The 114190-nt window shown below is 72.8% G+C and carries 95 protein-coding genes, 2 tRNA genes, 2 pseudogenes and 1 riboswitch (2 of these 100 cut by a window edge); of the genes and pseudogenes, 59 read left to right on the forward strand and 40 right to left on the reverse strand.

Annotated features, from left to right (window positions below):
• From ACFP1Z_RS18125 to ACFP1Z_RS18135, 3 genes are all read right to left on the reverse strand, one after another.
• Positions 1–7: the start of a MarP family serine protease gene (locus ACFP1Z_RS18125; RefSeq protein ID WP_390317452.1), read on the reverse strand. Its footprint begins 1190 nt before the window's first position; 7 of the gene's 1197 nt are visible here — the first part of the coding sequence; the start codon lies at positions 5–7; its stop codon lies beyond the left edge, outside the window.
• Positions 8–174: 167 nt separating this feature from the next.
• Positions 175–1788, reverse strand: coding sequence for a penicillin-binding transpeptidase domain-containing protein (locus tag ACFP1Z_RS18130; RefSeq protein ID WP_390317453.1), 1614 nt, complete (start codon positions 1786–1788; stop codon positions 175–177).
• Between the two features lie 95 nt (positions 1789–1883).
• Positions 1884–3644: a dolichyl-phosphate-mannose--protein mannosyltransferase gene (locus ACFP1Z_RS18135; RefSeq protein WP_390317454.1), complete on the reverse strand. Its 1761-nt coding sequence runs from the start codon at positions 3642–3644 to the stop codon at positions 1884–1886.
• A gap of 115 nt (positions 3645–3759) precedes the next feature.
• On the opposite strand from ACFP1Z_RS18135, the gene rsmI reads away from it, so the two are divergent.
• From rsmI to ACFP1Z_RS18185, 10 genes are all read left to right on the forward strand, one after another.
• Positions 3760–4635, forward strand: coding sequence for a 16S rRNA (cytidine(1402)-2'-O)-methyltransferase (rsmI, locus tag ACFP1Z_RS18140; protein WP_390317455.1), 876 nt, complete (start codon positions 3760–3762; stop codon positions 4633–4635).
• 176 nt (positions 4636–4811) lie between these two features.
• A complete protein-coding gene (locus ACFP1Z_RS18145) occupies positions 4812–5300 on the forward strand; it encodes a hypothetical protein (protein WP_390317456.1) in 489 nt (162 codons plus the stop codon).
• A gap of 111 nt (positions 5301–5411) precedes the next feature.
• Positions 5412–6284: a TatD family hydrolase gene (locus ACFP1Z_RS18150; protein ID WP_390317457.1), complete on the forward strand. Its 873-nt coding sequence runs from the start codon at positions 5412–5414 to the stop codon at positions 6282–6284.
• A gap of 235 nt (positions 6285–6519) precedes the next feature.
• On the forward strand, positions 6520–7965 hold the full coding sequence (locus tag ACFP1Z_RS18155) for a ubiquitin-like domain-containing protein (RefSeq protein ID WP_390317587.1): 1446 nt from the start codon (positions 6520–6522) through the stop codon (positions 7963–7965).
• Positions 7962–8837, forward strand: coding sequence for a 16S rRNA (adenine(1518)-N(6)/adenine(1519)-N(6))-dimethyltransferase RsmA (gene rsmA, locus ACFP1Z_RS18160; RefSeq protein WP_390317459.1), 876 nt, complete (start codon positions 7962–7964; stop codon positions 8835–8837). The genes ACFP1Z_RS18155 and rsmA overlap by 4 nt, the downstream gene beginning before the upstream one ends.
• 84 nt (positions 8838–8921) lie before the next feature.
• Complete coding sequence (locus tag ACFP1Z_RS18165; RefSeq protein ID WP_390317461.1) at positions 8922–9845, forward strand: 4-(cytidine 5'-diphospho)-2-C-methyl-D-erythritol kinase; 924 nt, start codon at positions 8922–8924, stop codon at positions 9843–9845.
• 168 nt (positions 9846–10013) lie between these two features.
• Complete coding sequence (locus ACFP1Z_RS18170; RefSeq protein ID WP_390317462.1) at positions 10014–12563, forward strand: ABC transporter permease; 2550 nt, start codon at positions 10014–10016, stop codon at positions 12561–12563.
• A gap of 104 nt (positions 12564–12667) precedes the next feature.
• Positions 12668–14488, forward strand: coding sequence for an ABC-F family ATP-binding cassette domain-containing protein (locus ACFP1Z_RS18175; RefSeq protein WP_390317464.1), 1821 nt, complete (start codon positions 12668–12670; stop codon positions 14486–14488).
• 272 nt (positions 14489–14760) lie between these two features.
• Complete coding sequence (locus ACFP1Z_RS18180; protein ID WP_390317465.1) at positions 14761–16539, forward strand: outer membrane protein assembly factor BamB family protein; 1779 nt, start codon at positions 14761–14763, stop codon at positions 16537–16539.
• 346 nt (positions 16540–16885) lie between these two features.
• Positions 16886–17647 carry a response regulator transcription factor gene (locus ACFP1Z_RS18185; protein ID WP_390317466.1) on the forward strand — a complete coding sequence of 254 codons (762 nt, stop codon included), beginning with the start codon at positions 16886–16888 and terminating at the stop codon, positions 17645–17647.
• 38 nt (positions 17648–17685) lie between these two features.
• On the opposite strand, the gene ACFP1Z_RS18190 is transcribed toward ACFP1Z_RS18185, so the two are convergent.
• Positions 17686–17952: a hypothetical protein gene (locus tag ACFP1Z_RS18190; protein WP_390317467.1), complete on the reverse strand. Its 267-nt coding sequence runs from the start codon at positions 17950–17952 to the stop codon at positions 17686–17688.
• Between the two features lie 250 nt (positions 17953–18202).
• On the reverse strand, positions 18203–19885 hold the full coding sequence (locus tag ACFP1Z_RS18195) for a sodium:solute symporter family protein (protein ID WP_390317468.1): 1683 nt from the start codon (positions 19883–19885) through the stop codon (positions 18203–18205).
• Positions 19886–20071: 186 nt separating this feature from the next.
• Between ACFP1Z_RS18195 and galT the strand changes: the two genes are divergently transcribed.
• From galT to galK, 3 genes are read left to right on the forward strand one after another with little or no spacing between them, the layout of a single operon-like run.
• Entirely contained in the window at positions 20072–21142 is a 1071-nt protein-coding gene (gene galT, locus ACFP1Z_RS18200; RefSeq protein ID WP_390317469.1) for a galactose-1-phosphate uridylyltransferase, read from the forward strand.
• Positions 21139–22110 carry a UDP-glucose 4-epimerase GalE gene (gene galE / locus ACFP1Z_RS18205; protein ID WP_390317471.1) on the forward strand — a complete coding sequence of 324 codons (972 nt, stop codon included), beginning with the start codon at positions 21139–21141 and terminating at the stop codon, positions 22108–22110. The genes galT and galE overlap by 4 nt, the downstream gene beginning before the upstream one ends.
• On the forward strand, positions 22107–23276 hold the full coding sequence (galK, locus tag ACFP1Z_RS18210; RefSeq protein WP_390317472.1) for a galactokinase: 1170 nt from the start codon (positions 22107–22109) through the stop codon (positions 23274–23276). The genes galE and galK overlap by 4 nt, the downstream gene beginning before the upstream one ends.
• Before the next feature lie 72 nt (positions 23277–23348).
• On the opposite strand, the gene ACFP1Z_RS18215 is transcribed toward galK, so the two are convergent.
• Positions 23349–23789 (reverse strand): GNAT family N-acetyltransferase, encoded by a 441-nt coding sequence (locus ACFP1Z_RS18215; RefSeq protein WP_390317473.1) that lies wholly within the window; start codon positions 23787–23789, stop codon positions 23349–23351.
• Positions 23790–24032: 243 nt separating this feature from the next.
• Between ACFP1Z_RS18215 and ACFP1Z_RS18220 the strand changes: the two genes are divergently transcribed.
• A complete protein-coding gene (locus ACFP1Z_RS18220; protein WP_390317588.1) occupies positions 24033–24806 on the forward strand; it encodes a LuxR C-terminal-related transcriptional regulator in 774 nt (257 codons plus the stop codon).
• A gap of 40 nt (positions 24807–24846) precedes the next feature.
• Here ACFP1Z_RS18220 and ACFP1Z_RS18225 read toward each other — a convergent pair whose 3' ends face one another.
• Positions 24847–25344, reverse strand: coding sequence for a MarR family winged helix-turn-helix transcriptional regulator (locus ACFP1Z_RS18225; protein ID WP_390317474.1), 498 nt, complete (start codon positions 25342–25344; stop codon positions 24847–24849).
• 108 nt (positions 25345–25452) lie between these two features.
• Between ACFP1Z_RS18225 and ACFP1Z_RS18230 the strand changes: the two genes are divergently transcribed.
• Positions 25453–26271, forward strand: coding sequence for a trans-aconitate 2-methyltransferase (locus ACFP1Z_RS18230; RefSeq protein ID WP_390317475.1), 819 nt, complete (start codon positions 25453–25455; stop codon positions 26269–26271).
• A 30-nt stretch (positions 26272–26301) separates the two neighbouring features.
• On the opposite strand, the gene ACFP1Z_RS18235 is transcribed toward ACFP1Z_RS18230, so the two are convergent.
• A complete protein-coding gene (locus ACFP1Z_RS18235) occupies positions 26302–27006 on the reverse strand; it encodes a TetR family transcriptional regulator (RefSeq protein WP_390317476.1) in 705 nt (234 codons plus the stop codon).
• A 6-nt stretch (positions 27007–27012) separates the two neighbouring features.
• A complete protein-coding gene (locus ACFP1Z_RS18240; protein WP_390317478.1) occupies positions 27013–27984 on the reverse strand; it encodes an acyl-CoA desaturase in 972 nt (323 codons plus the stop codon).
• A 228-nt stretch (positions 27985–28212) separates the two neighbouring features.
• On the opposite strand from ACFP1Z_RS18240, the gene ppc reads away from it, so the two are divergent.
• On the forward strand, positions 28213–30957 hold the full coding sequence (gene ppc, locus ACFP1Z_RS18245) for a phosphoenolpyruvate carboxylase (protein WP_390317589.1): 2745 nt from the start codon (positions 28213–28215) through the stop codon (positions 30955–30957).
• Between the two features lie 78 nt (positions 30958–31035).
• On the opposite strand, the gene pth is transcribed toward ppc, so the two are convergent.
• From pth to ACFP1Z_RS18270, 5 genes are all read right to left on the reverse strand, one after another.
• Positions 31036–31626 carry an aminoacyl-tRNA hydrolase gene (gene pth / locus ACFP1Z_RS18250; RefSeq protein ID WP_390317479.1) on the reverse strand — a complete coding sequence of 197 codons (591 nt, stop codon included), beginning with the start codon at positions 31624–31626 and terminating at the stop codon, positions 31036–31038.
• 84 nt (positions 31627–31710) lie between these two features.
• On the reverse strand, positions 31711–32283 hold the full coding sequence (locus tag ACFP1Z_RS18255) for a 50S ribosomal protein L25/general stress protein Ctc (protein ID WP_390317590.1): 573 nt from the start codon (positions 32281–32283) through the stop codon (positions 31711–31713).
• A 222-nt stretch (positions 32284–32505) separates the two neighbouring features.
• Positions 32506–33483 carry a ribose-phosphate diphosphokinase gene (locus ACFP1Z_RS18260; protein WP_390317480.1) on the reverse strand — a complete coding sequence of 326 codons (978 nt, stop codon included), beginning with the start codon at positions 33481–33483 and terminating at the stop codon, positions 32506–32508.
• A gap of 73 nt (positions 33484–33556) precedes the next feature.
• Positions 33557–35014, reverse strand: coding sequence for a bifunctional UDP-N-acetylglucosamine diphosphorylase/glucosamine-1-phosphate N-acetyltransferase GlmU (gene glmU, locus ACFP1Z_RS18265; RefSeq protein ID WP_390317481.1), 1458 nt, complete (start codon positions 35012–35014; stop codon positions 33557–33559).
• A gap of 105 nt (positions 35015–35119) precedes the next feature.
• Positions 35120–35193 (reverse strand) — tRNA-Gln (locus ACFP1Z_RS18270).
• Between the two features lie 176 nt (positions 35194–35369).
• Here ACFP1Z_RS18270 and ACFP1Z_RS18275 point away from each other — a divergent pair.
• Positions 35370–36755 carry a sensor histidine kinase gene (locus tag ACFP1Z_RS18275; RefSeq protein WP_390317482.1) on the forward strand — a complete coding sequence of 462 codons (1386 nt, stop codon included), beginning with the start codon at positions 35370–35372 and terminating at the stop codon, positions 36753–36755.
• Positions 36756–36842: 87 nt separating this feature from the next.
• Here ACFP1Z_RS18275 and ACFP1Z_RS18280 read toward each other — a convergent pair whose 3' ends face one another.
• Positions 36843–37346: an SUKH-3 domain-containing protein gene (locus ACFP1Z_RS18280; RefSeq protein WP_390317484.1), complete on the reverse strand. Its 504-nt coding sequence runs from the start codon at positions 37344–37346 to the stop codon at positions 36843–36845.
• Between the two features lie 4 nt (positions 37347–37350).
• On the reverse strand, positions 37351–37890 hold the full coding sequence (locus ACFP1Z_RS18285) for a YwqJ-related putative deaminase (RefSeq protein ID WP_390317485.1): 540 nt from the start codon (positions 37888–37890) through the stop codon (positions 37351–37353).
• Positions 37891–38296: 406 nt separating this feature from the next.
• Between ACFP1Z_RS18285 and ACFP1Z_RS18290 the strand changes: the two genes are divergently transcribed.
• The 3 genes from ACFP1Z_RS18290 (at position 38297) to ACFP1Z_RS18300 (ending at position 42875) form a co-directional block, all read left to right on the forward strand.
• Positions 38297–39310: an SMI1/KNR4 family protein gene (locus ACFP1Z_RS18290; RefSeq protein WP_390317487.1), complete on the forward strand. Its 1014-nt coding sequence runs from the start codon at positions 38297–38299 to the stop codon at positions 39308–39310.
• Positions 39311–39317: 7 nt separating this feature from the next.
• Complete coding sequence (locus ACFP1Z_RS18295; RefSeq protein WP_390317489.1) at positions 39318–41762, forward strand: SUKH-4 family immunity protein; 2445 nt, start codon at positions 39318–39320, stop codon at positions 41760–41762.
• 276 nt (positions 41763–42038) lie between these two features.
• A complete protein-coding gene (locus ACFP1Z_RS18300; RefSeq protein WP_390317490.1) occupies positions 42039–42875 on the forward strand; it encodes a coiled-coil domain-containing protein in 837 nt (278 codons plus the stop codon).
• A 93-nt stretch (positions 42876–42968) separates the two neighbouring features.
• On the opposite strand, the gene ACFP1Z_RS18305 is transcribed toward ACFP1Z_RS18300, so the two are convergent.
• Positions 42969–44804 carry a lytic transglycosylase domain-containing protein gene (locus ACFP1Z_RS18305; RefSeq protein ID WP_390317491.1) on the reverse strand — a complete coding sequence of 612 codons (1836 nt, stop codon included), beginning with the start codon at positions 44802–44804 and terminating at the stop codon, positions 42969–42971.
• A 484-nt stretch (positions 44805–45288) separates the two neighbouring features.
• On the opposite strand from ACFP1Z_RS18305, the gene mfd reads away from it, so the two are divergent.
• A complete protein-coding gene (gene mfd, locus ACFP1Z_RS18310) occupies positions 45289–48870 on the forward strand; it encodes a transcription-repair coupling factor (protein WP_390317492.1) in 3582 nt (1193 codons plus the stop codon).
• A 184-nt stretch (positions 48871–49054) separates the two neighbouring features.
• On the opposite strand, the gene ACFP1Z_RS18315 is transcribed toward mfd, so the two are convergent.
• Both ACFP1Z_RS18315 and ACFP1Z_RS18320 read right to left on the reverse strand, forming a co-directional pair.
• Positions 49055–50539, reverse strand: coding sequence for a DUF2079 domain-containing protein (locus ACFP1Z_RS18315; RefSeq protein ID WP_390317493.1), 1485 nt, complete (start codon positions 50537–50539; stop codon positions 49055–49057).
• 223 nt (positions 50540–50762) lie between these two features.
• The gene (locus tag ACFP1Z_RS18320) at positions 50763–51461 is read right to left on the reverse strand and encodes a hypothetical protein (RefSeq protein WP_390317494.1); all 699 of its coding nucleotides are present in this window, start codon (positions 51459–51461) and stop codon (positions 50763–50765) included.
• Between the two features lie 261 nt (positions 51462–51722).
• Between ACFP1Z_RS18320 and ACFP1Z_RS18325 the strand changes: the two genes are divergently transcribed.
• From ACFP1Z_RS18325 to ACFP1Z_RS18360, 8 genes and pseudogenes are all read left to right on the forward strand, one after another.
• Positions 51723–53798, forward strand: a complete 2076-nt coding sequence (locus tag ACFP1Z_RS18325) for an N-6 DNA methylase (protein ID WP_390317591.1) — start codon at positions 51723–51725, stop codon at positions 53796–53798.
• Positions 53799–53876: 78 nt separating this feature from the next.
• On the forward strand, positions 53877–54578 hold the full coding sequence (locus ACFP1Z_RS18330) for a hypothetical protein (RefSeq protein ID WP_390317495.1): 702 nt from the start codon (positions 53877–53879) through the stop codon (positions 54576–54578).
• On the forward strand, positions 54575–56125 hold the full coding sequence (locus tag ACFP1Z_RS18335; RefSeq protein WP_390317496.1) for a serine/threonine-protein kinase: 1551 nt from the start codon (positions 54575–54577) through the stop codon (positions 56123–56125). The genes ACFP1Z_RS18330 and ACFP1Z_RS18335 overlap by 4 nt, the downstream gene beginning before the upstream one ends.
• A 260-nt stretch (positions 56126–56385) precedes the next feature.
• Positions 56386–57012 carry a SurA N-terminal domain-containing protein gene (locus ACFP1Z_RS18340; protein WP_390317497.1) on the forward strand — a complete coding sequence of 209 codons (627 nt, stop codon included), beginning with the start codon at positions 56386–56388 and terminating at the stop codon, positions 57010–57012.
• Between the two features lie 34 nt (positions 57013–57046).
• Positions 57047–58078, forward strand: a complete 1032-nt coding sequence (locus tag ACFP1Z_RS18345; protein ID WP_390317498.1) for a nucleoside triphosphate pyrophosphohydrolase — start codon at positions 57047–57049, stop codon at positions 58076–58078.
• 51 nt (positions 58079–58129) lie between these two features.
• On the forward strand, positions 58130–58573 hold the full coding sequence (locus ACFP1Z_RS18350; RefSeq protein WP_390317499.1) for a DUF6479 family protein: 444 nt from the start codon (positions 58130–58132) through the stop codon (positions 58571–58573).
• 156 nt (positions 58574–58729) lie between these two features.
• Positions 58730–60049 carry a cytochrome P450 family protein gene (locus ACFP1Z_RS18355; RefSeq protein WP_390317500.1) on the forward strand — a complete coding sequence of 440 codons (1320 nt, stop codon included), beginning with the start codon at positions 58730–58732 and terminating at the stop codon, positions 60047–60049.
• A 214-nt stretch (positions 60050–60263) separates the two neighbouring features.
• A pseudogene (locus ACFP1Z_RS18360) lies at positions 60264–60464 on the forward strand (transglycosylase family protein); the annotation flags it as partial.
• On the opposite strand, the gene ACFP1Z_RS18365 reads toward ACFP1Z_RS18360, so the two are convergent.
• Positions 60458–60853, reverse strand: coding sequence for a hypothetical protein (locus ACFP1Z_RS18365; protein WP_390317595.1), 396 nt, complete (start codon positions 60851–60853; stop codon positions 60458–60460). The pseudogene ACFP1Z_RS18360 and the gene ACFP1Z_RS18365 sit on opposite strands and share 7 nt — an antisense overlap.
• Positions 60854–61082: 229 nt before the next feature.
• On the opposite strand from ACFP1Z_RS18365, the gene ACFP1Z_RS18370 reads away from it, so the two are divergent.
• From ACFP1Z_RS18370 to ACFP1Z_RS18405, 8 genes are all read left to right on the forward strand, one after another.
• Positions 61083–61766, forward strand: a complete 684-nt coding sequence (locus ACFP1Z_RS18370; RefSeq protein ID WP_390317592.1) for a LysM peptidoglycan-binding domain-containing protein — start codon at positions 61083–61085, stop codon at positions 61764–61766.
• 271 nt (positions 61767–62037) lie between these two features.
• A riboswitch (cyclic di-AMP (ydaO/yuaA leader) is annotated at positions 62038–62218 on the forward strand.
• 3 nt (positions 62219–62221) lie between these two features.
• Positions 62222–62962 carry a transglycosylase family protein gene (locus ACFP1Z_RS18375; protein WP_390317501.1) on the forward strand — a complete coding sequence of 247 codons (741 nt, stop codon included), beginning with the start codon at positions 62222–62224 and terminating at the stop codon, positions 62960–62962.
• 326 nt (positions 62963–63288) lie between these two features.
• Positions 63289–64569, forward strand: coding sequence for a phosphopyruvate hydratase (gene eno / locus ACFP1Z_RS18380; protein WP_390317502.1), 1281 nt, complete (start codon positions 63289–63291; stop codon positions 64567–64569).
• Between the two features lie 146 nt (positions 64570–64715).
• Complete coding sequence (locus ACFP1Z_RS18385) at positions 64716–65189, forward strand: FtsB family cell division protein (protein WP_390317503.1); 474 nt, start codon at positions 64716–64718, stop codon at positions 65187–65189.
• A gap of 68 nt (positions 65190–65257) precedes the next feature.
• Entirely contained in the window at positions 65258–65782 is a 525-nt protein-coding gene (locus ACFP1Z_RS18390) for a DUF501 domain-containing protein (protein WP_390317504.1), read from the forward strand.
• Positions 65783–65844: 62 nt separating this feature from the next.
• Complete coding sequence (locus ACFP1Z_RS18395; protein ID WP_390317505.1) at positions 65845–66786, forward strand: Ppx/GppA phosphatase family protein; 942 nt, start codon at positions 65845–65847, stop codon at positions 66784–66786.
• A gap of 403 nt (positions 66787–67189) precedes the next feature.
• Positions 67190–68578: an NAD(P)/FAD-dependent oxidoreductase gene (locus tag ACFP1Z_RS18400; protein ID WP_390317506.1), complete on the forward strand. Its 1389-nt coding sequence runs from the start codon at positions 67190–67192 to the stop codon at positions 68576–68578.
• Between the two features lie 245 nt (positions 68579–68823).
• Complete coding sequence (locus tag ACFP1Z_RS18405; RefSeq protein ID WP_390317507.1) at positions 68824–70194, forward strand: class I SAM-dependent methyltransferase; 1371 nt, start codon at positions 68824–68826, stop codon at positions 70192–70194.
• A gap of 89 nt (positions 70195–70283) precedes the next feature.
• Here the strand turns inward: ACFP1Z_RS18405 and ACFP1Z_RS18410 are convergent, their stop codons facing one another.
• Complete coding sequence (locus ACFP1Z_RS18410) at positions 70284–72821, reverse strand: ABC transporter permease (RefSeq protein ID WP_390317508.1); 2538 nt, start codon at positions 72819–72821, stop codon at positions 70284–70286.
• Positions 72822–72875: 54 nt separating this feature from the next.
• Positions 72876–73661, reverse strand: coding sequence for an ABC transporter ATP-binding protein (locus ACFP1Z_RS18415; RefSeq protein ID WP_390317509.1), 786 nt, complete (start codon positions 73659–73661; stop codon positions 72876–72878).
• Positions 73662–74078: 417 nt separating this feature from the next.
• Here ACFP1Z_RS18415 and ACFP1Z_RS18420 point away from each other — a divergent pair.
• Positions 74079–74161, forward strand: a tRNA-Leu gene (locus tag ACFP1Z_RS18420).
• A 193-nt stretch (positions 74162–74354) separates the two neighbouring features.
• Positions 74355–75209, forward strand: coding sequence for a Bax inhibitor-1/YccA family protein (locus tag ACFP1Z_RS18425; RefSeq protein ID WP_390317510.1), 855 nt, complete (start codon positions 74355–74357; stop codon positions 75207–75209).
• Between the two features lie 127 nt (positions 75210–75336).
• Here the strand turns inward: ACFP1Z_RS18425 and ACFP1Z_RS18430 are convergent, their stop codons facing one another.
• Positions 75337–75567, reverse strand: a complete 231-nt coding sequence (locus ACFP1Z_RS18430; RefSeq protein ID WP_390317511.1) for a DUF4287 domain-containing protein — start codon at positions 75565–75567, stop codon at positions 75337–75339.
• A 97-nt stretch (positions 75568–75664) separates the two neighbouring features.
• Between ACFP1Z_RS18430 and ACFP1Z_RS18435 the strand changes: the two genes are divergently transcribed.
• Positions 75665–75991 (forward strand): hypothetical protein, encoded by a 327-nt coding sequence (locus ACFP1Z_RS18435; RefSeq protein WP_390317512.1) that lies wholly within the window; start codon positions 75665–75667, stop codon positions 75989–75991.
• A 52-nt stretch (positions 75992–76043) separates the two neighbouring features.
• Here ACFP1Z_RS18435 and ACFP1Z_RS18440 read toward each other — a convergent pair whose 3' ends face one another.
• From ACFP1Z_RS18440 to ACFP1Z_RS18450, 3 genes are all read right to left on the reverse strand, one after another.
• Positions 76044–76862 carry a hypothetical protein gene (locus ACFP1Z_RS18440; RefSeq protein WP_390317513.1) on the reverse strand — a complete coding sequence of 273 codons (819 nt, stop codon included), beginning with the start codon at positions 76860–76862 and terminating at the stop codon, positions 76044–76046.
• Between the two features lie 434 nt (positions 76863–77296).
• Positions 77297–78541 carry an acetyl-CoA C-acetyltransferase gene (locus ACFP1Z_RS18445; protein ID WP_390317514.1) on the reverse strand — a complete coding sequence of 415 codons (1245 nt, stop codon included), beginning with the start codon at positions 78539–78541 and terminating at the stop codon, positions 77297–77299.
• 192 nt (positions 78542–78733) lie between these two features.
• Positions 78734–79765: an SGNH/GDSL hydrolase family protein gene (locus ACFP1Z_RS18450; RefSeq protein ID WP_390317515.1), complete on the reverse strand. Its 1032-nt coding sequence runs from the start codon at positions 79763–79765 to the stop codon at positions 78734–78736.
• Positions 79766–80073: 308 nt separating this feature from the next.
• Between ACFP1Z_RS18450 and ACFP1Z_RS18455 the strand changes: the two genes are divergently transcribed.
• On the forward strand, positions 80074–81477 hold the full coding sequence (locus tag ACFP1Z_RS18455) for a cystathionine beta-synthase (RefSeq protein WP_390317516.1): 1404 nt from the start codon (positions 80074–80076) through the stop codon (positions 81475–81477).
• A 315-nt stretch (positions 81478–81792) separates the two neighbouring features.
• Here the strand turns inward: ACFP1Z_RS18455 and ACFP1Z_RS18460 are convergent, their stop codons facing one another.
• Complete coding sequence (locus ACFP1Z_RS18460; RefSeq protein ID WP_390317517.1) at positions 81793–82233, reverse strand: hypothetical protein; 441 nt, start codon at positions 82231–82233, stop codon at positions 81793–81795.
• A 99-nt stretch (positions 82234–82332) separates the two neighbouring features.
• On the opposite strand from ACFP1Z_RS18460, the gene ACFP1Z_RS18465 reads away from it, so the two are divergent.
• The 3 genes from ACFP1Z_RS18465 (at position 82333) to ACFP1Z_RS18475 (ending at position 85396) form a co-directional block, all read left to right on the forward strand.
• Positions 82333–83709, forward strand: coding sequence for an acyl-CoA synthetase (locus ACFP1Z_RS18465; protein WP_390317518.1), 1377 nt, complete (start codon positions 82333–82335; stop codon positions 83707–83709).
• A gap of 170 nt (positions 83710–83879) precedes the next feature.
• Positions 83880–84731 carry a MurR/RpiR family transcriptional regulator gene (locus ACFP1Z_RS18470; protein WP_390317519.1) on the forward strand — a complete coding sequence of 284 codons (852 nt, stop codon included), beginning with the start codon at positions 83880–83882 and terminating at the stop codon, positions 84729–84731.
• Positions 84732–84838: 107 nt separating this feature from the next.
• A complete protein-coding gene (locus ACFP1Z_RS18475; RefSeq protein ID WP_390317520.1) occupies positions 84839–85396 on the forward strand; it encodes a hypothetical protein in 558 nt (185 codons plus the stop codon).
• 27 nt (positions 85397–85423) lie between these two features.
• Here the strand turns inward: ACFP1Z_RS18475 and ACFP1Z_RS18480 are convergent, their stop codons facing one another.
• The 3 genes from ACFP1Z_RS18480 to ACFP1Z_RS18490 form a co-directional block, all read right to left on the reverse strand.
• Entirely contained in the window at positions 85424–85909 is a 486-nt protein-coding gene (locus ACFP1Z_RS18480) for a hypothetical protein (protein ID WP_390317521.1), read from the reverse strand.
• Positions 85910–86518: 609 nt separating this feature from the next.
• Entirely contained in the window at positions 86519–87946 is a 1428-nt protein-coding gene (locus ACFP1Z_RS18485) for an amino acid permease (protein WP_390317523.1), read from the reverse strand.
• A 159-nt stretch (positions 87947–88105) separates the two neighbouring features.
• Positions 88106–88486: a MerR family transcriptional regulator gene (locus ACFP1Z_RS18490; RefSeq protein ID WP_390317524.1), complete on the reverse strand. Its 381-nt coding sequence runs from the start codon at positions 88484–88486 to the stop codon at positions 88106–88108.
• 69 nt (positions 88487–88555) lie between these two features.
• On the opposite strand from ACFP1Z_RS18490, the gene ACFP1Z_RS18495 reads away from it, so the two are divergent.
• Positions 88556–89473, forward strand: a complete 918-nt coding sequence (locus ACFP1Z_RS18495; protein WP_390317525.1) for an aldo/keto reductase — start codon at positions 88556–88558, stop codon at positions 89471–89473.
• A gap of 9 nt (positions 89474–89482) precedes the next feature.
• Here the strand turns inward: ACFP1Z_RS18495 and hutI are convergent, their stop codons facing one another.
• From hutI to hutU, 4 genes are all read right to left on the reverse strand, one after another.
• A complete protein-coding gene (gene hutI, locus ACFP1Z_RS18500; RefSeq protein ID WP_390317526.1) occupies positions 89483–90655 on the reverse strand; it encodes an imidazolonepropionase in 1173 nt (390 codons plus the stop codon).
• 77 nt (positions 90656–90732) lie between these two features.
• Positions 90733–92070 (reverse strand): formimidoylglutamate deiminase, encoded by a 1338-nt coding sequence (locus ACFP1Z_RS18505; protein ID WP_390317527.1) that lies wholly within the window; start codon positions 92068–92070, stop codon positions 90733–90735.
• Complete coding sequence (locus ACFP1Z_RS18510; RefSeq protein WP_390317528.1) at positions 92061–93266, reverse strand: allantoate amidohydrolase; 1206 nt, start codon at positions 93264–93266, stop codon at positions 92061–92063. The genes ACFP1Z_RS18505 and ACFP1Z_RS18510 overlap by 10 nt, the downstream gene beginning before the upstream one ends.
• A gap of 143 nt (positions 93267–93409) precedes the next feature.
• Positions 93410–95074 carry a urocanate hydratase gene (gene hutU / locus ACFP1Z_RS18515; RefSeq protein ID WP_390317529.1) on the reverse strand — a complete coding sequence of 555 codons (1665 nt, stop codon included), beginning with the start codon at positions 95072–95074 and terminating at the stop codon, positions 93410–93412.
• 175 nt (positions 95075–95249) lie between these two features.
• Between hutU and ACFP1Z_RS18520 the strand changes: the two genes are divergently transcribed.
• Both ACFP1Z_RS18520 and ACFP1Z_RS18525 read left to right on the forward strand, forming a co-directional pair.
• Complete coding sequence (locus ACFP1Z_RS18520) at positions 95250–96602, forward strand: type III PLP-dependent enzyme domain-containing protein (RefSeq protein WP_390317530.1); 1353 nt, start codon at positions 95250–95252, stop codon at positions 96600–96602.
• A 171-nt stretch (positions 96603–96773) separates the two neighbouring features.
• Positions 96774–97706, forward strand: a complete 933-nt coding sequence (locus ACFP1Z_RS18525; RefSeq protein WP_390317531.1) for a hypothetical protein — start codon at positions 96774–96776, stop codon at positions 97704–97706.
• On the opposite strand, the pseudogene ACFP1Z_RS18530 reads toward ACFP1Z_RS18525, so the two are convergent.
• The 3 genes and pseudogenes from ACFP1Z_RS18530 to ACFP1Z_RS18540 all read right to left on the reverse strand — a co-directional run.
• Positions 97606–97869: pseudogene (locus tag ACFP1Z_RS18530) on the reverse strand (DUF397 domain-containing protein); the annotation flags it as partial. The gene ACFP1Z_RS18525 and the pseudogene ACFP1Z_RS18530 sit on opposite strands and share 101 nt — an antisense overlap.
• Before the next feature lie 16 nt (positions 97870–97885).
• The gene (locus ACFP1Z_RS18535; RefSeq protein ID WP_390317532.1) at positions 97886–98104 is read right to left on the reverse strand and encodes a DUF397 domain-containing protein; all 219 of its coding nucleotides are present in this window, start codon (positions 98102–98104) and stop codon (positions 97886–97888) included.
• A complete protein-coding gene (locus ACFP1Z_RS18540) occupies positions 98085–98924 on the reverse strand; it encodes a helix-turn-helix domain-containing protein (protein ID WP_390317533.1) in 840 nt (279 codons plus the stop codon). Before ACFP1Z_RS18540 ends, ACFP1Z_RS18535 begins: the two co-directional genes overlap by 20 nt.
• A 222-nt stretch (positions 98925–99146) precedes the next feature.
• Between ACFP1Z_RS18540 and ACFP1Z_RS18545 the strand changes: the two genes are divergently transcribed.
• On the forward strand, positions 99147–99596 hold the full coding sequence (locus tag ACFP1Z_RS18545) for a DUF6415 family natural product biosynthesis protein (RefSeq protein WP_390317535.1): 450 nt from the start codon (positions 99147–99149) through the stop codon (positions 99594–99596).
• Between the two features lie 161 nt (positions 99597–99757).
• Positions 99758–100465, forward strand: a complete 708-nt coding sequence (locus ACFP1Z_RS18550) for an HAD family hydrolase (RefSeq protein WP_390317536.1) — start codon at positions 99758–99760, stop codon at positions 100463–100465.
• Between the two features lie 97 nt (positions 100466–100562).
• On the opposite strand, the gene ACFP1Z_RS18555 is transcribed toward ACFP1Z_RS18550, so the two are convergent.
• Positions 100563–101633, reverse strand: a complete 1071-nt coding sequence (locus ACFP1Z_RS18555; RefSeq protein WP_390317537.1) for an RNA polymerase sigma factor SigF — start codon at positions 101631–101633, stop codon at positions 100563–100565.
• A gap of 243 nt (positions 101634–101876) precedes the next feature.
• Between ACFP1Z_RS18555 and ACFP1Z_RS18560 the strand changes: the two genes are divergently transcribed.
• The 5 genes from ACFP1Z_RS18560 (at position 101877) to ACFP1Z_RS18580 (ending at position 106618) form a co-directional block, all read left to right on the forward strand.
• Positions 101877–102245 carry an STAS domain-containing protein gene (locus tag ACFP1Z_RS18560; protein WP_390317539.1) on the forward strand — a complete coding sequence of 123 codons (369 nt, stop codon included), beginning with the start codon at positions 101877–101879 and terminating at the stop codon, positions 102243–102245.
• 188 nt (positions 102246–102433) lie between these two features.
• Positions 102434–103039 carry an ATP-binding protein gene (locus ACFP1Z_RS18565; RefSeq protein ID WP_390317541.1) on the forward strand — a complete coding sequence of 202 codons (606 nt, stop codon included), beginning with the start codon at positions 102434–102436 and terminating at the stop codon, positions 103037–103039.
• Between the two features lie 172 nt (positions 103040–103211).
• The gene (locus ACFP1Z_RS18570) at positions 103212–104084 is read left to right on the forward strand and encodes a peptidase (protein WP_390317542.1); all 873 of its coding nucleotides are present in this window, start codon (positions 103212–103214) and stop codon (positions 104082–104084) included.
• Between the two features lie 45 nt (positions 104085–104129).
• Positions 104130–105623 carry a hypothetical protein gene (locus ACFP1Z_RS18575; RefSeq protein ID WP_390317544.1) on the forward strand — a complete coding sequence of 498 codons (1494 nt, stop codon included), beginning with the start codon at positions 104130–104132 and terminating at the stop codon, positions 105621–105623.
• Positions 105620–106618 (forward strand): hypothetical protein, encoded by a 999-nt coding sequence (locus ACFP1Z_RS18580; protein ID WP_390317546.1) that lies wholly within the window; start codon positions 105620–105622, stop codon positions 106616–106618. Before ACFP1Z_RS18575 ends, ACFP1Z_RS18580 begins: the two co-directional genes overlap by 4 nt.
• 74 nt (positions 106619–106692) lie before the next feature.
• Here the strand turns inward: ACFP1Z_RS18580 and ACFP1Z_RS18585 are convergent, their stop codons facing one another.
• Positions 106693–108225 carry a peptide MFS transporter gene (locus ACFP1Z_RS18585; protein ID WP_390317548.1) on the reverse strand — a complete coding sequence of 511 codons (1533 nt, stop codon included), beginning with the start codon at positions 108223–108225 and terminating at the stop codon, positions 106693–106695.
• A gap of 474 nt (positions 108226–108699) precedes the next feature.
• On the opposite strand from ACFP1Z_RS18585, the gene ACFP1Z_RS18590 reads away from it, so the two are divergent.
• Both ACFP1Z_RS18590 and ACFP1Z_RS18595 read left to right on the forward strand, forming a co-directional pair.
• Complete coding sequence (locus ACFP1Z_RS18590; protein ID WP_390317550.1) at positions 108700–109377, forward strand: response regulator transcription factor; 678 nt, start codon at positions 108700–108702, stop codon at positions 109375–109377.
• 19 nt (positions 109378–109396) lie between these two features.
• Positions 109397–110746, forward strand: coding sequence for an ATP-binding protein (locus tag ACFP1Z_RS18595; RefSeq protein ID WP_390317551.1), 1350 nt, complete (start codon positions 109397–109399; stop codon positions 110744–110746).
• A 66-nt stretch (positions 110747–110812) separates the two neighbouring features.
• Here the strand turns inward: ACFP1Z_RS18595 and ACFP1Z_RS18600 are convergent, their stop codons facing one another.
• On the reverse strand, positions 110813–111310 hold the full coding sequence (locus tag ACFP1Z_RS18600; protein ID WP_390317552.1) for a GtrA family protein: 498 nt from the start codon (positions 111308–111310) through the stop codon (positions 110813–110815).
• Between the two features lie 272 nt (positions 111311–111582).
• Between ACFP1Z_RS18600 and ACFP1Z_RS18605 the strand changes: the two genes are divergently transcribed.
• The 3 genes in view from ACFP1Z_RS18605 to ACFP1Z_RS18615 are tightly spaced (at most 5 nt apart) and all read left to right on the forward strand, a layout consistent with a single transcriptional unit that may run on beyond the window.
• A complete protein-coding gene (locus tag ACFP1Z_RS18605; protein ID WP_390317553.1) occupies positions 111583–112722 on the forward strand; it encodes a 5-(carboxyamino)imidazole ribonucleotide synthase in 1140 nt (379 codons plus the stop codon).
• Entirely contained in the window at positions 112719–113246 is a 528-nt protein-coding gene (purE, locus tag ACFP1Z_RS18610; protein ID WP_390317554.1) for a 5-(carboxyamino)imidazole ribonucleotide mutase, read from the forward strand. The genes ACFP1Z_RS18605 and purE overlap by 4 nt, the downstream gene beginning before the upstream one ends.
• Before the next feature lie 5 nt (positions 113247–113251).
• Positions 113252–114190 carry the 5' portion of a dipeptidase gene (locus ACFP1Z_RS18615; protein ID WP_390317555.1) on the forward strand. Its footprint extends 279 nt past the window's final position, so only the first 939 of its 1218 coding nucleotides appear in the window; its start codon is at positions 113252–113254; the stop codon falls past the right edge of the window.

A 114190-nucleotide genomic window follows, 5' to 3' on the forward strand; every position in this document is an offset into this window, starting at 1 on the left:
GGTTCAACGCGGACCCTTTCGTTCGCACGCGCCCCCGAACGCGTCCACACAGAGCGTGGACCTTATAAAACGCCCGTACGGGGACCAACGGTTCCCTCGGCGGGGAAGGCCCACGCATTGCTGTGGTGGGGGAGGAGTGCGCGCGGTCCCCCTGGAAGCCACTGGTGAGGCTGGTCACCCCGCCCGCAGTACCGCCGCCACCAGCGGTCCCGCCGAGTCGCCGCCGTGGCCGCCCTGGGGGACCACCGCGGCGGCCGCCACGTCGCCCTTGTAGGCCGTGAACCAGCCGTTGGAGACCTGCTGGCCGTCGACCTCCGCGGAGCCCGTCTTCGCGCCGATGTCGCCGCCGAGCCCGGCCATCGCGGTCGCGCCCGTGCCGGAGGTCGCCGTCAGGCGCATCAGGCCGCGCAGCTGCTCCGCGACCGTCCCGGGCAGGGAGCGCGGTGCCTTCGCGAGGGTCCGGCCGTCGAGGGAGGGGTCGACGATGTACGGCTGGTGGAACGTTCCGGTGCGTACCGTCGCCGACACCGAGGCCATGTTCAGCGGGGACATCTGCACCTGCCCCTGCCCGATCATCGCGGCGGCCTTCCCCGCGCCCTGCTCCACCGGCACCCTGCCGTCGAAGCTGGCGATGCCGGTCTTCCACTCCAGGCCCAGTCCGAAGACGTCCCGGGCCTCCGCGCCGAGCGCCCCGTCGGCGATGCTCCCGGCCAGCGAGATGAAGGCGGTGTTGCAGGAGGCGGCGAAGTCCTGGGCGAAGGTGGCGTCCGGGTTCTCGGCCTTCTCCTGGTTGTGGAACTGCTTGCCGTACGTCAGGAACTTGGGGCACGGCAGCTTCTGCCCCGGCGTCGTCTTCCCCTGTTCCAGCAGCATCGCGGCGGTGACGACCTTCATCGTCGAGCCGGGCGCGGTCTGGCCCATCAGCGCCGGGTTGAACTCCGTCTTCTTGGAGTTGGCGACCGCGAGGATCTCCCCGGTGCTGGGCTTGACGGCGACGAGGGAGGCGTCGGCCTTGCGGTCCACGGCGGCCTCGGCGGCCTTCTGCAGCCCTGCGTCGAGCGTGGTGCGCAACTGGGCCGGTTTGCCCTCGGAGACCACGTGCAGGGTCTTCGACTCGTTGCCGGCGCCCACGGCCCGTACCTCGACGCCCGACTGCCCGCCGGCCTTCGCCCCGTACCGTCTTCGCAGCTCCGGCAGGACGCCCACGAGCGAGGGGTAGTCCTTGACGTCGAGGACCTGGCCGCCGCGGTCCACGGCGGTGATCTGCGGGGCGGCCCCGGCGTCGGTGCGCAGGGTCTCGCCGCGCCCGAGCTGCGGGTGCACGACGGCGGGCTGCCAGTCGACGAGGGCCTTGCCGCTGCTGCGGCCGCGCGTGACCTCCAGGGCCGAGTCGTACGTCCACGTCGAGCGCTGGTCGCCGTAGGAGATCTCGGCGGTGACGGAGAACGGCACCTTCGAGCCCGCCGCCGGGCCCGGCCGGAGGGAGACCTTCTCGACGTGCGCGCTCTCGCGGTAGCCGGTCAGGGCAGTGGTCGCGGCCTCCACGTTGTCGGTCAGCTGCGCGGCCGCCCCGGCGTCCCCGCGCTCCCAGGCCGCGAGGAAGTCCCGCGCCGTGGTGTCCACTTCGTCGGCCGAGGGCGGCCCGGTGCGTACGGGCGCGGCCTCGGCCCTGCTGCCGGCGCTCGTGGGGTTGGTGACCGCGTCCACCACGTTGTACGCGCCCATGCCGGCCGCCCCCGCCAGCGCGGCGGCGACCACCCCTATCGCGATCTTCGCTCCCTTGCGCATCTGCCGTCCCCCTCCGGACCGGTTTTAATCACCTGATCAAAAAAGTCTCTGGGGCGGCACTGTACGGGACGCGTGCGGCGGCTGGTGAAAGTGGGTCAGATCCAGGTGTCGAGCCACATCCGGTTGCGCCACGCGTCGATCGGGATCGGATGGCCGGTGTACAGGGGCCAGAAGTACACGAAGTTCCAGGTGATGAGCAGGACCAGGGTGCCCGCCCCGACCGCGCCCGCGACCCGCCGTCGTTCGGAGGCGCCCCGGGGGCCGAGGACCGCCCCGATCATCATGGCCACCGCCAGACACAGGAACGGTACGAACACCACCGCGTAGAAGACGAAGATGGTCCGCTCCTGCCACAGGAACCACGGCAGATAGCCGGCCGCGACCGCGCACAGCACCGCGCCCGCGCGCCAGTCGCGCCGCAGGGCCCACCGGTAGAGCAGGTAGGCCAGCGCGAAGCAGGCCGCCCACCACAGCAGCGGCGTGCCCAGGGCGAGGACTTCGCGCGCGCACTTGTCGGCGGTGTCGACGGGGCAGCCGTCGGTGCCGGGCCTGGGGGACTCGTAGAAGTAGGAGACGGGACGGCTCTGGACCAGCCAGCTGAAGGGGTTGGACTGGTAGGTGTGCGGCGAGGTGAGCGTGGTGTTGAACTTCCACACCTCGTGCTCGTAATGCCACAGGCTGCGCAGCGGGTTGAGGATCCCGGCGAGGAACCCGTCCGGGCTGTAGCCGCCCTCGGTCTCCGCCCAGTGCCGGAAGTAGCCGCTGTGCTGCCAGCCGGTGGTCCGCGAGTACGTGCCGCTCCTGGCGAACCAGCCCGACCACGACGCCAGATACACCGCCAGCGCCACCGGCACCGTGGAGAGGAACGCCCACGGCACGTCGCGGCGCAGCACCGCGCGCACCGGCCGCCGGGCCCCGGCCACCCGCCGCGCGCCGAGGTCCCACAGGACGGTCAGCAGTCCGAACGCCGCCAGGTACACCGCGCCGTTCCACTTCGTGGCGCACGCCAGGCCCAGGAACACCGCGGCGGCCAGCCGCCAGGGGCGCCACCCGAGTTTCAGCCGGGCGGCGACCTCGTGGTCCGGCCGGGTCACGCCGTCGCCGTCCGTGGGCAGCGCGGCCGCCAGGCGCGCCCGCGCCCGGTCCCGGTCGATCAGCAGGCAGCCGAACGCGGCCAGCACGAAGAACATCAGCACCGAGTCGAGCAGCGCTGTGCGGCTCATCACGAAGTGCAGCCCGTCCACGGCCAGCAGCACGCCCGCGAGGCAGCCCAGGAACGTCGAGCGGAACAGCCGCCGTCCGATCCGGCACAGCATCAGCACGCTCAGCGTGCCGAGGACGGCGACCATGAACCGCCAGCCGAAAGGGTTCAGCCCGAACAGCCACTCACCGAGGCCGATGACCCACTTGCCGGCCGGCGGGTGCACGACGTACTCGGCGGTGTCGGCGACGTTCGTGTGCCCGGCGATGATCGCGTCGTTGGCGTCCTTGGGCCAGTTGACCTCGTAGCCGTAACGCCACAGCGCCCAGGCGTCCTTGGCGTAGTACGTCTCGTCGAATATCACCGCCTTCGGGCTGCCGAGGTTCCACAGGCGCAGGATCCCGGCGAACAGCGCGACCAGCAGCGGAGCCGTCCAGCCCGACCAGCGCGCGAGCCGCAGCGCCAGGACCGGCGGCGCCCCGAGCCGCTCCCACAGCCGGGTGCCGGGCTCGGGGTACGGCGGCACCAGGCGCTCCCGCACGTCCGGCTGCGGCCGCCCCGCATAGCCGAAGCGGCGGAGTCTGCGCTGCCACGGGGGCTGCCGCTCGTCTGCCGTCCGGCCGTGCGGGGTGGGGGTCGCGGTGTCTTGGCTCACCGCGCCATCGTAGGGAACGAGCCTGTGGGAGTCCCGGGTCCCAGGGCCGCGGCGGCGTGGGAGGCGTGCTCCCCGGCGGGGGCCGTGCCGCCGCCGGGCTGCGAGGATGGATCCCGTGACTGGAACTCTCGTACTGGCCGGAACGCCCATCGGCGATGTCGCCGACGCCCCCCCGCGGCTCGCCGCCGAGCTCGCCGCCGCCGGGGTGATCGCCGCCGAGGACACCCGGCGGCTGCGCCGGCTCACCCAGGCCCTGGGGGTGCACACCACCGGCCGTGTCGTCTCCTACTTCGAGGGCAACGAGTCCGCCCGTACCCCCGAGCTCGTCGAGGCGCTGCTGGGCGGGGCGCGGGTGCTGCTGGTCACCGACGCGGGCATGCCCTCCGTCTCCGACCCCGGCTACCGGCTGGTGGCCGCCGCCGTCGAGCGGGGCATCAAGGTCACGGCGGTGCCCGGCCCCTCCGCGGTGCTCACCGCGCTCGCGGTCTCGGGCCTGCCCGTGGACCGGTTCTGCTTCGAGGGCTTCCTGCCCCGCAAGGCCGGCGAGCGGCTGGCGCGGCTGCGCGAGGTGGCGGGGGAGCGCCGCACCCTGGTGTGGTTCGAGGCCCCGCACCGGCTCGACGACACCCTCGCCGCCATGGCCGAGGTGCTCGGCGCCGACCGGCGGGCCGCCGTCTGCCGCGAGCTGACCAAGACCTACGAGGAGGTCCGGCGCGGGCCGCTGAAGGAGCTCGCGGCCTGGGCGGCCGAGGGGGTGCGCGGCGAGATCACGATCGTCGTGGAGGGCGCGGCCGAGCCGGGGCCGCAGGAGCTGGACGCCGCCGAGCTGGTGCGCCGGGTGCGGGTGCGCGAGGAGGCGGGGGAGCGCCGCAAGGAGGCCATCGCGGCCGTGGCGGCGGAGGCGGGCCTGCCCAAGCGGGAGGTCTTCGATGCGGTCGTAGCGGCCAAGAATGCCGTACAACAGGACCCCACGGGGCCCATCGGACGGTAAAAGGCGCTCGCCGAAGGCAAAGAATCTGGACCGTGGCCTGGGGTTTCGGGCGGTAGGTCGCCAAGTTTGCCTCAATTCGCGGCAGGGCGGGCTGCGCCCCGGGCACGGAGGGCGTTCCCTGGATGTGGGACGTTCCGGTCCCGGAGAGACTTGTCCTCAGGACAAGAGGAGCTGCCATGAGCGAGACCGCAGGAACCTCGAAGGAAGCGCAGCCGATAGCCGCGGCGCAGCCTGTCGCCGAACGCACCGCGCTCGGCCGTCAGGCCCCTCCCCCGCACGACGACGCCGTCCATGAGGCGTACGCGTTCGCGTGCATGCGCTGCGGCCACGGCTGGGAGAGGTCGTACGAGATCCGCCACCAGCGGGACACCGACGGCGTCATGCACGCCGTCTACTACGCGGACGGCGTCCGTGTGCCGTCCCCGCTGACCAGGCCCACCTGCGAGAACTGCGGCGAGCACGTGGTGCGCATCATGCGTCCCGGCCGGGTGTCCACGGTCGCCACCGCGCTGCACCAGGAGTCACGGACGGACATCATCCCGGCGGCCACGGCGGGCCCGATCCCGGTCGGTGCCGCCACCCCCCGGGACCACACGGCTCCTCGCGAGCCCCACCACTGGCACCTCTCCGATCTGCTCAAGCCCTTCCACCTGCACCGGAAGTGACGCGGACAGACTGGTGAGCGCCGGGCTCCCGGACCGGCCCCGCGGCAGCGGGGGCGGCCCGGCCCGGCTCCCGGCGCGGGCCCGGGCGCCGCGCTCCTTAGAATCGCGTGCATGGCCGCCCCCGATCTTCCGCCGCTGCCCGAGCCGCTGACCGTGCCCGTCGCCGACGCGCACACCCACCTGGACATGCTGCCCGGCGGCACGGGCGTCGCCGACGCCCTCGCGCGGGCCGCGTCCGTGGGCGTGACCACCGTGATCCAGGTCGGCTGCGACGTGGCGGGTTCCCGCTGGGCCGCCGAGACGGCCGCCGCGCACGAGAACGTGTGGGCCACCGTCGCCCTGCACCCCAATGAGGCTCCCCGCATCGTCCTCGGGGACCCCGACGGCTGGTCGCGGCAGGGCGCGCGCGAGCCGGGCGGTGAGGCCGCGCTGGACGCCGCGCTCGCCGAGATCGACGCGCTGGCCGCGCTGCCGCACGTACGCGGGGTCGGCGAGACCGGCCTCGACTTCTTCCGCACCGGGCCGGAGGGCGTGGCCGCGCAGGAGCGTTCCTTCCGCGCGCACATCGACATCGCCAAGCGGCACGGCAAGGCCCTGGTCATCCACGACCGCGAGGCCCACGACGACGTGCTGCGGGTGCTCGCCGAGGAGGGCGCCCCCGAGACGGTGGTCTTCCACTGCTTCTCCGGCGACGCCGCGATGGCGAAGGTGTGCGCGGAGGCCGGCTACTACCTGTCCTTCGCCGGCAACGTCACGTTCAAGAACGCGCAACCGCTGCGCGACGCCCTTCTCGTCGCCCCGCTGGAGCGGATCCTCGTCGAGACGGACGCCCCCTTCCTGACGCCGGTGCCGTATCGCGGACGGCCCAACGCGCCGTCCCTCGTTCCGGTCACGTTGCGGGCCATGGCCTCGTACCGGGGTATCGACGAGGACGCGCTGGCCACGGCGGTCGCCGCCAATACCGCACGGGCATTCGGCTACTGAGGTTCAACTTCCGCGACACCGTGTGATGTTGTGACTTTGGAGAGTCACGACCGCTCCGCTACATTCCCCGTCCTGTAGCCCGACCCCAGGGGAGTGTCGCGTGACTCAAGCACAGGGCAGCCCCCGCACCGCGCACCGCGGTGCGGCGGACGCGCCGCTGTACGACCTGCTCGATCCGTATGGGCACGGCCCGGACGGCCCGTACGGGACGCACCACCCGCAGGGCCCGTACGGGATGTACGAGCCCTACGGCACGCACGCCCCCTACGCCCCCTACGCCCCCTACGCCCCCTACGAGCCCTCACTGGCCGGGGCCCTGTCGGGGGCGCCGGCCGCCTCCGCCACGGGGACCCTGACCGGGACGCAGCCCCCGCCGCCCGCCCCCTGGGCCGCCCCGCTGCCCGAACCCCGGGAGGCCGCCCCGCAGGAGACCCCGCACCTGCCCCGCCAGCCCGCCCCGCCGGGCCCCCGCCCGGCCCCCGCCGCGCCCGCCGGCCCGCCGCCCGGCGGAGACGGGGCACAGGACCGCGAGACCGAGGCCCCCGGCGCGGGCCGCCGGGCCGCCCGCCGCAAGCGCTCCGGGGAACGCCCCGAGACCCTGCGCCGACTCGTCCCGCAGGCCCTCGTCGTGGCCTTCCTCGCCGGCGGCACCTCCTCCTTCGTCGCCGCCGACAAGGCCGTCAGGCTCACCGTCGACGGCGACTCCCGCACCCTGCACACCTTCGCCGGGGACGTCGACGAACTCCTCGCCCGCGAGGGCATGAGCGTCGGCGAGCACGACGACGTCGCCCCCGGCCACCACCACGACCTCGCCTCCGGGGACGAGGTCACCGTCCACTACGGGCGGCCCCTGACCCTCACCCTCGACGGGGAGCACCACCGGGTGTGGACCACCGCCCGCACCGTCGACGGCGCCCTGCGCCAGCTCGGGGTGCGCGCCGAGGGCGCCTATCTGTCCCTGCCCCGCTCCTCCGGGATCTCCCGGCAGGGCCTGCGGCTGGACGTACGCACCGAGCGCACCGTCACGTTCATGGCTGACGGCCGCGAACGCACCGTGCGCACCAACGCCGCCACCGTCCGCGAGGCCCTCGGGCAGGCCGGCATCACCCTGCACGACCAGGACACCACCTCCGTGGACCCGAACAGCTTCCCCCGCGACGGGCAGACGATCTCCGTCATGCGGATCACCGGCAGTACCGAGGTCCGTGAGGAGCCCATCGACTTCGAGACCGAGCGCGAGGAGGACGCCACCCTGTTCAAGGGCACCGAGGTCGTCTCCCAGCGCGGCGAGAAGGGCGTCGAGCGCATCACGTACGCGCTGCGCGTCGTCAACGGCGTCAAGCAGAAGCCCCGCAAGCTGCACGCCGAGGTCGTGCGCGAGCCTCGCACCCAGGTCGTCAAGGTCGGCACCAAGGCCCGGCCCGCCACCGTGCAGGGCGCGGAGAGCCTGAACTGGCACGCGCTCGCCCAGTGCGAGGCCGGCGGCCGCCCCGACGCCGTCGACCCCTCCGGCACCTACGGGGGCCTCTACCAGTTCGACGCCCACACCTGGCACTCCCTCGGCGGCAGCGGCCGCCCCGAGCAGGCGCCCGCCTCCGAGCAGACCTACCGGGCCAAGAAGCTCTACGTCACCCGGGGGGCGAGCCCGTGGCCCGTGTGCGGCCGTAAACTTCACGGGTGAGCTCCAGCCCCAGCACAGACGAGTCCGGCGCCCTGCTGGGCCCCGCCGACATCCGCGAGCTGGCCGCAGCCCTCGGGGTACGCCCCACCAAGCAGCGCGGCCAGAACTTCGTCATCGACGCCAATACCGTCCGCCGTATCGTGCGCACCGCCGAAGTGCGGCCCGACGACATCGTCGTCGAGGTCGGCCCCGGGCTCGGCTCGCTCACCCTCGCGCTGCTGGAGGCGGCCGAGCGGGTCACCGCCGTCGAGATCGACGACGTGCTCGCCGCCGCCCTGCCGGCCACCGTCGCCGCCCGGCTGCCCGAGCGCGCCGACCGCTTCGCGCTCGTCCACAGCGACGCCCTGCACGTGACCGAGCTGCCCGGGCCCGCGCCCACCGCGCTCGTCGCCAACCTGCCCTACAACGTGGCCGTGCCCGTGCTGCTGCACATGCTCGACCGCTTCCCCAGCATCGAGCGGACCCTGGTGATGGTGCAGGCCGAGGTCGCCGACCGGCTCGCCGCCAGGCCCGGCAACAAGGTCTACGGGGTGCCCTCGGTCAAGGCCGCCTGGTACGCGGACGTCAAGCGCGCCGGGTCCATCGGCCGCAACGTCTTCTGGCCCGCGCCGAACGTCGACTCCGGGCTCGTCTCCCTGGTCCGCCGCGCCGAGCCGCTCAAGACCACGGCCACCAAGCGGGAGGTCTTCGCCGTCGTCGACGCGGCCTTCGCCCAGCGCCGCAAGACCCTGCGGGCCGCGCTCGCCGGCTGGGCCGGATCGGCGGCCGCCGCCGAGGCCGCGCTCCTCGCCGCCGGGGTCTCCCCGCAGGCGCGCGGCGAGGCGCTGACGGTCGAGGAGTTCGCGGCCGTCGCCGAGCACAAGCCGGCCTGACGCCACGCGGCATCCGGCCCCGCGCCCCGCAGCGCGCCTGCGGGACTCCGCGCCCCGATCCGCCCGTACGAACCGAGGAGCACCGTGACCGCGTCCGTCACCGTCCGCGTACCCGCCAAGGTCAACGTCCAGCTCGCCGTGGGCGGACTGCGGCCGGACGGCTTCCACGACCTCGCCAACGTCTTCCTCGCCGTCGGCCTGTACGACGAGGTCACCGTCACGCACGCCGACGGGATGCGGATCACCTGCGCCGGACCGGACGCCGGGCAGGTCCCCCTGGACGGATCCAACCTCGCCGCGCGCGCGGCCCGGCTGCTCGCCGCCCGCTACGGGCGCACCGCCGACGTCCACATCCACATCGACAAGGACATCCCCGTCGCCGGCGGCATGGCCGGCGGCAGCGCGGACGGCGCGGGCGCCCTGCTGGCCTGCGACGCGCTGTGGGGCACCGCCGCCCCGCGCGAGGAACTGCTGGAGATCTGCGCCGAGTTGGGCAGCGACGTGCCCTTCAGCCTCGTCGGCGGGGCCGCGCTGGGCCGCGGGCGCGGCGAACTGCTCACCCCGCTGGAGACCGCCGGCTCCTTCTCCTGGGTGTTCGCCGTCGCCGACGGCGGACTGTCCACACCGGCCGTCTACGGGGAGTGCGACCGCCTGCGCGAGTCCTCGGGACAGGGCGCGACCTCGGCCGACGTCCCCGACCCCGAGGCGTCCCCCGCCCTCCTCGCGGCCCTGCGCACCGGCGACGCCCCCGCGCTCGCCGCGGCCGTCACCAACGACCTCCAGCCGGCGGCCCTCTCCCTGCGCCCGGACCTGGCCGCCACCCTCGCCGCCGGCACACAGGCGGGCGCCCTGGCCGCCATGGTCTCCGGCTCCGGCCCGACGACGGCCTTCCTCGCCCCGGGCCCCGAAGAGGCCCTGAAGACCGCCGAACTCCTGGCCGCCTCGGGCACCTGCCGGGCGGTCCGGGTGGCGGAGGGGCCGGTGGCGGGGGCGACGGTCGTCGCCTGAACCGCCGCCCGGGTCCGGGCCGTCGCCGTGCTGGCCTGACTGACCCCCGCCCCGCGGTAGGGCTGCCCCCACCCCGCACCCGCCCGCTGTTCCCATGGGACCCGCCGCGTCGCGTGCCTAGGGTCGGACCGAGCCGCTGGAGCGGTCGGAACAGCAGAGGGTACGGGTGTGATCGGCAAGCTCGCGGCGCGTTCGCTGCGGTATCGGACGGGCGGCTTCGTCGCCACTTTCCTCGCGCTGTTCATCGGCGCGGTCCTCGTCATGGCGTGCGGCGGGCTGATGGAGACCGGGATCCGCGGCGAGGTGCCGCCGCAGCGGCTCGCCGGGGCCGGTCTCGTCGTCACCGGGGACCGCACACACCAGCTGTCGACGGGCAAGAAGCACAAGAAGACGACCGTGCTCGCCGAACGCGTCGAGCTCCCGGAGGAGTTGACGCGGCGGGTGCGGGCCGTGCCCGGAGTGCGGGCGGCCGTGGGGGAGCGCGCCTTCGACGCCGCCGTACTCGCGGGAGAGGGGGCCCGGCCCGTTCAGGCGCACGGGTGGGAGTCGGCGCGGCTGACCCCCTATCAACTGGCCGACGGGCGCGCCCCGTCGGCCGCCGGTGACATCGTGCTCGACGCCGGGCTCGCCCGCCGCGCCGGCGTCCGGACGGGCGACAGCGTGCGCGTCGCCGCGCACGGCGGCTCCGCCGCGTACCGCGTGACCGGCGTCGCCGCGCCCGCCGCCGGGCGCCAAGTGCCGCAGCCCGTACTGTTCTTCAGCGACGCCGAGGCCGCACGGCTGTCGGGGCGGCCCGGCAGCGTCGCCGGCATCGCGGTGATCACGGAGCCCGGCGCGGATCCGGCCGCCGTGCGCGCGGGGGTCGCGCACGCCCTCGAGGGACAGCCGGTCACCGTCCTCACGGGGGACGGACGCGGAGCCGCCGAGCACCCCGAAGTCCTTCAGGGCACCCAGGACTTGATCGCGCTCTCGGGCGCCGTGGGCGGTCTCGTCGTCTGCGTCGCGGTGTTCGCCGTCGCCGGCACCGTCGGACTCGCGGCCCGGCAGCGCGCCCGGGAACTCGCCCTGCTGCGCGCGATCGGCACCGGCACCGGACAGCTGCGCCGCATGCTCCTCGGCGAGACCCTGCTGGTGATGCTGCTGGCGGGCGCGGCCGCGTGGCCCGTCGGGCCGCTCGCCGGACGGTGGCTGTACGACGTGCTCGTCGACTCGGGCATGCTCGCGCAGGCGGTGCGCTTCCGGCAGGGCTGGATCCCGGCGCTGCCCGCGTACGGGGCGCTGCTGCTGACGGCGGTCGGCGGCAGCCTGATCGGGACCCGGCGCGCCGTGCGTGCCCGCCCCGTCGAGGCGCTGGGCGAAGCGGCCGTGGAGCGGCGGGAGCCGACGCCGCCGCGGATCGTCCTCGGGCTGCTGTTCCTGGCCGGTGCCACCGCCCTGTGCCTGGTGACCGCGCTCGTCCTGCGCGGGCCGGTCGCCGCGAGCACGGCGGGGCCGACGGTCATGTGCGCGGCGGTCGGCCTGGCCCTGCTCGGCCCCTGGTTCACCCGCGCCGTCACCGCGCTGCTGCACTGGCCGGTCCGGCTGCTGACCGGCCCCGCCGGCCGGCTCGCCGTGCTCAACTGCCGGGCCCGTACGGCCCGTACGGCCGCCGTCGCCACCCCGGTCATGCTCGCCACCGCCATCGCCGTCGGCAACCTCTACCTGCAGTCGACGATCGCCGCCGCGGGCGAGCGCGTGTTCGCCGAGGACCTGCGCGCCGACGCCGTGATCACCTCCGCCTCCGGCGGGGTGGACCCGGCGCTCGCCGACCGCCTCCGCGCGCTGCCGGGGGTCGCCGCCGCGAGCCCGTACGTCACCAGCCGCGCCTTCACCGTGCGCCCCCACGACGGCGGCGAGAGCAAGAAGGGCCTGCCGCTGCAGGGCATCGGCGCGGACGGCGCCGACAGGGTGCTCGCGCCGTACGTCACCGCCGGCAGCCTGGACGCGCTGCGCGGCTCCGCCGTCGCCCTGCCCGAGCACCTGGCCCGCCGTATGGGCCTGGGCCCGGGCGACACCCTGGGCCTGCGGCTGGGCGACGGTACGGCCGCGCGGCTGCGGGTCGTGGCCCTCTTCCGGGGCCGCGAGGGCTACGAGACCGCGCTCACCAGTGCCGAGCTGCTCGCCCCGCACACCACTGCCGGACTGCCGGGGCGGATCCTGGTGCGCGCCGCCGACGGCACGCCCGCCGACGGGCTCGTCCGGCAGCTGGCGGAGTTCGCCCGGCAGCATCCGGGCCTGCGGGTCGAGGGCCGGGACGCGGTCACCGCCGAGCACGCGCGGACCAGCCGCACCCAGGCGTCCGTCAACTACCTCGTCATCGGCATGCTCGTCGCCTACACCGCGCTGACGGTCGTCAACAGCACGGTCGTCGCGGTCGGCAACCGGCGCCGCGAGTTCGCGGTCCAGCGCCTGACCGGGTCGACCAAGGGCCAGGTACTGCGCATGATGGCCGTCGAGGGCACCCTCGTCGCCGCCGTCGGCCTGCTGCTGGGCACGCTCGCGGCGGCCTGCGCGCTGGTGCCGCTGAGCCTCGCCGCGACGGGCCGCCCGCTGCCCTCCGGCCCGCCCGTGATCGGCCTCACCGCCGCCGGGGCGGCCCTGGCCCTGACCCTGGCCGCGACCCTGGTGCCCACCTGGCGGGCCCTGCGGGCGCGCCCCGTCGTGGCCGCCCGGGCGTGAGGGCCACCGGCTCCCGGGGCCCCGGCGGGCGGCCCCGGGAGCCGACTACCCTGGAAGGCCGATTCCACAGTGCGCGCCGATCGAGGCGCCGGAGCAGGAGCGCAATGGCCACCAACCTCGTCAATCTGGAAGCCGTCGACAAGGTGTACGGCACCCGTGCGCTGCTCGACGGCGTCTCCCTCGGGGTGAACGAGGGCGACCGGATCGGCGTCGTCGGCCGCAACGGCGACGGCAAGACCACCCTGATCCGTGTCCTGGCCAGGCTGGAGGAGGCGGACAAGGGCCGGGTCACCCACGCCGGCGGGCTGCGCCTGGGCGTGCTCACCCAGCACGACTCCCTCGACCCGGCGGCGACGATCCGGCACGAGGTGATCGGCGATCTCGCCGACCACGAGTGGGCCGGCAACGCGAAGATCCGCGACGTGCTCACCGGCCTCTTCGGCGGTCTGGACCTGCCCGGTTTCGCCGACGGCCTGGACACCGTCATCGGCCCGCTCTCCGGCGGCGAGCGCCGCCGCATCGCGCTCGCCAAGCTGCTGATCGGCGAGCCGGACCTGATCGTGCTGGACGAGCCCACCAACCACCTCGACGTCGAGGGCATCTCCTGGCTCGCCGGCCATCTGCGGGCGCGCCGCTCGGCGCTGGTGTGCGTCACCCACGACCGCTGGTTCCTCGACCAGGTCTGCACCCGCATGTGGGACGTGCAGCGCGGCACCGTCCACGAGTACGAGGGCGGCTACAGCGACTACGTCTTCGCGCGTGCCGAGCGCGAGCGCATCGCCGCGAGCGAGGAGGCCAAGCGGCAGAACATGATGCGCAAGGAGCTCGCCTGGCTGCGCCGGGGTGCCCCGGCGCGTACCAGCAAGCCGCGCTTCCGTATCGAGGCCGCCAACGAGCTGATCGCGGACGTGCCGCCGCCGCGCGACAGCTCCGAGCTGATGAAGTTCGCGTCCTCGCGGCTGGGCAGGACCGTCTTCGACCTGGAGGACGTCACCGTCCAGGCCGGCCCCAAGGTGCTGTTGCAGCACCTGACCTGGCAGCTGGGCCCCGGCGACCGTATCGGCCTCGTCGGTGTCAACGGCGCGGGCAAGACCTCGCTGCTGCGCGCGCTGGCCGAGGCCGCCCGTACCGAGGGCGAGGCGCAGCCCGCGGCCGGCCGGGTCGTCGTCGGCAGGACCGTCAAGCTCGCCTACCTCTCCCAGGAGGTCGCCGAACTCGACCCGGCCAAGCGGGTGCTGGAGGCCGTGCAGCAGGTGCGTGACCGTGTCGATCTCGGCAAGGGCCGGGAGATGACGGCGGGCCAGCTGTGCGAGAAGTTCGGTTTCACCAAGGAGAAGCAGTGGACGCCCGTCGGTGACCTCTCCGGCGGTGAGCGGCGCCGGCTTCAGCTGCTGCGGCTGCTGATGGACGAGCCCAACGTGCTCTTCCTCGACGAGCCCACCAACGACCTCGACATCGAGACGCTCACGCAGCTGGAGGACCTGCTCGACGGCTGGCCGGGCTCGATGGTGGTCATCAGCCACGACCGGTACTTCGTGGAGCGCACCACCGACCGCGTTCTCGCGCTGCTCGGTGACAGGACGCTGCGGATGCTGCCGCGCGGCATCGACGAATACCTGGAGCGCCGTCAGAAGGCCGTCGAGACGGCCGCCGCCGCGGCTGCCGCCGCCGCTCCCGCCCCGGCCGCCGCCGCGGACGCGCCGCAGAAGTCGGCGGCCGAGGTCCGCGCCGCGAAGAAGGAGCTGCAGAAGATCGAGCGCCGCCTGGACCGGATCGGCGAGCAGGAGGGGAAGCTGCACGCGGCCATCGCCGAGCAGGCCACCGACTTCGAGGCGGTCGCCAAGCTGGACGCCGAGCTGCGCGGGCTCGCCGCCGAGCGCGAGGAACTGGAGCTGCGCTGGCTGGAACTCGCCGACGACGCATGAGCGTACGGGGGACGAACCGCTGACCGTGGCGGCGCGCGGAGCCGGCGGCGGCGCGCACAACGGTCGCGTCACGGGCCGGTATCGGGTGGTGGACGCCACCGGTATCGGCCCGTGCGCCGTGTGCGCCGGGTGATACAAAGAGTTCCCGCTCGCCTGCCGACGGCCGGTGGGCCGCCCGCCCGAATCGCTCCTTCCCGGCCGGTTTTCGGCCATCGGGAACGCGGGGGAGACGCGGCCGGGCGACGGACCCGCGCACACGTAAGAGGAAAGCGATGTCACAGCCGCCCCAGCCGCCCAGCCAGCCGCCGCAGGGGATGCCGCCGGAGCAGCCGGGCGGTGGTTTCGGCGCGCCGAACCCCTCGTACGGTCCGCCGCCGGCGCAGCCCCCGGCCCCGCCGCAGGGCGCGCCCGGCGCGCCGGGGTACGGCTACCCGCCGCCTGTCGCCCCGCCCGGCTACGGCTACCCGCAGACCCCGCCGCCTGGCGGTTACGGCTACCCGGGGCAGCCCGGACAGCCCCCGCAGCCGGGGCGGTTCGGCCCCTACGGGGCGCCCGGACAGTCCCCGCAGCCCGGCGCTTTCGGGGCCCCGCAGGCCCCGTACGGGACGCCCCCGGTGCCCTCCGGCGGCGGCCGCCGGCGCCTGGCCGTCGTCGTGAGCGCGGCCGCCGCGCTCGTGCTGCTCGTCGGCGGCGGCGTCTGGTACGCGCTGCAGGGCGGTGACAGCGAGGACCGGGCCGGCGGTACCGGCGGCGCCGCGAGCGGCAACTCGGGCCAGGACGACAGCGGCGGCGGCAAGGCCGCGCCCAAGGCCGCCGCCGGCAAGCTGCTGTTCGGCGTCGAGCAGCAGGAAGTGCCCGACCAGGTCAACGTCAACGGCATGTGGGCCACCGACAAGGTCGTCGCCAAGGCCGACGTCTACAAGATCGTCGGCTATGACTTCTCCGGCGGCAGGAAGTGGGAACTCCCGCTCGACGGCGCCGTGTGCTGGGCGACGAAGGTCACCGACGGCAAGGCCGTGGCGCTCGTCGGCGACGGCAAGGCCACCAACCAGCCCGGTGACCGCAAGCAGTACGGCGGGCCCTGCACCCAGCTCGTGGCCTTCGACGTCGACAAGGGCGAGAAGCTGTGGCAGCGCTCGGCCAAGAGCGGCGACCAGGACATCACCTTCCAGGAGGTGACCATCGGCGGCGGCACGGTCGCCGCGGGCGGCACCTCCGGCGGCGCGGCCTGGTCGCTCGCCGACGGCAAGGAGCTGTGGAAGCCCAAGGCCGGCGACGACTGCAAGGACGCGGGCTACGGGGGCGGCGGCAAGCTGGTCGCGGTGCGCCGCTGCGGGGCCTACGACCGCCCGCTGGTGACCGTGCAGACCCTCGATGCGGCCTCCGGCGGGGTCAGGTCCTCCTTCCGGCTGCCGCCGGGGCTGAACTACCCGCACATCGTCTCCACCGACCCGCTGGTCGTCGCGGTCGCGGCGGGCGACTCCACGGGCAACAGCGCCTCCGACTTCATGGTGATCGACGACAGCGCCAAGGACGGCACGCTGCGCGCCAAGATCTCCACGGGCAACGGCAAGTACCAGCCGAAGTGCCCGTCCGTCGAGGTCGAGGGCTGCGCGAAGACGGCGGTCACCAAGGACACCCTGTACCTGCCGACCCAGCAGCACGCCTCGGGCAACGCCGACCAGCCGGGCCAGGTCAACGAGATCGTCGCCTTCGACCTGGCGAGCGGCCAGACCAAGGGCAAGACGGACGGCACCCCCGGCAGCGAGACGATCCCGCTGGGCACCGACGCCGACGGCTACCCCGTCGTCTACCAGAACCCCACCTGGAACGCGGGCGGCCGGGTGCTGCGGATCGACCCGAGGACGTTCCGGAGCGCGGTCCTGCTGAAGAACGCCGACTCCACGGCCCGTACCGAGAGCAGTCTCTCGCCCGGCTACCAGTCGGCGATCTGGGCCGGTGGCCGGCTCTTCCTCGGCAACCACTACGCCACCAAGAGCACGGCCGGCATGGACAAGCGCTACCTCATGCTCGCCTTCGGGGGTGAGTGAGCCCGCTCGCGCAAAGGTTGTCGTCGCGTCGACTTGCCGTGCTGACGGCGGAGTTGACGTCGCCGCCGGAACCGGTACGGTCGCGTCAGCCGTTCCCGACCGGTTTGACGCGCGATGACGTCCGTTGCGAGGCCGAAGCGGTCCGTTGCGGCCGCCTTCCCTGTCCATCGCGCCTTCCTGCCTGAACGATCCGTTTCAGTCGCGAAGTACACGTGATTGGCAGGGATTTCGGCATTCCGGGGGACTTCTCACCGGTAGGGGGCGCGGAACGTCGAACAAGCGTGTAGCTTCCGGGGGCAAGAGGCCGGAGAAGAGACGTACGCGGGCGACAGGGGGGCACAAGCGCATGGGCGTGCGGCTCATGGTGGTCGACGATCACCGACTGCTGGCCGAGGCGCTCGCCTCGGCCCTGAAGCTGCGCGGGCACCGGGTGCTGGCCGCGGCCGCGCCGAGCGCGGGAGCGGCGGACCTGGTGATCAGCCGTGCCCCGGAGGTGTGCCTGCTGGGCACGGCGGCCCCGGCGGAGCCCGGGGCCTTCGACCCGGTGGTGCGGATCAAACGGGAGCGGCCGCAGGTCGCCGTCGTGGTGCTCGGGCCCGTGCCGAGCCCGCTGGGCATCGCGGCCGCGTTCGCCTCGGGCGCCTCGGGCTATGTGCGGCACAACGAGCGCATCGAGGGCGTCGAACGGGCGATGATCAAGGCGCGGGCGGGGGAGGCCGCGGTCGATCCGCAGCTGCTGCAGGGCGCGTTCACCGAGCTGCTCAACCCGGCCGCCCAGCCCGACGACGAGGGCGCCCGGCTGCTGCAGCTGCTGACCCCGCGCGAGGTCGAGGTTTTGGTGCGGGTCGCCGAGGGCGAGGACACCCGGCTGATCGCCGCGGGCATGGGGATAGCGCCGAGCACGGCGCGCACGCACGTGCAGCGTGTGCTGATGAAGCTGGGGGTGGGCTCCCGGCTGGAGGCGGCGGCCCTCGCGGCCCGTACGGGCCTGCTGGAGCGGGCGGCGTCCGCGGCGGCCCCGGAGCGGCAGCAGGCCGTCAGGCCCCCGGGGGGTCCTCCGGTGCGCGGTCCGGCGCGTCCTCTGGTGGGACCGCAGGGCGGCCCCTGATGCCGGCCCGGGGGGCAACTCCCGGGCCCCCTACAGGATTACGGTCGTTCCTTCGTCCGGTTCGCCGGGCGTACCGTGGCCCACACCAGGAAGAACGCCGCGAGCGCCAGCATGCCCAGCCCCGTCCAGAGGTTGATGTTGATGCCCTCGGCCTTGGCCAGGTCCGCGTCCGAGGCCGAAAGGCCCGCCACGGTCACGACGAGCCCGTAGACGGCGAACAGGCCGCCGATGACCAGGCGGACGTCGAAAAGCCGGGAGGCGGTCGCGGAGCGCCGTTCCCGGGTGTTCTGCGGGTCGTCGCTCATGTTGCCCTCCACTGCCGGGAATTGCGGAAGTCCTCCCACGCGAGCGGGTAGGCTGTACTCCGTGCGTTGCGAGAACCAAGCGCGTACGACGTGCTGAGCGAGAACCAAGCCGGCACAAGCACCTCCAGGCATTGCCGTACCGAACCGGGCTGGTTCCAACCCGGCTGGTGTTGATCGCGGAAGACCTGACGGGCCGCCGGTCCGCAGGCGGCGTGAGCCAGGAATCCCCCTGCTTCAGCTGGGGGAGGGTTCAAAGCGAGAACGGGACGTAGCACGCGGCCGCCAGCAGCAGTGCTCCCCAGCCCAGCAGGGCGGGCCGCCGGTACCAGGCGTCGTCGCCGGGGGCCGGCGGTCCGGCCGTGCCCGGGGCGACGGTGCCGTGGACGAGGCCCGCCAGTTGCTCCAGCGGCCTGGGCCGGGTCAGCGGCGTGAGCACCACCATCACCAGCGCCGCGACCGCGAACGCCACGATGGCGGAGACGAAGTTGGCGCCCTGGTCCGAGGGGATGGCCACCACGTGCTGCTTGTACAGCCAGAAGTAGTTGACCATCGCGGCGGCCGTGCCGGAGGCCAGCCCCCAGAAGCCCGCCGCGGGCGTGCTCCGCTTCCAGAACATCCCGATGATGAAGACCGCGAACAGCGGGACGTTGAAGAACGAGAACAGTGTCTGCAGGTAGTTCATGATGTTGGAGAAGGACGAGGCGATGAACGCCGTGCCCATCCCCGCCAGCACACCGAGCGCGGTGACCGTGCGGCCGGTGGCCAGGTAGTACGCGTCCGGGCGGCCCTTGCGCACGTAGCCGGCCCAGATGTCGGACGTGAACACGGTGTTGAAGGAGGAGATGTTGGCCGCCATGCCCGCCATGAACGCGGCCAGCAGCCCGGTGACCGCGAGGCCCAGCACCCCGTTGGGCAGCAGGTCGCGCATCAGGACCGGGATCGCGTCGTTGTAGGAGAGCCCGCTGCCCGCCTGTCCCAGGGCCGGTTCCATGACGACGGCGAGCAGTCCGGGCAGGACGACGGCCAGGGGTATGAGGATCTTGGGGAAGGCGGCGATGAGCGGGGTGCGGCGGGCGGCCCCGAGGTCCTTCGCGGACAGCGCGCGCTGTACCTCGGCGAAGTTGGTCGTCCAGTAGCCGAAGCTCAGCACGAAGCCGAGGCCGAGGCTGATGGTCAGCCAGTTCGCGCCGAGCGGGTTGGGGTCGCCGATGCCCGTACCGCCCCACGCGCTCAGGAAGTTGCCGTGATGACGGTCCGTCAGGGAGTCGTGCAGGCCGTGCCAGCCGCCCACCCGCTTGACGCCCACGACGGTCAGCGGGACCAGCGCGGCGAGGATGACGAAGAACTGCAGCACCTCGTTGTAGATGGCCGAGGTCAGCCCGCCGAGGGTGATGTAGGCGAGCACGAAGAACCCGGCGACGACGATCGCCACCCACTGCGGCCAGCCGAGCAGTGCCTGGAGCACGATCGCCATCGCGTACAGGTTCACGCCCGCGATCAGCACCGAGGAGACCGCGAAGATGACCGACGACAGCAGGTGCGAGGCCGGACCGAAGCGGCGCAGCAGGAACTCCGGCACCGAGCGCACCTTCGAGCCGTAGTAGAACGGCATCATCACCAGGCCCAGGAAGACCATGGCGGGCACGGCGCCGATCCAGTACCAGTGCACCGTGTACGCCCCGTACTGGGCCCCGTTGGCGGCCATGCCCAGGATCTCGGTGGCGCCGAGGTTCGCGGCGACGTAGGCGAGCCCGGTCACCCAGGCGGGCAGCGCGCGGCCCGAGAGGAAGAAGTCCAGGCTGGTGCGGACCGAGCGGCGGGCGGCGACGCCGATGCCCAGCACCACGGCGAAGTACAGGCCCAGCAGGGCGTAGTCGAGCCCGTTCACGGGCAGGCGCAGCCCCTGGGCCAGTTCGTGCGCGGGCGCGGGCACGGGTCACCTCCGGCGGGACGCGGATCGCCAACGACGCGCGCAAAGCTACGCGTTGGAGTCCGGAATCTGAACACTTCGGATGACGCTGTTTGTTGGATTGTGATGTTGACCCGGCTCCCAGGGGGTGCTTCATTGTGTTGAGTTGTATCGAGTTGTGTTGGATGCTGCGCGATGGGAGTTCCCCGCGTGAAGAAGACGGCGACCCGCCTCGCGGACGGGCGCGAACTGCTCTACTACGACCTGCGCGACGACGTCGTGCGCGAAACCGTCGACACGCGGTCCCTCGGCCCCCGCCGCCTCCCGGACTCCGCCGGCGAACTGCGCCACGACGCGCTCCTGGGCGACTGCGTCGCCATCGCCTCGCACCGGCAGGCCCGTACGCACCACCCGCCCGCCGACGCCTGCCCGCTGTGCCCCTCGCGCCCCGGCCGTCCCACAGAGATCCCCGCCGCCGACTACGACGTCGTCGTCTTCGAGAACCGCTTCCCCTCGTTCGCCGGGGACACCGGCCGGTGCGAGGTCGTCTGCTTCACTCCCGACCACGACGCCTCGTTCGCCGGCCTGAGCCCCGACCGCGCCGCCCTCGTCCTCGCCGTGTGGACCGACCGTACGGCCGAGCTCGCCCATCTCCCCGCCGTGCGGCAGGTGTTCTGCTTCGAGAACCGCGGCCGGGAGATCGGGGTGACCCTCGCCCACCCGCACGGGCAGATCTACGGCTACCCCTTCGTCACCCCGCGCACCGCGCGCATGCTGGAGCGGGCCGCCGCGCACCGCGAACACACCGGCGGGCGCAACCTGTTCGACGACACCGTGGAGCGCGAACGCGCCGACGGCCGCCGTGTCGTCCTCGACACCGCGCACTGGACCGCCTTCGTGCCCTACGCCGCGCACTGGCCCTACGAGGTGCACCTCTACCCGCGCCGCCGCGTGCCCGACCTGCTCGCGCTCGACGACGCCGCGCGCACCGAGTTCCCCCAGGTGTACCTGGAACTCCTGCGACGGTTCGACCGGATCTTCGCGGGGCAGGAGGAAGGTGCCGCCGGGGGGCCCACGCCGTATGTCTCGGGCTGGCACCAGGCGCCCTTCCGGCATGCCGCGCGCGGGGAGTTCGCGCTCCACCTGGAGATCTTCACCGTCCGCCGCACCGCCGGAAAGCTGAAGTTCCTCGCCGGTTCCGAATCGGGCATGAGTGTCTTCGTCAACGACGTGCCGCCGGAGGCCGCGGCCCGGCGACTGCGAGAGGCAGCGAGCGCATGAGCAAGTATCTGGTCACGGGCGGCGCCGGTTACATCGGCAGCGTCGTCACCGCGCATCTGCTGGCCGCGGGCCACACCGTGACCGTCCTGGACGACCTGTCCACGGGGCACCGCGCGGGTGTCCCCGAGGGGGCCGAGTTCGTCGAGGGCCGCGTGCAGGACGCCGCGCGGCGGCTCGACAGCTCCTACGACGCCGTGCTCCACTTCGCCGCCTTCTCCCAGGTCGGCCAGTCCGTCGCCGACCCCGAACCGTACTGGCGCAACAACGTGGGCGGCACCGCCGAGTTGCTGGCCGCGATGCGCGACGCCGGGGTGCGCACCCTCGTCTTCTCCTCCACCGCCGCCACGTACGGGGAGCCGTCCGCGGTGCCGGTCACCGAGGCCGCGCCGACGGCGCCCACCAGCCCGTACGGGGCGACCAAGCTCGCCGTCGACCACATGATCGGCGGCGAGTGCGCGGCGCACGGCCTGGCCGCCGTCTCGCTGCGGTACTTCAACGTCGCGGGCGCGTACGGGCCGTACGGGGAGCGGCACACCCCCGAGTCGCACCTGATCCCGCTCGTCCTCCAGGTCGCCCTCGGCGAGCGCGCGGCGGTCGCGGTGTACGGGCAGGACTACCCCACCCCCGACGGCACGTGCGTGCGCGACTACCTCCACGTCGCCGACCTCGCCGAGGCCCATCTGCTCGCCCTGTCCGCCGCCCGCGACGGCGAGCACCTGATCTGCAACCTCGGCAACGGCAGCGGCTTCTCGGTGCGCGAGGTCATCGAAACCGCCCGCAAGGTGACCGGCCACCCCATCCCGGCCGTCCCCGCCGCGCGCCGCGAGGGCGACCCGGCCGTGCTGGTCGCCTCCGCCGCCCGCGCCCGCGAAGTCCTCGGCTGGCGGCCGTCCCGGCCGGACCTGGAGGACATCGTGGCGGACGCGTGGGCCTTCGCACGGGGCGCCGCCGGGGCGGGGGAGCGGTGAGCGGCGGGGTACCGGAGCGTGACACAGCCCGTGCCGCGTGCGACGGGTTCCGGGCCGTGTTCGGGTACGGGCCCGCCGGGGTGTGGGCCGCTCCCGGGCGGGTCAATCTCATCGGTGAACACACCGACTACAACGACGGGTTCGTGCTGCCCTTCGCCCTGCGGCAGAGCACCTTCGTGGCGGCGGCCCCGCGCGCGGACGGGCTGCTGCGGGCGCACTCCGCCGCCGTCCCCGGCGGCGTGGCCGAGCTCGCCCCGGACACTCCGGCGGCGGGCACCGGGTGGGCGGCCTACCCCGCCGGTGTCGTCCGCGCCCTGCGGGCCGCGGGTCACCGCGTGGGCGGCGCCGATCTGCACGTCGAGAGCGAGGTGCCGGCCGGGGCCGGGCTCTCCTCCTCCGCCGCCCTGGAGGTCGCCACCGCGCTCGCGCTCGACGAGCTGTACGGACTGGGGCTCTCCCGCGAGGAGACCGCCCTGCTGTGCCGCCGTGCCGAGAACGAGCACGTCGGCGTCCCCTGCGGGATCATGGACCAAACGGCCGCCGCCTGCTGCACCGCCGGCCACGTCCTGCATCTGGACACCCGCGAACTGACCCGGCGGCACGTGCCCTTCGGCCCGGCGGCGGCCGGACTGCGGCTGCTCGTCGTCGACACCCGGGTCGAGCACGACCTCGCGGACGGCTCGTACGCGAAGCGGCGCGCCGGTTGTGAGGCGGCGGCCCGCGCGCTGGGCGTACGCGCCCTGCGTGACGTGCCCTACGCGTCCCTGGACGACGCCCTCGGCGCCCTGCCGGACGGGGCGGCCCGCCGGCTCGTGCGGCACGTCGTCACCGAGAACGACCGTGTCGCCCGCACCGTCGCCCTCCTGGACGCGGGGCGGCCGCGGGCCGTCGGGCCGCTGCTGACCGCCGGACACGCCTCGCTGCGCGACGACTTCGCGGTCTCCTGCCCCGAACTCGACCTGGCCGTCGCGGCCGCGAACGGGGCGGGCGCGCTCGGGGCGCGCATGACCGGCGGCGGCTTCGGCGGCTCGGCGGTCGTGCTCGTCGCGGAGGAGGACGCGGAGCGGGTGGCGAAGGGCGTCGCCGCCGCGTTCGCCGCCGCCGGTCTGCGGAGGCCGCGCGTGCTCACGGCGGAGCCGGGGCCGGGGGCGCGGCGGGCGGCCTGAGCCGGGGAGGGCGGGACGGGCGGCCCCGGGGCGGGGCGGAGAGCCGAGGGCGCGGCCCCCGGCCCGTACCCGCTACAGCTCCTTGACCAGCAGGTAGTCGGTGATCCCCGGTGGATGGTCCGGCACCGTCGCCGCCACCCGGTAGCCCAACCTCCGGTAGAAGCCGGGCGCTTGGAAGTCCCAGCTCTCCACCCGGGCGCGCGGGCAGTCGCGTTCGTTCCGCGCGATCTCCTCGGCGCGCACCACCAGGCGCGAACCCAGGCCCGCACCCCGATACGGCTCGTCCACCCACAGCAGGTCGATGTGCAGCCAGCCGAACTGCGTATGGCCGACGAGTCCGCCCGCGAGCGCTCCGTCCGGGCCCGACGCGTAGACCTCAAGGGGCTCAGAATTCAGCTGAGTTGACTCACGCAACGCGCGCAACACGGGCGAGCGGGCATCGTTGGCCGCGCGCAGTCGCGCATGGACCACATCACGTCGTTCCGGGTCGTTCACCGCATCAATGCTGAACACAAAACTCACGATAAACAGGCGGGACAGGCACTTTCGCCATTCGCCTTCCGATGTCGGACCCCGGCCGTACGCTGAAGCACAGCGCCGGTGGGGGCCGGAGCTGATCAGGGGGCGGGACAGACAGGTACGACGCCCGGGGCGGGGCAGGGTCCGGCGGGGCGCGGCGGCGGCCGTGCGCGTGGGGCGGCCCCGGTCCGGGCGCCGTGCCGGCTCTGGTCCGTCTGCCGGGAGATGGGGGTGGCTGTGGCACGAATCCGGGTACTGGTGGTGGACGATCACCGCATCTTCGCCGAGTCGCTGGCCGCCGCCCTGGCGGCCGAGCAGGACGTGGACGTCGCGGCGGCGGGCAGCGGCCCGGCCGCGCTGCGCGCCCTGGAGCGCTCGGCCGGCGAGGGCCGCCGTTTCGACGTGCTGCTGGTCGACGCGGATCTGGGCACGGGGCTCACGGACCCGGGGCCGGCGCCGCTGCGCCCGCCGGTCCACGACACCGGTCCGCCGGGCGAGGGCGGTGTGGTGGACGGTCTCTCGCTCGTGACGGCGGTCCGCACGGCCCAGCCGGCCGTGCGCACGGTCGTGCTGGCCGAGCGGGACGACCCGCGGCGGGCGGCCGCCGCGCTGCAGGCCGGGGCCGGCGGCTGGGTCGCCAAGGACTGTTCGCTCTCGCGGCTGCTGGCGGTCATCCGCGGGGTGCTGCGGGACGAGACGCATCTGCCGCCCGCGCTGCTCACGGGCGTCCTGCGGGAGTTGACCGCGGCCCGTAAGCACCGCACGGAGAGCGAGCGGCTCGTGGAGTCGCTGACCCCGCGCGAGCGCGAGGTGCTGCGGTGCATGGTGGCGGGCCTGGGGCGCAAGGCCGTCGCCGAGCGCCTGTATCTCTCGCCGCACACGGTCCGTACGCACATGCAGAACGTGCTGGGCAAGCTGGGCGTGCACTCCACGCTCGCGGCCGTGGCCCTGGCCCGCCGCGCGGGCGTGGGCCCGGTGGAGGATCTGCCGGCGGTGGGCAGCACGGGATAGCCCTCCGGGTGGCACGGCCCTCCGGGCGGGCGGCGCCGGGTCAGCCCGGCACGTTGTCGAACGGCGCCGTCAACTGGCGCAGCAGATCGGCCAGTTCGCGGCGCCGGCCGTGGGGGAGCTCCGCGAGGATCGTCCGCTCCTGCTCCAGCAGCCCCGCCAGGGCGGCGTCCGCGCGGTCGCGGCCCTCGTCGGTGAGCCGGACGAGCACGCCCCGCCGGTCGTTCGGATCCGGCAGCCGCTCGACCAGGCCCTTCTTCGCCAGGCGGTCGATGCGGTTGGTCATCGTGCCCGAGGTGACCAGGGTCTGGGTCAGCAGCTGTCCGGGAGAGAGCTGATAGGGGGCCCCGGCCCGGCGCAGCGACGTCAGCACGTCGAACTCCCAGGGCTCCAGCTGGTGCTCGGCGAAGGCGGTCCGGCGGGCCCGGTCGAGATGGCGCGCGAGCCTGCTCACCCGGCTCAGCACCTCAAGCGGTTCCACGTCGAGGTCCGGGCGCTCGCGGCGCCATGCCGAGACAAGCCGATCGACCTCGTCCTCCATGGAGACAGTGTAAACGGTCTGTCGACATGAAGTCTCTTGACGTCGAGAGAAGTTGTGGGGAAGCTGGACCCGAGCCGGTGCGCGCCACCACCCCTGAGGAGGCCGTTCATGCAGTCCACGCCCACCTGGGACCCGCAGCAGTACCTCCGCCACTCCGGCCACCGCACCCGCCCGTTCTACGATCTCGTGAACCGTGTCCCCGAGCTGCCCGGCTCCGGCGCCCGGCCGCCGCGCATCGCCGACCTCGGCTGCGGGCCCGGCAATGTCACGGCCCTCCTCGCCGACCGCTGGCCCGACGCCCGGATCACCGGCTTCGACAACTCCGCCGAGATGCTCGCCCGCGCCGAGCGGTACGCCGGGCCCACGGCGGGCGGCGGACACCTCGACTTCGCCCTCGCCGACCTCGCGGCGTGGCGGCCCGCGGAGACCTTCGACCTGATCGTCTCCAGCGCCACCCTCCAGTGGGTGCCCGGACACGCCGACGCCTTCCCCGCCTGGACCGCCGCCCTCGCCCCGGGCGGCACCTTCGCCTTCCAGGTCCCCGCGAACTTCGACGCGCCCAGCCACCGGCTGCTCGCCGAGCTGGTCACGGGCCCCCGCTGGCGCGGCCGCCTCGGCGACCGCTACCGCGCCCACCACATCCTCGAAGCCGCCGCCTATCTGGACCGCCTCGCCGGCCTCGGCCTCGCCCCCGACGTCTGGGAGACCACCTACCTGCACCTGCTCACCGGCGAGGACCCCGTCCTCGACTGGACCAAGGGCACCGCCCTGCGCCCGGTGCTCACCCTCCTCGCGGACGATCCGGCCGCCACGGAGGAATTCCTCACCGCGTACCGCGACCTGCTCCGCGACGCCTACCCCAAGGGCCCGCACGGCACGGTCTTCCCGTTCCGCAGGCTCTTCGCGGTGGCCCGCAAGGGGGACTGAAGCCTCCCCGGAACAGCGGGACCGCCCCGGTCAGCTGCGCCGGTGCCCCACCAGGCGCGGCTTCGGCTCCAGGCCGTCCAGCCCGTGCCAGGCCAGGTTCACCAGATGCGCCGCGACCTCCGGCTTCTTCGGCTTGCGGACGTCCAGCCACCACTGGCCCGTCAGCGCCACCATGCCGACCAGCGCCTGCGCGTACAGCGGGGCCAGTTTCGGATCGAAGCCGCGGGTCTTGAACTCCAGGCCGAGAATGTCCTCGACCTGCGTGGCGATATCACTGATCAACGAGGCGAAGGTGCCCGTCGACTGGGCGACGGGGGAGTCACGGACGAGGATGCGGAAGCCGTCCGTGTACCTCTCGATGTAGTCGAGCAGCGCGAACGCCGCCTGCTCCAGGAGCTCCCGGGGGTGCCCGGCCGTCAGGGCGCCGGTCACCATGTCCAGCAGCTGCCGCATCTCGCGGTCCACCACGACCGCGTACAGCCCCTCCTTGCCGCCGAAGTGCTCGTAGACCACCGGCTTGGAGACCCCGGCCTTCGCCGCGATCTCCTCCACCGAGGTGCCCTCGAAACCGCGCTCGGCGAAGAGGGTGCGACCGACGTCCAGCAGCTGCTCCCGGCGCTCCGCGCCGGTCATCCGCACCCTGCGGGCGCGTCGGGCCCCCGCAGCCGGGGTCCGGTCCTTGGTACCGGGAGTGTTACTGGGGGTACTGCCGTCGATCGCCACGCCGTCAATCATGCCTCCTTACGCGGCGGCTTCCTTCCGCCGGGACGCGAGCCGCCCCGCGGTGGGCCAGCGCACGTCCGTCGCCCACCCGGCCTGCTCGAACCAGCGGATGAGCCGGGCGCTGGAGTCCAGCTGGCCCCGCAGGACCCCGTGCCGGGCACAGGTCGGGTCCGCGTGGTGCAGGTTGTGCCAGGACTCGCCGCAGGAGAGGATCGCCAGCCACCACACGTTCCCGGAGCGGTCGCGCGACTTGAACGGGCGCTTGCCGACAGCGTGGCAGATCGAGTTGATCGACCACGTCACGTGGTGCAGCAGCGCCACCCGTACCAGCGACCCCCAGAAGAAAGCGGTCGCCGCGCCCTGCCACGACCAGGTGACGAGCCCGCCCACGAGCGGCGGGAACAGCAGCGAGACCACGGTCCACAGCACGAACTGCCGGGAGATCCGGCGGATCACGGGATCCTTGATCAGGTCCGGCGCGTACTTGTGCTGCGGGGTCTGCTCCTCGTCGAACATCCACCCGACGTGAGCCCACCACAGGCCCTTGAGCAGCGCCGGAACCGTCTCCCCGAACCGCCACGGCGAGTGCGGATCACCGTCCGCGTCCGAGAAGCGGTGGTGCTTGCGGTGGTCGGCGACCCAGCGCACCAGCGGACCCTCCACCGCCATCGAGCCCATGATCGCCAGCGCGACCCGCAGCGGCTTCTTCGCCTTGAACGAGCCGTGGGTGAAGTAGCGGTGGAAGCCGACCGTGATGCCGTGGCAGCCGATGAAGTACATCAGCGCCATCAGCCCGAGGTCCAGCCAGCTCACCCCCCAGCCCCAGGCCAGCGGCACCGCCGCGAGCAGGGCGAGGAAGGGGACGGTGATGAACAGCAGCAGCGTGATCTGTTCGATCGAGCGGCGTTGCTCCCCGCCCAGGGTGGCGGACGGGAGCGGGGTCTCCTGGGCCTTCGGCGCGTCTTCGAGCACGTCGGGGCTTGCAGTCATGGGTTCCCTCGGAGGGCTCGGGGCACGGCTACGGTTCCGTAACCTACGGTTTCGTAAGTATGGCAGGGTGTGCCGCCGGGACAAGAGGGCACGGACCACCGCGCGTCGGGCGGCCGCTGGCCGGAGACCTATGCTGGTGGGCGTCGGACAGCGCGGTCCGCAACCCCTCCAGACGTGCTCAGAACTCTGCAAGGAGCCGCACCTGTGAGCAGTGCCGACCACTCCCGGATCGCAGCCGAAGACCCGCGGCGCTCGGACGAGGCCCAGCGCAGCGCCGCCCTGCGCGCCGACATCCGCCGCCTCGGCGACCTCCTGGGCGAGACCCTGGTCCGCCAGGAAGGCCCCGAGCTCCTCGAACTCGTCGAGCGCGTACGCGCCCTGACCCGCAGCGACGGCGAGGCCGCAGCCGAACTCCTGGGCACCACCGACCTGAAGACCGCGGCCCGCCTGGTGCGCGCGTTCTCCACCTACTTCCACCTGGCCAACGTCACCGAGCAGGTGCACCGCGCCCGCGAGCTGCGGGACCGGCGCGACGCGGAGGGCTCGATCCTGGCCCGTACCGCCGACGCCCTCAAGGACGCCGACCCCGAGCACCTGCGGCAGACCGTCGAACACCTCGGTGTACGGCCGGTGTTCACCGCCCACCCCACCGAGGCCGCCCGCCGCAGCGTCCTGGGCAAGCTCCTGCGCGTCGCCGAACTCCTCGACGCCCCCGTCGCCGGCGCCGGCGAGCGCCGCCGCGCCGATCTGCGCCTCGCGGAGAACATCGACCTGCTCTGGCAGACCGACGAACTGCGCGTCGCCCGCCCCGAGCCCACCGACGAGGCCCGCAACGCCATCTACTACCTCGACGAGCTGCACTCCGGCGCCGTCGGCGACGTCCTGGAGGACCTGGCCGCCGAACTGCAGCGGGTGGGCGTCCCGCTGCCCGCCGCCACCCGCCCGCTGACCTTCGGCACCTGGATCGGCGGCGACCGCGACGGCAACCCCAACGTCACCCCCCAGGTCACCCGCGACGTGCTGATCCTCCAGCACGAGCACGGCATCACCGAGGCCCTCGCCGCCGTCGACGAGCTGCGCAGCGCCCTGTCCAACTCCATCCGCAACAGCGGCGCCACCGAGGAACTCCTCGCCTCCCTGCGCCGCGACCTCGACCTGCTGCCCGAGATCAGCCCCCGCTACAAGCGCCTCAACGCCGAGGAGCCCTACCGGCTCAAGGCCACCTGCGTCCGGCAGAAGCTGATCAACACCCGGGAGCGGCTGGCCCGCGACACCCCGCACCAGGAGGGCCGCGACTACCTGGGCAGCGCCGAGCTCCTCGCCGACCTCGCCCTGATCCAGGACTCGCTGCGCGCCCACCGCGGCGGCCTGATCGCCGACGGCCGCCTGGAGCGCACCCTGCGCACCCTGTCCGCCTTCGGCCTGCACCTGGCCACCATGGACGTCCGCGAGCACGCCGACGCCCACCACCACGCCCTCGGCCAGCTCTTCGACCGCCTCGGCGAGGAGTCCTGGCGCTACGCCGACATGCCCCGCGACTACCGCCGCAAGCTCCTCGCCAAGGAGCTGCGCTCGCGCCGGCCGCTCGCCCCCGCCCCGCCCCCGCTGGACGCGGACGGCCTGAAGACCTTCGGCGTCTTCACCACCATCCGCGACGCCCTGGAGCGCTTCGGCCCCGAGGTCGTCGAGTCCTACATCATCTCCATGTGCCAGGGCGCCGACGACGTCTTCGCCGCGGCCGTCCTCGCCCGCGAGGCCGGGCTCGTCGATCTGCACGCCGGCTGGGCCAAGATCGGCATCGTGCCGCTGCTGGAGACCACCGAGGAGCTCAAGGAGGCCGACCGGCTCCTCGACGAGATGCTCGCCGACCCCTCCTACCGGCGGCTGGTCGCCCTGCGCGGCGACGTCCAGGAGGTCATGCTCGGCTACTCCGACTCCTCCAAGTTCGGCGGCATCACCACCAGCCAGTGGGAGATCCACCGCGCCCAGCGCCGGCTGCGCGACGTCGCCCACCGCTACGGGGTGCGGCTGCGCCTCTTCCACGGCCGCGGCGGCACCGTCGGCCGCGGCGGCGGCCCCTCCCACGACGCGATCCTCGCCCAGCCGTGGGGCACCCTCGACGGCGAGATCAAGGTCACCGAGCAGGGCGAGGTCATCTCGGACAAGTACCTCATCCCCGCGCTCGCCCGGGAGAACCTCGAACTCACCGTCGCGGCCACCCTGCAGGCCTCCGCCCTGCACACGGCGCCGCGCCAGCCCGAGGAGGCCCTCGCCCGCTGGGACGCGGCCATGGACACCGTCTCCGACGCCGCGCACGCCGCCTACCGGCGGCTCGTGGAGGACCCGGACCTGCCCGCGTACTTCTTCGCCTCGACGCCCGTGGACCAGCTCGCCGAGCTGCACCTGGGCTCGCGCCCCTCCCGCCGCCCCGACACCGGCGCCGGCCTCGACGGACTGCGCGCCATCCCCTGGGTGTTCGGCTGGACCCAGTCCCGGCAGATCGTCCCCGGCTGGTTCGGCGTCGGCTCCGGCCTGAAGGCCGCGCGCGAGGCCGGACTCGACACCGTCCTGGAAGAGATGCACGAGCGCTGGCACTTCTTCCGCAACTTCCTCTCCAACGTCGAGATGACGCTGGCCAAGACCGATCTGCGGATCGCCGGGCACTACGTCGACTCGCTCGTCCCCGACGAGCTGCGGCACGTCTTCGACGTGATCCGCGACGAGCACGAGCGCACGGTGCGGGAAGTGCTGCGCATCACCGGGGAGAGTGAACTCCTCGACGCGCAGCCGGTGTTGAAGCAGACGTTCCGGGTGCGGGACGCGTACCTGGACCCGATCTCGTATCTCCAGGTGACCCTGCTGCGCCGGCAGCGGGACGCCGCGGAGCGGGGGGAGGAGCCGGATCCGCTGCTGGCACGGGCGCTGCTGCTGACGGTCAACGGGGTGGCGGCGGGGCTCCGCAACACGGGCTGAGGTCCCGGGGGCTCCGCCCCCGCACCCCCGGTCCTCAATCGCCGGACGGGCTTGATTTCAAGCCCGTCCGGCGATCCGCTACGCGTTGTACGTCCCCTGCGCCCGCTCCAGCCCGTCCACGATCAGGCACTCCACCGCGTCCGCCGCCCGGTCCACGAAGTAGTCGAGCTCCTTGCGTTCGGTGGAGGAGAAGTCCTTGAGCACGAAGTCCGCGACCGGCATCCGGCCCGGCGGCCGTCCGATCCCGAAGCGCACCCGGCAGTAGTCCGGCCCCAGTGCCTTGGTGATGGACTTCAGGCCGTTGTGCCCGTTGTCACCGCCGCCGAGCTTCAGCCGCAGCGTCCCGTAGTCGATGTCCAGCTCGTCGTGGACGGCGACGATCCGCTCCGCGGGCACCTTGTAGAAGTCGCGCAGCGCGGCCGTCGGCCCGCCGGAGAGGTTCATGAACGACATGGGCTTGGCGATCACGACGCGGCGGGAGGAGGGTCCGGGCGCGCCGAGCCGGCCCTCCACGACCTGGGCGCGCGCCTTGTGGGCCTTGAACCTGCCCCCCATGCGCTCGGCGAGCAGGTCGGCGACCATGAAGCCCACGTTGTGCCGGTTGCCCGCGTACTCGGGGCCCGGGTTGCCCAGGCCCACGATCAGCCAGGGGCTGGCAGCGTCCGTCATCCGCATATCTCCTTCATAGCCAACCGCCGTCCCGCTCCGGTGGAGCGGGACGGCGGTCGAGCGGAAAAGCCGGTGGGGCGAGGCTCAGGCCTCGGCGCCCTCGGCGGCCGGGGCCTCGGCGGCGGCGGCCAGGACCTGCAGGACGACGGTCTCGGCGTCGACGGCCAGGGCGACACCGGCCGGCAGGGCGATGTCCTTGGCCAGGACGGAGGCGCCGGCCTCCAGGCCCGCGATGTTCGCGGTCACGGTCTCGGGGATGTGGGTGGCCTCGGCCTCGACCGGCAGCGCGTTCAGGACGTGCTCCAGGAGGTTGCCGCCCGGGGCCAGGTCGCCCTCGGTGTGGACCGGGACCTCGACGGTGACCTTCTCGCCGCGCTTGACGACCAGCAGGTCGACGTGCTCCAGGAAGCCCTTGAGGGCGTCACGCTGGACGGCCTTGGGGATGACGAGCTCGTCGCGGCCCTCGATGTCCAGGGAGATCAGGACGTTCGGGGTCTTCAGGGCCATCATCAGCTCGTGGCCCGGCAGGGTCACGTGGACCGGCTCGGCGCCGTGGCCGTAGATGACGGCGGGAACCTGGTGGGCGCGGCGGATGCGGCGGGCGGCACCCTTGCCGAACTCGGCGCGGACCTGGGCGGGGATCTTGACCTCGGCCACGATGCACTCCTCGGTGTCGGTTGTCATTGGCGGGGCGTTACCCGGCCCACGACAGACCAGCTGCGAAGAGCGCGTCGATAACGGACCGCCGCACCCAAGAAGTGCGGCCTCCCTCGCCGAGCAACCCGTGGAGTCTACCCGGCGGGGCAGGCCGTCCGGAAATCGATCAGCGCGGGGCCCCCGACGGGGCCCCGCGCTGATACCGCCCGATCTGGCGAAGCGTTACGCCTGCTCGTCGAAGAGGCTCGTCACCGAGCCGTCCTCGAACACCTCGCGCACCGCGCGCGCGATCGTCGGCGCGATCGACAGCACGGTGATCTTGTCGAGCTCCAGCTCGTTCGGGGTGGGCAGGGTGTCGGTGAAGAGGAACTCGCTGACCTTGGAGTTCTTCAGCCGGTCCGCGGCCGGTCCGGACAGCACCCCGTGCGTGGCGGCGACGATGACGTCCTCGGCGCCCTGCGCGAACAGGGCGTCGGCGGCGGCGCAGATGGTGCCACCGGTGTCGATCATGTCGTCGACGAGGACGCAGACGCGGCCCTTGACGTCACCGACGACCTCGTGGACGGTGACCTGGTTGGCGACGTCCTTGTCGCGGCGCTTGTGGACGATCGCCAGGGGCGCGCCGAGGCGGTCGCACCAGCGGTCGGCGACGCGCACGCGGCCGGCGTCGGGGGAGACGACGGTGAGCTTGTCGCGGTCGACCTTGCTGCCGATGTAGTCGGCGAGCACCGGCAGCGCGAACAGGTGGTCCACCGGGCCGTCGAAGAAGCCCTGGATCTGGTCGGTGTGCAGATCGACGGTCAGGATGCGGTCGGCGCCCGCGGTCTTGAACAGATCGGCGATCAGACGGGCGGAGATGGGCTCACGGCCGCGGTGCTTCTTGTCCTGACGGGCGTAGCCGTAGAACGGGACGATCACGGTGATGCTCCGGGCGGAGGCCCGCTTCAGAGCATCGAGCATGATCAGCTGCTCCATGATCCAGGTGTTGATGGGAGCCGTGTGGCTCTGCATCAGGAAGCAGTCGGCGCCTCGCGCCGACTCCTGGAAACGGACGTAGATCTCGCCGTTGGCGAAGTCGAAGGCCTTGGTCGGGACCAGGCCGACGCCCAGCTGGCGCGCGACCTCCTCGGCAAGCTCGGGGTGGGCGCGGCCGGAGAAGAGCATCAGCTTCTTCTCGCCGGTCGTCTTGATCCCGGTCACAGCACATTCTCCTTGGATGTCGCTTTGTGTGCGCTTATCACGGTACGCCCACGGCGGCGGGCCCGTGTCACGGTCACTGCTCGCCCTCGGTGTCCTGACGGGCGGCGGAAGCGGCCTGCGCGGCGGCGCTTCCCGGGCGCTTTCGAGCCACCCAGCCCTCGATATTGCGCTGCTGTCCTCGTGCGACGGCCAGCGCACCCGGGGGCACGTCCTTGGTGATGACGGAGCCGGCGGCGGTGTACGCGCCGTCCCCGATGGTGACAGGAGCCACAAACATGTTGTCCGAGCCGGTGCGGCAGTGCGAGCCGACCGTGGAGTGATGCTTGCTGACCCCGTCGTAGTTCACGAACACGCTCGCGGCACCGATGTTGGTGAAGTCACCGATGGTCGCGTCGCCGACATACGACAGATGCGGCACCTTGGTGCCCTCGCCGATGCTGGCGTTCTTCATCTCGACGTAGGCGCCGGCCTTGGACTTCCTCCCGAGCTCGGTGCCGGGGCGCAGATAGGCGTACGGGCCCACGTTCGCGCCGTCGCCGACGAGCGCGCCCTCCGCGACGGTGTTGCTCACGGTGGCGCCCGCGCCGACGCGGGTGTCGGTCAGCCGGCTGTGGGGGCCGACCTCGCAGCCCTCGGCCAGGTGGGTCGCGCCCAGCAGCTGGGTGCCGGGGTGCACGGTGGCGTCCCGCTCGAAGGTGACCGTCACGTCGACCCAGGTCGAGGCCGGGTCGACGACGGTGACGCCGTCCATCATCGCGGCCGCCAGGAGGCGCTCGTTGAGCAGCCGGCGGGCCTCGGCGAGCTGCACGCGGTTGTTGATGCCGAGGATCTCGCGGTGGTCGGGGGCGACGGCCGCGCCGACCCGGTGACCGGCCTCGCGCAGGATGCCCAGGACGTCGGTCAGATACTCCTCGCCCTGGCTGTTGTCGGTGCGGACCTTGCCGAGCGCGTCCGTCAGCAGCTGCGCGTCGAAGGCGAACACCCCGGAGTTGATCTCACGGATGGCGCGCTGCGCATCGGTGGCGTCCTTGTGCTCGACGATCGCGGTGACGGCGCCGGTCGACGCGTCGCGCACGATGCGGCCGTAGCCGGTGGAGTCGGGGACCTCGGCGGTGAGCACGGTCACGGCGTTGCCGTCGGCGGCGTGGGTCTCGCTGAGGCGGCGCAGGGTCGCCCCGGTCAGCAGCGGGGTGTCGCCGCACACGACGACCACGGTGCCGTCGAGGACGACGCCGGAGTCGCCGAGCTCCTCCAGGCCCATGCGCACGGCGTGGCCGGTGCCGTTCTGCTCGTACTGCACGGCGGTGCGGACGCCGGGGTCGGTCTGCGCCAGGTGGGCCGTGACCTTCTCGCGCTCGTGCCCGACGATCACGACGAGGTGCTCGGGGTCGAGTTCACGGGAGGCGGCGACGACGTGCCCGACGAGAGAGCGGCCGCAGATGGCGTGCAGGACCTTGGGGGTCGACGACTTCATGCGGGTGCCCTCACCCGCGGCAAGAACGACGACGGCTGCCGGGCGGTTGGCGCTCACGGGTGTGCCCTTCGGCTTCGGGTGGTGGACATCCGAAGGATACCGGTGCGTTTACGGGCCGAAACGCCGACGGGCCCCGACCTGGTGGTCGGGGCCCGAAGGCCATGGCTCCCGGGGAAGGAATCGAACCCTCATTCAATGAACCAAAATCATTTGTCCTGCCATTAGACGACCCGGGATGGTTCGCCGACCGGGCCCGGTCGCGGAAGATCAGGCACGGCGCAGCCCCCACTATGCCGTACGGCGGGGCCTTCGCGCGACGGTGGGAGGGCGGTGAAGCACCTCGTCCGGCGGGCCGCCGCGGGCTTTCGTACGCGGACGAAAAGGGGTGGCGGGCGCCCGTAGGCTGGTTGTTATGACCACAACGGGGGCAATCGCGGAGCCGGGCGCGCGGGGCGCGCCCGGCGGGCCGTGGTGGTGGGCGCGGCGGCGGAGCATGGTGCTCGACGTCGCGCTCGCGCTGGTGGCCGCGCTGGAATGCGCGGTGGAGGGCGTCGGGTTCGCCGGGGACGCGGGGCTGCCGTCCGCGGCCGGGGCATTGATCGGGCTGGTGGCGGGGGCGTCGCTGGTGCTGCGGCGGCGGTGCCCGATCGCCGTGGTGCTGGTGTCGATCGCGGTCACGCCGGCGGAGATGGGGATCCTGCTGTCGGTCGTCGCCCTGTACACGCTGGCGGCCTCGGAGGTCCCGCGCCGGCTGACGGCGGCGCTGGCCGGGGCGTCGGTGCTGGGCACGCTCGTGGTGACGTTCGTCCGCTTCGACCGGAACATCGCGCACGACACGAACCAGATGGACCTCTGGCTCGTGCTGATCTTCTCGGTGCTGATGGCCGTCGGGCTGACGGCGCCGCCGGTGCTGCTGGGCATGTACGTGGGGGCCCGCCGCCGGCTGGTGGAGAGCCTGCGGGAGCGCGCGGACGGCCTGGAGCGGGAGCTGTCGCTGCTGGCCGAACGGGCCGAGGAGCGGGCCGTGTGGGCGCGCAACGAGGAGCGCACGCGCATCGCCCGCGAGATGCACGACGTGGTGGCGCACCGGGTCTCGCTGATGGTCGTGCACGCGGCGGCCCTCCAGGCCACGGTGGCCAAGGACCCGGAGAAGGCGGCGAAGAACGCGGCGCTGGTCGGCGACATGGGCCGGCAGGCGCTGATGGAGCTGCGCGAGATGCTGGGCGTGCTGCGCTCGTCCGCGGACGGCGGCGCGGGCGAGGACTCCCGGGCGGTGGCCGACTCGCGGCGGCTCGCGGAGGTCGCGGCGCAGGCGTCGGCCAGAGTCGCGGCCGTACCACCGCCCCCGGAGGAGGCCGCCGGGGACGGCGGTCCGCGCCTGGACGGGATCGAGGCCCTGGTCGGGCAGTCGCAGGCGGCCGGGATGGCCGTGGAGCTGTCCGTGGTGGGCGAGGAGCGCGCGTATGCGCCGAAGGTCGAGAGCACCGCCTACCGGGTGGTGCAGGAGGCGCTGACCAACGTGCACAAGCACGCCCCGGGCGCGAAGGCCGTGGTGCGGCTGGCGCACCGCGAGGGCGAGGTCGCGCTGCAGGTGGAGAACGGCCCGTCCGACGGCGGCGCCGGCGCGGGCCTGCCCAGCGGGGGCAACGGGCTGGTGGGCATGCGCGAGCGGGTCGCGGCCCTGGGTGGCGTCTTCGTCTCGGGGGCGACGGACGCGGGCGGCTTCCGGGTCTCGGCGGTGATACCGGACCGTGGACGGGCCCCCGCCGCCGGGCCGGCGCTTCCCGCCGCCGGCTGACCCTGCCGATCCTGGCGATCCCGCTGACTCCGGTTTCCGGCCGGATCCCGCTGTCGGGGGCGTGGTACGGGCCGTACGGGCCGTACGTCAGCGGCGGCCCGCGGAGAGCCGGGAGGGGCGGGTGCCGGTGACGAGCGTGCCGATGGCGTGGTCGATGTCCGAGCCGAGGTACCAGTCGCCGCTGTGGTCCAGGCTGTAGACCCGGCCGTGCGCGTCGATCACCAGCAGTGCCTGCCCCTCGTTCTCCTGCCCCAGCGGGCACACCTCGGCGCCCAGCGCCCGGCCGAGGTCCGAGGCGGTGCGGGCCAGGTGCAGCCCGTGCAGCGGGTCGATGTGGAACGGGGTGGGGGCGATGTGCCGCCCCGGCCCGGGGCCGGTGATGCGCAGCCCGCCGAACTCCGCCCACGCCTCGACCGCGGCGGGGAAGACCGTGTGCCGGTGGCCGGCGGGGGAGACGTGGGCCCGCAGCGCGTCGGCCCAGTTCTCCGCGGCCTTGATGTCCCAGCGGCCGGGCTGCCAGCCCGACTCGCGCAGGACGGCCTCGACGGCCGGGGGGAAACGGGTGGCGGCGGTGCGGTCGAAGGCTCGCATCAAGTCAGCTCTTGCCATGGGTCGGTGCGGTGGCGTCGACGGTACGGACGCCGAAGTGGGTCAGCAGCGCGGTACAGGAGCGGCAGGGCGGGGCGTAGCCGCCGTGGCGGGGGTCGCCGTCCTCACGGATGTGGCGTGCCGTCAGCTTGGCGTGCTTCAGGGCGCGCCGGGCCTCGCCGTGGGTGAGCGCCTTGCGCGAGGCGCGTTTGCTGCGGCCCGCCTCGAAGGTCGTGAGGAACCGGGTGAGCAGCAGGGCCTCGGGGCAGCGGCCGGTGAAGCGCTCGCGGCGGTCGCTGGTGAGGGTGTCGAGGAAGTCCTGGACGAGCGGGTGGAGCACGGGAGGCTGTTCGGACTTGCCCGCGGTGCAGGTCAGTGTGGTGCCGCGGACGGAGAGCGCGGCGGCGACCGCGGGCAGGATGCCGTCCCGGCGGTGCAGCAGCGCGGGCGGCCGCTCGGCGTCCTCACTGGCGCTCCAGCCGATCCTGGGGTCGCCGGCCGCGAGGGCGTGCTCGTCCAGGGGTTGATGGTCTTGTGTCGTGTGCATGGTGGTTCTTCCCTCCCGTGCAATCCCCCTGTTGCGGGGATCAGCCTGCCAAACCGGGTGGCGGGTGTGGAAGGAGGGTCGGGGTTGGGTGAGTGCCGTGTGATGTTCGTGTGTCTGATGGTTGGCCAGATGGTGACCTGGCCCGACGGCCGGTCGGTGCGCGCGAGGGCGCGCGACGGGCGGGCCGGCGCCCTGGTACGCGAGCGGACGGCGCACGGTGGCGCGGTGCGGGGCGAGGGGCGCGGCCGTACGGCCTGGTGCCGCGCCCCCGCTCTCACGGCCGGATCCGGGGCTTCGGTCCCCTGTACGCCCACCGCATAGGCTGTGCCGGGGTTCGAGGCCGGACCGTGGCGCGGACCGGCCGGCCCCGGACAGACAACGTCACCGTCAGCAGGGGGCAACCGCCATGACGACAGGTCGGCTCGGACCGGGGTCGGCACCCGGCCACCAGGCCGCAGCGGCCGCGCAGGCCGCGCCGCCGAACAGGGCCTACGCCGGACAGGTCGTGCACTTCCCCGACCCGGTGCGCGCCGCCCGCTACCCCAAGGGCGTACGCGTGGACGCCTTCGGCCACCCGGACTTCTCGCCCTACGCGCGGGCCGCCGCCGAGATCGCGGAGCCGCCGGAGGGCTTCGGCGTGGACGAACTGCGGCTCACCGACTACGTGTCCGCGAACGCGGCCCTGCACGCGGCCGGCCACGAACTGTTCGCCGCCCTCCCGCCGGTGGCCACCCCGCACGGCTGGACCTGGCACCACGTCGCCGGCACCCGCCGGCTGGAGCTGATCCCCGCCGAGGTCAAGGCACTGCTGCGGCACCACGCGGGCCTCGCCGGCGCCGCCGTCGACCAGGACAAGCGCGGCACCCGCCCGCTCCAGGAGACCCGCCCCGCGCACTTCGCGCTGCCGCAGCGGGACGTGGCCGTCACCGAGGAGCAGGTGCGCGGTGTCGAGGAGGACCTCGGCTACCGGCTGCCCGGCGCCTACCGCGAGTTCCTCAAGGCGGCCGGCGGCTGCGCGCCCGTCCGCCCCGCCCTCGACGCCGGACTCGGGCTCCTCGTCGACCAGCCCTTCTTCACCGTGCGCGAGGAGGCGGCGGTCAACGACCTCGTCTACGTCAACAAGTGCCTGCGCGACCACTTCACCAAGGACTACCTCGGGGTCGCCTTCGTGCAGGGCGGCGTCCTCGCGGTCAAGGTCAGGGGCGAGGAGGCCGGCTCGGTGTGGTTCTGCGCGTACGACGACGCCCGGGACCGGGACGGCTGGACCGTACGGGACCGCACGGAGCGGCTGCTGCTGCCCTGCGGCGCGGACTTCGACGCGTTTCTCGCGCGGCTGGCCGGCGGCCCGCCGGAGCTGGAGACGGTCGCGAACCTGATGGTCGACGGCGGCTTCGCGCGCGCCGTCCCGGTGGAGGGGTGAGCGCGCGATGGTGACGTTCGCGCAGGCGCAGGCGCAGGAGCGCGGGGAGCGCTGGATCAACGGCGGAGTGCCGGCCTCCCTCCAACGCGAGGTGAAGGTACGGGAGTTCGGACTCGGCTTTGTCGTCTGGGCCGAGGACCGTACGGAGGGCCCGTCCCCGGACGGGGGCCGTACGCGTATGGTCGTCGCCCGCGACAGCGGCGAGACCACACTGTGGCCGGGCCTGCCGGTGGGTGAGGTGATCCGGTACTACGAGGAGGAGTACGGGACCGTGGAGGAAACGGTGCCGTCCGCGGACGAGCAGCCGAAGCGGCTGGACCTGGAAGCGACGTCATTCCTGCTGAGCCCGCCGCAGTGGCTCCAGGACGCGGCGGACGCCATGGGCATCCCGGACCGGAGGGGGGCTTCGGGGGCTTCGGGGGGCGTGGCGTCCGGTGCGGGTGCGTCTGCGGGGCCGGTTCCGGGTGAGGGTGTGAGGTCGGGGTCGGGTCCGGTTTCGGGGGCGCAGTCCGGTACGGCCGCGTCCGCGGGGGTGGCTCCGGGGGAGGGTGCGGGTTCGTCCGGGGCCCCGGTGACGGCTGCGGCTTCGGGGCCGGGCGTGGTTCCGGGTGCGCAGTCTCGTGCGGCCGCGCCTGCGGGTCCGGCGGCGGGTTCGGGCTGGGACGAGGTCAATGGCGGGGAGGGTGACGGGGGTTCCGTCAGGCCGCCCGCTACCGTGCTCGCGCCCGCGCTGTCGGGTTCGGACGAGGACGACGCGCCCCCGCCGTCCGCGCGGTCCGAGGCGAAGACCGCCCTGCTGCCCGGCGGCAGCGGGCTGCCGCGCACGGCGGTCGTCCCGGCGGCCGTGGAACCGGAGGGCCCGGAGGGCGCCGGCGCGCCCGGGGCCGTACCCCCGCCCCCGCCGCCGAGCACCCCGCCGGGTGGTTACGTGCCCACCGCGCTCGTGTCCCAGGTCGGCCCCGGAGGCCCGGCGCCGGAGCACGGTGCCGGAGCGGCGGGCGTCCCGGGCGGGCCCGGTGTCCCCTCGCAGCCCACGGATCCGGGCGCGACGCGGGACCAGGGCGCCCCGGCCGCACCCGGCGCCCCCGGACAGCCGGGCGCCCCCGCGCCCACCGCTCCGCCGGGTGCCCCCGGCGTGCACGCGGCCGCCACCGTGCTCGCCGACCCCGGTACGCCCGGCGCACCGCAGGCCCCAGGGGCTCCCGGTCGGCCCGTGGGCGCCGGTCCCGTACCGCCGCCGGCCGCGCCCCCGAGCGCGCCCCCCGGCGACCGGGGGCCCGACGGGGTGCACGCCGCCGCGACCGTACTCGCGGCCCCGGACACCCCGAACGCGCCCACGGCCCCGCCGCCCCCGCCCGGCGCACCCGCCGCTCCGGCACCGTCCGCACCGGGCACCCCGCCGGCCCCCGGCACCCCGCCCGTACCCGGAGCCCCGGCGTACAGCCACCCGCAGCCGCCCTCCGGTGTGCCCACCGTCGGCCCCGGCTACATGGCCGTGCTTCGCTACCGCGCGCACGACGGTTCCGAGCAGCAGGTGATCCGGCGCAGCGCGCCGGGGACCCCGCACCCGGAGTGGCAGATCCTGCACGAGCTGCGCGCGCTGAACGTCCCGCCGCAGCAGGTGCTGGAGCTGCACACGGAGCTGGAGTCCTGCGACCTGCCGGGCGGTTACTGCGCCCGCATGGTGCGCGAGAGCTGGCCGCAGGTGCGCGTCAGCCACACCGCCGCGTACGGCAAGGACCACGCCTCGCGCCAGCAGGGCATGCGCCATCTCGTCGCGCACCAGGGCGAGTTGCACCAGGTCGCCGACGGTCCGGCGCGCCCCGCCCCGCACCGTGTGCCGCTGCCGGGGCCGGGCCGGGTCCAGCCGGCCCCGCCCGCCGGCCCGGACGTGATCGCCCGCGAGCTCGCCGAATCCTTCGGCCCGCAAGGGGTGTTCCGCTTCGAGCAGCGTGCCGTCGCCCGCCAGGGTGTGCCGGAGGCGGTGGCCCAGACCCTCGTGTGGGCCGGACTGCCGCTGGACGTGGCCCCGTTCTTCTGGGCGCAGGCCCAGCCCGGCCGCCCCGTGCCGACGCTCGCGGAGCTCGCGGCGGAGCGGCGCGTGCAGCCGGCCGCCGACGCGGGCTCGTACCTGGTGATGGGCACCGACTACGGCCGTCAGCTGTGCGTGCAGTACGGCACGGCGCACATCGTGGCCGTACCGCTGGAGGCCGGGCCGGGCGGCGCCCCGGTGCCGCCGCAGTTCGTCAACACGAGCCTTCCCCAGTTCGTACGCTCTTTGGCGCTGCTCGGGAAGATGTGGCGCTGGCGCTACGGGCTGACACCGGAGCAGGCGGGACGCTGGACCACCGATTTCCAGGCGCAGCTCGCCGCGCTGGACCCGGCGGCGCTGACCTCGCCGGAGCACTGGTGGGCCGTGCTGGTCGAGCAGATGTGGGACGGTCTGTTCTAGGGATCCCGCCGACGCCTTGCCGCCTTGCGGGGAATTAAGGGCGTCCGGCCGTGACAGTGAGGCCGGACGCCCTGTTCTGTGGGTTGGCGCATCCTTGTCAGGAGAAGCGGGCGGAGTGTCGCGTTATGGGCAGCTTCCGTCGTCCAGGAATGATGTGCGCCGGACCGCGTCGCATACCGGATATGCGGGATATAAGGGGCTTCAAGGATGAGTGCATCGGTGTCTCCCGACGGTTTCACTGTCGTCAGGGGTCGGGGCTACCGGCCTGATCAGGTGGTGAGCGCCCTGGCGGAGCGGGCGCGCGAGCGTGACGCCGCCTGGGAGCGCGTGGCGCGGTTGACCGTGCTCGGGCGCGAGATGGAGGACGAGCTGGAGCGGCTGCGCCGGGTGGTCGCGAAACTCCCGCCGCAGACCTACGAGTCGCTGGGCCACCGCGCCCAGGGCCTGCTGTTCACGGCGCAGGCGGAGGCCACGACGCTGCGCGAGCGCGCGGGCGCGGAGGCCGCCGAGCTCAAGGAGGCCGCCGAGGCGCACGGGCGCGCCGTGCGCGACGCCGCGCAGGAGTACGGGACGGCGGTGCGCGCGGAGGCCGACGAGTGGGCGCGGCAGGCGACGCAGGCCGCGCAGGCCGTCGCCGACGACCTGCGGACGGCGGTGCGCCGCGAGGTGAAGGAGCGGCGCGAGAAGTCCCTCGACATGCTCAAGGAGATGAAGCAGCGCACGGCCGACGCCCTCGCGGAGCAGGAGAAGGAGCAGGCCGAGCGCTGGGAGGCGGCCGGCCGCGAGATCGCCGAGCGCGGGGCCGCGCTGGACGTGCGCATCGCGGCCATGGAGGAGTACGCGGCCAACGCGCTCGCGGAGGCCAAGCGCCGTTACGCGGAGGCCGAGGAGGCCGCCCGGCACGGCCAGGAGGACGCCGAGGCGCAGGCGTCCGCGCTGATCGCGCAGGCGCGGGTGCGCGAGGAGCGGATCGTCCGCGACACGGAGCGGGTGCTGCGCGAGCACGACGAGCGGCGCGAGGAACTGCGGGCGCACATGGCGCACGTACGGCACAGCCTGGCGGCCCTGACCGGCAAGCCGGTGGCGGAGGACGCGAGCGCGGGCGAACTCTAGCCGCGCCGGAGCGTTTGGGCGCTGCCTTGCGCTCGGGTGCTGCCTTCTACCCCCTCGATCCGGGGTGGAAGGCAGCGCCGCGTCACTTCCTCGTTATTTCTTCGTTCCGCTCGCGGACGGGCTCGCCTTCGCGGTCGGCTTGGCGGAGGTCTTCGCCGTCGGGCTGCCCGAGGGCGCCGGCTTCGCGCTCGTGGAGCCGGAGGGGGTGGCGGGGGTCTCCTTGGGCGTGACGGTCAGCGCGACGGTGAGCTCGGCGCCGTCGGCGGTCGTCAGGTGCAGCACGTACTCCCCGGCGTGTTCGTCCGTGAACAGCTTCTGCGTGAGCTTGAGTTGCCCGTTCTCGTCGGTCTTGCCGAGCGGGAGCGTGCGGACCGGTTTGCCGTTCGCGTCCTTGAAGTACGGTCCGGACGTCGCGGCGTCCTTGCCGTCCTTCGTGGTCACGGTCGCGGTGACCTCGACCCCGGCCACCGGCCGGCCCGTGCCTGCGCCGGTGGCGGCCTTGACCGTGCCGAGGTCGCCGAAGGAGGCGCCCGCGGCGGCCTTGAGGGTCTTGTCGCCGGTGCGCTCCAGCGCGATCGGCTTGACGGTCGCCCTGTACGACACGGGCGTGATGTCGCGGCCCTCGACCTTGGCGGTCACCGTGAACGTGCCCGGCTTCCGGCCCGCGACCACGGCCGGTACCTCGGCGAGGCCCGACTTGCCCGTGGTCACAGTGACCTTCGTGGACCGCTCCGTGGTGAACTGCGACCCGGTGTCCCCGTCGAGCGTGATGTCCACCTTGGTACCCGGTACCGGGGTGCCGGAGGCGTTGGTGACCAGGACGTAGGCCTTCTCGGCGAATTGCTCGCCCGTGGTGGCCTCCCACTTGCGGTTGCCCAGTGCCTCCAGCCGCTCCGCGACCACCGGCGGCGGCGTCGGCTTCTCGTGCCCGCCCCCGCCCGGCTTGTTGCCCGGATCCGTCGGCTCGGACGGCTTGGACGGCTCGGAGGGTTTGGACGGCTTGCCGGGCTGCTGTCCGTTCGACGGCGGCGCCGGGGTCGCCGGCTTCGGCGGGGAGGACGGGCTCGGCGTGCCGCCGGAGGGGCCCTTCGGGCGGCCGGGGTTGCCGGGGAAGCCCGGGAAGCCGGGGCTGCCCGGGAGCGAGGGGAGCTCGGGCACGTTGCCGCTCTGGTACGTGCGCATCCACGCGGTCACCGCGGTCACGTAGGCGCGGGACGGGTTGTAGCTGAGGATGGCCTTGTCGAGGTCGGCGGGGTTGTTCATGTCCCGGCCGTTGGCGCACAGATAGCGCGCGGTGGCCACGGCGGCGTCGTAGATGCTGTTGGGGTTGCCCCCGCCGCCGACGAGCTCCCACGTGGACGGCAGGAACTGCATCGGGCCGACGGCCCGGTCGTACTCGGTGTCGCCGTCCCAGCGCCCGCCGTCGGTGTCCTTGACGACCGCGAACTCGCCGCCCGTCAGCCGCGGGCCGAGGATGGGGCTGGAGCTGTAGCCGTTGGTGTAGAGCTTTCTGCCCTCCATCGTGCCGTGCTCGGACTCCACCTTGCCGATGCCCGCGATGAGTTCCCAGGGCATGTTGCAGCCCGGCTTCTCGGACCTGATGCTCTCGGCGGCCTTGCGGTAGGCGTCCAGGGCGGCGGCGGGTATGCCCGTGTTCGCGTCGGGGGCGGCGACCTCCCCGCCGGGCAGGCCGGCGCCGGGCTGGCCCGGGAGGCCGCCGGGGGAGGTCGGCTTGAGGTCGGGGAGGGTCAGGTTGGGCGTGCCGTGCCGCTGTGCCTGCGGACTGCCCGGACCGATGCCGGGGTCGTCGGCGTCCGCCGTGTTGTGCGGCGGGCTGACGCCCACCGCGGCGGTGAGGCTGGCCACGAGCAGAGCCGTGCACAGACCCTGCCGGGAGACGCTGGCAGCGCGAGTACGGAGTATCTTCACGGAGCTGCTTCCTTCGGAGACCGGCGGCCGGTGCGAGAGGGTCGCACGCTACCCCCTCGGCCAATAAAGCCGAACACTAATTCCCTCTGACCCCAATTGTCTTGCCCCGGGCACGGCTTCACGGTTTCTTCGTCCGTCGTTCCCTCTACGGAGTCGACTGGCTGTCCGTTTCGCGGTGTTCGTCAGTATCTTTCGTTACGTCTCGAAGTACCTCGGTAGCGCAGCGTTGTTGAGAAGTCGGTTGCTCCGGTGGTGAACGGGCCGTGGGAGGTGCGGGGTTCGCGGTACCGCTTCCGTTGTCCACCGTTCCGTCCGCGCGCGGGCCCGTACGGCCCGTACGGCCCGTACGGCCCCACCGGCACCCGCCCCCCGGGCCCCCTCCCGCTCCGGCGGCGGGTGTCGGTGGGCCGTCGTAGGCTGGGGCACACCCGGCCCGTGACACGTGTCGGGCCCTTCGTGTTTCGCACCCCGGGATGGAAGCCCCATGAGCCTGCACGGTCTGCTCGACGCCGTCGTCAACGATCCGGCGCTCGCCGAAGCGGTGAAGGCCGCGGCCGACGGGAACCGGCCGCACGTCGACCTCGTGGGCCCGCCCGCCGCGCGGCCCTTCGCCGTGGCCGCCCTCGCGCGGGAGGCGAGGCGGCCGGTGCTGGCCGTGACCGCGACCGGGCGGGAGGCGGAGGACCTGGCGGCCGCGCTGCGCTCCCTGCTGCCCCCGGACGGGATCGTGGAGTACCCCGCGTGGGAGACGCTCCCGCACGAGCGGCTCTCCCCCCGCTCGGACACCGTCGGCCGCCGCCTGGCCGTGCTGCGCCGGCTCGCGCACCCCAGCGCCGACGACCCGGCGGCCGGCCCGGTGAGCGTGGTCGTCGCGCCCGTACGGTCCGTACTGCAGCCGCAGGTCAAGGGGCTGGGCGACCTGGAGCCCGTCAGCCTGCGCACGGGGCAGGCCGCCGACCTCGAAGAGGTCGTGGACGCCCTCGCCGCTGCCGCCTACGCACGCGTCGAACTCGTCGAGAAGCGCGGCGAGTTCGCGGTGCGCGGCGGCATCCTCGATGTCTTCCCGCCCACCGAGGAGCACCCGCTGCGCGTGGAGTTCTGGGGCGACGACGTCGAGGAGATCCGCTACTTCAAGGTCGCCGACCAGCGCTCGCTGGAGGTCGCCGAGCACGGCCTGTGGGCGCCGCCCTGCCGCGAGCTGCTGCTCACCCCCGAGGTCCGCGAGCGGGCCGCGGCCCTCGCCGAGCGCCACCCGGAGCTCGGCGAGCTCCTCGGGAAGATCGCCGAGGGGATCGCGGTGGAGGGCATGGAGTCCCTCGCCCCGGTGCTCGTGGACGACATGGAGCTGCTGCTGGACGTGCTGCCCGCCGGCAGCATGGCCGTGGTGTGCGACCCGGAGCGGGTGCGCACCCGCGCGGCCGACCTCGTGGCGACCTCGCAGGAGTTCCTGCAGGCGTCCTGGGCGGCGAGCGCGATGTCCAGCGCGGGCGAAGCCCGCTCCACCAAGGGTGGTGGTGGGCGACGGGCGGGCGGTAAAGCACCCATCGATGTGGGCGCGGCCTCGCTGTGGGGGATCGCCGACCTGCGCGACCGGGCCCGCGAGCTGGGCATGATGTGGTGGTCGGTGAGTCCCTTCGCCGCCGGTGAGGAAGAGGGCGACGGGGACACCCTCAAGCTCGGCATGCGCGCCGCCGAGAGCTATCGGGGCGACACCGCCCGCGCCCTCGCCGACACCAAGGGCTGGCTCGCCGAGGGCTGGCGCGCCGTGTTCGTCACCGAGGGCCACGGGCCCGCCGCCCGTATCGCCGAGGTCCTCGGCGGCGAGGGCATCGCCGCCCGCCTGGACGCGGACATCGCCGGGATCACCCCGTCCGTCGTGCACGTCTCCTGCGGCAGCCTCGACACCGGCTTCACCGACCCCGGCCTCAAGCTCGTCGTGCTGACCGAGACCGACCTGTCCGGGCAGAAGTCGGCCAGCAAGGAGCTGGGCCGGATGCCGGCCCGCCGCCGCAAGACCATCGACCCGCTGACCCTCCAGTCCGGCGACTACATCGTGCACGAGCAGCACGGCGTGGGCCGCTACATCGAGATGGTGCAGCGCACGGTGCAGGGCGCCACCCGCGAGTACCTGCTCGTGGAGTACGCGCCCGCCAAGCGCGGCCAGCCCGGCGACCGCCTGTACATCCCCACCGACCAGCTGGAGCAGGTCACCAAGTACGTCGGCGGCGAGGCCCCCACCCTGCACCGGCTCGGCGGCGCGGACTGGACCAAGACCAAGGCGCGCGCGAAGAAGGCCGTCAAGGAGATCGCCGCCGACCTGATCAAGCTGTACTCGGCGCGCATGGCCGCCCCCGGGCACACCTTCGGCCCGGACACCCCCTGGCAGCGGGAGCTGGAGGACGCCTTCCCCTACGCGGAGACGCCCGACCAGCTCACCACGATCGCCGAGGTCAAGGAGGACATGGAGCGGTCCGTGCCGATGGACCGTCTCATCTGCGGCGACGTCGGCTACGGCAAGACGGAGATCGCCGTGCGCGCGGCTTTCAAGGCGGTGCAGGACGGCAAGCAGGTCGCCGTGCTCGTGCCGACGACGCTGCTGGTGCAGCAGCACTTCGGCACGTTCTCCGAGCGGTACGCGCAGTTCCCGGTCTCGGTGAGGGCCCTGTCGCGGTTCCAGACCGACAGCGAGGCCAAGGCGGTGCTGGAGGGGCTGCGCGAGGGCTCCGTCGACGTCGTCATCGGCACCCACCGGCTGTTCTCCTCCGAGACGAAGTTCAAGGACCTCGGCCTGGTCATCGTCGACGAGGAGCAGCGCTTCGGCGTCGAGCACAAGGAGCAGCTGAAGAAGCTGCGGGCCAACGTGGACGTGCTGACGATGTCCGCGACGCCCATCCCGCGCACCCTGGAGATGGCGGTCACCGGCATCCGCGAGATGTCGACGATCACCACACCGCCGGAGGAGCGGCACCCGGTGCTCACCTTCGTCGGGCCCTACGACCAGAAGCAGATCGGCGCCGCCATCCGCCGTGAACTCCTGCGCGAGGGCCAGGTCTTCTACATCCACAACCGGGTCGAGTCGATCGACCGGGCGGCGGCGCGGCTGCGGGAGATCGTGCCCGAGGCGCGCATCGCCACCGCGCACGGGCAGATGTCGGAGTCCGCGCTGGAGCAGGTCGTGGTCGACTTCTGGGAGAAGAAGTTCGACGTGCTGGTCTCGACGACGATCGTGGAGTCCGGTATCGACATCTCCAACGCCAACACCCTCATCGTCGAGCGCGGCGACAACTTCGGCCTCTCGCAGCTGCACCAGCTGCGCGGCCGGGTGGGCCGCGGCCGCGAGCGCGGCTACGCCTACTTCCTCTACCCGCCGGAGAAGCCGCTGACCGAGACCGCGCACGAGCGGCTGGCGACGATCGCCCAGCACACCGAGATGGGCGCGGGCATGTACGTGGCGATGAAGGACCTGGAGATCCGCGGCGCGGGCAATCTGCTCGGCGGCGAGCAGTCCGGGCACATCGCGGGCGTCGGCTTCGACCTGTACGTGCGCATGGTCGGCGAGGCCGTGGCCGAGTACCGGGCCTCGCTGGAGGGCGGCGCCGAGGAGGAGGCCCCGCCGGAGGTCAAGATCGAGCTGCCGGTCGACGCGCACGTCCCGCACGACTACGCGCCGGGGGAGCGGCTGCGGCTGCAGGCGTACCGGGCCATCGCCTCGGCGAGCAGCGAGGAGGACATCCGGGCCGTCCGCGAGGAACTCACCGACCGCTACGGCAAGTTGCCCGAGCCGGTGGAGAACCTGCTGCTGGTCGCCGGCCTGCGGATGCTGGCCCGCTCCTGCGGCGTCGCCGACATCACGCTGCAGGGCTCCAACATCCGCTTCGGCCCGGTGGAGCTGCGCGAGTCGCAGGAGCTGCGGCTCAAGCGCCTGTACCCGCGCACGGTCCTCAAACCGGCCACCCAGCAGATCCTGGTCCCCCGCCCGGCCACCGCCCGCGTCGGCGGCAAGCCCCTCGTCGGCCGCGAACTCCTGGCGTGGACGGGGGAGTTCCTGACGACGGTTCTGGGGTAGCGACGACGGCGCGGAGGCCCTGAGGGGCGGCGGCGGTGCTGGGGTCGCAGGAGTCGCCCCGGGGTGTGCGGGTGGAGGCCCGGGGTGTGCGGGTGGAGGCGCGGGGCGTGCGGGCGGAGGCGCGGGGCGGCTCGTGCGGGCTGCGGTGTGGCCCGCGTGTGACGCCCGGCGCGGCTTCCCGTGCCTACGCCGCGTCCCGCGCCGGCCCGGCGGACGCGCGTTCCAGGACGTATATCCCGCCCGCGCTGCCCAGCAGCGTGTACGTGCTGCCGGGGTGCAGCCGCTGCCCCTCGGCGGCCAGTTCCGCGGCGGAGCGGTCGTCCGCGCTGCTCAGCGTTATGTAGTCGGGGACGATGCCGCGGGTGTCGCCGACCCACAGCACCCGGCAGCGGGAGGCGAGCCGGCTGATCGGCGTGACGTCCGACTCGACGGTGGCGCCGTCCGGTATCCGCGCCAGCAGCGCCTCGGCGGCCCGCACCGGCTGGGGCACCCGGTAGGTCGCGGCCTGGGTCAGCCCGTACAGGGGAAGCGACGCGGTGAGCGTGAGCGCGGCGGCCAGCACGGCGCCCGGCAGGTGCCGCGCGTACGAGCGCAGCCAGGGGCGGCGGGCCCTGCGGGCACCGGCCAGCGCGTCGGTCAGCGCGACGAGGACGACGGGCATCAGCACCGCGCTGTAGTGGAAGTCGGTCCCCCAGTAGTGGTCGTCGTGGGACAGGAACCGCCACCCCAGCGTCGGCAGCGCGACGATCAGCACCGGTGAACGCAGCGCCAGCAGCCCGGTGGTGGGCAGCAGCACCCACAGCAGGGTGCGCACCGCGGTGTCGAGCGGTATCACCGGCGCGCTCCCCCCACTGCCGCCGATCTTGTTCCAGTAGTCGTAGGCGCCGCCGTTGAAGGCCGGGATGATCACGCCGAGGGTGAGCGCGGTCGCGGCGCAGCCGAAGACGACGAGCCCCAGGGCCAGGGCGGCCGCGCGCGGCTCCCCGCGCCCGCCGCGCAGCCGGACCAGGATCAGCACGCCGATCGCGGCCGCGGTGACCCCCAGGTCCTCCTTGACCAGGACGAGGGGCACGGCCCACCACACCGCGGCCCGCCAGCGCTGGCGCACCACCGCCTCCAGGGAGAAGGCGATCAGCGGCACCGCGAAGGCGATCTCGTGGAAGTCGAAGTCGACCGCGCGCTGCACCCCCCAGGACAGCCCGTAGGCGATGCCTATGGCCAGGCCGCGCCGCCGCCCGAGCAGTCCGGCGGCGAGCCGGGTGACGGGCACGGCGGACAGCGCGAAGAGCGCGGCCTGCGCGACGAGCAGGGTGACGGGCCCGGGAAAGACCCGGTAGAAGGGGGCGAGCAGGGCGGTGATGGGGCTGAAGTGGTCGCCGAGGAGATTGGTGCCGGGCCCCTTGAGGTCCGCCACGGGCGCCCCGAGGTGGGCGTAACCGTGTATGCCCTGCTCGAAGATGCCCAGGTCCCAGGACATGGTGAGCATCCGCCGGTGCCGGCACACCGACAGCGTGGCGAACAGGACGAACAGCGCGGCGGCCAGCCAGTACGGGTCGAACCGGGGAGCGCGCAGGCCCGCCGCGCGGCGGGCACGGGGACCGGGCACGGTGCCGGTCGCGCCCTCGGGCCGGCCCGGGGCCGGAACGGTGGCGGCTGCGGCCGGGTCCATGGGTGTCTTCCTTCCGATGGTGGTCACGACTGCTCGCCGGCGGTCCCGGCAGGCTCGTCCTCGGACCCATGGGCAGGGCCGCACTGTCGGCAAAGGGTACGCGGCCCCGGAGAGACCCCCGTCCTCTCCGGGGCCGGCCCGGCTCACCGCCTGCGGACCCGGGCTGCCGTCCCGTACCCGCCGGGGCACGGCACCCCTTCGACGCCTCGTCCCGCGTCGCGGTTCAGCCCGTCTTCTTCCAGTCGGCGCAGCCCTGCGTCTTGAAATAGGCGTCCTGGGAGGTGACCGTCACCACGGCACTGCCCGTGACGTTGTCGTTCGCTTCGACGGAGTCCGACTCGTGCAGGGCGTTCTTGTCACGCTCCCAATAGCAGCCGGACTTGTTGCCCTCGGCCCGGTAGGTGCCGGGGGCTATGTCGACACCCACCTTGTACATGCCGTTGCCGGACAGCTGCGCCTTCGGGGCGGTGTCTGCCGGGGCGTCGGCCTTCACCAGCTCCCAGCTCTTGCAGCTGCTCGTCTTGAACACCTTGTCGCTGTCCGCGACGGTCACATACGTGGTGCCCACGACATTGTCGTTGGCGAGGACCGCGTCCATGTCGCCCGTGGCGTCCTTGGCGCGCTCCCAGTAACAGCCCGCCTTGTTGCCCACGGAGCGGTAGGTGCCGGGCTTGATGTCGGAGCCGACACGGAACGTGCCGTTCCCGGACATGTCCGCCTTCGGCTTGCCCTTGCTCTTGTCCGCGCCCGCGTCGGCGGCCTTGCCCGCGTGGTCCGCGCTCTTCGCGGTGGCCCCGCTCTCCTCGCCACCGCCGCCGACGGCCGTGCCGACCGCGATCACCGCGACGAGGGCGCCCGCGCCCGTGAGCACCTTGTGGCGCGCGAACCAGTTCCGCCGCTTCGGCTGGGAGTGCTGAGACATGGCTGACACCTTTCGGTGTGGAGAGCTTCGTGAACCGATGTGGCAATCACAGCAGAAGCTGTGAACCGAGTCAACAAGATCCACTCGTTCGAGTGAGTTCACGGCTGTGAATGGGTCGGTCCGGTGTCCGCGGGTATGCTCGGGACCACGCGAGCGAGGCGCGCGAGCGCGGGAGAAGGGGAGGGGAGTCACGTGTCGGGGAAGCGAGCGGGGAAGCAGGCGGGCGAGCAGCGGTCGCAGAGCCCGGAGGGCGCCGTCGAGGTGACGGCGGCCGGGATCGCCCGGCTGGCAGGGGTGGGCCGTGCGGCCGTCAGTAACTGGCGCCGTCGCCATGCCGATTTCCCCCAGCCCGTCGGCGGCACCGAGACCAGCCCGACCTTCGCCCTCGGTGACGTCGAGGTGTGGCTGCGTCATCAGGGCAAGCTCGCCGAGGTCCCGCTGCGCGAGCGGGTCTGGCAGCAGCTCACCGGGCATCCCGGCGGTGCCGTGGCCGCCCTGCGCGCCGCGGGTTCCGTGCTCCTCCTCGTCCGCGACCGCCCGGCCACCTGGCTCGAACTCGCCGCCCTGTCGGATCTGAAGCTGTGCGAGGAGCTGCCCTCGGCGCTGGAGTCCGTGCTCGCGGCCCGGCTCGGCGAGCACCACCCCGTCACGGTCCCCGGCCCCGCCGAACTCGCGGTCTCCTCCATGCTGTTGCGCGGTGCCGCCGACCTCGCCGCCGGCCGGAGCGCCGCCCAGGTCTATGAATTCCTCCTCGGCCGCCACCTCGATGCCAACCCCCGGCAGTACACCCTGACCCCCGCCGCCCCCGCCGAGCTGATGGCCGAGCTCGCCGGGAGCGGCGCCGACACGGGTCGGCCGCGCACCGTCCTCGACCCCGCCTGCGGCACGGGCAGCCTGCTGCGTGCCGCTGCCCCGGCCGGCCCGGGAGCGGTCTGCGGCCAGGAGGCCGATCCCGACCTCGCCTCGCTCACCGCGCTGCGCCTGGCCCTGCAGACCGACGCGCAGGTCCGGGTGAGCGCGGGCGACACCCTGCGCGCCGACGCCTTCGGCGAGCTCTCCGCCGATGTGGTGCTGTGCCACCCCCCGTTCAACGAGCGCAATTGGGGCCACGAGGAGCTGGCCTACGATCCCCGCTGGGAGTACGGCTTCCCCGCCCGCACCGAGTCCGAGCTGGCCTGGGTCCAGCACGCGCTCGCCCGGCTCAGGGACGGCGGCACCGCGGTGCTGCTCATGCCCCCGGCCGCGGCCTCCCGCCGTTCCGGCCGCCGCATCCGCGCCGATCTGCTGCGCCGCGGTGCGCTGCGCGCCGTGGTCGCCCTGCCCGCCGGTGCCGCCCCGCCCTACGGGATCCCGCTGCATCTGTGGGTGCTGCGCCGTCCGGGCACCCAGGTCTCGCCCGCTCCACAGGTGCTGCTCGTCGACGCCTCGGGCGCGGCGACGGCCGCCCCGGCCGCCGGCCCGGGGCCGGCGGCCGGGCGCGACAAGCTGCCCTGGCAGGCCGTCAGTTCGGCTGTCCTGGCGGCCTGGGAGGAGTTCGACCGCCATGGAGCGGTGGAGGAGCGGCCGGGTCAGTGCCGCTCGCTGCCCGTCATCGATCTGCTCGACGACGACGTCGACCTCGCCCCGGCCCGGCATCTCCCGCCGCCCTCCGCCGCCGACGGCACCGACGGACTCGCCGAGCTCCACGACCGGCTCACCGACGCCCTCAAGCGCACCGGCGAGCTGGCACCCGCCCGCCCGGCGGAGCCCGCCGGGCCTGCCCGCTGGCCCGCCACCACCGTCGGTGAACTCGCCCGCGCGGGAGCCCTGTTGCTGCGCGCCGGCGGCACCGGCGTGGTCCCGGGGGCCGGTGATGCGGCCCCGCCCGTCCTGACCGACTATGACGTCAAGGCCGGCAGCGCTCCCACGGGCACCCTCCCCGAGGGGGAGCCCGAGGAGCCCGTGCTCGTCGAGGCCGGCGATGTCGTGGTGCCCGTCGTCGGGGAGGTCACCGTGGCCCGCGTCGTCGACGAGGGCACCGCCGGTGCGGCCCTCGGCCGGGGGCTGTTCCTGCTGCGCCCCGACCCTGCCGCGCTCGACCCCCACTTCCTCGCCGGTTTCCTGCGCGGCACCGCCAACCAGCGCCGGGCCAGCAGCTATGCCTCCACCGCGGCCCGGCTCGACGTGCGCCGGCTCCAGGTGCCCCGGCTGCCGCTCGCCGAGCAGCGGCGCTACGGCACCCGCTTCCGCGCTCTGGCCGACTTCGAAGCGGCGCTCCGGCACACCGAGCGGCTCGGCGAACAGCTGATACAGGGGCTCTACGACGGACTGACGGACGGGAGCGTCCGCCCGGAATAGCGCCTTCCGTACAACCCGGGCGGTGCCCCACGGGTCGACAGATAAGCTCAAGATCAAAGTCGCACCCCAGGAGCAGTCATGAACGCCCCAGGCCACGTCGCGCCGCCGCGCCTTCCCCCGGGCAGGGCAAAGGCGATCACGATCCGTGTGCTCCTCTGTGTCGCCGCCTGGTGCTCGGCCGGCGTGTGCGCCTGGGCGCCCCTGCTGCGGCTCGCGATCGTGCGGCGGCGGCAGCGCGACTGGGCGGTCTTCGTCGTGGTGCTCGTGGTGTGCCTGTGCTGCCTGGTCACCATCGAGGAGCGGTTCGCCGGCACCGTCATCAACAAGGTCGGCGGCTATACCCTGCTCGCCCTGCTCCTGACCGTCGTTCCCTACTCCCTGTGGAACGAGATCCAGCACTACCGGGATCTCGACCGGGACGCGGCGCGCGCATGGCAGGAGTTCCAGCAGCATCGTGCGCGGGAGGCGGCGCCCGCCGCCCCCGCGGCGGTTCCCGCTCCGCCGCCCGTGCCGCCCGCCGGCCCCTTCGGACACCCGCAGGGGCCCGGCCACCGGGCCGCGCCCCAGCCGCAGCCCCTGGCGCAACGTCAGATGCCCTATGTGCCACCGCCGCAGCCCGCTCCCCGCCCCGACCCCTTCGCGGAGACCGCCCACGGCCCGTGGCACGCTGCCCCGCAGCGCCCCGCCTCCCAGCGGATCGACGAGGTCCGGGCCGAACTCGACGAGCTGAGCGCGCTCCTGCGCAAGGAGCCCCGGGACCACAAGGAGTACGGCCAGTGAACGGACGCGTCGTCGCCGGCCGCTATGAGCTGGCCACCGTCATCGGCCAAGGCGGCATGGGCCAGGTGTGGACGGCCTACGACCGGCGTCTGGGCCGCCGCGTCGCCGTGAAGCTGCTGCGGCCCGACCGTATGGCCGGCGGCGAGAGCGGCGCCGACGAGCTGCGCCGCCGCTTCGTGCGCGAGTGCCGCGTCACCGCCCAGGTCGACCACCGCGGCCTGGTCACCGTCCACGACGCGGGCAGCGACGGCGAGGACCTGTATCTGGTCATGCAGTACGTGGAGGGCGCCGACCTCGCCGACCACCTCGCCGAGAACGCCCCCTATCCCTGGCAGTGGGCCGTCTGCGTCGCGGCCCAGGTGTGCTCGGTGCTCTCCGCGGTCCACGCGGTGCCGATCATCCACCGCGACCTCAAACCCCGGAACGTGATGGTCCGCCCCGACGGCTCCGTGCTCGTCCTCGACCTCGGCGTCGCCTCCGTCCTGGACGCCGACACCACGCGCCTGACCCGTACCGGCTCGCCCATCGGCAGCCCCGCCTACATGGCGCCCGAACAGGCCATGGGCGGCGCCGTCGGCCCGTACACCGACCTGTACGCGCTGGGCGTGCTGCTGCACGAACTGCTCAGCGGCGACGTGCCGTTCGCGGGCTCCACCGCGCTCGGAGTGCTGCACCGGCATCTGTACGAGCCGCCCGTCCCGGTCCGCCGACTGCGCCCCGAAGTGCCGCAGCCGCTGGAGGAGCTCGTCCTGCGGCTGCTCGCCAAGGACCCGCAGCACCGGCTCGCCGACGCCCAGGAGGCCTACCGGGCACTCGCCCCGCTGCTCCCCGTGCCCGGCTCGGCCGGCGCACCGCCCGGCCCCATGGACCCCACGCGCCCCTTCCTCCTGCCGCACGCCCCCTGGCCCGACCGCGCGGCCGTCTCCACGCAGCAGTCGGCGGCGGCGTTCACCGGTTTCGCCGGCCCCGCGCCCGCCGCACCCGGCGGCCCGGACGTCGCCGAGGCCGTCGAGGAGGTCAAGCGCCTGCTCGACCAGGGCGGCATCACCCAGGCCGTGGACCTCCTCGGCTCCATCCTCCCCGCCGCGGCCGCCGAGCACGGCGAGCACTCCACGGTCGTGCGCACCCTGCGCAAGCAGTACGCGGCCACGCTCATGGACGACGGGCAGTACCGCCGTGCCCTGCCCGAACTGCGCCGCCTCGCCGACGACCACGCCCTCGAACCGGGCCCGCGCGCGGCCCGTCAGATGCTGCGCTTCCAGTACGACGCGGCCCAGTGCCTGGAGCAGCTCGGCGAGGCGGCCGCCGCGATCGGCGAGTACCGTGCCCTGCTGCCGCGCTTCGAGGCGGATCCGCACGACCCGGCCACGGCGCTCGAAATACGGCGCCGCATAGGCCACTTGCTGCTCTCGCTCGGCGACCGGCAGGCCGCCCACGACACCCTCGCCGCCCTCCTCGGTGACGCCGAGCGTCTGCACGGTCCGCACCACCCGTTCCCCGCGGAGATCCGGCACATCCTCCAGTGGCTCGGCCAGGTCCGCGCCTGACCACCTGAGCGGCCCGCAGAAGAAAGGGACTTGAGGGAGCGTAAGAAAAAGGGGGGCGGGAAAGGGCGGGCGGTGAAGGGCCCGCGGGTGCCGGGGGCGGCTCGCGCATCCAGTCCGTCGGGGAATCGTTGAGCGAAGCGGTGGCCTGCGCCGCGCGGACTTCCTACCATCGATCAACACCGGGTCGATGTGCGCCCGTCACGCGCCGAGGACGGGCTCCGCCCCGATCCACTTCGTGCATGAACCTGCCGGGAGGCTTCATGAACCGCCGAAGGACCGCGCTCGCCGTCACCGCCGCCCTGCTCGCCGCGGCCCCCGTGCTCACCGCCTGCGGGTCCACGGCGCACCCCGGCGCCGCGGCCGTCGTCGGCGACGAGCGGATCTCCGTCGCCCAGCTGCAGCGCCAGGTCGCGGACGTACGGGACGCGCAGCAGTCCTCCCCGCAGGCCGAGCAGCTCGTCGCGGGCAGCGCCCGGCTGAGCCAGGACACCCTCGTCCGCCTCATCCAGTACCGGATCGTGGAGCAGGCGGGGCGCGACAACGGCATCACCGTCAGCCGCCGCGAGCTGCAGGACCAGCGCGCCGCCGTCGAGCGGGCCAACGGCGGCGCCGAGGCCGTCCGCGGCAGATTCCTCGCCCTCGGCATCGCCCCCGACCAGATCGACCGGGCCCTGGCCATGCAGCTCACCCGCGCCAAGCTGGACGCCAGGTTCGGTGCCGTGCGCACCAACGAGATCCTGGTGCGCACCTCGGAGTCGCTGCACGTCGACGTCAACCCCCGGTACGGCGTGTGGGATCCCCGGCGCGGCACCGCCCAGGCCGCCGTCGAGCCCTGGCTGCGCCCCTCCGCCCCGGGCCCGGCCGCCGCGCTGGACGGCCCGGCCTGAGCCGCGGCCGCCCCCGTCGCCTAGGCTCGACAGTGTGAACGACTCCGCAGAACCCGTCGGCGCGACGGCCCCCGGGGCCGGGCCCGCCGATCCGGCCGGCCGTATCGTCCTGCTGACCACCAGCCACCGGGTCGCCCCCGGTCTGCTGTCCTGGCCCGCGTGGCAGGCGCTGCGCGGTGCCGACCGTGTGCTGTGCGCCGACCCCGGCCACCCGCAGCTGCCCTATCTGCGGGAGGCCGGGGTCGAGGTCGAGCACGCGGCGCCGAGCGCCCGGGAGCTGGTCGCCCACTGCGCGGGCGGCCGTACCGCTGTCGTCCTCACCTCCGCCGCCGGGGAGTCGGCCCTCACCGACGGCCTGGCCCGGCTCGCCGGTTCCGGCCGCGAGACGATGCCGGCGCTGGAGCTGCTCCCCGGTTCGTACGACCTGCCGGGCGCGCGGCTGCTCGACCTGGTGCAGGTCATGGACCGGATCCGCCGCGCGTGCCCCTGGTCGGGCATCCGTACCCACGAGGACCTGGCGAAGTACGCGCTGGAGGAGACGTACGAGCTGCTGGAGGCCATCGAGACCGGTGACCGGGAGGCGCTGCGCGAGGAGCTGGGCGATGTGCTGCTGCAAGTCGTCTTCCACGCCCGTATCGCGCAGGACGACGCGGACGAGCCGTTCTCCGTCGACGACGTCGCGGGCGGCATCGTCGACAAGCTGATCCACCGCCACCCGCACGTCTTCGGCGAGGAGCCGGCCGAGACCCCCGAGGACGTCAAGGCGCACTGGATGCGGACCAAGGCCGCGGAGAAGGGCCGCACGTCGGTCACCGAGGGCGTCCCGCTCGGCCAGCCCGCCCTCGCCCTGGCCGCGAAGCTCGCCTCCCGCGCCCGGGCCGAGGGACTTTCGCCGCGTCTGCCGTCGGGCGACGGCATCGGATACGAACTGCTGGCCCTGGCCGTACGGGCCGAGGCGGCCGGTGTCGACCCCGAGACCGCGCTGCGCGCGGCGACCCGTACCTACCGCGACGCGATCCACGCGGCGGAGGCCGCGCGGCGGGAGCCCGGCACTCATTCGGCCTAGATATCGCTAGATGTCCGACTTTTCCGGGTGGTCGACGGGTACCCGAAAGCCATGCGTATCGACCACACCGGTCTCATCGACCGCACCGACCTCGCCGCCCCCGCGTGGCTCGGCGGCATCGTCCAGTTCGTCGTCGGCATCTTCGTCGTGCTCGTGCTGATCGTCGCCGTCGTCCGGGGCTTCCGCAAGCGTGACCAGGAGCCGCCGCCGCCCTCCGCGCCGCAGCGGCGGATGGGGGCCTGGCGGACCCCCGAGGAGCGGGAGCGGCCCGCGCCCGACCACGGCCCGGGCCACGCCCACGACGAGGAATCGGTCGGATACGTCACCGAGCACCGCGAATCGGACGAGCTGCACCCCGAGGCCCAGGGGGAGCGGGTACTGCCGCACGAGATCCACAACCCGGGCAGCCACCCCGAGGAGCCGACCGAGGAACGCAAGAAGTGGAACCCGGGCGGCAGCGGCGGCTTCGGCAGCGGAGGCATCGGCCACCACTGAAGCCTCGGCGCTCCGCCGGCGGTCCGGTGAAAGTCCGGTGCGTCGTCCGCGGGCGGCGTCGTGGCCGCTCGCGCCCACGCGGACTTCGCCCAGCCCGCTCAAGCGGGCAGCCGCAGCCGTCCGCACGCCTCCGGCGCGCCCAGTAACGTCGAAGGAGTGCACGACACCGACGACTCCTCCCCCCGGCGCACCACCGACCACAGCGGTACCCGGTCCTCCGCCTGCCCCGCCCCCGCCCTCTTCACCTGGGAGTTCGCCTCCGACCCGTACCCCGCCTACGCGTGGCTGCGCGAGCACGCGCCCGTGCACCGCACCGCGCTCCCCAGCGGTGTCGAGGCGTGGCTCGTCACGCGCTACGCGGACGCCCGGCAGGCACTCGCGGACCAGCGGCTGTCGAAGAACCCCGTGCACCACTCCGAGTCCGCCCACGGCAAGGGCAAGATCGGCATCCCGGGCGAGCGCAGCGCGAACCTCATGACGCATTTGCTCAACATCGACCCGCCGGACCACACCCGGCTGCGCCGTCTGGTCTCCAAGGCGTTCACCCCGCGCCGCGTCGCCGAATTCGCGCCGCGCGTCCAGGAGTTGACGGACCGGCTGATCGACGGCTTCGTGGAGAAGGGGGAGGCCGACCTCATCCACGAGTTCGCCTTCCCGCTCCCCATCTACGCCATCTGCGAGATGCTCGGCGTCCCGCGCGAGGACCAGGACGACTTCCGCGACTGGGCGGGCATGATGATCCGGCACGGCGGAGGCCCGCGTGGCGGCGTGGCCCGCGCCGTGAAGCGGATGCGGACCTATCTCGCCGAGCTCATCCACCGCAAGCGTGAGTCCCTGGGGGAGGAAGGGGCCGACGACCTCATCTCCGGTCTCATCCGCGCGAGCGACCACGGCGAGCACCTCACCGAGAACGAGGTCGCCGCCATGGCCTTCATCCTTCTCTTCGCCGGCTTCGAGACCACCGTCAACCTCATCGGCAACGGCACCCTCGCCCTCCTGCGCCACCCCGAGCAGCGCGCACGCCTGCAGCACGCGCTGGCGGAGGGCGATACGGGCCTGCTCGCGACCGGCGTGGAGGAGCTGCTGCGCTACGACGGCCCGGTCGAGCTCGCCACCTGGCGATTCGCGACCCAGGACCTGAGCATCGGCGGGGTGCGCATCGCCGAGGGCGACCCCGTCCTGGTCGTGCTCGCCGCCGCCGACCGCGACCCCGCGCGCTTCCCCGACCCCGACACCCTCGACCTCGCCCGCCGCGACAACCAGCACCTGGGCTACGGGCACGGCATCCACTACTGCCTGGGCGCGCCCCTGGCCCGGCTGGAGGGGCAGACGGCGCTCGCGACCCTGCTGCGCCGACTGCCCGACCTGCGGCCGGCCGTCGCTCCGGAGGAACTGCGCTGGCGCGGCGGCCTCATCATGCGCGGACTGCGTACCCTGCCCGTCGAGTTCACGCCCGGTGACCGGATCGCCCCGTAGGCGACCGTGAGTGACGGACCGTCAACTCGCGTGACCCGCACGTGATCAACGCGACACCGGCTTGTGACTCCCGGGGCGCGTCGCTATGTTCGACGACCATCACTGCCGCCGACGAGAGGTCATCCGCATGCTCTCCGGGAACGGACGACACCGCCGCCCCCGTCAGGTACCCGCCCTCGTGGTCACCGCGGGGGTCACGGGAGCGGGCATCGCCATGCCGCTGCTCGCCGCCACCGGCGCGAACGCCGCCGACGCCGGCACCTGGGACAAGGTCGCCCAGTGCGAGAGCGGCGGCATCTGGAGCGCCGACTCCGGCAGCGGCGCCTACGGCGGACTGCAGCTCACCCAGGAGCAGTGGGAGCAGCACGGCGGGCAGGCGTACGCCCCGCGCCCGGACCTGGCCAGCCGTCAGCAGCAGATAGCCGTCGCCCAGAAGATCCTCGCCGAGACGGGGACGGGGACCTGGCAGAACTGCGCGCAGCAGGCGGGCCTGACCCAGGGCGGCCGGGCGCCCGAGGTGAACCCGGGCTCCACGCAGACCCGTACGCCCCCCGCGCCCACTCCGCACGCGCCGCGCACTCCGGCTGACGCCCCGTCGCCCTCCGCTCCCACGCACGCCTCTCCCTCCCCGTCCGCGTCGTCGACACCTTCCGCCTCGTCGACGCCTGCCTCGTCCTCGGCCTCGTCGACACCTGCCTCGTCCTCGGCATCGTCGGCGTCTTCGACACCGTCCGCGCCGGCGTCCTCACCCTCCGCGCCGGCTTCGTCGGCCTCTTCGTCGACACCGGTTTCGTCGTTGCCCACGACTCCACAGGCTCCAGCGAACCCACCGGCCTCATCGACGTCACCGGCGCCATCGACGTCACCGACAGCCCCGGCCCCGTCATCGACCCCGGCTTCCCCGCCCGCATCGGCCTCCCCGTCGGCCCCCGCGTCCTCGACGGAGACGGACGCCACTTACACCCCGGCGGTTCCCGCGGTACCGGGGGCGCCCACGCTCCCCACGGTGCCGCCGGGCATCACGCCGCCCGGAATGACCCCGCACACGACCCCCGACGCCCCGGCGGACCACGGCACTTCAGCCACACCCGCACCCACGACCTCCGACGCGACGGGCGCGGCCACCGGCAAACACCGCAAGCCCGCGGCGGACCCCGGCACCGGTGCGCCCCAGGGCACGTCCGCGCACAGCTCCGGGAGCGCCCACGCGGACACGCCCGCGCCCGCACACACGCCCTCGAACTCCCCGAGCGCCGCTGACGGGAGCCCGGCCGCGAACGGCCCGGCGAGCGCCCCCCGGAGCACACCCACCGACGACCCCACCGCCATCCCGACCCGGAACGCCCCGGCGGACACTCCCGGCACCGCGAGCCCCAACGCGCCCTCCGCGCAGGCCCCGCGGGCGACCCCGGAGCCCGCCCCGGGCACCGGCAGGCACCGCGCGCCGGATCCCTCGGCCCCCTCGGGTTCCACGGGCCCCTTGGAGCCCTCGCGCACCGATACGGGGCACGCCTCCCGGAGCGGCGGCTCGGCCCGTACGGACATCACCGGCAAGGTGGACAACTACACCGTGCGTCCCGGTGACAACCTGTCAGTCATCGCCGACCAGCACTCCGTTACCGGAGGCTGGCATTCCCTGTACGAGCGCAATGAGAAAGTTGTCGGAAGCGATCCCAACCTGATCCTTCCTGGTCAGAGGCTTGATGTCGGCAAATAGTGCGGTTCTGGCGCGGTAGTTCGCGGGGAATGTCCGTTCCAGTCGAAAGTGAGACATGGGTCTCGTTGACTTCCGCCGGAACGGGCCCCTCCCAGAGCCCTAGGACCCCCTCCCACCTGCGAAAACACAGAGTTCCTCGGGGTAACGCGCGTCAACTGTGGCTGGAAAGAGGGGTTTGATGCCTGACGCCGACTGTGTTTACCGTCATGACCGCTCGCCACCGCGAGCACCACGGCCGCCACGCCGAATCCTGCCGGCGGTCGTCGGAGTCGTCGCGAAAGCGCCGTAGGCAGGAGCGGGGGAACCAAGGTAGGCGCCGGAACGGACCGACGGTCACCGACCGCAGGACCGGGACGGCTTGGGGTGAAGCCGAGTGTGCAGCGCACACGAGGCCGGGCGAACTCACAGTCCGAACCCGACAGCTCACCTCGCAGGCGTCGGTGAGGAAACGACTTATGTCCAAGGGCAAGCATCGTCGTCCGTCCAAGGCCGTCCGTATCGTCACGCTCGCCGGCGTCACCGGCGCCGCCGTGGCCGCCCCGCTGATGGTCGCCACCTCCGCCAACGCAGCCTCCGTCCAGACCTGGGACAAGGTCGCCCAGTGCGAGTCCAGCGGCAACTGGAAGATCAACACCGGTAACGGCTACTACGGCGGCCTGCAGTTCTCCCAGTCCTCCTGGAACGCCGCCGGCGGCCAGAAGTACGCCCCGCGCGCCGACCTCGCCTCCAAGTCCGCGCAGATCGCCGTCGCCGAGAAGCTCCTCGCCATGCAGGGCCCGGGTGCCTGGGGCTGCGCCGGTGCGGGCGGCCTCACCTCCGGTGGCCCCAAGGCCGACGTGAACCCGGAGTCGGGCTCCTCGAAGTCCTCGCAGTCCTCGAAGTCCCAGCGCTCCGCCAAGTCCCACGCCGACCGCAGCGAGCGTCAGGCCGCCCCCAAGACGGCCAAGCCGAAGCACGCCGCCCCGGTCGCCGAGGAGGCCCCGGCCCCCAAGCAGCAGGCCGCGCCGAAGCACGCCGCCCCCAAGCCCGTCAAGCAGGGCGACGGCGAGTACCAGGTCAAGTCCGGCGACACCCTGTCGCTGATCGCCGAGGCCAACGGCGTCAAGGGCGGCTGGCAGAAGCTCTACGAGCTGAACAAGGACACCGTCGAGGACGCCAACCTCATCTTCGAGGGCCAGCAGCTGCACCTGCGCTGACCCCCGCCGGGCCGGCCCGTCCGGCCCGGTACGCCCGGCGGTCCCGGGCACGCAGCAGCGGCACGCCCCGCTCCGGCGCGACTCTCCCCGAGCGCGCGCCGGAGCGGGGCTCCGCCGTTTCCGGGGGCCGGGACACGCCCCCCGGAGCACCGGGGGAAACCGGCGAAGAGCCACTTCCCCGCTCAGCGAACACTCCGGTCATTGATCCCGTGATCTCGGGTTTTGTGGCAATTTTCGGTCCGGGGGACACTCCAACGGCAGGGCGACCCTCCGGGGCCCGTTAGGCTCGTGCTGCAGAACTCCAGACACACACGAAGGAGACCCTCGTGCCGTCCATCGACGTCGTCGTAGCTCGCGAGATCCTCGACTCGCGAGGCAACCCCACGGTCGAGGTCGAGGTCGGCCTCGACGACGGCTCCACCGGCCGTGCCGCCGTGCCGTCCGGCGCCTCGACCGGTGCCTTCGAGGCCATCGAGCTCCGTGACGGGGACAACAGCCGCTACCTGGGCAAGGGTGTCGAGAAGGCCGTGCTGGCCGTCATCGAGCAGATCGGCCCGGAGCTCGTCGGCTACGACGCCACCGAGCAGCGCCTGATCGACCAGGCCATGTTCGACCTGGACGCCACCGACAACAAGGGCTCCCTGGGCGCCAACGCCATCCTCGGCGTCTCCCTGGCCGTCGCGCACGCCGCCTCCGAGGCGTCCGACCTGCCGCTGTTCCGCTACCTGGGCGGCCCGAACGCGCACCTGCTGCCGGTGCCGATGATGAACATCCTCAACGGCGGCTCGCACGCCGACTCCAACGTGGACATCCAGGAGTTCATGATCGCGCCGATCGGCGCGGAGTCCTTCTCCGAGGCCCTGCGCTGGGGCGCCGAGGTCTACCACACCCTCAAGAAGGTGCTGAAGAACCGCGGCCTGTCCACCGGTCTGGGCGACGAGGGCGGCTTCGCCCCGAACCTGGGCTCCAACCGCGAGGCCCTCGACCTGATCCTTGAGGCCGTCAAGGAGGCCGGCTACACCCCCGGCCAGGACATCGCCCTCGCGCTCGACGTGGCCGCCTCCGAGTTCTACAAGGACGGCGTCTACAAGTTCGAGGGCAAGGACCGCACCGCGGCCGAGATGACCGAGTACTACGCGGAGCTCGTCGACGCCTACCCGCTGGTCTCCATCGAGGACCCGCTGTTCGAGGACGACTGGGAGGGCTGGAAGACCATCACCGCCAAGCTCGGTGACAAGGTCCAGCTCGTCGGCGACGACCTGTTCGTCACCAACCCCGAGCGCCTCGCCCGCGGCATCGAGGACGGCGCCGCCAACGCCCTGCTGGTCAAGGTCAACCAGATCGGCTCGCTGACCGAGACCCTCGACGCCGTCGAGCTGGCCCAGCGCAACGGCTACAAGTGCATGATGTCCCACCGCTCCGGCGAGACCGAGGACGTCACCATCGCCGACCTGGCCGTCGCCACCAACTGCGGCCAGATCAAGACCGGTGCCCCGGCCCGCTCCGAGCGCGTCGCCAAGTACAACCAGCTGCTGCGCATCGAGGAGATCCTCGACGACGCCGCGGTGTACGCCGGCCGCAGCGCCTTCCCGCGCTTCAAGGGCTGACACACCCCGCGAAGACCTCCCGACGGCCCCGCCGGGCCGGGAAGTCCTCACGCCTCACCACGTCCCCGGCCGCGGTCCCGTACCGTGGCCGGGGACGTACGTTCGTCAAGAGGCACGGGCGTGCAACAGACACCTGGGGAGGCGACGTGACGGCGGACCGGTTCTCCACCGCGGCCCGGCTCAAGGCGCTGGGCGCCGCGCTGGTGCAGGGTCCCGCGGCCACGGCGCGCCGCGGCCGGCCGCCGCGCCGCAGCCGGCTCACCGGCAGGGCGGCGCTGCTGGCCCTCGTCGTCTGCTCGATGGTCGTCGCCCTCGCCTACCCGATGCGCCAGTGGGTCACCCAGCGCTCCGACATCGCCGAGCAGCGGCACCGCTCGGAGCAGGCCCGCGAGCAGGTCAAGCGGCTGCTGGAGGAGAAGGCGCGGCTGGAGGACCCCGCGTACATCGAGCAGCAGGCGCGCGAGCACCTGCACTATCTGCGCCCCGGCGAGACCGGATACAGCGTCATCGACGGCAGCGGTACGGCCAAGCGGCCCCGGGACAAGGGCGCCGCCGACCGCCCCTGGTACGCCAACTTCTGGGAAGGTGTGGACACGGCGGACGCCGCCGCCAGGCCCTGACCCCACCCACCGGACCCGACCCCGACACGACCCCGTCCCCAGCACGGGACCCGAGCACGAGCGAGCACATGCAGACCCCTCCTCCGCAGACCGAGCCCACGCCGCCCACCGCCGAGGACATCGACGCCTTCAACCAGCAGCTGGGCCGGCCGCCGCGCGGCCTGCGCGCGATCGCGCACCGCTGCCCCTGCGGCAACCCCGATGTCGTCGAGACCGCCCCGCGCCTCGACGACGGCACCCCCTTCCCGACCCTGTACTACCTGACGTGCCCGCGCGCGGCCTCCGCGATCGGCACGCTGGAGGCGGAGGGCGTCATGAAGGAGATGAACGCCCGGCTCGCCGAGGACCCCGAGCTCGCCGCCGCCTACCGCGCGGCCCACGAGGACTACATCGCGCGCCGCGACGCCATCGAGGTGCTCCAGGGCTTCCCGAGCGCGGGCGGCATGCCGGACCGGGTCAAGTGCCTGCACGTGCTGGTCGCCCACTCGCTGGCGGCCGGACCCGGCGTCAACCCGCTCGGCGACGAGGCCGTCGCGATGCTCCCGGAGTGGTGGCGCAAGGGCCCGTGCGTCACGCCCTGCGCGGACGCGTGAGCCCTCCTCCCGTCTGTCACAACCTCCGCGCGCAGTACCCGAATCCGACCCCAGGAGCGTCCATGACCCGCGTCGCGGCCATCGACTGCGGCACCAACTCCATCCGTCTGCTCGTCGCGGACGCGGACCCGCACACCGGTGAACTCGCCGAGCTGGACCGGCGGATGACGATCGTCCGCCTCGGCCAGGGCGTCGACCGCACCGGCCGGCTGGCCCCCGAGGCGCTGGAGCGCACCTTCGCCGCGTGCCGCGAGTACGCGGCCGTCATCAAGGAACTCGGCGCCGAGCGCGTGCGGTTCGTGGCGACCTCGGCCTCGCGCGACGCGGAGAACCGGGACGACTTCGTGCGCGGCGTGGTCGACATCCTCGGGGTCGAGCCCGAGGTGATCAGCGGGGATCAGGAGGCGGAGTTCTCCTTCACCGGCGCGACCAAGGAGCTCGCCGGCCGCGCCGACCTCACCGGGCCGTACCTGGTGGTGGACATCGGCGGTGGCTCGACCGAGTTCGTCGTCGGCGAGGAGCACGTGCGTGCCGCGCGCAGCGTGGACATCGGCTGTGTGCGGATGACGGAGCGCCACCTCGTGGCGGACGGCGAGGTCACCGACCCGCCGACGCCCGGTCAGATCGCCGCGATACGGGCCGATGTGGAGGCCGCGCTCGACCTGGCCCAGCAGTCGGTGCCGCTGACCGGGGCGCACACCCTGGTGGGGCTGGCCGGTTCGGTCACCACGGTCGCGGCCATCGCGCTCGGCCTGCGGGAGTACGACTCCGAGGCCGTCCACCACGCGCGTGTCACCGTGGAGCAGGTCCGTGGGATCACGGCCAGGCTGCTCGCCTCCACGCACGAGGAGCGCGCCGCGATCCCGGTGCTGCACCCGGGCCGGGTGGACGTCATCGCGGCGGGGGCGCTCGTCCTGCAGTGCGTGATGGAGCGGACCGGCGCGCGGGAGGTCGTGGTGAGCGAGCACGACATTCTCGACGGAATCGGCTGGAGCATCGCCTGATACTCCAGGGGCTCCCGGGGCAGCAGGGGCGTCTGCGAGGACGCCCGCGCGGCTCCGCCGAAAAAAGTTCGTGAAATCCTTCACATGAAATTGGGGTCCGTCGGCCGCCGGGAAGGGCCGTCGGACCCCTTTTCGCGTCATCTGCGGCCCCGTGAGCCGGAAACGGTCGGGTTTCGGGCGGGTTAAAGAGACGTTTATGCCGGCCCTGGAGCAGCGGTGGTCCATCGACGGCGCATGCCACAAGGCCAGTTCAGTGGGGGTGCACAACGCGCGTACGCGGCAGGTGGTTCCCTTGCCGGGGTATGGCATGCGTCACGGGGGCCGCGCAGTGTAGCAGACGGTACCCGAGGTCTTGTGAAGGGGCTCACGAGCACCCCCTGGGGGAGTGCTGGATACTCGAAACATGAGCACCACGGAGCGTCCACGGATCCTCGTAGTAGGCGGTGGTTACGTCGGCCTGTACGCGGCGCGCCGCATCCTGAAGAAGATGCGGTACGGCGAGGCGACCGTCACGGTCGTCGACCCCCGTTCGTACATGACGTACCAGCCCTTCCTCCCCGAAGCAGCTGCCGGCAGCATCTCCCCGCGCCACGTCGTGGTGCCGCTGCGACGCGTGCTCCCCAAGGCGGAGGTACTCACCGGCCGCGTCACCACCATCGACCAGGACCGCAAGGTCGCCACGGTCGCCCCGCTCGTGGGCGAGGCGTACGAGCTGCCCTTCGACTACCTGGTGATCGCGCTCGGCGCCGTCTCCCGCACCTTCCCGATCCCCGGCCTGGCCGAGAACGGCATCGGTATGAAGGGTGTCGAGGAGGCCATCGGCCTGCGCAACCACGTCCTGGAGCAGCTCGACAAGGCCGACTCCACGACCGATGAGGAGATCCGCCGCAGGGCGCTGACCTTCGTCTTCATCGGCGGTGGCTTCGCGGGCGCGGAGACCATCGGCGAGGTCGAGGACATGGCCCGCGACGCCGCGAAGTACTACCCGAGCGTCAAGCGCGAGGACATGCGGTTCATCCTCGTCGACGCGGCCGACAAGATCCTCCCCGAGGTCGGGCCCAAGCTGGGCACCTGGGGCAAGGAGCACCTGGCGAGCCGCGGCATCGAGATCCACCTCAGCACCTCGATGGACTCCTGCGTGGACGGCCATGTGGTGCTGAAGAACGGCCTTGAGGTCGACGCCAACACCATCGTGTGGACCGCGGGCGTCAAGCCGAACCCGGCGCTGTCCCGCTTCGGTCTGCCGCTGGGCCCGCGCGGCCACGTCGACACCCTGCCGACGCTGCAGATCAAGGACATGCCGTACGCCTTCGCGGCCGGCGACAACGCCCAGGTCCCCGACCTCGTCGGGCGCGCCGCGGGCAACGAGAACGCCTGGTGCCCGCCGAACGCGCAGCACGCCCTGCGCCAGGCCAAGGTCCTCGGCGACAACGTCGTGGCCGCGATGCGCGGCTTCGAGGCCGGGCAGAAGCCGTACAAGCACGCCAACAAGGGTGCTGTGGCGGGCCTCGGCCTCCACAAGGGCGTCGCCATGATCGTCATGGGCAAGATGAAGATCAAGCTCAAGGGCCGGCTCGCCTGGTACATGCACCGTGGCTACCACGGTCTGGCCATGCCGACCTGGAACCGCAAGATCCGCATCTTCGCCGACTGGACCCTCGGCATGTTCCTCAAGCGTGAGGTCGTCTCCCTGCGTGCCATGGAGAACCCGCGCGAGGAGTTCTACGAGGCCGCCAAGCCGGCCCCGGCTCCGGCCGCCAAGGCCGAGCAGCCGAAGGCCAAGGCCTCCTGACCGCAGCCCCCGGATCCTCGTCCGGGGCACGGTACCCATACGCCGAGAGGGCGTCCGCCAATCCGTGGGGCGGGCGCCCTTTCGCGTTGTTCCCGGCGCGCGTTCGCGGCATTCGGGGGGATGTGCGCCGTATCCGGTTCCGCTGAGTTGATCTAATCTGACGGAACGGGACTACGGGCCCCGCCCTTGGTGTTCAGGTATCAGTTGAACGTTTCTCCTGACCTTGCATCACGGAGGTGTGCGACATGCCGGACGCCGCTCGACGGCTCACAGTGCTCGCTGAACAGGTGCTGGGGGCCCCGCTCCCGGTCCGCCTCCGGGCCTGGGACCGCAGCGAGTACGGTCCGCCGGGCACTCCCGTCCTGGTGATCAGGCGCCGCCGGGCCCTGCGCCGACTGCTGTTCAAGCCGGGCGAGTTGGGGCTCGCGCGCGCCTGGGTCGCGGGCGACATCGACGTCGAGGGCGATCTGTACCGGGCGCTCGACCTGCTCGCCGGAAGCCTGTGGGAGCGCGGCGAGGGCGCCGCCCGCCACTCCGGACTCACCGCCCTGCTCGCCACCGTGCGCGACCCGCGGCTGCGCGCCGCGGGCAGCGAGCTCGTCAGGCTCGCCGGGGTCGGGCTGCCGCCCCGGCCGCCGCGCGAGGAGGCCCGCAGGAGCGGCGGCCCCCTGCACACGCTGCGCCGCGACAAGCAGGCCATCAGCCACCACTACGACGTCGGCAACGCCTTCTACGAGCGCGTCCTGGGCCCCTCCATGGTCTACTCGTGCGCCTACTGGGAGAGCCCCGGGGCGACGCCCGATGCCACGTCTGATTCCGTGCCCGATGCCACGTCTGATGCCGCGCCCGAGGCCACGCTTGAGGACGCCCAGCGCGCCAAACTCGACCTGGTCTGCCGGAAGTTGGCGCTTCGTCCCGGGATGCGGCTGCTGGACGTCGGCTGCGGCTGGGGCTCGATGGTGCTGCACGCGGCCCGGGAGTACGGGGTGAGCGCCGTCGGCATCACCCTCTCCGAGGAGCAGGCCGCCTACGCTCGTAAGCGCGTCGCCGACGCGGGCCTCGCCGACCGGGTGGAGATCCGCGTCCAGGACTACCGGGAGATCGCCGACGGCCCCTTCGACGCGATCTCGTCCATCGGGATGGCCGAGCACGTGGGCGCGGTCCGCTACGGCGAGTACGCCGCCGACATGTACGGGCTCCTCAAGCCGGGCGGCCGGCTGCTCAACCACCAGATCGCCCGCCGCCCGCTGAAGGACGAGGAGGCCTACGAGGTCGACGAGTTCATCGACCGCTACGTCTTCCCCGACGGCGAGCTCGCGCCCGTGGGCCGTACGGTCGCGCAGCTGGAGGAGGCCGGCTTCGAGGTCCGCGACGTGGAGGCGCTGCGCCAGCACTACGCGCTGACCCTGCGCCGCTGGGTGGCCAACCTGGAGGCGCACTGGGACGAGGCCGTCGCCCTCACCTCGCCGGGCCGGGCCCGGGTCTGGCGGCTGTACATGGCGGCGTCCGCGCTGTCCTTCGAGCGCAACCGCATCGGCGTCAACCAGGTGCTCGCGGTCCGTACGCCTGCCTCCGGCGACTCCGGCATGCCGCTGCGCGCCCGCGACTGGCGCTGACCCCCGGCCTGCCCGTACGGGCGGACGGGAAGGGCCCCGCGACGGAGAACATCCGTCGCGGGGCCCTTCTTCGTGCAACGGCCGGGCTGTCACTCGGCCTTGATCGCGGCCAGCATGTTGAGCCGCGCCGCCCGGCGGGCCGGCCACAGCGCGGCCAGTACGCCCACCACCGCGGCCAGCAGCAGGAACAGCACCATCCGGCCCCAGGGGATCACCATCGCGTAGTCGGGCAGCAGCTTGCGGATCATGTCGCCCGGGACCCAGCCGAAGAACACCCCGAGACCGATGCCCAGGACTCCGCCGAAGAGCGAGATGAGCAGCGACTCCAGGCGCACCATGCGCTTGATGCCCTTGCGGTCCAGACCGATCGCGCGCAGCATGCCGATCTCCTGGGACCGCTCGAAGACCGACATCGCCAGGGTGTTGACGACGCCGAGCACCGCGACGACCACGGCCATGCCCAGCAGCCCGTACATCATGTTGAGGAACGTGTTGACGGCTCCGGCGATGGAGTTGGAGATGTCCTTCTTGTCCGCGATCTGGATCGCGGGGTTGTCACCGAGGGCCTTGCGCAGGCTGTCCTTGGCGGACTCGTTCGCGCCCGTCTCCGTCTTGACCAGCACGCGCGAGTCGGCGGTGAGCTCCTGGTGCGGGGCGAGGGTGCGGGTGTCGACGACGATGCCGTTGAGCAGCTCGCTGCCCTGGTAGACGCCGGAGACGGTCAGCGTGCCCTTCTTGCCGTCCTCGAAGGTGACGGGGAGGGAGGAGCCGACCTTCCAGCCGCGCTTCTTGGCGAGTTCCTTGTCGACGACGGCCTTGTCACCGGACAGGCCCGCGAAGGAACCGGACGTGAACTTCGGCTTCGCCAGCTGCTCGATGGTGCGGCCGTCGACGCCGGTCAGCGGGGTGTGGCCGTCGCCGATCCTGGCGGGGGACTCGCGCACCGGGCTGACGGCGGTCACGCCCGGGCTGCTCGCGAGCGTCTTCTCGACCTCGGGCGAGAGCGGGTTCCGGTTCGCCATGGAGACGAGGAAGTCCGCCTTCAGGGAGCTGGTCGCCAGTTTGTCGACGGCCTGCTGCATGCTGCCGGCGACCACGGTCATGCCGGTGATCAGGGTGAGGCCGATCATCAGCGCCGAGGCGGTCGCGGCGGTACGGCGCGGGTTGCGCACCGCGTTCTGCCGGGCCAGCTTGCCGGAGATGCCGAACGTGCGCAGGACGGGCTCGGCGGCGGCGATCAGCGGGCGCGACAGCAGCGGGGTGAGCACGAACACGCCGAGGACCAGCAGGGCCGCGCCCCCGGACAGCACCATCTCGTTGGCGGAGCCCGTCAGCAGGACGGCCACGCCCAGGGCCGACAGGGCCGCGCCGATGGAGTTGCGCACGACCAGGGACTTGGCGGAGGCCACCGCGTGCACGCTGCTCATCGCGGCGACGGGCGGGATCTTCGCGGCCCGCCGGGCCGGCAGCCAGGCGGCGAGCATCGTCACCAGGACGCCCACGGCGAGCGAGGTGAGGACGGTCGAGAGGGAGACGACGAGCGGGCCGTCGGGGATCGAGGCACCCATGTCGCGGACCACCGAGCGCAGCACGGCGCCGATGCCGATGCCGGCCAGCAGACCGGTGACGGCGGCGATCGCGCCGACGACGAACGCCTCGGTCAGCACCGAGCGGGTCACCTGGCGGCGGCTCGCGCCGACCGCGCGCAGCAGCGCGAGCTCCTTGGTGCGCTGGGCGACCAGCATGGAGAAGGTGTTGGCGATGATGAAGATGCCCACGAACAGCGCGATGCCGGCGAAGATCAGCAGGAACTTCTGCATGGCCTTCATGTCGTCGCTGACCATCTTGGCCTGCTCGTCGGCGAGTTGCTTGCCGGTGACGGTCTCGGTGTCGCTCGGCAGGATCTTGTCGAGCTCGGCCTTCAGCACGGTCTGCGAGGTGCCGGGGGCCGCCTTGACCGCGATCTCGTTGAACTCGCCCTGCTTGCCGTAGAACTTCTGCGCGGTGGCGGTGTCGAAGAGGGTGAGGCTGTTGCCCGCCTCGACGCTGCCGTCGTCGGAGGTGAAGATGCCGGTGAGCTTCTGGGGGAGCACCGGGCCGTCGACGGAGACGCGCACGGTGTCGCCGACCTTGTACCCGGCGCGCTCGGCGGTCTTCGCGTCGAGGGCGATCTCGCCGGCTGCGCGCGGGCCGCGGCCGTCCTTCAGCGGGTAGCGGGCGTCCTTGCCGTCGCCGCCCGGGTAGTAGTTGGCGCCGCGGGGGCTCTGGCCCTCGGACGCGAGCTTGCCGTCCTTGCCGGCGACCGCGGCGTAGCCGGCGACCGAGCCGGACGCGGAGGCGGCGCCGGGCACGGTGGCGGCCTTGTCGAGCAGCTGCTGGGAGAGCGCGGGCCGCTCGCCCGGCCTGCCGGGGCCGGCCTCGGGGTCGGCGGCGGCCCGGCCGGTGGTGTGGATGGCGACGTCGACGCCGGTGAAGCCCTTCTGCAGGCTGTTCTGCTGGGCGTTGGAGATCGTCGAGGTGAAGACCAGCGTGCCGGAGACGAAGGCCACGCCGAGCAACACGGCGAGCACCGTCATCAGCAGCCGGCCCTTGTGCGCGAGCACATTGCGCAAGGCGGTGCGGAACATGGGGTGTTGAGTCCTGGGGTTCGAGGTGCGGCGGAGGGGCGGCCCGTACGGGCGTCAGCTGGTGCGGCCCTTGGCGTCGAAGGCCTTCATGCGGTCGAGGACCGCGTCGGCGGTGGGCCCCTGCATGTCGTCGACGATGCGGCCGTCGGCGAGGAAGACGACGCGGTCGGCGTAGGAGGCGGCGACGGGGTCGTGGGTGACCATGACGACGGTCTGGCCCAGCTCGCGCACCGAGTTGCGCAGGAAGCCGAGGACCTCGGCGCCGGAGCGGGAGTCGAGGTTGCCGGTGGGCTCGTCGGCGAACATGATCTCCGGCTTGCCGGCCAGCGCGCGGGCGACGGCCACGCGCTGCTGCTGGCCTCCCGAGAGCTGGTTGGGACGGTGCTTGAGGCGGCCCGCGAGCCCCACGGTGGAGACCACGGTGTCCAGCCACTGCTGGTCCGCCTTGCGGCCCGCGATGTCCATCGGGAGGGTGATGTTCTCCAGGGCGTTGAGGGTGGGCAGCAGGTTGAACGCCTGGAAGATGAAGCCGATCTTGTCGCGGCGCAGCTGCGTGAGCTTCTTGTCGCTCAGCCCCGTCAGCTCGACGTCGCCGATCCGCGCGGAGCCGGAGGAGACCGTGTCGAGCCCGGCCATGCAGTGCATGAGCGTGGACTTGCCGGAGCCCGACGGACCCATGATCGCGGTGAACTCGGCCCGGCGGAACTCCACGGAGACCCGGTCCAGGGCGGTCACCTTGGTCTCGCCGTGGCCGTAGACCTTGGACAGCTCGGTGGCGCGGGCGGCGGCCACGGCGGTACGGGCGGCGGCGGGCTGGGCGCCGAGGGGGGAGGTGAACACGGTGGACGCTCCTGTCCGGGCGGCTTACGAGGTACGTGTTCCATCGTCCGTGCCGTCCCGGTCCGGGGAGTCAGCCCCAGCTCTGGTTCCCGTGGCAGACCTCGGGCGGACCCCGCCCGCCCGCCGTCCTCCTTTGGTATGACGCCGATCCCCGGGGCGAAGGCAGCGAGATTGCGACAATTCACTGCCACGGTGCGGGTACGGGCGTGAACGGGGGGTATCGGCCCGTGGCATGTGCCTTTGGCGTCGCCCCTGTGCTGATGGACCCTCAGTTGCCAATAAAATAAGACAACCTCGTGTACTCGTTCCGCTGTTTGGGGGGTCTGCGCGGGCTAGGCTCGTGATGCTCTCCACGCGCGGGAGGCCGTGTGGGTTTCCCCCTGCGCGCCCTGCTCCGCGCCCTGCTCCGAGAGCCCTGCCCGGATGGTGGAATGCAGACACGGCGAGCTTAAACCTCGCTGGCCCTTCGGGCCGTGCCGGTTCAAGTCCGGCTCCGGGCACTCCCGCGATCTCTCGCGTCAAGAGTCCGCTACGAGTGCGGCACAGCTCCCCCCGCGCGGGTCCCCGGAGGTATAGGACGGGCGCAGCGGGTCATGGTGGACGTAAGAGATCGTCCCAAAGCACGAGAGATTTCTTTTGCCTACCCATTACTCTTGGTCGCAAGGCCGCGCAGGGTGGCCATGGAGGAGTGAGATGAGGAGCAGCAACCCGGTCTTCTCGCGACGGTTCCGCGACAACGGCTACGCGGGCTTCAACGCGCCGCCGCAGGCCGGGACCGCGGCCCCGGGCAACCCGTACGCGAATCCGTACGCGGGCGACCCGTACGCCGAGCCGGCCAACCCCTACGCGCAGGGCGGGCTTCAGACGGGCTATCCGCAGGCCCCCGCGCAGACCCGGATGACGATGGACGACGTCGTCAGCCGCACCGCGATCACGCTGGGCCTGGTCGTCGTCGCCGCCGGCGCGGCCTGGGCGCTCAAGCTGCCCGTCGGCCTCGGCTTCGGCGCCGCGGTCGTGGCGATGGTCCTGGGTCTGATCCAGTCGTTCAAGGAGCGGCCGTCCCCGGCGCTGATCCTGGCCTACGCGGTCTTCGAGGGCCTGTTCCTCGGCGTGATCAGCAAGGCGTACAACACCATCGCGCAGGGCGCCCCGATGCAGGCGGTGCTCGGCACCATCTGTGTCTTCGTCGGTGTGCTGGTGGCCTACCGCACCCGGCTGATCCGGGTCGACCGCCGCTTCTACCGCTTCGTGACGGCGGCGGCCATCGGCTTCGTCCTGCTGATGGTGGCGAACATGCTGTTCGCGGCCTTCGGCGGCGGCCACGGCCTCGGCTTCCGCACGGGCGGTCTGGGCATCGTCTTCGGCATCATCGGCGTGCTGCTGGGTGCCGCGTTCCTCGCCATGGACTTCAAGTCGATCGAGGACGGCGTCCGTTACGGGGCGCCGCGCGAGGCGTCCTGGATGGCCGCCTTCGGTCTGACGATGTCCCTGGTGTGGATCTACCTGGAGCTGCTGCGTCTGGTGCAGCTGTTGACGAACAACGACTAGCGGGGGTCCGGCCCGGTGCCGGACCTGTCGTGACGAGGGGCCCGGGAGCCCGCCTCACAGGGCGGGCCCCCGGGCCCCTCGCCGTACAGCCGTACGTTCGCGCCGTGGTGCCGGGGGAGACAGGCCGCTACCGGAGCTTGCGCGCGGCCCGCCGCAGGTCGTACTCGTGGACGATCGCCTTGGCGTGGCCGTATGCGAGGTTGTGCTCTCCGCGCAGCCAGCTGACCTTCTCCTCGAAGCGGAAGAGGGCGGGTCCTTCCTCGACCGTGCGCAGCCATTCGGCGATGTCACGGCCCGTGCAGTGGGGGATCCGGGAGAGCAGGTTCCGGTGGGTCTCGTCGGAGAAGACGTGGGACATCGGCGCCTCCGGACGCGTCGGATGAGGTCCTTCCTGTCACCGTGCCCGAGTGTTCATGCGTTGGCAACAGTCCGTCGGTGGCGCATAGGCTCGCGGTGTGGATGATGTGAGGCCTCTTCTGGACGCGGTGGACAGCTTCGCCGACCGGCTGCGCGCACTGCCGCAGTCCCGGCTGAACCGTGGGGCGGCGGCGGAAGCGCTGGCGCTGGCCCGCGAGTTGGCGGCATGGGCGCAGCGTGTCGAGGAACCGGGTGCCGAGCCCCGGCGGATGCCGGAGGCGGGCATGTTCGCCGCCGCGGACCAAGTGGCCGTCGCGGGCCACGATTTGGTGGAGGCCCTGCGCGTCCACGGCGCTCCGGGGCGGCCCGGGGTGGCCGAGGCCGTGGCCATGGTGCAGGCGGCCGCCGAGCGGTGCGGGCTGTAGCGGCCGCTCCGCGGCGGGCCGCCGCGCTGCCGGGCGCCCGGCAACGCGCGTACTACAGCGAAGCGATCACGCGGTCGGCCAGGACGTAGACGTTCTCCGTACGGCAGCCGAAGGTCAGCGAGTACGCGCCGGAGACGCCGGAGCCGCCCAGCAGTACCGGCTCCTCGCCGGCGCGCAGGGCCTCCGCGAGCCGTTCGGCGGTCTCCCGGTGGCCGGGCGTCATGCACAGGGTCGTGCCGTCGGCGAAGACGTAGACGTCGAGGGTGCCGAGCGGGCCGGGGCGCACATCGGTGAGCGGGATGCGGTGGTCGGTCAGCTCGGCGAGCCGCTCGGCCGTGCTCTCCTGGTCCTCGACCGGGGACGCGGGCGCGAAGTCCGGGTGCGAGGGGTGGCGGCGGCGCGCGGCGGCCAGCTCCGGGGAGTCCGCGGCCTCGGCCTCGGTCAGCGGCGGCTCCAGCCCGGCGAAGTCGGCCTGCCGGGGCAGGTACGGGCCGGCGTACGGGTTCTCGTGCGCCCAGTCGTCGGCGGGGCCGGGCAGCCCGCCCAGCAGGGAGGGCGCGTCGGCGGCGCCGGTGCCGCGCTCCTCCTGCGCGGCCCAGAAGGCCCGGGCCTCGGCCAGTTCCCGCTCGCGCTCCTCGGCGAGCGCGTCCGCGACGGCCGCCCGTATCCCGTCGAGGTCGGCGCCCGCGGCGGGGTCCGTCCGCGCGGCGGGCACCGCGGGCGCCTCCTGGCGCTCCGCGGCGGCGGCCGCGAGGTCCGCGCGCAGGGCGGAGATCTGCTTGCGCAGGCCGCGAGTGCTGTACAGGGCGGCGGTGCCCGCGGCCGTGGCGGTGGCAGCGGCCAGCAGCAGGGCAAGGGACATGGCGCTCACTGACATACTCCCGGTTGGTGGATCCCCCAGATTCCCCCTGATTCCTACCTCAGCTTCGTGGGCTCCGGTGCGCACCCACAGTGCAAAACGTCATGAAGCGGGCGGGACTTAAGCCCCTGAGGTTGCCCCTTCAAGGGACTGACCTGCGAAAACGTTGAGCCCCCAGGAGATTGGTCACATCCTGGGGGCGATTCGGTCACGTTCTGGCAAGGTCGGCGACGGATGCTGCGGGCAGTTGCCAGTGGCCGCCCGCCAAACGGACCGTGGGGCTCAGCTCAATACCTGAGCCCGATGCCTGGGGTCGATGCGTCAGCTCAGCCGCTCGTGCTGTTGGTCGCGCTGAGCTTCGCCTTCGCTGCGGGCAGGTGCCGCCTTCGCCACGCGGCGGAGCCGCATATCGAACAGGCCAGGCGACCCCTACCCTCCGCTGCGGCTCAGCTCAGCCGCTCGATGATCATCGCCATGCCCTGGCCGCCGCCCACGCACATCGTCTCCAGGCCGAACTGCTTGTCGTGCCACTGCAGCGAGTTGATGAGCGTGCCGGTGATGCGGGCGCCCGTCATGCCGAAGGGGTGGCCGACCGCGATCGCGCCGCCGTTGACGTTGAGGCGGTCGATGTCGATGCCCAGCGCCCGGTAGGAGGGGATGACCTGGGCCGCGAACGCCTCGTTGATCTCGACCAGATCGATGTCGCCGATGCTCATCCCGGCCCGCTTCAGCGCCTGCTTGCTGGCCTCGACCGGGCCGAAGCCCATGATCTCGGGGGACAGCGCGGAGACGCCGGTGGAGACGATCCGGGCGAGCGGGGTCAGGCCCAGCTCGCGCGCCTTGGTGTCGGACATGATCACCAGGGCGGCGGCGCCGTCGTTGAGGGGGCAGCAGTTGCCGGGGGTGATCAGCCCGTCGGGCCGGAAGGACGGCTTCAGCCCACGCACGCCCTCCATGGTCACGCCCTTGCGCGGGCCGTCGTCCGCGCTGACGACCGTGCCGTCCGGGGTGGTGACCGGGGTGATCTCGCGCTCCCAGAAACCGGCCTTGATGGCCTCCTCGGCGAGGTTCTGCGAGCGGACGCCGAACTCGTCCATCTCCTCACGGGTGATGCCCTTGAGCCGGGCGAGGTTCTCGGCGGTCTGCCCCATCGCGATGTACGGGTCCGGAACGAGCCCGTCCTCGCGCGGGTCGTGCCACCCTCCCCCAGCTACCGCTGGGGGTGCCCCCACGCCGTGCTCGGCACGTGCGGCGGTACGGGCCTCCGCCTCCGCGAAGAGCGGGTTGTGGGTGCCGGGCTGGCCGTCGGAGGAGCCGTTGACCGACCGCGAGACCGTCTCCACGCCCGCCGAGACGAACACGTCGCCCTCGCCGGCCTTGATCGCGTGCATCGCCATCCGGGAGGTCTGCAGCGAGGAGGAGCAGTAGCGGGTGATGGTGCAGCCGGGCAGGTGGTCCATGCCCATCTGCACGGCCACGATGCGGCCGAGGTTGTGCCCCTGCTCGCCGCCGGGCAGACCGCAGCCGAGCATCAGGTCGTCGATCTCGCGCGGGTCGAGCTGAGGGATCTTCGCGAGCGCCGCCTGGATGATCGTCGCGGTCAGGTCGTCGGCCCGCATGTCCTTCAGCGAGCCCTTGAAGGCGCGCCCGATGGGGGAGCGGGCGGCAGATACGATCACGGCTTCCGGCATGACGGCTCCTGGCGTTGAGGCGTGACGGGCGCAAAGCGGTTGACCCGCTCGGAAGTTACCCGTCCGTAGCGTCCGGGTCACGGGGTGTCGGCTGTGATGCGGGCCTCTTTTCCTGGGGTTCCCTGGATCGTCCTCGGCTTCTCCCGGGGTGGTTCCCAGTGTCGCGCGCACCCGGCGTCCCGCGAGCCGTCCTCAGGTCTCCTTTCCCACGCGGGGCTGCGCCTGCCGCGCCACCGCGCTGTTCGGCTCCTGGGGCAGGCGGCGGCGCTTGCGGTGCTTGAGCAGGGCCCAGCGGCCCCGGGCGCCGGTGACCTCGGTGCCGCCCTCGGCCGCGGCCTCGGCGGCGGCGCGGGCGACGGGGAGGATGCCCTCGCGCCGGGCCGCGTCGGGACGCTCCTCCTCCCGCGGCCACAGTCCGAGGGCCGCGCACAGCGTCGGCAGGACGGCCATGGCGGCGGTCGCGTAACCCTCGGCGGAGGGGTGGTAGTTGTCCGGGCCGAACAGCTCGCGCGGGTTCGCCTCGAACTCGGGGCCCAGCAGATCTCCCAGCGAGACCGTACGGCCCCCGGCCTCCAGGACGCCGATGGTCTGGGCGGCCGCGAGCTGGCGGCTGCGCCGCCGGGCCAGCCAGCGCAGCGGCTGGTAGACCGGCTCGATCGTGCCGAGGTCGGGGCAGGTGCCGACGACGACCTCGCTGCCGGCCTCGGCCAGCCGGCGCACCGCGTCGGACAGCAGCCGCACCGAGCGCGCGGGCGGCATCCCGTGCGTGACGTCATTGGCCCCGATCATGATCACGCACACGTCGGGGACGCGGTCCGGGCCGCCGAGGAGGAGGCAGACCTGCCGGTCGAGGTCGTGCGACTGGGCGCCGGAGAGGGCTACGTTGCGCAGCTCCACGGGCCGTTCGGCGACCGCCGCGAGGCCGGTGGCCAGCAGGGCACCCGGGGTCTGGCCGCGCCGGTGCACACCGAGCCCGGCGGCGGTGGAGTCGCCGAGGACGCCCAGCAGCAGCGGCTCGTCGTCCGGGCCGTGCGCGAAGGACGAGCCGTAACGGCCGTCGGCGTGCGGCGGATCGGTGTGCAGGCCGCCGACGACCCGCCGGGCCAGCCGCACCTCGGTGAGCAGCACGCCGGCCAGTGCCCCGCCGAGCAGACCGATGCCCCCGCCTCCGTAGGCCGCGGCGGCGGCGATGCGCCGGGCGACTCTGGCCCTCGACATGGACATGGGTGCGGACCTCCTCGCGCTGCCGGCCGGGCTTCGGCTTCTACCGCTCCACGTGCCCCTCGCGCCACGGATCCACGCCCCGGGGCCCCGGCTCCATCATGTCCGCGCGGGCCCGCCGGGGTGCGCCCGCGCACGTCCCGTCGCGTGGCGCGTGCCGTGGCGCCCTGAAGCAGTGTGGCGCTTGCCTCACCCACGGCGTTCCGGCCGGGATTGGCCGCATTCGAGGTATCTCGTTCTCTTGGATGCGCAATAGGCTTTGCTTATGGGCACGCGACGAACCGCTAGTGCCCCCGACCGCGGAGATCACGGTGCAGTATCACGATTCGATGATTGAGCTCGTAGGCAACACCCCGCTCGTGAAGCTCAACAGTGTGACCGAGGGCATTCAGGCCACTGTCCTGGCCAAGGTCGAGTACTTCAACCCGGGCGGCTCGGTCAAGGACCGTATCGCCCTGCGGATGATCGAGGCGGCGGAGAAGTCCGGCGAGCTCAAGCCGGGTGGCACCATCGTCGAGCCGACCTCCGGCAACACCGGTGTGGGGCTGGCGATCGTGGCCCAGCAGAAGGGCTACAAGTGCGTCTTCGTCTGCCCGGACAAGGTCTCCACCGACAAGATCAACGTGCTGCGCGCGTACGGCGCCGAGGTCGTCGTCTGCCCGACGGCCGTCGACCCGGAGCACCCCGACTCCTACTACAACGTCTCCGACCGCCTGGTGCGCGAGACGCCCAACGCCTGGAAGCCGGACCAGTACAGCAACCCCAACAACCCGCTGTCGCACTACCACTCCACGGGTCCGGAGCTGTGGGAGCAGACCGACGGGAAGATCACCCACTTCGTCGCGGGTGTCGGCACCGGCGGCACGATCAGCGGCACCGGCCGCTATCTGAAGGAAGCCAGCGAGGGCCGGGTCCGGGTCGTCGGCGCCGACCCGGAGGGCTCGGTCTACAGCGGCGGCTCGGGCCGCCCGTACCTGATCGAGGGCGTGGGCGAGGACTTCTGGCCCACGGCCTACGACCGCACCGTCGCGGACGAGATCGTCGCGGTCTCCGACAAGGACGCCTTCCAGATGACGCGGCGCCTGGCCAAGGAGGAGGGCCTGCTGGTCGGCGGCTCCTGCGGGATGGCGGTCGTGGCGGCGCTGCGCGTGGCCGAGCGGCTCGGCCCGGACGACGTGGTCGTGGTGCTGCTGCCGGACAGCGGCCGCGGCTACCTCAGCAAGATCTTCAACGACGAGTGGATGGCGGACTACGGCTTCCTGGAGGAGGCGGGTCCGGCCGCGCGCGTCGGTGACGTGCTGCGGCGCAAGGACGGCGGCCTGCCCTCGCTGGTGCACATGCACCCCGAGGAGACGGTCGGCGAGGCCATCGAGGTGCTCCGTGAGTACGGCGTCTCGCAGATGCCCATCGTCAAGCCGGGCGCGGGGCACCCCGATGTGATGGCCGCCGAGGTCGTCGGCTCCGTCGTCGAACGCGAGCTGCTGGACGCCCTGTTCACCCAGCGCGCCACGCTCGCCGACCCGCTGGAGCAGCACATGTGCCCGCCGCTGCCGCAGGTCGGCTCCGGTGAGCCGGTCGCGGACCTGATGGCGGTCCTCGGCGAGGCCGACGCCGCGATCGTGCTCGTCGAGGGCAAGCCCACCGGTGTGGTGAGCCGTCAGGACCTGCTGGCCTTCCTCGCGGAGAACTCCGGCAAGACCAACGGCGCCAAGTGAGCGCGGACCGGCGTCAGGTGAACGTCAGGGGCACGTCCGTCCCGTAAAGGGTACGTATGCGTCACGTGCCCGCAGCACGCACTTAACAACGGTCCGGCATATTGGGGGTCGTCGGTACGGACCTCGGTGCGCACCGGCACCCCCACGAACGGCGGCGGGACATCCGGAGCGGCTCCCGGAATCCAGGCCGTCCGGACGCGGCTCCCACCGGTCCTGACCCGGTGCCGCGTCCCCGCGGGGACCGCCGTCGTCCCGACCCCGGCCGCACGGCCGGGGTGCGGCGGCCCCCGCGCACTTCCCCCTCCCCCGAGGGGCTCACTCCCAACGGGACTCCGGCTTGCGGCGGTTGGCCCACGGCACGACGCCCGCGGCGTGCACCGCGTTGACCGCGACGATGCCCGCCCACGTCACCAGCAGCCCGGACAGCTGCGCGTTGACGGCGGCGATCGCGGACAGCGGCACCGCCAGCACCAGGGTGACCGCGGCGAAGCCGAAGCGCTCGCCGAACGTCCCCGTGCCGGGGCCCGCCCCGCGCGCCGCCGCCATCCGCTCCTCGGCGAGCCGCCGGCGCACCTTCCGCGCGATCACCTCGTCCAGCTTGTCGTCGACCTGCTCCAAAAAGCCCTCGGCCAGCGCCGGTTCGTACTCCGTACCGAGCTCGGCACGGGTGGCGAGCGTCGCGTCGAGCTCCTTGCGCAGCTCGGTGCGCAGCCGGGGTCCGGCGGCGCCGTTCGGGTCGGGTTCTCGGGCTGTCATACCGGGGACGGTACGGTCCTTTCCGGCCCCGTGTCGCTGGGGCTGGCACCCGTATCCGTACGGGGGCAGGCCCCGGCCGCCCCGTGGAAGGAGCAGTCCGTGCACGCACCGCACCACCCCCTGCTGCCGTCGCTCACCGCGCCCGACGGCACCGACCGGCCGGACGCCCTCACCGTCGCCGGACGCGACTGTTCGCGCGAGCAACTGCTGGGTGCCGCAGGCGCGGTGGCGGCACGGATCACCGGCGCGCCCTGCGTGGCCGTCCACGCGAGCGCGAGCCTGGAGACGGTCGTCGCCGTGGTGGGCGGGCTGCTGGCCGGGGTGCCCGTGGTGCCGCTGCCGCCGGACGCCGGCCCGCTGGAGCGGGACCACATCCTGCGCGACTCGGGCGCCGCGCTCGTCCTGGGCGAGCGCGGGGACGGCGGTCTGCCCGTGGACATACGGCAGCGCGCCGACTGGTCGGCACCCGAACCCGACGGACAGGCCACAGCGTTGCTGCTGTACACCTCCGGCACCACCGGCGCCCCCAAGGGCGTGATGATCCCGCGCGCCGCCGTCGCCGCCTGCCTGGACGGGCTCGCGGACGCCTGGCACTGGACGGCCGAGGACACGCTCGCGCACGGGCTGCCGCTGTTCCACGTGCACGGCCTGGTGCTCGGCGTGCTGGGCGCGCTGCGCACCGGCTGCCGGCTGGTCCACACCGGGCGGCCGACCCCCCAGGCGTACGCGGCGGCGGGCGGCAGCCTGTACTTCGGGGTGCCCACCGTGTGGTCCCGGATCGTCGCCGAACCCTCCGCCGCCCGCGCGCTGAGCGGCGCCCGGCTGCTGGTCTCCGGCAGTGCCGCGCTGCCCGCGCCGGTCTTCCGGGGGCTTGAGGAACTGACCGGGCAGCGGCCCGTCGAGCGGTACGGCATGACCGAGACCCTGATCACCGTCTCGGCCCGCGCGGACGGCGAGCGCAGGCCGGGGACGGTGGGCACGCCGCTGCCGGGTGTGCGTACGCGAATCGCACAGGAAGCGGGCGGCATCGGCGAGTTGGAGGTGTCGGGTCCCACGCTGTTCACCGGCTATCTGGGCCGGCCGCAGGCGACGGCCGCCGCGCACACGGCCGACGGCTGGTTCCGCACCGGCGACATCGCGGCCGTCGAGGCGGACGGCACGCACCGCATCGTCGGCCGCGCCTCCACCGACCTGATCAAGTCCGGCGGCTACCGGATCGGCGCGGGCGAGGTGGAGAACGCGCTCCTGGACCACCCGGCCGTCGCGGAGGCCGCCGTCGTCGGGGTGTCGCACGACGACCTCGGGCAGGAGATCGTCGCCTATGTCGTGGCCGAGGGGGTGAGCGAGCGGGCGCTGATCGACTTCGTCGCGGAGCGGCTGTCGGCGCACAAGCGGCCCCGGCGCGTCCGCTTCCTCGACGCGCTGCCGCGCAACGCGATGGGCAAACCGCAGAAGCGGCTGCTGCCTCCGGTGTGAGCCCCCGGGGTCGTGGTGGCCGGGCCGTCCCGCGCGCGGACCGTCGCCCCTGCCTGCATAATTTCATGCAGGCGTGGCAGCGGGTGAATGGCGCAACCCGGAGCTGTCGGCCGCCCACCGCCCACGACGACCATGGAGGAGCCGATGACCGAGCGCAGCGAGGGGCTCGCATGACCGACACCGGGGGCGAACCGGAGGCCGTCGCGCGGCTGCACAAGCTCTTCGAGGGACACCGCCTCACACCCACCCAGCGCCGCATCGCGCAGTGCATGGTGCGCCGCGCCGCCGAGGCACCCTTCCTCTCCAGCGTCGAGCTCGCCGACCTCGCGGGCGTCAGCCAGCCGTCGGTGACCCGCTTCGCCGTCGCCCTCGGCTTCGACGGCTACCCGGCGCTGCGCCGGCACCTGCGGGAGGTGGTGCCGGTACCGGCCGCGCCCGGCGAGGGCTCGTACAACGGCTACCAGCAGGCGGTCCAGGCCGAGATCGACAATCTGCGCCACCTGTCCTCGCTGCTCGCCGACCCCGAGCCCGTCACCCGGGCCGGCCGGCTGCTCGCCGCCTCCCGCCCGCTGCCCGTGCTCGGGCTGCGCGCGGCCGCCGCCCAGGCCGCCGGTTTCAGCTACTTCGCGCGCAAGGTCCACCCGGACGTGCGGCTGCTGGACGAGGGCGGCACGCTGCTCGACGACCGTATCGACGCGGCCGTACGGGCCGGCGCGAGCGCGCTGTTGTGCTTCGCGCTGCCCCGGCACCCGCGCGAGGTCGTCGACGCGCTGCACTACGCGCGCAGTGCCGGGCTGACGGTCGTCACCGTCGCGGACTCCACCTTCGCGCCCGTGGCCCGCCACAGCGACCTGCTGCTGCCCGCCGCCGTCGGCACCGGGCTCGCCTTCGACACCGCCTGCGCGCCGATGCTGCTGGGGCGGATGCTGCTGGAAGCCATGTGCGACGCCCTGCCCGACGCCCAGGCGCGGCTTGAGGAGTTCGACGCGAAGGCGGCGGCGCGGGGCCTGTTCGTGGAGTGAGCTTCTCTCAGACCGCCCTCAGAATCCTTGGCTACCCTGCCGCGTGACACACGCGGAGTCCCGGGTTCCGGACGGCCCGGGCGAGAAGGAAGCGAAGGAGGTCCGCCGTGGGGCGCGGGAACAGTGCGCTGGCCCGGGTGGCGGTGATCGTCAGGGCACCGGCCGGCTGGCTGTGGTGGCTCGGGGTACTGAGCGCGGGCATCGGACTGCTGGTACCGGGGCTCACCGGACGGCGCATCGGCGTCCTCGGCGGGGCCGCCCTCTTCGTCCTCGTCGGCGCCGTGGTCTTCGCGGCACGCCGCCGCCGGTACGAGCGACTGGCGCGCGGCGCCTCCCGGGCCGGCCGCGCCGTCTTCCTCCAGGACCGCGCCGTCACCGTACGCAACTGGCGCCGCTCCAGGCGCTGGTGGCTCCTCCTCGCCTTCCTCACCGCCATCGGCTCCTCCTTCGCCGCCCCGGCCACCCTCGGCCTCGCACTCGCGGGCGCGGGAGCGGGACTGTGGGCGAAGGCCATGTGGCTGGGCGGCCTGGAGCGCCGCAGTGAGGCGCTGCTGTGGATCCGCACGGAGTGGGCGACGGGGTCGCCCGCGGCTTCGGGCGTGCGGGGGTATCTGACGACGGGGGTGGGGGCGGGGGATGCGGGTGCGGGGGGCGGGAGGCGCTGAGTTCTCCCAGTCGGGGCTCCGCCCCGGTTACGGGAAGCCCGAGACCTCCCCTGGGGAGACCGTGCCCAGCCGCCAAAGGATCAGCCCGGTCCCGTCCTTCACCGCCTCCACGCGAGCCGTGAACGGCCGGCCCGCCGGAATGTCGAACCGATCCGCCTGGCGGTCACCGCAACCGACGTCGTACGTCTGCTCCTTGCCACCACGCGACAGCGTGAGCGCGGCTTCCTCAATGCCGACGGCGTCACACGTGATGTCGAGCCGGTACGGCCTGTCGCCCGGTGCCGCGAACTCCTGCTCCAACCCGCTCGCGATGAACGCGGTGCCGCTGTCCACGGATTCGGGTCCGGCTCCCTCGCCTGCGGCGGCATCCAGCGCACGCTCGGCACGCCGCAAGGCGGTCTTCGGATTCCACTCGCGCCCGGCATCGTCACCCGGCTCCGCCGCGCCGCCGGAACAGCCGCCGAGCAGGGCGGCCGTGGCGGTGCAGAGCAGAAGGGTGTGGCGTATGCGCATGGGCCCACCGTAAGGGATACGCCAATGCGGCTTACCTCAGCATTGCATTCGTACGCCGCACTTCTCCGTAATTCCCAACTAACGGGTGAGAAGCAGGACTTATTGCCCGAGCAGCGGCTAGTCTGCGGAGCGGCGCACCTCGTGCGCCCCCTTCCAAGGAGGAGACCCGATACGTCGGGCTCCCGCTCGGGGGAGTCCGATCGTGGGCTTCCTCCGGAGCGGCCACCGGTCCATGGCCGCGCTGTATGGAAGGGGGGCGTCCATGGGACGCCACCGGAAGATGACCCGCCCCGAACGCGCGGTGGCGGCGACCCGTGACTTTTGCCGACGGATCGCCGCAGTGCTCCGCGAGTTCTTCAAGTGGCTCATCGGAAGGTGACCGGCTCCGGCGGTGACCGGCAGTCCTCCGCAGAACTGAGGACTCCCGGTCGGTAACCGTCTGACCCGGTCAGGCCCTCATCCCGCTGCCGCTTGGACCCGGCCGGGGTGGGGGCCACTCTTACATGCATGGGACGCCGTCCCGGTCACCACCATAGCGCGCGGTGCGGGCCGGAGGCAGGCGGAACCCGCCCTCGGGCGACACAGCGGACGGCCGTGATCCGCCTGCGGTCACGCCCTCCCCCTGCGCAACACCCCCCACCCCACCAACAGCAGCACAACCCAGATCCCCATCACATACAACGCCACCCGCGTCTCGGAACCCCACGCGATCAGCACGGTCACGAACGCGAAGAAGGCCAGCACGAGCACGTTCGTCCAGGGCGCCCCCGGCAACCGGTAGCCCGAGGACTTCGCGGTGCCCGCCGCGACCGCCTTCCGGTACCGCAGGTGCGTCACGACGATCACGCTCCACACCAGGATCGCCCCGCCCGTCGACACCGACGTGATGTACGCGAACGCGTGGTCCGGATCGAGGGCGTTGACGACGACGCCCACTGCCATCACGACCGCCGACACCAGCAGCGCCCCCGACGGCACCCCGCGCCCGGAAAGCCGGCTCAATCGCTTCGGGGCATGGCCGTTGACCGAAGCGGTACGCAGCATGCGGGCCGTGGAATACAGGCCGCCCGCGTTGCAGGAGGACAACGCGGCGGTCAGGACGATGAAGTTGACGATCCCGGCACCGGCCGGGACGCCGATCTTCGCGAAGGCGGCGACGAACGGGCTGACGCCCGGATGGAATTCGGCCCAGCTGACGACGGACAGGATCACGATCAGCGTGCCGATGTAGAAGAGTCCGAAGCGCAGGGGCAGGCTGTTGATGGCGCGCGGAATGTTCTTCTGCGGGTCCTGGGCCTCTCCCGCCGTGACGCCGACCAATTCCACGCCCAGGTAGGCGAAGAGGACGATTTGAAGCGTCATCAAGGAGTCGTGGACGCCGTTCGGCGCGATGCCGCCGTCCTTCCACAGGTGGGTCACGGACGCCGTGTCCCCGACGTCACCGAAGCCGATGACCAGCACCCCGACGCCCACCAGGATCATGCCGACGATCGCCACGACCTTGACGAGCGCGAACCAGAACTCCAGCTCGCCGAAAGCCTTCACCGAAATCATGTTGACGGCCAGCAGCACGACCAGCGAGACCAGGGCTGTCTGCCACTGTTCCACGCCCGGGAACCAGTACTTCACGTACTGGCCCGCCGCCGTGATCTCCGCCATGCCGGTCGTGACCCACATGATCCAGTACGTCCACGCGGTGGCGTAGCCCCAGAACGGGCCGAGGAATTCCCGAGCGTACTCCGCGAAACTGCCGGAAACCGGGCGGTGGGTGAGGAGTTCGCCCAACGCGCGCATGACGAGGAAGAGGACGGCACCGGCGAGCGCGTACCAGATGATGAGGCTCGGCCCGGCCTGGGATATGGCGGTGCCCGCGCCCAGGAACAGGCCGGTGCCGATCGTGCCGCCGATGGCGATCATCTGGATCTGCCGGGTGCCGAGTCCGCGCTGGTAACCCTCCGGAGAGCCTCCGCCCTCCCCGGAGGCCGCGGACACGGCACCGGCCGGCTTCGTCCCCCCGCCTGTCGTCGGTGGCTGCATACGAAAACCCCTTCTCTGCGACGGATCCTGTGCGGATCTTGGGGTCGTGACCCTATCGGGGGCGGACGGGGAATGTCCGTGAGGTTTCTCCCGCGTTCGCGGCGGTCCCGGCGCCCGGCACCGGGCATCGGACATTCGGCCACCGGCACCCCGCATCCGCTACGCCGGCACCCGCTCCGTCGCGTCCAGCAGGCCCGCCAACGACTCCCGCGCCGCGCTGAGTTCGGCGATCCTGCCGTCCAGCCCCGCCAGTTGGTCCCGCAGGTGCACGGCCACGCACGGGTCGAAGTCCGCGCCGCTCACCCCTCGTACGCACGGCAGGATGCCGCGGATGACCCTGGTCGGCAGTCCGGCCGCCAGCAGGAGGCGGATGCGGCGCACCACTTCCGGGGCGTCCGGCTCGTAACGGCGGTGCCCGCCCGCGAGGCGGTACGGGGTGAGCAAGCCCTGCTCCTCGTAGTAGCGCAGCAGCCGGACGCTCACCCCCGTCTCGCGCGCCAGCTCGCCGATCCTCAACTGCTCCCCCATGCGGTCCCCCATGTGATCCCCCTCATACAGGCGTTCGCGGACTTGAAGCTCACACCGGTGTGAGCTTCTAGCGTGCCGATCATGACGAACACGACCCGCTCCGCACCGCATTCCCTCCCCCTCACCCACGCCCTCGGCGGCGACCTGCCCGTACGCCGCCTCGGCTACGGCGCGATGCGCCTGGCCGAGGTCCCGGACCCGGCGGCCGGACCGATGGAGGTCCCGATCTGGCGGGCGCCCGCCGACCGCGACGCGGCGATCGCCGTACTGCGCAGGGCGGTCGAGCTGGGCATCGACTTCTTCGACACGGCGGACGCCTACGCGCTCGGCGACAACGAGGAACTGGTCGCCGAGGCCCTGCGGCCCTTCCGGGGCGAGGTGACCGTGGCCACCAAGGTGGGCGTCGTACGGCCGGGCCCCTTCGAGTGGGTCACCCACGGGCACCCCGCCTATCTGCGGCAGCAGGCCGAACTGAGCCTGCGGCGGCTGCGCACGGAGCGCATCGACCTGCTGTACCTGCACCGGATCGACCCGGAGTACCCGCTGGCCGACCAGGTCGGGGCGCTCAGGCAGCTGCGGGACGAGGGGAAGGTGCGGCACATCGGGCTGTCCGAGGTGAGCGTGGCGCAGCTGCGCGAGGCCGAGGAGATCGTGCCGGTCGCGGCCGTACAGAACGAGTACAACCTGGCCAAGCGCGACCACGAGGACGTGGTCGACCACACCGCGGGGCGCGGCATCGCGTTCGTGCCGTACTTTCCCGTCGCGGTCGGCGCGCACGCCGCGCCCGGCGGTCCGCTGGCGGCCGTGGCCGCGGAGCTGGGCGCGACGCCGGCGCAGACGGCGCTGGCCTGGCTGCTGCACCGCTCGCCGACGGCCGTGCCGATCCCCGGCACGCGGTCCGTCGCGCACCTGGAGGAGAACGCCGCGGCGCTCGACCTGCGGCTGTCCGACGAGCAGTTCGCCACGCTGGACCGGCTGGCCGGTCAGCAGCAGGCGTAGCCCGCCCCGTCACACGACGCGCTCGCCCGCCCGCCACACCGCCGACACCAGCGGTACGCCCGGCCGGTACGCGAGATGGACGTGCGAGGGGGCGTCCAGGAGGAGGAGATCGGCGCGCGCGCCGGGGGACACGCGGCCCACGTCCGTACGGCGCAGGGCCGCCGCCCCGCCCGCCGTCGCGGACCAGACGGCCTCGTCGGGGGTCATGCCCATGTCCCGGACGGCGAGCGCGATGCAGAACGGCACCGAACTCGTGAAGGACGAACCGGGGTTGCAGTCGGTGGACAACGCGACGGTGACGCCCGCGTCGAGGAGGCGGCGCGCGTCGGGCCAGGGGGCGCGGGTGGAGAACTCCGCGCCGGGGAGCAGGGTCGCGACGGTGTCGCCGCTCGCGAGGGCGTCGACGTCGGCGTCCGTCAGGTGCGTGCAGTGGTCGGCGGACGCGGCGCCGAGTTCCACGGCGAGCTGGACGCCGGGGCCGTGCGAGAGCTGGTTGGCGTGCACGCGCGGGGTCAGTCCGCGGGCGGCACCGGCGGCGAGGACCGTACGGGCCTGGTCGCCGTCGAAGGCGCCGCGCTCGCAGAAGACGTCGACCCAGCGCGCGTACGGGGCGCAGGTGTCGAGCATCGGGCCGGTGACGAGGTCGACGTAGGCGGCCGGGTCGTCGGCGTAGTCGGGGGAGACGATGTGCGCGCCGAGGTAGGTGACCTCCTCGGTGCGGGCGGCGGCGATGCGCAGGGCCCGCGCCTCGTCCTCGACGGTCAGGCCGTAGCCGGACTTGGTCTCCATGGTCGTGGTGCCCTGGCGCAGGGCCTCGTCCAGGTAGCGGACGAGGTTGGCCTCCAGCTCCGCGTCGCTCGCGGCGCGCGTCGCGGCGACGGTGGTGCGGATGCCGCCCGCCCGGTAACTCTGCCCGGACATCCGGGCGTTGAACTCGGCGGTGCGGTCGCCCGCGAAGACCAGGTGGGAGTGGGAGTCGACGAAGCCGGGGAGGGCGGCCCGGCCGCCCGCGTCGACCCGGTTGTCAGTGGCGGGTGCTTTGCTGGACTCGCCGGCCCAGACGACGCGGTCGCCGTCGATGACGACCGCCGCGTCCTGGACGACGCCGAGGGGGCCCGCGCCCAGGGAGGGGGTGTTCGTGACGAGGCTGCTGATGTTCGTGATGACCGTCGTCTTCGCCATGGGCGGCGGGGTCTCCTTCGTGTCGTGGCCCGGTGGGCGGTCCGGGCCGGTGCGTGCCGTGGTGAGGCGTGCCGTGGTCAGCCGTGGAGGGCCGCGATCGACTCCGCCAGCGCGCCGGCCACGTCCGGTACGAGCCGGTGCTCACCGTCGCACACCACGTGCCGGCCGCCGACCACCGTGTGCCGCACGTCGGCGTTGGTCGCCGCGAATACGGCCGTCTCGGCGCCCAGCAGCGGGCGCGGCCCGGCCGTGCGGACGCTGTCCAGCGCGATCGTGGTGAAGTCCGCGAGCGCGCCCGGCTCGATGCGGCCCGCCTCCGGCCAGCCGAGTGCCGCGTGGCCGTCGGCGGTGGCGGCGCGCAGCAGGGCGGCCGCCGTCCAGTGGCCGCGGGTACGGGTGCGCAGGCGCTCGTCGAGCTCCATGGCGCGGGCCTCTTCGAGCAGGTCGATCACGGCGTGGCTGTCGCTGCCCAACGACAGGGCGGAGCCCGCCCGTTGCAGGGCGACGGCGGGGCCGATGCCGTCGGCGAGGTCCCGTTCCGTGGTCGGGCACATGCACACGCCGGTCGCGGAGCCGCCGAGCAGCGCGACGTCCTCGTCGGTGAGGTGGGTGGCGTGCACGGCGACGGCGCGCGGGCCGAGCACGCCGTGGTCGGCCAGGAGGCGGGTGGGGGTGACGCCGTGCGCGGCGTGGCAGGCGTCGTTCTCGGCGGTCTGCTCGGAGAGGTGGACGTGCAGGGGTGCTTCGCGCTCGTCCGCCCACGCGGCCACAGTCGCCAACTGGCCGGCGGGCACGGCCCGTACGGAGTGCACGGCGGCGCCGATCCGCGCGTGCTCCGCGGGCTTGAGGGCGGCGGCGCGCTCGGCCCAGGCGTCGGCGGTGCCGTCGCAGAAGCGGAGCTGGTGGCGGTCGGGGGGCGCCCCGAAGCCGGAGGAGAGGTAGGCGGTGTCGAGGAGGGTGATACGGATACCGGCTTCGGCGGCGGCCGCGAGCAGGGCCTCGCCCATCGCGTTGGGGTCGGCGTAGGGAGTGCCGCCGGGGGCATGGTGCAGGTAGTGGAACTCGCCGACGCAGGTGATGCCGGCGAGGGCCATCTCGGCGTAGGTGGCGCGGGCGAGGGCGAAGTAGCTGTCGGGGGTGAGCTTTTCGGCGACGGCGTACATGGTGTCGCGCCAGGTCCAGAACGTGCCGGAGCCGAGCTGGACGGTGCCGCGCAGGGCGCGGTGGAAGGCGTGGCTGTGCGCGTTCGCGAGGCCGCCGACGGTCAGCCCGCGCAGGGTCACCGCTCCCGGCGGCGGCGCCCCCACGCCCGTACGGACGGCCGTGATCCGGCCGTCCGCCACGTCGATGGCCACGCCCGGCTCGACCTCGGGGTCCAGCCAGGCGTGCTCCGCCCAGTACGTCGTCACCGGCACGCCAGTCCCTCCAGTACGTCGGCGAGTGCGGTCACCCCGGCCAGGCAGTCGTCCTCGTCCGCCCACTCCGCGGGCGAGTGCGAGACGCCCGTGGGGTTGCGCACGAACAGCATGGCGGTGGGGACGGTACCGGAGAGGATCCCGGCGTCGTGTCCGGCCCCCGTGCCGAGGACGGGGACGCGCTCCCCGCCGTAGCGGTCGCCCAGGATGCGGCCGAGCTCGTCGCGCAGCGCGTGCTCGAACTCCACGACGGGGGTGAAGGATTCGCGGACCACCGACACGTCCACCCCGTCGCGGGCGCCCCGGTCGGCGGCCGCCTTCTCGATCTCGGCGATGACGAGGTCGAGGGTGTCCTGGTCGGCGGCGCGCGAGTCCAGCCAGCCGCGGACGAGGGAAGGGATGGCGTTGACGCCGTTCGGTTCGACGCTGACCTTGCCGAAGGTCGCGAGCGCGCCGGCGAGGCGGGCCTTCTTACGGGCCGCCAGCACCGTGTTGGCGTAGGTGAGCATGGGGTCGCGGCGGTCGTCGAGGCGCGTGGTGCCCGCGTGGTTGGCCTCGCCCCGGAAGTCGAAACGCCAGCGGCCGTGCGGCCAGATCGCGGACGCGATGCCGACGGGGTGGGCCGTGTCGGTCAGGGCCCGGCCCTGTTCGATGTGGAGCTCGACGAACGCGCCGATACGGGCGAGGCGTTCGGGATCCGGGCCGATCGCCTCCGGGTCGTGGCCGGCGCGCTCCATCGCCTCGGGAAGGCCGACGCCGTCCGCGTCACGGAGTTCGCGGGCCTTGCCGGGCGTCAGCGTGCCGGTGGCCAGGCGGGAGCCCACGCAGGCCAGACCGAAGCGGGCGCCTTCCTCGTCACCGAAGTTGACGATCGCGAGAGGGCGTCGCGGCTGCGCGCCGCGCTCGCGGAGTTCGTCGAGGGCGGCGAAGGAGGAGACGATGCCGAGGGGGCCGTCGAAGGCGCCGCCGTCGGGGACGGAGTCCAGGTGCGAGCCGGTGACGACGGCGTCTCCGGCGTTCGGGTCACCGAGCCAGGCCCATTGGTTGCCGTTGCGGTCTGTTTCGTGGGTGAGCCCTCTGGATTCGGCCTGTTCGCGGAACCATGCCCGGCAGTCGGTGTCGGCGTCGGTCCAGGCGTAGCGGCGGTAGCCGCGGGTTTCTGCGTGGAGTCCGAGGGGGTGGAGGTCGTGCCACATCTGGTGGAAGGAGGGGGGATTTCCCCAGTCCCGCCCCTTCCCTCCCCCAGCTACCGCTGGGAGGTGCCCCCAGGGGCTCCGCCCCAGACCCCGGTCGTCAAGCGGCGGGAGGGCTCCCCCTCCGGCGGAGGGGTCGGGGAAGCTCACGCGCCCTCACCCTCCCGCATCGGCACCCGGACCCCCCGGGCCTCGGCGACCGCTTCCGCTTCCTCGTAGCCCGCGTCGACGTGCCGGATGACGCCCATGCCCGGGTCGTTCGTGAGCACCCGGCGGATCTTCTCGCCGGCCAGGGGCGTGCCGTCGGCCACGGTCACCTGGCCGGCGTGGAGGGAGCGGCCCATGCCCACGCCGCCGCCGTGGTGGATGGAGACCCACGAGGCACCCGAGGCGACGTTCACCATCGCGTTCAGCAGCGGCCAGTCGGCGATCGCGTCGGAGCCGTCCTTCATGGCCTCGGTCTCGCGGTAGGGGGAGGCCACCGATCCGCAGTCCAGGTGGTCGCGGCCGATGACGACGGGGGCCGACAACTCGCCGCTCGCCACCATGTCGTTGAAGCGCTCTCCGGCCCGGTCGCGCTCGCCGTAGCCGAGCCAGCAGATGCGCGCGGGCAGGCCCTGGAAGTGGACGCGTTCGCCCGCCATGCGGATCCAGCGGGCGAGGGACTCGTTCTCGGGGAAGAGGTCGAGGATGGCACGGTCGGTGGCGGCGATGTCCTTGGGGTCGCCGGAGAGGGCCGCCCAGCGGAAGGGGCCCTTGCCCTCGCAGAACAGGGGGCGGATGTAGGCGGGCACGAACCCGGGGAAGGCGAAGGCCCGCTCGTAGCCCGCCAACTGCGCCTCGCCGCGGATGGAGTTGCCGTAGTCGAAGACCTCGGCGCCCGCGTCCTGGAAGCCGACCATGGCCTCCACGTGCCGGGCCATGGACTCGCGGGCGCGGCGGGTGAAGTCGGCGGGCTTCTCGGCGGCGTAGGAGGCCATGTCGGAGAAGTCGACGCCGAGGGGGAGGTAGGACAGCGGGTCGTGGGCGCTGGTCTGGTCGGTGACGATGTCGATGGGGGCGTTCATCGCCAGGAGCTGCGGGACGAGTTCGGCCGCGTTGCCGAGGACGCCGATGGACAGCGGGCGGCGGGCGTCCCGCGCCTCCACCGCCAGGTGGAGGGCGTGGTCGAGGGAGTCGGCCTTGACGTCCAGGTAGCGGTGGGCGATGCGGCGTTCGATGGCGCGCGGGTCGCAGTCGATACAGATCGCGACACCGTCGTTCATGGTGACGGCGAGCGGCTGGGCGCCGCCCATGCCGCCGAGTCCGGCGGTGAGGGTGATGGTCCCGGCGAGGGTGCCCCCGAACCGCTTGGCGGCCACGGCCGAGAAGGTCTCGTAGGTGCCCTGCAGGATGCCCTGGGTGCCGATGTAGATCCACGAACCGGCCGTCATCTGCCCGTACATGGTCAGGCCCAGGGCCTCAAGGCGGCGGAACTCCTCCCAGTTGGCCCAGTCGCCGACGAGGTTGGAGTTGGCGATGAGGACGCGCGGGGCCCACTCGTGGGTCTGCATCACGCCGACGGGGCGGCCGGACTGCACGAGCATGGTCTCGTCCTGCTTGAGCGACCGCAGCGTGCGCACCATCGCGTCGAAGGAGCGCCAGTCGCGGGCCGCCCTGCCGGTGCCGCCGTAGACGACGAGCTTGTCGGGGTGCTCGGCGACCTCGGGGTCGAGGTTGTTGTGCAGCATTCGCAGCGCGGCTTCCTGCTGCCATCCCCGGGCGCTCAGCTCGGTCCCTCGGGGCGCTCGCACGGGTCGCGGTCCTGACATGGGGCCCTGCCTCCCTGGCCTGACGCAAGAAGTATGAATAGAACTGTGCACATCTTCACCCTGTGAATAGCTCTAGTCAACAGCTCTCGGCCGTCCGCACCGGCGGCGCCCGGCGGGTTCGCGCCATCTTCCCGGCGTACTCCGCCCGCGAGCCCGCCACGGGCACCATGGACGCATGGGTCTCACAGGGAACGCGAGCGCCGCTGCCGCGCGGCGTACGGTGGCCGTCCGCGCGGCGGTCGGACAGGGGATCGTCGGCGAACACGCCCCGGTGGCCGCGCTGCTGGACGTCCACGGCATCCGGGCGGCCGCCGCCGCGCTGCACAGCGCCTTCGACGAGGCGGGCGGCGGACGCTGCCGCGTCCTGCACACCTTCGCGGTGAAGGCCTGCGCGCTCGTACCCGTGGTCCGGCTCCTCGCCGACGAGGGCCTGGGCTGCGAGGTCGCCAGCCCCGGCGAGCTCGCGCTGGCCCGCGCGGCGGGCGTACCGCCGGCGCGGACGGTCCTGGACTCCCCCGCCAAGACCCCGGACGAACTGCGCGAGGCCCTCGCGCTGGGCATCGCGGTCAACGCCGACAGCCGCGAGGAACTGTCCCGGCTGGACGCGCTCGTCGCCGCCGCCCCCACCGCGTCCGCCCTCGGCGTGCGCGTCAACCCGCAGGTGGGCGGCGGCAGCATCGGCGCGACCAGTACGGCCACGGCCGGCTCGAAGTTCGGGGTACCGCTGCGCGACGCGGGGGCACGCGAGTGGCTGCTGCGCGCGTACGCACAGCGCCCGTGGCTGACGGCCGTGCACACCCATGTCGGCTCACAGGGCTGCCCGTTGGGCCTGCTGGCCGAGGGTGTACGGGCCGTGTACGAGCTGGCCGAGGAGATCAACCGGGCCGCCGGACGGCAGCAGGTGCGCACCGTCGACATCGGCGGCGGGCTGCCCGTCGACTTCTCCTCGGACGAGGCCGGTCCCGACTTCGGCGCGTACGCACGGCTGTTGGCCGCGACCGCCCCCGGACTGTTCGACGGGCGCTACCAGTTGGTCACCGAGTTCGGGCGGTCACTCGTCGCCAAGAGCGGCACCGTACTGGCCCGCGTGGAAGCCACGAAGTCGGCCGGGGGGCGCCGGATCGCGGTCACGCACGCGGGCGCGCAGGTCGCGACCCGCACGGTGTACGCGCCGGAGGCATGGCCACTGCGGGTGGCCGCCCTCGACGCCCTCGGCCGCCCGAAGGCGGGGGATGCGGTGCCGCAGGATGTCGCCGGGCCGTGCTGCTTCGCGGGCGATCTGCTCGCGGCCGGCTGCGCGTTGCCGTTGCTGGAGGCGGGTGACCATGTCGCGCTGCTGGACACGGGGGCGTATTACTTCTCCGCGCACTATGCGTACAACTCGCTGGTGCGGCCGGGGGTTTACGGGTATGCGGTGGGCGGGGGTGCGGAGGTCGCGTTCGCGACCGTTCGCGAGCCGCAGTCGTTGGACGGGGTGGTGGCGGAGAGCGGTGGGGCGTATGTGGCGGGGTTGAGGGGGCTGGGCTGAGACCGTTGGTGTTCCCCAGCCCCGCCCCTGCGGCGACGACATTGATGGGTGCCGGTAACGATTCACCTACGCATCGGGCCTGACGGCGTAGGCCAATCGTCACTAGTTCACCCGCGAACGGGTTATCCACAGGGGTGGTCGACACCTCGGTCGATGCGCTGTGCTGAGGGCATGGGGGAGAGGATCGATGACGGGGCGCTGCGTGAACTTGCCGAGAAGCAAGGCGGGTTTGTGCTGTGCCCTCAGGTGGTCGCCCAAGGGGTGAAACTCGGCAATGTGGCGGTGGTCCTGCGCCGTGCGGGGTGGACACTGCTGCACCGGGGCGCATGGGCGATGCCCGGCAAGGAAGTCGACCTCCGGCTGCGCTTGCTGGCGGTACAGGCGAGGCACCCTGAAGTGGTGGCCAGCCACAGCGCTGCGGCGCAGGGGCACGGCATTGAGTTGATCAGGCCGTACAAGCTGGAGGTTGCCGCGCGTGCGAAGTACCGGGTGACCGGGGGCGGAGTCGTGTTCCACACGATGGAGCCGGCTCCTGAAGAGGTCACCGTGGTGGCAGGCGTGAGGGTGACCACGGTGGTGCGGACCATTGGCGACTTGCTCCGGACCCTGCCGCTGCACGAGGCCGTGATCGCGGCGGACTCCGTGCTGGGCAAGGATCTGGCGAGGCGGACGGAGATCAAGGAGGGGCTGAAGGCGGGTAGGGGGCGCTCGAACACGGGTGGGGCGCTGTTTGCGCTTGGGCTGGCGACGCATCTGTCCGAGTCGGTGGCGGAGTCCAAGGCGCGGCTGGAGATGAGGGATGCGGGGCTGTTCCCCGAGTTGCAGGTGGCTGTAGTGACCTCCAACGGGGGCACGCGGCGGCTGGACTTCTTCTTCCGGGAGGAGGGGCTGGCAGTGGAGATCGAGGGGTTCACCTGGCACGGGAGCCGGCGGGCGCACCAGGCGGATACGGCGCGATTCAACGAGCTCTCCGGCTGCGCGGAGGTCCGGCAGGTCCTGCGTTTTACACGGGACGACGTGTTCTATCGCCCGCGTCTGATGATCCGGACGATCCGGCAGGCGCTGGACGGGCTGCGGGGGCAGCGGGGGCGCTCGCTGCTGTGAGAGCACCGCTGGTGGCGGCGAGTGCGGTGACGAAGGCGGTCCAGGCCGGGTGCGGGATGGTGAGCGGGGGGTGGGCGGTGTTTTTGGAGTCCCGCACCAGGGTGAGGGCCGGGAGGTGGTCGGCGACCTCGACACAACTGTTGGGGTCAATCCCCTGGCTGTAGGAGCTCTTGCGGGTGTTACGCGGTTGGGCTGCTGTGGGGGGCGGTGACGGTGGCTATGAAGGTGGCCCAGGCGGTGGTGCGGAAGGTTATGACGGGGCCGTGGGGGGTTTTGGAGTCCCGGACGGGCACGGTGCCGGGGAACTCATCGGCTACCTCGACGCAGTCGTGGCTGTCGACACTGTGGCTGCTCTTGCGCCAAGTGGCCCTGATCAGGTCAGGTCGGACGGTACGCACGGGCAATCTCCTCAAGTACCTTGCGAACGAGCACTCGTGACGCCTTCGGGGCGAGAGCTTGCTTGTGGAGCTGGTCGTAGAACGCGGTGTACTCCACGACGCTCGCGGGTTCCGTGACGAACAGTCCGGTCAAGGGCGCGGCACGGTAGACGATGGTCTGCCCGTTGGGCATGTCGAAGATGGTGACGACACCGATGCGGTTCATGTGGAAAACGGCATCGCGCGGGAGGATCCTGATGTTCACCCCGGTATCCGACATCCGGTCCAGCAGGTCCATGAGCTGTCGTCCGGTGACCTCGGGGCTTCCCACGAGGTAGTTGAGCCCCGGCTCGCCGAGTACCAGTGCGTATTCCGGAGCGTTCGGCTTGCGAAGTACTTCGCGTCGCCGCGCACGAAAGGCAACCTTTTCTTCGAGGTTCCCTCCATAGAACGTCATGCCGCGTTCGAGCATGGCCCTCGTGTACTCGTCGTTCTGCAGAAGCGCTGGCACGTACGCCTCAAGGTGCCGAATCCTGACCGCTCGCGACTCGATCTCGAAGTACTTCTGGATCCACTTGGCGCCAGGACTGTCGTTCAGGTGGTCCCACGCTTCCAGCAGTCGGCCATTCGCTTCGAGCGCAGCGTCCAGCAGCCTGACGACCTCTTCGGTCGGCGGCAGCAGCTTCCCGTTCTCGTACCGGGAGATCACGGTGTGGGTGAGGTGGACGGCCTTGGCGAGCTCCCACTGTTTGAGGCCCCGCGCCTGGCGGAGTTCCCGGAGGAGGATTCCGAACTGTTCGACGAGGGAGGGGTGCGGGGGCGTGGACGCGGGAGCGGACATGGGTGTACTCACCACTTTCGTGGGAGGGGGGCAAGCGTTGGATGCGGTGGAGCCTATGGGTTCCGGAGGATACTGGTGCGCAGAACCACGGAAGTAACTCCGGCCGTACGAAGCCGCGTTCGAGCCTCCGTATGCCGTGATGCCCCGCACAACGCATCCCACACCTCCGCGCGCTCACCGCCGAGCAGAACGCAACCCCACCCCGAAGGAGATCACCCTGCCATGCCCGTATGCCCCGGCACAGCCATGACGTACAGGGGCCACCCCGAACCGCCGGGCGACCCCGCGGCCGTGGATGCCGCGAAGGCGATCCTGGCTGCGCACCCCGCGCCGTCCGCGGAGGAGCTGGCGGCCGCAACGGCCGTACTGCGTACGTACATCAGACGGACGACGGCCGAGTTGAAGACGCTCGCGGAGCGGCTGCCCGCCCAGGATCCTCGCAGGGCTCCCGCCCGGCGTACGGCCGACAGTGCCTTTTTCCGTGCCGCGCAGGAGGACGGGCCGGGCAACGGCCTGATGAGTGCGCGGGATTACTGCCGTCGGTTGCTGTGGGCGGCGCTGGAGGTACGGGAGTACTACGACACGCTCCGGAAGGAGGCGCAAGGCCCGGACGGCACCGTGTGTGAGGCCCCCGATGGTAGCGGGGGCCTCACCGCCCAGGAGGATCCTTGATCCGAGGCCGTTCGGCAAGTGCCGGGCCCCGGGAACGCCCGTACGGCGAAAGCCCAAACGCTAGACTGCGGCGCAGTCATCGGGAAACCCACCCTCCCGGATGATCAGGCCCCCGCCGGGATTGCCCTCCCGGCGGGGGCTGTTGGCCGTCGGGAGGATCCGTGAGCTTGACCTGTCACCCTTACCGCCTCGTCCTCTGGGACGTGGACCACACGCTCATCGACGGTGCCGGCGTCAGTCGTGAGGCCTACGCCGCCGCGTTCGCCAGGGTCACCGGGAAGCCCCTGCGGGCGCCCGCGCCCATGGCCGGGCGGACCGAGTTGTCGATCGCGACCGAGACGTTGCGGCTCAACGGGGTGGAGCCCGATCACGCGACCGTGCGGCGGCTCGCGGCGGCGATGAACGACGAGGTGCACGCGCGGGCGGAGGATCTCGCCGCCGCCGGGCGCGAACTGCCGGGTGCCAGGGCGGCGTTGGCGGCCCTGGCTCGTACGCGCGGCGTGCACCAGTCCGTGCTGACCGGAAACCTCCGCTCGGTGGCCGAGCTGAAGCTGAAGACCTTCGGGCTGGCGGAGCATCTGGACTTCGACTGCGGCGCGTACGGGGACGACGCGCACGAGCGGCCGCAGCTGCTCCCGTACGCCTGGCGCCGGGCCCGTACGCGCCTCGGGCGGGAATTCGGCGGGCCGGAGACGGTCGTCATCGGGGACACCGTTCTCGACGTCGCGACCGCGAAGGCGGGCGGCGCGCTCGCGGTCGCCGTCGCGACGGGACGGGCGTCGGTGGCCGAACTCGCCGCCTCCGGCGCGGATTTCGTGCTGCCCGATCTCAGGGATACGGCCGCCGTGGCGGCCGCCGTACGCGGATAGCGCCGGGCGCCGCCCGGAAGGTCCGGCGCGGCGCCCGCAGCAGTATCCGTCAACGCTATTCGTCGAACGCTATTCGTAGAACGGTATTCGTGGAACGTTATTCGTCGGCCAGCAGGCCGCGGCGCAGTTTCGCCAGTGTCCGCGACAGCAGTCGCGACACATGCATCTGCGAGATGCCGAGTTCCTCGCCGATCTCGGACTGCGTCATGTTGGCGACGAAGCGCAGGGAGAGAATGAGGCGGTCGCGGGACGGCAGTCGCGCGATCATCGGCTTCAACGACTCGACGTACTCGATGCCTTCGATGCCGTGGTCCTCGTAGCCGATGCGCGCGGCGAGGGTGGCCTCCGTGTCGTCTTCGGCGGCGTGGGCGTCCAGCGAGGTCGCCGAATAGGCGTTGCTGGCGGCCATGCCCTCGACGACCTCGTCCTGCGAGATGCCGAGGCGCTGGGCGAGTTCGGCGACGGTGGGGGAGCGGTCGAGCTGCTGGGCGAGCTCGTCGCCGGCCTTGACCAGGTCCAGGCGGAGTTCCTGGAGGCGGCGCGGGACGCGCACGGACCAGCTGGTGTCGCGGAAGAAGCGCTTGATCTCGCCGATGATCGTCGGCATCGCGAACGTGGGGAATTCCACGCCCCGGCTGAGCTCGAACCGGTCGATGGCCTTGATCAGGCCTATCGTGCCGACCTGGATGATGTCCTCCATCGGTTCGCTGCGCGAACGGAACCGGGAGGCGGCGAACTTCACGAGCGCCAGGTTGAGTTCGATGAGGGTGTTACGGACGTACGCGTATTCGTGCGTGCCCTCTTCGAGTTCGGTGAGCCGCGCGAAAAGCGTCTTCGAAAGGGCTCGCGCGTCGAGCGGGTCGACCTCGCGGGGATCGACCTCGCGGGGGTCGAGAACGGTCCGGTGGCCGGTCCCGTCGGGGCCGGCGGCGGCCCGCGGAGCGGGAATACGGGGCGCGTCGCCGGTGTACGGGTCGCCCTCGAAGTGCTGCGGGGCGCCGTCCGCGTACGGGGCGCTCTCCGCCGCGGCGGTGGAACCGCCGCGCGCGTGCCGCTCGCGGGCCGGGACCGCGACGGCCAAGTCTGGGGTGGTGCGCGCACGGTGCGCGCCATTCGACGACGCGGCCTGCCGGAGGCAGTCGCGCGATGCGTCGAGCCGGGGTGACATGGGTCTCCTCCATCATTCTCGGCATAAGGCTGCCGATGCCGTGTGCGTCGTGCTGCGGTGTGCGGCGCCTCCAAAGCCGTCTGTGGCGGAATGTCCTCTACTAGCCCTACCGGGCTTTACCTCCACATGGCAAGTGCGTTACATCCGGCTATGTCTGAAATGCCGGATCTTCGGCTTCCCGAGGGCGTATGGAAGGCGTAGGGTTCTCGAAGCCCCACGCAGCCACACCGGGAAGGGATACGGATGGATCGCGGGATGGTCGGCAGTGCGAGCAGGGGCCGGCTGAGTGTCGATGTCAGGCCTCATGGAAAGAGCGCCGTTGTCACGCCGGCAGGTGAGCTCGATCACCACACGGCCGAGTTGCTGCGCAAGCCGCTCGACGCCTGCGTCGAGGAGGGCCGGGCCCGGTTGGTCGTGGACTGCTCCCAGCTGGAGTTCTGTGATTCCACGGGTCTGAACGTGCTGCTCGGAGCCCGGCTGAAGGCCGAGGCGGCGGGCGGTGGGATCCATCTGGCCGCGATGCGGCCCGTCGTGGCCCGGGTTTTCGAGATCACCGGAGCCGAGGCGGTCTTCACCGTCCACGATTCGCTCGATTCGGCGCTCGCCGACTGAAGCCCGCAGCCGGGCTCCGCCGCCGAAGGAATCCGTGTCACGTGCGTCACGTTGCGCGCGTCACAGGGATCGCGGTGAAGTCACGGGTGTTTCTCCGGGACGGTCGGGCAGGAGTCTGTCTGCCGAATCCGGCAATCTGCCAGGTGACCACAATTTTCTGAATCGGGAATCGGTGAGGTGAAGTGCTGATGAGCACCACGCGGCCGTGGCCTCCGCCGGGCGACTCCGGTCCGCAGCCGGGCGGCAGCGCCTCCTGCGGCACGCCCTCCCCGGTGGCGCGGGGCCCGGTTCCGGCGCGTCCGTCCGTACCCGCCGAGCCGCCGTCGGCGGGTACGGCCGCGAGTGCGGAGCCGGCGGCCGAGGCGCACGCGCCCGCCGCGGCCGCTGCCCGTACCCGTCGGCTGCGTCTCGTCGACGTCAGCGGTGCTGTGCCGATGGCGCGCGACTTCACCCGGGCCGCGCTCACCGACTGGGGCTGGCTGCCCGCGCTCACCGCCGACCACCGGGCCGCGGCCGAGGACGTGCTGCTCGTCGTCTCCGAACTGGTCACCAACGCCTGCCTGCACGCCGACGGCCCCGAGGAACTCCGCGTCAGCTGCGCGGACAAGGTGCTGCGGCTGGAGGTCACCGACCTCGGCGCCGGCGCGCCCGCCCCCCGCAACCCCCACCGCGCGGGCCGGCCCGGCGGGCACGGCATGTTCATCGTCCAGCGGCTGTGCCTCGACTGGGGCGTCGTCCGCAATGAGAACGGTGCCGGGAAGACGGTCTGGGCGGAGCTCGCCGCGCCTTCCTGACCGCTCCTTGCCGTCCGGGCTTCTGACCGTCCTGCGGCGCAACGGTCTTCTGTCTCGTCCCTCTCTTCCCTCCTCGCGGTCCCCGGCGTACCGTCGTCGGCCCGATCTGATGTGTCGTCAGTAGTCGTGCGTCCGCGCACCGGCGACGACACCGGACGAGAGGGGAACCGAGGTGTTCCGCGACCCACGTCACCCCGTCATCCGGCACGGCACCCCCGCCCTCGCCGCGCTGCTGGCCGGCGGGGCGCTCCTGCTGGCCGCCCCGCCCGCGGCCGCCGAATCCGTCGACGTCAACTACCAGTGCAAGACACCGATCGGTGACAAGAGCGCCGTGTCGCCCATCGACATCAAGGCGGAGCCCAGTGGTGACACCTACAAGCTCACCGTGATCTTCGGCAAAGGTGTCTCCTCCAGCCCCATCGAGCTCCCCAAGGGCGTGATGAAACCGAGCGCCGTCGTCAAGCTCGGCGGCGACGACAGCGGTACGGTCCCGGTCGAGGGACCCGCGAACGACGCGGCGATCCCGCCCAACACCCCCATAAAGATCAACGACTTGTCGGGGACCTACACCCCCAAGAAGAGCGGCAAGGTCACCTTCACGGCCTCCGTCCTGACCATCGCCGCGATGGGCACCACCACGACCTGCACCCCCTCCAACAACCCCAAGCCCTCCCTGACCCTCGACGTCAAGGCCCCGGGCGGCAGCTCCGGCGGCTCCGGTGGCTCGTCGTCGGGATCCACGTCCGGGTCGAGCTCCGGGTCCACGTCCGGGTCGAGTTCCGGCACCAACGGCTCGGGCGGCTCCGGCAGTTCGGGCGGTACGGGCGGTACGGGCAGTACGGGCGGTACGGGCGGTACGAGCACCGGCGGCGACACCGGCGGTACGGGCACCACCGGCGCCGGCTCCACCGGCGGCAAGCTCCCGCAGACCGGGCCCTCCGACTCCGCCATCGCCCTCGGCACCCTCGGCGGCACCCTGCTCCTCTCCGGCGTCGGCGGCGCCCTCTGGCTCACCCGGCGCCACCGTCCCGCCGACCCCCGCTGACCCACCCGCACCCCCGTACGTACACCGGGACCCAGGGAGCCGCCGATGCCGCCGACGTCCCCCCGCCGTGGCACGGGGCGCCGCCTCGCCGCGGTACTCAGCGTCACCGCGCTCGCCCTCATCCTCCTCAACTCCCCTGCCGCAAACGGTGCGTTCGCGGACGCGAAGGACTGGGCCGTGGTGCCCGTCCCCGCCGGCCGGTCCGGACCCGGCGCCGAGGACCGGTCCGCGTTCTATCTGGAGGGCACCCCGGGCACGGTCCTGGAGGACAGACTCTCGGTCGTCAACCCCGCGGACCGGCCGCTCACCCTCGAACTGCGCGGCACCGGCCCCTGGATCGCGCTCGGCGCGCGGAGACTGGAGGTCCCCGCCCGTACCCGCGCGGACGTCCCCGTCGGCGTCAGCGTGCCCGCCGACGCCGGACCCGGCGACCACCCGGCCGCGATCCTCGCCACGGCGGACGGGCGTACCGCCCGCGTCCGGCTCACCGTGCGCGTACGCGGCGCCGCGCTGCCCGCACTCGCCGTCGAGAACCTCCGCGTCGGCGGTGACGGGGGCGGCGCCGTCATCCACTACGCGCTCGTCAACCGGGGCAATACGGTGCTTGTCGCTCCGCGGGTGGCGATCCGGGCCGAGGGGCTCTTCGGCGAAGTGCTGCGCCGTACGCCTGACGGCGTGCCGTCCGCGCTGCCGCCCGGCGGGCGGGCCCCGCTGGCCGAACGCTGGCCCGGGGCGCCCCGCTGGGACCTGGTCACGGTCCGGGTCACCGCGACGGCGCGGGGGGCCGCCCCAGCGGTGGGCTCCGCCGGGTACGTGCCGTGGCGGTGGCTCGGGCCCACGGGGGTGCTTGCCGGGGGCGTGTGCGGGTGCGCGGTGTGGCTGCGGCTGCGGATGCGGATGCGTTTCCGGCCCACCACTCCCCCCCACCCACCCGGCACCCGGAAACGAAAGCTTTCCCCCCGGGGGCTCCGCCCCCGAACCCCCGCAGGGGGCTCCGCCCCCCGCCCCCCGACCCCGCGCGACCCCGCCCCGGAAGGCACCCCTGAACCGGTCGCGCGTGCCTCCTCGTCGGCGGGCAGCCCTGCCCCCGGAAGCGCCGCCGCTCGCGCGCCGGGAGGCGGTCCCGCGCCGGGTGCCGACGGCACTCCCGCGAGTGCCGTCGATGCCCCCTGCACAGGGGCGACCTCGGCCCCGGCACGCGGTTCCGCCGCCGGAAGTACCCACGTCCCCGCGCCAGGAGGTCTCCCCGCCCCGGGTGCCGACGGCACCCCCACGAGCGCCGCCGACGCACCTCGTACAGGGGCGACCCCTACACCGGCAGCCGGCACCACCCCCGGAAGCGCCGCCGCTCGCGCGCCGGGAGGCGGTCCCGCGCCGGGTGCCGGCGGCACTCCCGCGACCGCCCCCGACACCCCCCGCCCGCAGGCGACCCCCGCTCCGGCTGGCACCCCTGCCCCCGGAAGCACCCGCGCCCCCGCGCCGGGAGGCACCCCCGCCCCCGCCCCCGACGGCACCCCCGCCCCGGGAGCCGCCCCGTGAAGCCCCTCCGCCTCTGCGCCCGCGCCGTGCTCACCCTGCTCGCCGCCCTCCTCCTCATCCCCCTTCTCGTGCTGCTGCCCGCCGCGCACGCTTCCGACGGGCCCACCGTCGCGCTGGACCGGGGCGCTGCCGGGGCCGGGGGGACCGTGACGGTCAGTGGGGGCGGGTGGCGGCCGGGGACGTTGTTGACGTTGATCATTTGTGGGCAGAACATGATCGGCGGTACCAACGCCTGCGCGAACGCGGAAGGGCGGACCGTGACCACTGGCCACGACGGCGCCTTCCGGCGTGAACTGCCCGTCGCCGCGCCCCCGAAGCCCTGCCCGTGCGTCGTGCACGTGGCGGCCGTCACGGACGACGGGACGGCCGCCGACGCGGCCTTCACCGTCGCCGGGCACCCCGTCGCGCCGCTGCCGGAGCAGAGCGGCGACGAGCGGCTGGGGGTGATCTCCGCGCGGCTCGACGGCAGGAGCGGGCTGCTCACGTGGTTCGGGGCGCCGCCGCGCCGCACCCTGGTCGTCACCCTCGGCAACGTCGGCTCGGCACCCGCCCGCGACCCCGTCTTCCGGGTCGGCACCGCGCACGGGGTGCTCGCCCCCAGCTGGGAGGACCGGCGCTGGCGGGGCACGATCCGGGCGGGGCGGCGGGCCCGGGTCGCGCTCGACGTGGAGCTCGCGGCGGGCGCGCACGGCGACTACACGGTCTCGCTCACCTACGGCGGCAAGGTGCTCGTCGAGAAGCCCTGGGACGTCCCCCGGCCCTGGGGCGTGACGCTGTTCTGGATCCTGCTGTGCGTGGTGGTCCCGGCGGGCCTGTACCGGGCCGGGATGGCGGTCGTGGACCGGCTGCGCCCGCGCACCGCCGCCGCCCCGGCCCGTACGGACGACGGCTCCCCGGCCCGTACGGACGGCGCGTCCGCACCCGTGAACGGCAGCGCCCCCGCGCTGCCGTGGTTCACCCGCGACGCGGACCCCACGGGCAGACGGCGCCGGTGACAAGCCGGTGAAAAGCCGGTGCCCCCGGCGCGGAATCCGCGCCGGGGGCACCCGGTCGTGCGAGCGGGGCGTCCTCAGCGGACGTCGCCCATGAGCGCCACGATGCGCTTGCGGTACACCCACACCGCGATACCGGCGACGACCGCCATCACCGCCTCGATACCGACCATGACGGGGCTGTTGAGCTTCACGTCGTTCAGCGAGAGCAGACCCGTGAAGCAGTCGCCCGCGGTGACCGCGAGGAACCACACGCCCAGCATCTGGCTCGCGTACTTCTGCGGCGCCAGCTTGGTCGTGACCGACAGGCCCACGGGGGACAGGCACAGCTCACCGATGGTCTGGATCATGTAGATCGACAGCAGCCACATCGGGCTCGCCTTGCCGCCGTCCTGCGTCATCAGCATCGGGACGACGAAGATCGCGAACGAGGCGCCGATGAAGAACATCGCCATCGCGAACTTCACCGTGGTGCTGGGCTCGCGGTTGCGGCGCGAGAGCGCCATCCACACGGAGGCGATCACCGGGGCGAGCGCCATGACCCAGGCCGGGTTCACGGACTGGAACCAGGTGGAGGGGAAGCTCAGACCGAAGAGGGTGTCGGAGGTCTGCTTCTCGGCGAAGGTCGACATCGTCGAGCCGGCCTGGTCGAAGATCATCCAGAACACGGCGGCGGCGACGAAGAACCAGATGTAGCCGCTGACCTTGGTCTGCTCGGTGTCCGAGAGGTCCTTGTCGCGCTTGATGCGCAGGAGCACGGTGACCGGGATGATCAGACCGGCGATCGTGATCGGGTACAGCGCCCACTTCAGGTTCCACTGGCCGGAGGCGACGATCGCGCCGTAGAAGACGGCGGCGATGGCCAGCCAGATCAGGCCCTTCTTCAGCCAGGTGTTGCGCTCGGCGACCGTCAGCGGGGTCGGCACGACACTGCTCTGCGGGGACATCCAGCGGGTGCCGAACAGGAAGCAGATCAGACCCAGGCCCATGCCCGCGGCCGCGATGGCGAAGCCGAGGTGCCAGTTGAACTTCTGACCGATCGTGCCGATCACCAGCGGCGAGAAGAAGCTGCCGAGGTTGATGCCGATGTAGAAGATCGTGAAGCCGCCGTCGCGGCGCGGGTCCTGCGGGCCGTCGTAGAGGTGGCCGACCATCGTGGAGATATTGGCCTTCAGCAGACCCGAGCCGACCGCCACGATCGCCAGACCGGCGAAGAAGGAGGCCTGGCCGGGGATCGCCAGCACCAGGTGACCCACCATGATCACGCCGGCCGCGATGGCGACGGTCTTGCGCGGGCCCCAGACCCGGTCACCGATCCAGCCGCCCGGCATCGTGAGCAGGTACACCATGGCCACGTAGACCGAGTAGATCGCGAGCGCGCTCGTCTCGGGCATGTGGAGGCCGCCGCCCTGGGAGCCGGGCTTGGCGTCCGGGCCGCCGGCGATCAGGTAGACGACGAGAAGGGCACGCATGCCGTAGTAGCTGAAGCGCTCCCACATCTCCGTCAGGAAGAGCGGGGCCAGGCCAATCGGATGGCCGAGAAGGGTCTTGCCGCCGGCGGGAGAGGTCTTCTCCGGGGCCGGGCTTCCCTTCGTCAGGCTGGACGCCATGGTCGATCCTTGTGTGTCGGGACGCGCGGTCGAGCGATTGCGCGCCCTTGTGGGGTTGGCCGGCACCGGCTACTGCACCGCCCGCCCCCACGCCCCAGGGGTTCGGCCCTCCACTGGACGGGAGAGGCCGGCAGGACGGCCGTACACCGGGATCCACGCCCCCGCGCATCCTCGCGCGGTGGACCCGGCCGACAGGTCATTCACTGTCCTACAAGGCTGGTGGCCCAGCCTCTGGCACAACAGAGACCTTCGGCGTGCGGTGGTGGCCGAAGGTCCTCCGGGTGCTTGGTACAGACGTGCAGGTCACCATACGTCACACACTGCCCCGAAACGGAAGCGGTTGAGACGCGGATCACAGCCTTTCGCGGAACCGTTCGGAAGGATTCGAAGGTGGGTTTGCTCTTGGTGAAGTGTTGCCCGTGGTAGCTGTGAGTACACCTCTGACGTGCGCCCGGGCGGACTACCATCAACGGCATGACCCGAGTACTGCTCGCCGAGGATGACGCGTCCATCTCGGAACCGCTCGCACGCGCCCTGCGCCGTGAGGGCTATGAGGTGGAGGTGCGAGAAGACGGCCCCGCGGCCCTCGACGCCGGCCTCAAAGGAGGAGTGGACCTGCTCGTCCTCGACCTCGGGCTGCCCGGCATGGACGGCCTGGAGGTCTGCCGCAGGCTGCGCACCGAGGGCCACGGTTTCCCGGTGCTGGTGCTGACCGCGCGCGCCGACGAAGTGGACACCGTGGTCGGCCTGGACGCCGGCGCCGACGACTATGTGACCAAGCCCTTCCGGCTCGCGGAGCTGCTGGCCCGGGTGCGGGCCCTGCTGCGCCGCGGCACCGCCGACACCCAGCAGCCGCCCGCCACCCACGGGGTGCGCATCGACGTCGAGTCGCACCGCGCCTGGATGGGCGACGAGGAACTCCAGCTCACCGCCAAGGAGTTCGACCTGCTGCGGGTCCTGGTCCGGGACGCCGGCCGGGTCGTCACCCGCGACCAGCTGATGCGCGAGGTGTGGGACACCACCTGGTGGTCCTCCACCAAGACGCTGGACATGCACATCTCCTGGCTCCGCAAGAAGCTGGGCGACGACGCGGCGAACCCGCGGTACATCGCCACCGTCCGCGGTGTCGGTTTCCGCTTCGAGAAGAGCTGACCCGAGGTAACCCGGTCCCGTGCGCCGCCGACTGATCAACTCCACACTCGCCGTCGTTCTCGTCGTGATCGCCGTCTTCGGCATCTCCCTGGTGATCGTCGAGACCCGCACCATCGAGAGCAGCGCGCAGGAGAGCGTGCAGTCGGAGGCCGTGCGGCTGGTCAGCATCGTCGACAGCAGACTGGCCGCGAACGAGCGCGTCGAGTCGGGGGTGCTCAGCGAACAGATCACCCCCGACCGCTACGCGCGCATCGAGATCCCCGGCCAGCCGCCCATCCAGATCGGCGAGCGGCCCGCGGGCGGGGTCATCACCGCGACACAGAAGGGTGAGGAGGGCGAGACCGTACGGGTCGAGGAGTCCCGCTCGGCGGTCAGCCGCGAGGTGGGCCGCACCCTGCTGGTGATCCTCGCCGTCGCCATGCTCGCCGTCGTCGCCGCCGTCTTCCTGGCCGTACGGCAGGCCAACCGGCTCACCGCGCCCCTCACCGACCTCGCCGAGACCGCCGAACGGCTCGGCTCCGGCGACCCCCGGCCCCGGCACCGCCGCTACGGCGTGCCCGAACTCGACCGCGTCGCCGACGTCCTGGACTCCAGCGCCGAGCGCATCGCCCGGATGCTCACCGCCGAGCGGCGGCTCGCCGCCGACGCCTCGCACCAGCTGCGCACCCCGCTGACCGCGCTGTCCATGCGGCTGGAGGAGATCACCCTCACCGACGACCCCGACACGGTCAAGGAAGAGGCCACGATCGCCCTCACCCAGGTCGAGCGGCTCACCGACGTCGTGCAGCGGCTGCTGACCAACTCCCGTGATCCGCAGTCCAGCTCGGCCGTCACCTTCGACCTCGACGAGGTCATCAAGCAGCAGATCGAGGAGTGGCGGCCCGCCTCCCGCAGCGAGGGCCGGGCGCTGGTGCGCTCCGGCCGGCAGGGCCTGCGCGCCGTCGGCACCCCCGGTGCCGTCTCCCAGGTCATCGCCACACTCATCGAGAACTCCCTGATGCACGGCGACGGTACGGTCGCCCTGCGCACCCGCGTCACCGGCAACCAGGCCGTCGTCGAGGTCTCCGACGAGGGCCCCGGTGTCCCGCCCGACCTGGGGGCCCGGGTCTTCGAGCGCACGGTCAGCGGCCGCAACTCCACCGGTCTGGGCCTCGCGGTCGCCCGCGATCTGGCCGAGGCGGACGGGGGGCGTCTGGAACTCCTGCAGGCCAGCCCGCCGGTCTTCGCGCTCTTCCTGAGCCGGGACGCGGACCAGCCGGAGGTCCCGGAGGTGCCGGAGGAGCGTGAGGCGCCTGCCCGGAAGGACGCCCCCGGTGCTGTGGGGGACGAGCAGCGCGGGGAGCGGCCGGAGAGCGGCGCGGAGGCGTAGGGCCTGCGGCCCCGCCGCTCCGAGTCGGCCTGCGGCCCGCCGCCAAGTCCCCGCGCGGGTCCCCCGTTACTTCCCCGCCCGGACCCGCTGCGGCCTGCCGTCCACGAGGAACGATTCAGCGGTCTGGACGGCCGCCCGGCGGAACACCCACGTGCGGTAGGACCAGAAGCGGAAGACCGTGCCCAGGCCCAGGCCCACCACGTTCTTGGCGATGTTGGACGCGAGCGCGGAGCGGAAGTCCAGGCCGTAGTAGGCGATCGCCAGGACGCCGTTCTCGATCACCAGGCCCGCGCCGCTGAACAGCAGGAACAGCCACAGCTCACGGCTGCGCCGGCTGCGGTCGCAGTCGCGGTACGTCCAGTAGCGGTTGCCCACGTAGTTGGCGGCGATCGCGACGACGGTCGCGATGATGCCGGACCGCACCACGGCGAGGTCCAGCACGTGCCGGCAGAAGTTGAAGACGATGAAGTTGACCACGAACCCGATGGCCCCGACCGCGCCGAACTTCGCGATCTCGCGGGCCAGTCGCTCCAGCCGGGAACGCACTGCGCGCCGTTGACTCATGACGATCGTCAGGCTCCGTTGATGGACGGTCGGGGGACAGGTCGGGAAGAGGAACGGAAAGCCGGGCCGGGGGCACGCGGGCGTCCCTCCTGCGGCTCGGGCGGCCCTCATGCTATCCGGAGGATCCGTTCCCGGAGGGCCGCGGCCGGTGAACGCGGGGCGAACGCGTGGTGCGGCCGGAACATATCGGCCACGCCCGGGACCCGGCCGGGACTCGTGCGATCGTCCAAGGGCGGTCGGGGGTGTTCGCGTGTGCGGATACCCTGGGGTGCGTGACGTTCCCGGTAGTCGGCATGGTCGGCGGCGGCCAGCTCGCCCGTATGACCCACGAGGCGGGCATCCCCCTCGGTATCAGATTCAAGCTGCTCAGTGACGCCCCACAGGACTCGGCGGCCCAGGTGGTGAACGAGGTCGTCATCGGTGATCACCGTGATCTCGACACCCTTCGTGCGTTCGCACAAGGCTGTGACGTGATCACTTTCGATCACGAACACGTACCGACCGAGCACCTGCGGGCCCTGGAAGCGGACGGAATTCCCGTCCGGCCAGGGCCCGACGCTTTGGTGCACGCCCAGGACAAGGGCGTGATGCGGGCGAAGCTCGACGCGATCGGCATCCCCTGTCCACGGCACCGCCTCGTCGCGGATCCGGCCGATGTGGAGCGCTTCGCCGCGGAGGCCGGAGGGTTTCCGGTCGTCCTCAAGACGGTGCGCGGCGGTTACGACGGCAAGGGCGTGTGGGTCGTGCGCGACGCCGCCGAGGCCGCCGAGCCGTTCCGGGCCGGTGTGCCCGTGCTCGCCGAGGAGAAGGTCGACTTCGTCCGCGAGCTCGCGGCGAACGTCGTGCGCTCTCCGCACGGCCAGGCCGTCTCCTATCCCGTCGTGGAGTCCGTCCAGGTCGACGGCGTGTGCGACACCGTGATCGCGCCCGCGCCCGGCCTGTCCGACGAGCTCTCCGCGCACGCCCAGCAACTCGCCCTGAAGATAGCGGCGGAGCTGGGCGTCGTCGGCCATCTCGCGGTCGAGCTGTTCGAGACCCGCGACGGCCGCGTCCTCGTCAACGAGCTCGCCATGCGCCCGCACAACTCCGGCCACTGGACCCAGGACGGCGCCGTCACCTCCCAGTTCGCCAACCACGTACGGGCCGTGCTCGACCTCCCGCTCGGCGACCCCCGCCCCCGCGCCCGCTGGACGGTCATGGCCAACGTCCTCGGGGGCGACTACCCCGACATGTACGCGGCGTATCTGCACTGCATGGCCCGCGACCCCGGCCTGAAGATCCATATGTACGGCAAGGACGTGAAGCCCGGCCGCAAGGTCGGACACGTCAACACCTACGGCGACGACCTGGACGACGTGCTCGACCGCGCCCGCCACGCCGCCGGATACCTGCGAGGAACGATCACCGAATGAACGGTTCCCCCCTGGTCGGCATCGTCATGGGCTCCGACTCCGACTGGCCCGTCATGGCCGAGGCCGCCAAGGCGCTCACCGAGTTCGACGTCCCCTACGAGGTCGATGTCGTCTCCGCGCACCGTATGCCCCGCGAGATGGTCGCCTACGGCGAACAGGCCGCCGGACGCGGCCTGAAGGCGGTCATCGCGGGCGCGGGCGGCGCCGCCCATCTGCCCGGCATGCTCGCCTCCGTCACCCCGCTGCCGGTCATCGGCGTGCCCGTCCCGCTCAAGTACCTCGACGGCATGGACTCGTTGCTGTCCATCGTGCAGATGCCCGCCGGGGTGCCGGTCGCCGCCGTCTCCGTGGCCGGTGCCCGCAACGCCGGGCTGCTGGCCGTCCGGATGCTCGCCGCGCACGACGGGCAACTCCAGGACCGGATGCGCGCGTTCCAGGAGGACCTCAACACCCAGGCCACCGAGAAGGGCAAGCGGCTGCGCGCCCGGATCGAGGGCGCCAACGGCTTCGGATTCGGGCAGTGAACGCCATGACCGACACAACGAACACAGACAGCGCCGGCGGCGAACTCCTCGACCGCGCCCGCGCCCTCCTCTCCGCGCACCCCGTCGTCGACGGCCACAACGACCTGCCCTGGGCGCTGCGCGAACAGGTCCGCTACGACCTCGACCGCCGCGACATCGCCGCCGACCAGAGCGCCTGTCTGCACACCGACCTGCCCCGGCTGCGCGCGGGCGGCGTCGGCGCGCAGTTCTGGTCCGTGTACGTGCGCTGCTCCCTCGCCGGTGACGCGGCCGTCAGCGCCACCCTCGAACAGATCGACGCCGTGCGGCAGTTGGCCCTGCGCTATCCGTCGGACCTGCGGCTGAGCTACTGCGCCGACGACATGGAGGCCGCCCGCGAGGAGGGGCGCATCGCCTCCCTGATGGGCGCCGAGGGCGGGCACAGCATCAACTGCTCGCTGGCGACGCTGCGGGCCCTGCACCGGCTCGGCGTGCGCTACATGACCCTCACGCACAACTTCAATGTGCCGTGGGCCGATTCGGCGACCGACGAGCCCGTCGCGGGCGGACTGACCCGGTTCGGCGAGGAGGTCGTGCGCGAGATGAACCGGGTCGGGATGCTGGTCGACCTCTCGCACGTGTCCGCCGACACGATGCGGGACGCGCTGCGGGTGAGCGAGGCACCGGTGCTCTTCTCGCACTCCTCGGCGCGGGCCGTCTGCGACCATCCGCGCAACATCCCGGACGACGTGCTGGCCGCGCTGCCCGCCAACGGTGGTGTGGCGATGGCGACTTTCGTGCCGAAGTTCATCCTCCCCGCCGCCGCCGAATGGACCCGTGGCGCCGAGGCCAATATGCGGGCGCACGGCTTCGACGCGCTGGCGCACACGCCCGAGGCGATGGAGGTGCACCGGGCGTACGAGGCGCGGTGCCCCCGGCCGCGCGCGACCGTGGAGACCGTCGCC

Origin of the sequence: Streptomyces gamaensis (genome assembly GCF_042656465.1) — a bacterium.
GTDB classification, from domain to species: Bacteria; Actinomycetota; Actinomycetes; order Streptomycetales; family Streptomycetaceae; genus Streptomyces; species Streptomyces gamaensis.

Excerpts from the sequence above, each read along its gene's own strand:
- ACFP1Z_RS18585 (WP_390317548.1), bottom strand. The coding sequence starts at position 108,225 with ATGGCGTCCAGCCTGACGAAGGGAAGCCCGGCCCCGGAGAAGACCTCT.
- ACFP1Z_RS18295 (WP_390317489.1), top strand. The coding sequence starts at position 39,318 with ATGGTGACGTTCGCGCAGGCGCAGGCGCAGGAGCGCGGGGAGCGCTGG.
- ACFP1Z_RS18590 (WP_390317550.1), top strand. The coding sequence starts at position 108,700 with ATGACCCGAGTACTGCTCGCCGAGGATGACGCGTCCATCTCGGAACCG.
- ACFP1Z_RS18560 (WP_390317539.1), top strand. The coding sequence starts at position 101,877 with ATGGATCGCGGGATGGTCGGCAGTGCGAGCAGGGGCCGGCTGAGTGTC.
- ACFP1Z_RS18280 (WP_390317484.1), bottom strand. The coding sequence starts at position 37,346 with ATGCGAGCCTTCGACCGCACCGCCGCCACCCGTTTCCCCCCGGCCGTC.
- ACFP1Z_RS18470 (WP_390317519.1), top strand. The coding sequence starts at position 83,880 with ATGACCGACACCGGGGGCGAACCGGAGGCCGTCGCGCGGCTGCACAAG.
- ACFP1Z_RS18405 (WP_390317507.1), top strand. The coding sequence starts at position 68,824 with ATGCCGGACGCCGCTCGACGGCTCACAGTGCTCGCTGAACAGGTGCTG.
- ACFP1Z_RS18230 (WP_390317475.1), top strand. The coding sequence starts at position 25,453 with ATGCAGTCCACGCCCACCTGGGACCCGCAGCAGTACCTCCGCCACTCC.
- ACFP1Z_RS18185 (WP_390317466.1), top strand. The coding sequence starts at position 16,886 with ATGGGCGTGCGGCTCATGGTGGTCGACGATCACCGACTGCTGGCCGAG.
- ACFP1Z_RS18460 (WP_390317517.1), bottom strand. The coding sequence starts at position 82,233 with ATGACAGCCCGAGAACCCGACCCGAACGGCGCCGCCGGACCCCGGCTG.
- ACFP1Z_RS18600 (WP_390317552.1), bottom strand. The coding sequence starts at position 111,310 with ATGAGTCAACGGCGCGCAGTGCGTTCCCGGCTGGAGCGACTGGCCCGC.
- ACFP1Z_RS18375 (WP_390317501.1), top strand. The coding sequence starts at position 62,222 with ATGTCCAAGGGCAAGCATCGTCGTCCGTCCAAGGCCGTCCGTATCGTC.
- ACFP1Z_RS18315 (WP_390317493.1), bottom strand. The coding sequence starts at position 50,539 with ATGGACCCGGCCGCAGCCGCCACCGTTCCGGCCCCGGGCCGGCCCGAG.
- ACFP1Z_RS18290 (WP_390317487.1), top strand. The coding sequence starts at position 38,297 with ATGACGACAGGTCGGCTCGGACCGGGGTCGGCACCCGGCCACCAGGCC.
- ACFP1Z_RS18540 (WP_390317533.1), bottom strand. The coding sequence starts at position 98,924 with ATGTCCGCTCCCGCGTCCACGCCCCCGCACCCCTCCCTCGTCGAACAG.
- ACFP1Z_RS18400 (WP_390317506.1), top strand. The coding sequence starts at position 67,190 with ATGAGCACCACGGAGCGTCCACGGATCCTCGTAGTAGGCGGTGGTTAC.
- ACFP1Z_RS18525 (WP_390317531.1), top strand. The coding sequence starts at position 96,774 with ATGGGGGAGAGGATCGATGACGGGGCGCTGCGTGAACTTGCCGAGAAG.
- ACFP1Z_RS18175 (WP_390317464.1), top strand. The coding sequence starts at position 12,668 with ATGGCCACCAACCTCGTCAATCTGGAAGCCGTCGACAAGGTGTACGGC.
- ACFP1Z_RS18450 (WP_390317515.1), bottom strand. The coding sequence starts at position 79,765 with ATGTCCATGTCGAGGGCCAGAGTCGCCCGGCGCATCGCCGCCGCCGCG.
- ACFP1Z_RS18155 (WP_390317587.1), top strand. The coding sequence starts at position 6,520 with ATGTACGAGCCCTACGGCACGCACGCCCCCTACGCCCCCTACGCCCCC.
- ACFP1Z_RS18275 (WP_390317482.1), top strand. The coding sequence starts at position 35,370 with ATGACCACAACGGGGGCAATCGCGGAGCCGGGCGCGCGGGGCGCGCCC.
- ACFP1Z_RS18340 (WP_390317497.1), top strand. The coding sequence starts at position 56,386 with ATGAACCGCCGAAGGACCGCGCTCGCCGTCACCGCCGCCCTGCTCGCC.
- hutU (WP_390317529.1), bottom strand. The coding sequence starts at position 95,074 with ATGTCAGGACCGCGACCCGTGCGAGCGCCCCGAGGGACCGAGCTGAGC.
- pth (WP_390317479.1), bottom strand. The coding sequence starts at position 31,626 with ATGACGGACGCTGCCAGCCCCTGGCTGATCGTGGGCCTGGGCAACCCG.
- ACFP1Z_RS18130 (WP_390317453.1), bottom strand. The coding sequence starts at position 1,788 with ATGCGCAAGGGAGCGAAGATCGCGATAGGGGTGGTCGCCGCCGCGCTG.
- ACFP1Z_RS18495 (WP_390317525.1), top strand. The coding sequence starts at position 88,556 with ATGACGAACACGACCCGCTCCGCACCGCATTCCCTCCCCCTCACCCAC.
- ACFP1Z_RS18565 (WP_390317541.1), top strand. The coding sequence starts at position 102,434 with ATGAGCACCACGCGGCCGTGGCCTCCGCCGGGCGACTCCGGTCCGCAG.
- purE (WP_390317554.1), top strand. The coding sequence starts at position 112,719 with ATGAACGGTTCCCCCCTGGTCGGCATCGTCATGGGCTCCGACTCCGAC.
- ACFP1Z_RS18490 (WP_390317524.1), bottom strand. The coding sequence starts at position 88,486 with ATGGGGGACCGCATGGGGGAGCAGTTGAGGATCGGCGAGCTGGCGCGC.
- hutI (WP_390317526.1), bottom strand. The coding sequence starts at position 90,655 with ATGGCGAAGACGACGGTCATCACGAACATCAGCAGCCTCGTCACGAAC.
- ACFP1Z_RS18485 (WP_390317523.1), bottom strand. The coding sequence starts at position 87,946 with ATGCAGCCACCGACGACAGGCGGGGGGACGAAGCCGGCCGGTGCCGTG.
- ACFP1Z_RS18150 (WP_390317457.1), top strand. The coding sequence starts at position 5,412 with ATGGCCGCCCCCGATCTTCCGCCGCTGCCCGAGCCGCTGACCGTGCCC.
- ACFP1Z_RS18410 (WP_390317508.1), bottom strand. The coding sequence starts at position 72,821 with ATGTTCCGCACCGCCTTGCGCAATGTGCTCGCGCACAAGGGCCGGCTG.
- ACFP1Z_RS18545 (WP_390317535.1), top strand. The coding sequence starts at position 99,147 with ATGCCCGTATGCCCCGGCACAGCCATGACGTACAGGGGCCACCCCGAA.
- ACFP1Z_RS18575 (WP_390317544.1), top strand. The coding sequence starts at position 104,130 with ATGCCGCCGACGTCCCCCCGCCGTGGCACGGGGCGCCGCCTCGCCGCG.
- ACFP1Z_RS18285 (WP_390317485.1), bottom strand. The coding sequence starts at position 37,890 with ATGCACACGACACAAGACCATCAACCCCTGGACGAGCACGCCCTCGCG.
- ACFP1Z_RS18225 (WP_390317474.1), bottom strand. The coding sequence starts at position 25,344 with ATGGAGGACGAGGTCGATCGGCTTGTCTCGGCATGGCGCCGCGAGCGC.
- ACFP1Z_RS18330 (WP_390317495.1), top strand. The coding sequence starts at position 53,877 with ATGAACGCCCCAGGCCACGTCGCGCCGCCGCGCCTTCCCCCGGGCAGG.
- ACFP1Z_RS18320 (WP_390317494.1), bottom strand. The coding sequence starts at position 51,461 with ATGTCTCAGCACTCCCAGCCGAAGCGGCGGAACTGGTTCGCGCGCCAC.
- ACFP1Z_RS18555 (WP_390317537.1), bottom strand. The coding sequence starts at position 101,633 with ATGTCACCCCGGCTCGACGCATCGCGCGACTGCCTCCGGCAGGCCGCG.
- ACFP1Z_RS18240 (WP_390317478.1), bottom strand. The coding sequence starts at position 27,984 with ATGACTGCAAGCCCCGACGTGCTCGAAGACGCGCCGAAGGCCCAGGAG.
- mfd (WP_390317492.1), top strand. The coding sequence starts at position 45,289 with ATGAGCCTGCACGGTCTGCTCGACGCCGTCGTCAACGATCCGGCGCTC.
- ACFP1Z_RS18235 (WP_390317476.1), bottom strand. The coding sequence starts at position 27,006 with ATGATTGACGGCGTGGCGATCGACGGCAGTACCCCCAGTAACACTCCC.
- ACFP1Z_RS18370 (WP_390317592.1), top strand. The coding sequence starts at position 61,083 with ATGACCCCGCACACGACCCCCGACGCCCCGGCGGACCACGGCACTTCA.
- ACFP1Z_RS18350 (WP_390317499.1), top strand. The coding sequence starts at position 58,130 with ATGCGTATCGACCACACCGGTCTCATCGACCGCACCGACCTCGCCGCC.
- ACFP1Z_RS18145 (WP_390317456.1), top strand. The coding sequence starts at position 4,812 with ATGAGCGAGACCGCAGGAACCTCGAAGGAAGCGCAGCCGATAGCCGCG.
- ACFP1Z_RS18390 (WP_390317504.1), top strand. The coding sequence starts at position 65,258 with ATGCAGACCCCTCCTCCGCAGACCGAGCCCACGCCGCCCACCGCCGAG.
- ACFP1Z_RS18425 (WP_390317510.1), top strand. The coding sequence starts at position 74,355 with ATGAGGAGCAGCAACCCGGTCTTCTCGCGACGGTTCCGCGACAACGGC.
- ACFP1Z_RS18510 (WP_390317528.1), bottom strand. The coding sequence starts at position 93,266 with ATGTGGCACGACCTCCACCCCCTCGGACTCCACGCAGAAACCCGCGGC.
- ACFP1Z_RS18190 (WP_390317467.1), bottom strand. The coding sequence starts at position 17,952 with ATGAGCGACGACCCGCAGAACACCCGGGAACGGCGCTCCGCGACCGCC.
- ACFP1Z_RS18180 (WP_390317465.1), top strand. The coding sequence starts at position 14,761 with ATGTCACAGCCGCCCCAGCCGCCCAGCCAGCCGCCGCAGGGGATGCCG.
- ACFP1Z_RS18445 (WP_390317514.1), bottom strand. The coding sequence starts at position 78,541 with ATGCCGGAAGCCGTGATCGTATCTGCCGCCCGCTCCCCCATCGGGCGC.
- galE (WP_390317471.1), top strand. The coding sequence starts at position 21,139 with ATGAGCAAGTATCTGGTCACGGGCGGCGCCGGTTACATCGGCAGCGTC.
- ACFP1Z_RS18480 (WP_390317521.1), bottom strand. The coding sequence starts at position 85,909 with ATGCGCATACGCCACACCCTTCTGCTCTGCACCGCCACGGCCGCCCTG.
- ACFP1Z_RS18395 (WP_390317505.1), top strand. The coding sequence starts at position 65,845 with ATGACCCGCGTCGCGGCCATCGACTGCGGCACCAACTCCATCCGTCTG.
- ACFP1Z_RS18430 (WP_390317511.1), bottom strand. The coding sequence starts at position 75,567 with ATGTCCCACGTCTTCTCCGACGAGACCCACCGGAACCTGCTCTCCCGG.
- ACFP1Z_RS18520 (WP_390317530.1), top strand. The coding sequence starts at position 95,250 with ATGGGTCTCACAGGGAACGCGAGCGCCGCTGCCGCGCGGCGTACGGTG.